Annotated in this window: 93 protein-coding genes, 2 pseudogenes and 2 riboswitches (2 of these 97 only partly in view); of the genes and pseudogenes, 18 read left to right on the top strand and 77 right to left on the bottom strand. The window is 73.6% G+C overall.

Annotation, left to right across the window (positions count from 1 at the left end):
* The 9 genes from VKK44_RS09525 to VKK44_RS09485 all read right to left on the bottom strand — a co-directional run.
* Positions 1-440: the beginning of an LLM class flavin-dependent oxidoreductase gene (locus VKK44_RS09525; protein WP_343446499.1), read on the bottom strand. Its footprint begins 544 nt before the window's first position; 440 of the gene's 984 nt are visible here — the first part of the coding sequence; it begins with the start codon at positions 438-440; its stop codon lies off the left edge, out of view.
* 8 nt (positions 441-448) lie between these two features.
* Positions 449-1,420 (bottom strand): enoyl-CoA hydratase/isomerase family protein, encoded by a 972-nt coding sequence (locus VKK44_RS09520; protein WP_343446498.1) that lies wholly within the window; start codon positions 1,418-1,420, stop codon positions 449-451.
* Entirely contained in the window at positions 1,417-2,427 is a 1,011-nt protein-coding gene (locus VKK44_RS09515; protein ID WP_343446496.1) for an LLM class flavin-dependent oxidoreductase, read from the bottom strand. The genes VKK44_RS09520 and VKK44_RS09515 overlap by 4 nt, the downstream gene beginning before the upstream one ends.
* Positions 2,424-3,986, bottom strand: a complete 1,563-nt coding sequence (locus VKK44_RS09510; protein WP_343446495.1) for a class I adenylate-forming enzyme family protein — start codon at positions 3,984-3,986, stop codon at positions 2,424-2,426. Before VKK44_RS09510 ends, VKK44_RS09515 begins: the two co-directional genes overlap by 4 nt.
* Positions 3,983-4,990 (bottom strand): LLM class flavin-dependent oxidoreductase, encoded by a 1,008-nt coding sequence (locus VKK44_RS09505; RefSeq protein ID WP_343446494.1) that lies wholly within the window; start codon positions 4,988-4,990, stop codon positions 3,983-3,985. Before VKK44_RS09505 ends, VKK44_RS09510 begins: the two co-directional genes overlap by 4 nt.
* Positions 4,987-6,090 carry an LLM class flavin-dependent oxidoreductase gene (locus VKK44_RS09500; RefSeq protein ID WP_343446493.1) on the bottom strand — a complete coding sequence of 368 codons (1,104 nt, stop codon included), beginning with the start codon at positions 6,088-6,090 and terminating at the stop codon, positions 4,987-4,989. The genes VKK44_RS09505 and VKK44_RS09500 overlap by 4 nt, the downstream gene beginning before the upstream one ends.
* A gap of 73 nt (positions 6,091-6,163) precedes the next feature.
* On the bottom strand, positions 6,164-7,195 hold the full coding sequence (locus VKK44_RS09495) for an acyl-CoA dehydrogenase family protein (RefSeq protein WP_343446492.1): 1,032 nt from the start codon (positions 7,193-7,195) through the stop codon (positions 6,164-6,166).
* 13 nt (positions 7,196-7,208) lie between these two features.
* Positions 7,209-8,360 carry an acyl-CoA dehydrogenase family protein gene (locus VKK44_RS09490; protein WP_343446491.1) on the bottom strand — a complete coding sequence of 384 codons (1,152 nt, stop codon included), beginning with the start codon at positions 8,358-8,360 and terminating at the stop codon, positions 7,209-7,211.
* 33 nt (positions 8,361-8,393) lie between these two features.
* Positions 8,394-9,941, bottom strand: a complete 1,548-nt coding sequence (locus VKK44_RS09485) for an AMP-binding protein (protein WP_343446490.1) — start codon at positions 9,939-9,941, stop codon at positions 8,394-8,396.
* An 80-nt stretch (positions 9,942-10,021) separates the two neighbouring features.
* On the opposite strand from VKK44_RS09485, the gene VKK44_RS09480 reads away from it, so the two are divergent.
* Positions 10,022-10,993 (top strand): MBL fold metallo-hydrolase, encoded by a 972-nt coding sequence (locus tag VKK44_RS09480; RefSeq protein WP_343446489.1) that lies wholly within the window; start codon positions 10,022-10,024, stop codon positions 10,991-10,993.
* Between the two features lie 9 nt (positions 10,994-11,002).
* Here the strand turns inward: VKK44_RS09480 and VKK44_RS09475 are convergent, their stop codons facing one another.
* The 11 genes from VKK44_RS09475 to VKK44_RS09425 are packed head-to-tail and all read right to left on the bottom strand — an operon-like array spanning position 11,003 to position 23,105.
* Positions 11,003-12,553, bottom strand: a complete 1,551-nt coding sequence (locus tag VKK44_RS09475; protein WP_343446488.1) for a class I adenylate-forming enzyme family protein — start codon at positions 12,551-12,553, stop codon at positions 11,003-11,005.
* Positions 12,550-14,076 (bottom strand): class I adenylate-forming enzyme family protein, encoded by a 1,527-nt coding sequence (locus tag VKK44_RS09470; protein WP_343446487.1) that lies wholly within the window; start codon positions 14,074-14,076, stop codon positions 12,550-12,552. The genes VKK44_RS09475 and VKK44_RS09470 overlap by 4 nt, the downstream gene beginning before the upstream one ends.
* Positions 14,076-14,570, bottom strand: a complete 495-nt coding sequence (locus tag VKK44_RS09465; RefSeq protein WP_343446486.1) for a VOC family protein — start codon at positions 14,568-14,570, stop codon at positions 14,076-14,078. Before VKK44_RS09465 ends, VKK44_RS09470 begins: the two co-directional genes overlap by 1 nt.
* A gap of 32 nt (positions 14,571-14,602) precedes the next feature.
* Entirely contained in the window at positions 14,603-15,523 is a 921-nt protein-coding gene (locus VKK44_RS09460; protein WP_343446484.1) for an SDR family NAD(P)-dependent oxidoreductase, read from the bottom strand.
* Entirely contained in the window at positions 15,520-16,704 is a 1,185-nt protein-coding gene (locus tag VKK44_RS09455) for an acetyl-CoA acetyltransferase (RefSeq protein ID WP_343446483.1), read from the bottom strand. The genes VKK44_RS09460 and VKK44_RS09455 overlap by 4 nt, the downstream gene beginning before the upstream one ends.
* Positions 16,694-18,112 (bottom strand): zinc ribbon domain-containing protein, encoded by a 1,419-nt coding sequence (locus VKK44_RS09450; RefSeq protein ID WP_343446482.1) that lies wholly within the window; start codon positions 18,110-18,112, stop codon positions 16,694-16,696. Before VKK44_RS09450 ends, VKK44_RS09455 begins: the two co-directional genes overlap by 11 nt.
* Positions 18,113-18,129: 17 nt before the next feature.
* A complete protein-coding gene (locus VKK44_RS09445; protein WP_343446481.1) occupies positions 18,130-18,921 on the bottom strand; it encodes an ABC transporter ATP-binding protein in 792 nt (263 codons plus the stop codon).
* Positions 18,918-19,808 carry an ABC transporter permease gene (locus VKK44_RS09440; RefSeq protein WP_343446480.1) on the bottom strand — a complete coding sequence of 297 codons (891 nt, stop codon included), beginning with the start codon at positions 19,806-19,808 and terminating at the stop codon, positions 18,918-18,920. The genes VKK44_RS09445 and VKK44_RS09440 overlap by 4 nt, the downstream gene beginning before the upstream one ends.
* 5 nt (positions 19,809-19,813) lie before the next feature.
* Positions 19,814-20,737, bottom strand: coding sequence for an ABC transporter permease (locus VKK44_RS09435; protein WP_343446479.1), 924 nt, complete (start codon positions 20,735-20,737; stop codon positions 19,814-19,816).
* The gene (locus VKK44_RS09430; protein WP_343446478.1) at positions 20,734-21,579 is read right to left on the bottom strand and encodes an ABC transporter ATP-binding protein; all 846 of its coding nucleotides are present in this window, start codon (positions 21,577-21,579) and stop codon (positions 20,734-20,736) included. The genes VKK44_RS09435 and VKK44_RS09430 overlap by 4 nt, the downstream gene beginning before the upstream one ends.
* Before the next feature lie 2 nt (positions 21,580-21,581).
* Positions 21,582-23,105: an ABC transporter substrate-binding protein gene (locus VKK44_RS09425; protein WP_343446477.1), complete on the bottom strand. Its 1,524-nt coding sequence runs from the start codon at positions 23,103-23,105 to the stop codon at positions 21,582-21,584.
* 191 nt (positions 23,106-23,296) lie between these two features.
* On the opposite strand from VKK44_RS09425, the gene VKK44_RS09420 reads away from it, so the two are divergent.
* The 3 genes from VKK44_RS09420 to VKK44_RS09410 are packed head-to-tail and all read left to right on the top strand — an operon-like array spanning position 23,297 to position 25,361.
* Positions 23,297-24,034 carry an enoyl-CoA hydratase/isomerase family protein gene (locus VKK44_RS09420; protein WP_343446476.1) on the top strand — a complete coding sequence of 246 codons (738 nt, stop codon included), beginning with the start codon at positions 23,297-23,299 and terminating at the stop codon, positions 24,032-24,034.
* Positions 24,031-24,849 carry a VOC family protein gene (locus VKK44_RS09415; RefSeq protein WP_343446475.1) on the top strand — a complete coding sequence of 273 codons (819 nt, stop codon included), beginning with the start codon at positions 24,031-24,033 and terminating at the stop codon, positions 24,847-24,849. The genes VKK44_RS09420 and VKK44_RS09415 overlap by 4 nt, the downstream gene beginning before the upstream one ends.
* A complete protein-coding gene (locus tag VKK44_RS09410) occupies positions 24,846-25,361 on the top strand; it encodes a flavin reductase family protein (protein ID WP_343446473.1) in 516 nt (171 codons plus the stop codon). Before VKK44_RS09415 ends, VKK44_RS09410 begins: the two co-directional genes overlap by 4 nt.
* 22 nt (positions 25,362-25,383) lie before the next feature.
* On the opposite strand, the gene VKK44_RS09405 is transcribed toward VKK44_RS09410, so the two are convergent.
* The 5 genes from VKK44_RS09405 to VKK44_RS09385 are packed head-to-tail and all read right to left on the bottom strand — an operon-like array spanning position 25,384 to position 28,676.
* A complete protein-coding gene (locus tag VKK44_RS09405; RefSeq protein ID WP_343446472.1) occupies positions 25,384-25,872 on the bottom strand; it encodes a MaoC family dehydratase in 489 nt (162 codons plus the stop codon).
* Between the two features lie 38 nt (positions 25,873-25,910).
* Positions 25,911-26,639: an enoyl-CoA hydratase/isomerase family protein gene (locus tag VKK44_RS09400; protein WP_343446471.1), complete on the bottom strand. Its 729-nt coding sequence runs from the start codon at positions 26,637-26,639 to the stop codon at positions 25,911-25,913.
* Positions 26,636-27,592, bottom strand: coding sequence for a zinc-binding dehydrogenase (locus tag VKK44_RS09395; RefSeq protein ID WP_343446470.1), 957 nt, complete (start codon positions 27,590-27,592; stop codon positions 26,636-26,638). Before VKK44_RS09395 ends, VKK44_RS09400 begins: the two co-directional genes overlap by 4 nt.
* The gene (locus VKK44_RS09390) at positions 27,589-28,299 is read right to left on the bottom strand and encodes a nitroreductase family protein (protein WP_343446469.1); all 711 of its coding nucleotides are present in this window, start codon (positions 28,297-28,299) and stop codon (positions 27,589-27,591) included. Before VKK44_RS09390 ends, VKK44_RS09395 begins: the two co-directional genes overlap by 4 nt.
* On the bottom strand, positions 28,296-28,676 hold the full coding sequence (locus tag VKK44_RS09385) for a hypothetical protein (protein WP_343446468.1): 381 nt from the start codon (positions 28,674-28,676) through the stop codon (positions 28,296-28,298). The genes VKK44_RS09390 and VKK44_RS09385 overlap by 4 nt, the downstream gene beginning before the upstream one ends.
* Positions 28,677-28,796: 120 nt before the next feature.
* Between VKK44_RS09385 and VKK44_RS09380 the strand changes: the two genes are divergently transcribed.
* Positions 28,797-29,945, top strand: a complete 1,149-nt coding sequence (locus VKK44_RS09380) for an acyl-CoA dehydrogenase family protein (protein ID WP_343446467.1) — start codon at positions 28,797-28,799, stop codon at positions 29,943-29,945.
* A 12-nt stretch (positions 29,946-29,957) separates the two neighbouring features.
* Here the strand turns inward: VKK44_RS09380 and VKK44_RS09375 are convergent, their stop codons facing one another.
* The 16 genes and pseudogenes from VKK44_RS09375 to VKK44_RS09300 all read right to left on the bottom strand — a co-directional run bounded on the left by VKK44_RS09375 (position 29,958) and on the right by VKK44_RS09300 (position 50,121).
* Positions 29,958-30,593, bottom strand: a complete 636-nt coding sequence (locus VKK44_RS09375; protein ID WP_343446466.1) for a TetR/AcrR family transcriptional regulator — start codon at positions 30,591-30,593, stop codon at positions 29,958-29,960.
* A 99-nt stretch (positions 30,594-30,692) separates the two neighbouring features.
* Positions 30,693-32,318: a uroporphyrinogen-III C-methyltransferase gene (gene cobA / locus VKK44_RS09370; protein WP_343446465.1), complete on the bottom strand. Its 1,626-nt coding sequence runs from the start codon at positions 32,316-32,318 to the stop codon at positions 30,693-30,695.
* Positions 32,315-32,911 (bottom strand): precorrin-8X methylmutase, encoded by a 597-nt coding sequence (locus VKK44_RS09365; RefSeq protein WP_343446463.1) that lies wholly within the window; start codon positions 32,909-32,911, stop codon positions 32,315-32,317. Before VKK44_RS09365 ends, cobA begins: the two co-directional genes overlap by 4 nt.
* Complete coding sequence (locus VKK44_RS09360; RefSeq protein WP_343446461.1) at positions 32,908-34,008, bottom strand: HoxN/HupN/NixA family nickel/cobalt transporter; 1,101 nt, start codon at positions 34,006-34,008, stop codon at positions 32,908-32,910. The genes VKK44_RS09365 and VKK44_RS09360 overlap by 4 nt, the downstream gene beginning before the upstream one ends.
* Positions 34,005-34,202, bottom strand: a complete 198-nt coding sequence (locus VKK44_RS09355) for a DUF362 domain-containing protein (protein WP_107155315.1) — start codon at positions 34,200-34,202, stop codon at positions 34,005-34,007. The genes VKK44_RS09360 and VKK44_RS09355 overlap by 4 nt, the downstream gene beginning before the upstream one ends.
* On the bottom strand, positions 34,190-35,917 hold the full coding sequence (cobJ, locus tag VKK44_RS09350) for a precorrin-3B C(17)-methyltransferase (RefSeq protein WP_343446460.1): 1,728 nt from the start codon (positions 35,915-35,917) through the stop codon (positions 34,190-34,192). The genes VKK44_RS09355 and cobJ overlap by 13 nt, the downstream gene beginning before the upstream one ends.
* Positions 35,905-37,128 (bottom strand): annotated as a pseudogene (cbiE, locus tag VKK44_RS09345) (precorrin-6y C5,15-methyltransferase (decarboxylating) subunit CbiE); the annotation flags it as partial. The gene cobJ and the pseudogene cbiE, both read right to left, overlap by 13 nt.
* Positions 37,116-38,267 carry a cobalt-precorrin-5B (C(1))-methyltransferase gene (locus VKK44_RS09340; RefSeq protein WP_343446459.1) on the bottom strand — a complete coding sequence of 384 codons (1,152 nt, stop codon included), beginning with the start codon at positions 38,265-38,267 and terminating at the stop codon, positions 37,116-37,118. The gene VKK44_RS09340 and the pseudogene cbiE, both read right to left, overlap by 13 nt.
* Positions 38,264-39,103, bottom strand: coding sequence for a precorrin-4 C(11)-methyltransferase (cobM, locus tag VKK44_RS09335; RefSeq protein ID WP_343446458.1), 840 nt, complete (start codon positions 39,101-39,103; stop codon positions 38,264-38,266). Before cobM ends, VKK44_RS09340 begins: the two co-directional genes overlap by 4 nt.
* Positions 39,100-39,888 carry a precorrin-2 C(20)-methyltransferase gene (gene cobI, locus VKK44_RS09330; RefSeq protein WP_343446457.1) on the bottom strand — a complete coding sequence of 263 codons (789 nt, stop codon included), beginning with the start codon at positions 39,886-39,888 and terminating at the stop codon, positions 39,100-39,102. Before cobI ends, cobM begins: the two co-directional genes overlap by 4 nt.
* Entirely contained in the window at positions 39,885-41,246 is a 1,362-nt protein-coding gene (locus VKK44_RS09325) for a cobyrinate a,c-diamide synthase (RefSeq protein WP_343446456.1), read from the bottom strand. The genes cobI and VKK44_RS09325 overlap by 4 nt, the downstream gene beginning before the upstream one ends.
* Positions 41,243-41,854 (bottom strand): cob(I)yrinic acid a,c-diamide adenosyltransferase, encoded by a 612-nt coding sequence (gene cobO / locus VKK44_RS09320; RefSeq protein WP_343446455.1) that lies wholly within the window; start codon positions 41,852-41,854, stop codon positions 41,243-41,245. The genes VKK44_RS09325 and cobO overlap by 4 nt, the downstream gene beginning before the upstream one ends.
* Positions 41,855-41,935: 81 nt before the next feature.
* Positions 41,936-44,208, bottom strand: a pseudogene (locus tag VKK44_RS09315) (VWA domain-containing protein).
* Positions 44,205-47,873: a cobaltochelatase subunit CobN gene (gene cobN / locus VKK44_RS09310; RefSeq protein WP_343446454.1), complete on the bottom strand. Its 3,669-nt coding sequence runs from the start codon at positions 47,871-47,873 to the stop codon at positions 44,205-44,207. Before cobN ends, VKK44_RS09315 begins: the two are co-directional and overlap by 4 nt.
* Before the next feature lie 359 nt (positions 47,874-48,232).
* Positions 48,233-48,362: riboswitch (cobalamin riboswitch) on the bottom strand.
* A 176-nt stretch (positions 48,363-48,538) separates the two neighbouring features.
* Positions 48,539-49,180: a 5,6-dimethylbenzimidazole synthase gene (bluB, locus tag VKK44_RS09305; RefSeq protein WP_343446453.1), complete on the bottom strand. Its 642-nt coding sequence runs from the start codon at positions 49,178-49,180 to the stop codon at positions 48,539-48,541.
* A 36-nt stretch (positions 49,181-49,216) separates the two neighbouring features.
* A riboswitch (cobalamin riboswitch) is annotated at positions 49,217-49,418 on the bottom strand.
* 49 nt (positions 49,419-49,467) lie between these two features.
* On the bottom strand, positions 49,468-50,121 hold the full coding sequence (locus tag VKK44_RS09300; protein WP_343446452.1) for a DedA family protein: 654 nt from the start codon (positions 50,119-50,121) through the stop codon (positions 49,468-49,470).
* 120 nt (positions 50,122-50,241) lie between these two features.
* Between VKK44_RS09300 and VKK44_RS09295 the strand changes: the two genes are divergently transcribed.
* Positions 50,242-52,581, top strand: a complete 2,340-nt coding sequence (locus tag VKK44_RS09295; protein ID WP_343446451.1) for a lysylphosphatidylglycerol synthase domain-containing protein — start codon at positions 50,242-50,244, stop codon at positions 52,579-52,581.
* A 128-nt stretch (positions 52,582-52,709) separates the two neighbouring features.
* Here VKK44_RS09295 and VKK44_RS09290 read toward each other — a convergent pair whose 3' ends face one another.
* Both VKK44_RS09290 and VKK44_RS09285 read right to left on the bottom strand, forming a co-directional pair.
* A complete protein-coding gene (locus tag VKK44_RS09290) occupies positions 52,710-54,944 on the bottom strand; it encodes a hypothetical protein (protein WP_343446450.1) in 2,235 nt (744 codons plus the stop codon).
* 212 nt (positions 54,945-55,156) lie between these two features.
* The gene (locus tag VKK44_RS09285) at positions 55,157-57,769 is read right to left on the bottom strand and encodes a CHAT domain-containing protein (protein ID WP_343446449.1); all 2,613 of its coding nucleotides are present in this window, start codon (positions 57,767-57,769) and stop codon (positions 55,157-55,159) included.
* Positions 57,770-57,949: 180 nt separating this feature from the next.
* Between VKK44_RS09285 and VKK44_RS09280 the strand changes: the two genes are divergently transcribed.
* The 3 genes from VKK44_RS09280 to VKK44_RS09270 all read left to right on the top strand — a co-directional run bounded on the left by VKK44_RS09280 (position 57,950) and on the right by VKK44_RS09270 (position 60,393).
* Positions 57,950-59,260 (top strand): S8 family peptidase, encoded by a 1,311-nt coding sequence (locus tag VKK44_RS09280; protein WP_343446448.1) that lies wholly within the window; start codon positions 57,950-57,952, stop codon positions 59,258-59,260.
* Positions 59,261-59,321: 61 nt separating this feature from the next.
* Positions 59,322-59,957, top strand: a complete 636-nt coding sequence (locus VKK44_RS09275) for an RNA polymerase sigma factor (RefSeq protein ID WP_343446447.1) — start codon at positions 59,322-59,324, stop codon at positions 59,955-59,957.
* Positions 59,932-60,393: a hypothetical protein gene (locus VKK44_RS09270; RefSeq protein WP_343446446.1), complete on the top strand. Its 462-nt coding sequence runs from the start codon at positions 59,932-59,934 to the stop codon at positions 60,391-60,393. Before VKK44_RS09275 ends, VKK44_RS09270 begins: the two co-directional genes overlap by 26 nt.
* Positions 60,394-60,508: 115 nt before the next feature.
* Here the strand turns inward: VKK44_RS09270 and VKK44_RS09265 are convergent, their stop codons facing one another.
* From VKK44_RS09265 to VKK44_RS09240, 4 genes are all read right to left on the bottom strand, one after another.
* Positions 60,509-61,537 carry a hypothetical protein gene (locus VKK44_RS09265; RefSeq protein WP_343446445.1) on the bottom strand — a complete coding sequence of 343 codons (1,029 nt, stop codon included), beginning with the start codon at positions 61,535-61,537 and terminating at the stop codon, positions 60,509-60,511.
* Between the two features lie 305 nt (positions 61,538-61,842).
* Complete coding sequence (locus VKK44_RS09260; protein ID WP_343446444.1) at positions 61,843-62,604, bottom strand: SDR family oxidoreductase; 762 nt, start codon at positions 62,602-62,604, stop codon at positions 61,843-61,845.
* Entirely contained in the window at positions 62,601-63,962 is a 1,362-nt protein-coding gene (locus VKK44_RS09255) for an alcohol dehydrogenase catalytic domain-containing protein (protein WP_458351628.1), read from the bottom strand. The genes VKK44_RS09260 and VKK44_RS09255 overlap by 4 nt, the downstream gene beginning before the upstream one ends.
* A gap of 30 nt (positions 63,963-63,992) precedes the next feature.
* Positions 63,993-64,841, bottom strand: a complete 849-nt coding sequence (locus VKK44_RS09240; protein WP_343446443.1) for an amidohydrolase family protein — start codon at positions 64,839-64,841, stop codon at positions 63,993-63,995.
* 723 nt (positions 64,842-65,564) lie between these two features.
* Here VKK44_RS09240 and VKK44_RS09235 point away from each other — a divergent pair.
* Positions 65,565-66,275, top strand: coding sequence for a FadR/GntR family transcriptional regulator (locus tag VKK44_RS09235; RefSeq protein WP_343446442.1), 711 nt, complete (start codon positions 65,565-65,567; stop codon positions 66,273-66,275).
* Here VKK44_RS09235 and VKK44_RS09230 read toward each other — a convergent pair.
* From VKK44_RS09230 to VKK44_RS09220, 3 genes are all read right to left on the bottom strand, one after another.
* Entirely contained in the window at positions 66,202-66,570 is a 369-nt protein-coding gene (locus VKK44_RS09230) for an alpha-L-fucosidase (RefSeq protein ID WP_343446441.1), read from the bottom strand. The two genes, VKK44_RS09235 and VKK44_RS09230, sit on opposite strands and share 74 nt — an antisense overlap.
* Positions 66,571-66,793: 223 nt before the next feature.
* Positions 66,794-67,786: an aldo/keto reductase gene (locus tag VKK44_RS09225; protein ID WP_343446440.1), complete on the bottom strand. Its 993-nt coding sequence runs from the start codon at positions 67,784-67,786 to the stop codon at positions 66,794-66,796.
* Positions 67,787-67,826: 40 nt separating this feature from the next.
* A complete protein-coding gene (locus VKK44_RS09220) occupies positions 67,827-67,979 on the bottom strand; it encodes an LUD domain-containing protein (protein ID WP_343446439.1) in 153 nt (50 codons plus the stop codon).
* 209 nt (positions 67,980-68,188) lie between these two features.
* Here VKK44_RS09220 and VKK44_RS09215 point away from each other — a divergent pair, with 209 nt between their 5' ends.
* Positions 68,189-68,926, top strand: coding sequence for an SDR family NAD(P)-dependent oxidoreductase (locus tag VKK44_RS09215; protein WP_343446438.1), 738 nt, complete (start codon positions 68,189-68,191; stop codon positions 68,924-68,926).
* A gap of 298 nt (positions 68,927-69,224) precedes the next feature.
* Positions 69,225-69,920: a GntR family transcriptional regulator gene (locus tag VKK44_RS09210; protein ID WP_343446437.1), complete on the top strand. Its 696-nt coding sequence runs from the start codon at positions 69,225-69,227 to the stop codon at positions 69,918-69,920.
* A 674-nt stretch (positions 69,921-70,594) separates the two neighbouring features.
* Here the strand turns inward: VKK44_RS09210 and VKK44_RS09205 are convergent.
* The gene (locus VKK44_RS09205) at positions 70,595-70,798 is read right to left on the bottom strand and encodes a cold-shock protein (RefSeq protein ID WP_343446436.1); all 204 of its coding nucleotides are present in this window, start codon (positions 70,796-70,798) and stop codon (positions 70,595-70,597) included.
* Positions 70,799-71,374: 576 nt separating this feature from the next.
* On the opposite strand from VKK44_RS09205, the gene VKK44_RS09200 reads away from it, so the two are divergent.
* From VKK44_RS09200 to VKK44_RS09190, 3 genes are all read left to right on the top strand, one after another.
* Complete coding sequence (locus VKK44_RS09200) at positions 71,375-72,259, top strand: SRPBCC family protein (protein WP_343446435.1); 885 nt, start codon at positions 71,375-71,377, stop codon at positions 72,257-72,259.
* Positions 72,256-73,431 carry a zinc-dependent alcohol dehydrogenase gene (locus tag VKK44_RS09195; protein WP_343446434.1) on the top strand — a complete coding sequence of 392 codons (1,176 nt, stop codon included), beginning with the start codon at positions 72,256-72,258 and terminating at the stop codon, positions 73,429-73,431. The genes VKK44_RS09200 and VKK44_RS09195 overlap by 4 nt, the downstream gene beginning before the upstream one ends.
* A 192-nt stretch (positions 73,432-73,623) precedes the next feature.
* The gene (locus tag VKK44_RS09190; RefSeq protein ID WP_343446433.1) at positions 73,624-74,265 is read left to right on the top strand and encodes a TMEM175 family protein; all 642 of its coding nucleotides are present in this window, start codon (positions 73,624-73,626) and stop codon (positions 74,263-74,265) included.
* A gap of 50 nt (positions 74,266-74,315) precedes the next feature.
* On the opposite strand, the gene VKK44_RS09185 is transcribed toward VKK44_RS09190, so the two are convergent.
* The 16 genes from VKK44_RS09185 to VKK44_RS09110 all read right to left on the bottom strand — a co-directional run bounded on the left by VKK44_RS09185 (position 74,316) and on the right by VKK44_RS09110 (position 98,511).
* Positions 74,316-75,239 (bottom strand): M56 family metallopeptidase, encoded by a 924-nt coding sequence (locus tag VKK44_RS09185; protein ID WP_343446432.1) that lies wholly within the window; start codon positions 75,237-75,239, stop codon positions 74,316-74,318.
* Entirely contained in the window at positions 75,236-75,598 is a 363-nt protein-coding gene (locus VKK44_RS09180; protein ID WP_343446431.1) for a BlaI/MecI/CopY family transcriptional regulator, read from the bottom strand. Before VKK44_RS09180 ends, VKK44_RS09185 begins: the two co-directional genes overlap by 4 nt.
* Before the next feature lie 111 nt (positions 75,599-75,709).
* Positions 75,710-76,399: a DUF305 domain-containing protein gene (locus VKK44_RS09175; protein ID WP_343446430.1), complete on the bottom strand. Its 690-nt coding sequence runs from the start codon at positions 76,397-76,399 to the stop codon at positions 75,710-75,712.
* A 77-nt stretch (positions 76,400-76,476) separates the two neighbouring features.
* On the bottom strand, positions 76,477-76,887 hold the full coding sequence (locus VKK44_RS09170; protein ID WP_343446429.1) for a DUF6153 family protein: 411 nt from the start codon (positions 76,885-76,887) through the stop codon (positions 76,477-76,479).
* Positions 76,888-77,027: 140 nt separating this feature from the next.
* On the bottom strand, positions 77,028-79,127 hold the full coding sequence (locus VKK44_RS09165; RefSeq protein ID WP_343446428.1) for a heavy metal translocating P-type ATPase: 2,100 nt from the start codon (positions 79,125-79,127) through the stop codon (positions 77,028-77,030).
* 30 nt (positions 79,128-79,157) lie between these two features.
* Entirely contained in the window at positions 79,158-79,502 is a 345-nt protein-coding gene (locus VKK44_RS09160; protein ID WP_343447723.1) for an ATP-binding protein, read from the bottom strand.
* Positions 79,503-79,590: 88 nt separating this feature from the next.
* A complete protein-coding gene (locus VKK44_RS09155; RefSeq protein WP_343446426.1) occupies positions 79,591-81,144 on the bottom strand; it encodes a hypothetical protein in 1,554 nt (517 codons plus the stop codon).
* Positions 81,145-81,406: 262 nt separating this feature from the next.
* A complete protein-coding gene (locus tag VKK44_RS09150) occupies positions 81,407-85,324 on the bottom strand; it encodes an nSTAND1 domain-containing NTPase (protein ID WP_343446425.1) in 3,918 nt (1,305 codons plus the stop codon).
* 206 nt (positions 85,325-85,530) lie between these two features.
* Entirely contained in the window at positions 85,531-85,995 is a 465-nt protein-coding gene (locus VKK44_RS09145) for a hypothetical protein (RefSeq protein WP_343446423.1), read from the bottom strand.
* 229 nt (positions 85,996-86,224) lie between these two features.
* On the bottom strand, positions 86,225-87,904 hold the full coding sequence (locus VKK44_RS09140; protein ID WP_343446422.1) for a bifunctional 3-(3-hydroxy-phenyl)propionate/3-hydroxycinnamic acid hydroxylase: 1,680 nt from the start codon (positions 87,902-87,904) through the stop codon (positions 86,225-86,227).
* A gap of 126 nt (positions 87,905-88,030) precedes the next feature.
* Entirely contained in the window at positions 88,031-91,111 is a 3,081-nt protein-coding gene (locus tag VKK44_RS09135; protein WP_343446420.1) for a BTAD domain-containing putative transcriptional regulator, read from the bottom strand.
* A gap of 222 nt (positions 91,112-91,333) precedes the next feature.
* Entirely contained in the window at positions 91,334-93,091 is a 1,758-nt protein-coding gene (locus VKK44_RS09130; RefSeq protein ID WP_343446419.1) for a hypothetical protein, read from the bottom strand.
* A gap of 170 nt (positions 93,092-93,261) precedes the next feature.
* Entirely contained in the window at positions 93,262-95,157 is a 1,896-nt protein-coding gene (locus VKK44_RS09125; protein WP_343446417.1) for a CocE/NonD family hydrolase, read from the bottom strand.
* Positions 95,158-95,296: 139 nt separating this feature from the next.
* Positions 95,297-96,208 (bottom strand): sulfotransferase family protein, encoded by a 912-nt coding sequence (locus VKK44_RS09120; RefSeq protein ID WP_343446416.1) that lies wholly within the window; start codon positions 96,206-96,208, stop codon positions 95,297-95,299.
* A gap of 3 nt (positions 96,209-96,211) precedes the next feature.
* The gene (locus VKK44_RS09115) at positions 96,212-97,270 is read right to left on the bottom strand and encodes a sulfotransferase family protein (protein WP_343446415.1); all 1,059 of its coding nucleotides are present in this window, start codon (positions 97,268-97,270) and stop codon (positions 96,212-96,214) included.
* Positions 97,267-98,511, bottom strand: a complete 1,245-nt coding sequence (locus VKK44_RS09110; RefSeq protein WP_343446414.1) for a glycosyltransferase — start codon at positions 98,509-98,511, stop codon at positions 97,267-97,269. Before VKK44_RS09110 ends, VKK44_RS09115 begins: the two co-directional genes overlap by 4 nt.
* 240 nt (positions 98,512-98,751) lie before the next feature.
* On the opposite strand from VKK44_RS09110, the gene VKK44_RS09105 reads away from it, so the two are divergent.
* From VKK44_RS09105 to VKK44_RS09095, 3 genes are read left to right on the top strand one after another with little or no spacing between them, the layout of a single operon-like run.
* The gene (locus VKK44_RS09105; RefSeq protein WP_343446413.1) at positions 98,752-99,687 is read left to right on the top strand and encodes a hypothetical protein; all 936 of its coding nucleotides are present in this window, start codon (positions 98,752-98,754) and stop codon (positions 99,685-99,687) included.
* The gene (locus VKK44_RS09100; protein ID WP_343446412.1) at positions 99,680-100,480 is read left to right on the top strand and encodes a sulfotransferase family protein; all 801 of its coding nucleotides are present in this window, start codon (positions 99,680-99,682) and stop codon (positions 100,478-100,480) included. Before VKK44_RS09105 ends, VKK44_RS09100 begins: the two co-directional genes overlap by 8 nt.
* Positions 100,477-101,946, top strand: coding sequence for a hypothetical protein (locus VKK44_RS09095; RefSeq protein WP_343446411.1), 1,470 nt, complete (start codon positions 100,477-100,479; stop codon positions 101,944-101,946). The genes VKK44_RS09100 and VKK44_RS09095 overlap by 4 nt, the downstream gene beginning before the upstream one ends.
* A gap of 58 nt (positions 101,947-102,004) precedes the next feature.
* Here VKK44_RS09095 and VKK44_RS09090 read toward each other — a convergent pair whose 3' ends face one another.
* The 10 genes from VKK44_RS09090 to VKK44_RS09045 form a co-directional block, all read right to left on the bottom strand.
* Complete coding sequence (locus VKK44_RS09090) at positions 102,005-102,850, bottom strand: sulfotransferase family protein (RefSeq protein WP_343446410.1); 846 nt, start codon at positions 102,848-102,850, stop codon at positions 102,005-102,007.
* A complete protein-coding gene (locus tag VKK44_RS09085) occupies positions 102,847-104,394 on the bottom strand; it encodes a flippase (protein WP_343446409.1) in 1,548 nt (515 codons plus the stop codon). The genes VKK44_RS09090 and VKK44_RS09085 overlap by 4 nt, the downstream gene beginning before the upstream one ends.
* A 6-nt stretch (positions 104,395-104,400) precedes the next feature.
* A complete protein-coding gene (locus tag VKK44_RS09080; protein ID WP_343446407.1) occupies positions 104,401-105,459 on the bottom strand; it encodes a Wzz/FepE/Etk N-terminal domain-containing protein in 1,059 nt (352 codons plus the stop codon).
* A 26-nt stretch (positions 105,460-105,485) separates the two neighbouring features.
* Positions 105,486-106,985, bottom strand: a complete 1,500-nt coding sequence (locus VKK44_RS09075) for an O-antigen ligase family protein (protein ID WP_343446406.1) — start codon at positions 106,983-106,985, stop codon at positions 105,486-105,488.
* Positions 106,986-107,050: 65 nt separating this feature from the next.
* Entirely contained in the window at positions 107,051-108,343 is a 1,293-nt protein-coding gene (locus VKK44_RS09070; RefSeq protein WP_343446405.1) for a glycosyltransferase family 4 protein, read from the bottom strand.
* Positions 108,344-108,565: 222 nt separating this feature from the next.
* A complete protein-coding gene (locus tag VKK44_RS09065; RefSeq protein ID WP_343446404.1) occupies positions 108,566-111,784 on the bottom strand; it encodes a ThuA domain-containing protein in 3,219 nt (1,072 codons plus the stop codon).
* Between the two features lie 359 nt (positions 111,785-112,143).
* Positions 112,144-113,235 (bottom strand): sugar phosphate isomerase/epimerase family protein, encoded by a 1,092-nt coding sequence (locus VKK44_RS09060; RefSeq protein WP_343446403.1) that lies wholly within the window; start codon positions 113,233-113,235, stop codon positions 112,144-112,146.
* 441 nt (positions 113,236-113,676) lie between these two features.
* Positions 113,677-114,258, bottom strand: coding sequence for a TlpA family protein disulfide reductase (locus VKK44_RS09055; RefSeq protein ID WP_343446402.1), 582 nt, complete (start codon positions 114,256-114,258; stop codon positions 113,677-113,679).
* Positions 114,255-114,707, bottom strand: a complete 453-nt coding sequence (locus VKK44_RS09050) for a hypothetical protein (RefSeq protein ID WP_343446401.1) — start codon at positions 114,705-114,707, stop codon at positions 114,255-114,257. Before VKK44_RS09050 ends, VKK44_RS09055 begins: the two co-directional genes overlap by 4 nt.
* A 76-nt stretch (positions 114,708-114,783) precedes the next feature.
* Positions 114,784-115,343, bottom strand: partial view of a M6 family metalloprotease domain-containing protein gene (locus VKK44_RS09045; RefSeq protein ID WP_343446400.1) — the end only. Its footprint extends 1,486 nt past the window's final position; the window shows 560 of its 2,046 coding nt (coding positions 1,487-2,046); its start codon lies off the right edge, out of view — the gene reads right to left on this strand; its stop codon occupies positions 114,784-114,786.

The raw sequence follows: 115,343 nt of genomic DNA, 5'->3' as shown, positions 1-115,343 counted from the left end.
CCCTCGTGGTGGACCGTCTCCCCGGTCCACAACCGCTGCATCACCGCGAGGGCCTCGTTCATCCGCGAGATCCGGGTACGCCGCTCGATGCCGAACGACGCGAACTCGACGTCGCGGTAGCCGGAGCCGATGCCGAGCACGAACCGGCCGCCGGACATCTGGTCGATGGTGGCGATCTCCTCGGCCCAGTGCACCGGGTGGCCCAGCGGCAGGATCAGGATCCCGGTGCCGAGCTGCATCGTCCCGGAGTGGTCGATGAGCCGGCTCAGCAGCGGCAGCGGCTGCGGGGTGCGCAGCGAGGACAGGTAGTGGTGGATCCCGAAGACGGAGTCGTAGCCCAGGTCGCGGACGTGCTGGACGTACTCGACCGTCTCGTCGACCCGCCGGCGCAGGTCGTCGCCGGGGGTGTACTGGTGGTCGAGCAGGATGCCGAACCTCACCGGTGCGCCTACCGCTCGCGGGAGCGGGTGTCGCTGAGCCGGAAGTAGGGGGCGACCAGTCGGTCCCGGTCGGCCAGCGCCTGGGCGATGCCCTTCTCGCGCCGCTCCTTGAGGAAGTTCCAGTCCCCGTCGTCGAAGCTGACGTTGGTGGCCCAGCCGTGCCCGACCCAGCCGGTCATCGCGCCCAGTCCCTTGCCCCGGGCCTCCATCACCACCTGCATCATCGACTTGCCCATCATCAGCGAGTCCAGCGGCATGACCGCGATCGCGTCGGCGTAGTCGTCCACCCACCGTTGCAGTTCGTCGCGCTCGACGACCTTGGTGACCAGGCCCTTGCGTTCGCCCTCCTCGGCCCCGATGGCCCGCATGGTCAGCATGACGTCCTTCATCGTGGTCAGGCCGACCTTCTCGATCCAGTGGTACATGTCCTGCGGCGCGGGCCCGAGGTAGCGGAACGCCGGGTGGGTGAAGCGGGCGTCCGGGGAGGCGATCACGATGTCGGCGGAGAGCGCGATCTGGAAGTGGCCGCCGTAGCAGTAGCCCTGCACCTGGCAGATGGTCGCCTTGAGCGACTCGATGATCGGTCGGGTGAAGCCGGAGCTGAGCACGTTACGGTCGGGCAGGATGCGCTGGCGCTGCGCCGGCCGGCGTCGGGACGCCTTGTCGGTGCCGGTCCGGTAGCCGATGTAGTGGCCGAGTTCGGCGGCGTCGGCGCCGGTGCCGAAGTGCTCCCCCTCCCCCTTGAACACGATGACCTTGACCCGGTCGTCGGTCTCGGCCTCCCGGACCAGGTCACCGACGCGCTCGAAGGCGGCGACCGGGATGGCGTTGAGCCGGTCGGGACGGTCGAAGGTGATGGTGGCGACGGCCCGCTGCTCGTCGACGTCGTAGCGGACGTACCTCGCGAGAACCTCGGGGTCGACCTCCATGTTCGCCACGTCCCACTGGTTCTCCAGCAGCTCGGCTTCGGTCTTCTTCACGGCGATTCCTTTTCTGGGGTGGGGCGGAAGGCGGGGATCACCTCGGCGGCGAACAACCGCAGCGAGGCGCGGAGTTTCTCGGTCGGCATGCCCAGCCAGCCGGGACGGAAGATGAGGTGGTCGAAGCCCAGGTCCCGCAGCGCGGAGATCCGCTCGACGAGGAACTCCGGCGAGCCCAGCAGCAGCGTGTTGCGGACCAGTTCGTCGAACCGGTCCCGCTGCCACCGCAGCGCCGGGTACTCGGCGTACGTCGAGTACTCGACCCGGGCGTGCGGCAACGCCTCCGCGACGGCCCGCTCGGTGCTCGGCGCGCAGTACAGCTCGACGCCGACCGGCCGCTGCACCGTCGCCGGGTCGCGGCCGTACTCGGCCAGCGCCTCGTTGTAGACGGCGAGGTGCTCGGGGAGGAACCGGCGGCTCGGCGAGTTGCCCGGCGCGTACCAGGCGTCGCCGAGGCGGGCGGCCCGGCGGACCGCCTTCTTCCCACCGGCGCCGATCCAGATCGGTGGGCCGCCGGGGGTCAGCGGTCGCACCCCGATGGTGGCGTCGACCTGTGGATAGAACTCCCCGTCGTGGTTGACCGGCGTCCCGGTCCAGAGCGCGCGGATGAGCCGCAGGCTCTCGTCGAACCGGCGGAACCGGGTTTCCGGGTCGACCCCGAAGGCGGCGAACTCGTTCTCCCGGTAGCCCGCGCCGACGCCGAGGACCACCCGGCCGCCGGAGAGGTGGTCCAGCGTGGCGAACTCCTCGGCGATGTGCACCGGGTGGAACATCGGCAGCAGCAGGATCCCGGTGCCGAGCATCATGTCGCCCGAGCGGGGGATCAGGCTCGCCATCATCGAGATCGGCTGCGGGGTGGCCAGGTTGGACTGGAAGTGGTTGATCGTCCACACCGAGTCGTAGCCCAGCTCCGCGGCCAGTTCGACGGTGCCGAACAGGTCGTGGAGGTGCCGGCCGAGGTCGTCGCCGTGCGGGTACTGGTGCGACGCCATGATCCCGAACTTCATCGGTCCCCGCCTCCGTCCGGCACGGCAGCCGACACGCGGCTGATCTTCCCGGTGGTGCTGCGTTCCAGGGCGGGCACGAACTCGATCCGCCGGGGCGTCTTGAAGTGGGCCAGCCGGTCCCGGGCGTACGCGACGAGCCGGTCGGCGAGGTCGTCGTCGCCCACCGCGTCGTCGTCCTCGCGCACCACCAGGGCCACCGGGATCTCCCCCAGCCGGTCGTCGGGCCGGCCGAGCACCCGGACGTCGCGCACCAGCGGATGCCCCCGCAGCTCGTCCTCGATCTCCTCGGGCCACACCTGGAAGCCCCCGCATTTGATCATGTCCCGCTTGCGGCCGACCAGGAAGAGCACGCCGTCGTCGTCGACGTAGCCGATGTCGCCGGTGTGCACCCAGCCGTCGCGGACCAGCTCGGCGGACGCCTCGGCGTCGTCGACGTAGCCCCTGGTCAGCGCGGACCGGACCACCACCTCGCCCGCCGCTGCGGTCGGCAGCGCGGCGCCCGTGTCGTCGCGGATCTCCAGTTCCACACCCGGGTAGACCCGACCGGCGGAGCCCGGCTTCCACCGGCCGGCCTTCATGTCCCGCCCGGTCCAGCCGGCGATGTGACCGGCCTCGGTGGAGCCGTAGTTGACCAGGATGGGCACGCGGTAGCGCTCCTCGAACGCGCGCCGCACCGGCCACGCGATCGCCTGGCCGGCCACCAGGACGGACTTCACGCCCTCGAACGGCAGGTCCCGTTCCGCGTGGACGATGTCGAAGACCATCGTGGGCAGGAAGAAGAAGTTGTCGAACGCGAACCGGGCCATCAGGTCGGCGAGCCGGTCCACGCCGAAGCGTTCCCAGACCACCGCCGGCCGGCCGACGAAGAAGGCGAACAGCAGCGAGTGCTGGCCGCCGCTGTGGAACAGCGGCAGCGCGATGAGGTTGGGACTGGCCTCGCGGGCCGCCGTGCCCTCCGTGTCGGCGCCGGTGGTCACCCGGGCGAGCCGGGCCAGCGACTCACGCGTGCCGCCGTGGGTGACACTGACCGCCTTCGGCCGTCCGGTCGTGCCGCCGGTGAACAGGATGCAGGCCTCCGCCTCGGGCGCGACGTCGACGCCGGGCACCCGGACCTCCCGCCGCCAGGGCAGCGCCGGGGCGCCGGGCAGCGCGCCGGCGACGGACCGGACCGGGAACGGTACGCCGTCCGGCGCGGCGCCGAGCAGGTCGGCCACGACGTCCGGGCGACGGTCGTCGACGAGCAGCAGCCGGGGCGCGGTCTTCGCGGTCGACTCGGCCAGCTCGGCGGCGTTGTAGAGGCTGCTGACGGTGACCGGCACCGCGCCGATCTTCCACGCCCCGAAGAGGAAGAACACGATCTCGGGGCCGTTGGTGAGGTAGCAGGCGACCCGGTCGCCGGCGGTGACGCCCTCGGCCCGCAGCGCGGTGGCGACGCCGCCGGCGAGCAGGTCGATCTGCTCGAACGTCCAGGACCGGCCGTCCTCGCCGTACAGGCCGGGCAGGTCGCCGCGGTCGGCGTGCCGGCCTTCCAGGACCCGGACCAGGTTGGCGGCGGTCACCGGAGGGCCTCGGGGGCGGTGGCGGGGGTGCTGACCCGCGGGATGACCTCCGCGCCGAAGCGGGCGAGCTGCTCCATCGCCTCGTCCTGCCCGGCGCCGACGAACTGGTGCCGCAGCGAGACCTCGGTGATGCCCAGCTCGGTCTCCCAGCGGCGCAGCTTGGCGACGATGTCGTCCGCGGAGCCGACCAGGCAGTCCTCGGCCAGATACCGGTCGAGGTCGAGGGACTGGGCGTCGTCCCAGGACTTGTAGCCGGCGTACTGCCGTCGCAGGTGCGGGCGGACGGCCGCGACGGCCGCCGGATAGCTGTCGCCGAGGTACGCCTCGCGGCTCATCGGGTACTCCCGTTCCAGGGGGAAGCCCCGCTCGGTCAGCTCGGCCCGGTAGACGGCGAGCAGGCGGGCCAGTTCGTCGTCGTCGCCCTTCGGGCCGATCAGCCACGGGGCGTCCAGTCGTGCGGCGCGGCGCACCGCGGGTTCGGCGAACGCGCCGATCCACAGCGGCGGGCCGCCGGCCTGCGCCGGACGCAGCGCCAGGTGCGCGCCGGGCACCTCGCCCCAGCTACCGGCGATGTCGATCGTCTCGCCGTTCCACAGCGACCGCAGCATCGGGACGTACTCGCGCAGTCGCCGCAGCCGGTCCTCCCAGGCCACGCCGAACGCGGTGGTCTCGCGGCGGCGGTAGCCGGCGCCGACGCCGACGGTCAGCCGGCCGCCGGAGAGCACGTCGAGCGAGGCCAGGTCCTCGGCGAGCGCGACCGGGTTCAGCAGCGGCGCGAGCAGGACCCCGAACCCGATGCGGACCCGGCCGGTGGCGTGGGCCAGGAAGCCGGCCAGCGGGACGGGCTGGACGAACGCCGACCGGGCCAGGAAGTGGTGTCCGAGGTAGACGGCGTGGAAGCCGGCCGCTTCGGCGGCGACCGCCTGGGCCAGCACGCCGTCGATGCCCTCCGTGGCGGAGGCCGACGGGTCGAACTGGGCGCTGAGGAAGCAGCTGACTCTCACCCGAGGACCGCCTCGGCGGCGGCCACGCCCACGGTGGGGCGGTCGGCGGCGGCGTCCTGGGCCCGGAAGTGCGGGATCACCTTGTCGGCGAACTCCTCCATCGAGCGCAGCGCGGCCCGGCGGTCCAGCGAGGGGATGCGCAGCCAGCCGATGTAGTGGTTGATGCCGAGTTGCTCGCGCAGCATCTCGATGGTCTCGATGACGCGCTGGGCCGAGCCGAAGTTGCCGCCGTGGGTCAGCGTCTGCTCCAGCGTCAGCAGTTCGATGTTCTTGGCGACCGCCGCGTAGTAGGACCGCTCCTTCTCGATGGCCTCCGCCGAGCCCGGGATGACCTTGCCGACGGACTTGTAGTAGGTCATCGCCGCCCGGGCGGCCTCGCGGAGGCCGTCCTGGCTGTCACCGCACCAGACCTGCTGCATGAACGGCAGGTCGTAGGTGGAGATGTCGAAGCCGTTCTCCTCCATGCTCCGCCGGTAGAGGTCGAAGTTCTTCTGCATGATGCCCAACGGCGTGAAGTTCGGCGAGGTGATGATCGACTCGCCCACCGCGCCGCGCTCCCGGAAGCTCTCCGGCGAGACGGTGCCCTGGAGGATCGGCGGGCCGCCCGGGGTGAACGGCCGCGGGTAGGTCGTGACGCCGTCGTAGTGGAAGATCTCGCCGTGGTAGGAGAAGTTCTCCTGCGTCAGCGCGAGCCGCAGGATCTCCAGCGTCTCCTGGTAGCGCTGCTTCGACTCGGCCAGCGGGACGCCGAAGCCGGCGAACTCGGCGGGCTGGTAGCCACGCCCGACGCCGATCGAGACCCGGCCGCCGCTGAGCACGTCGAGGGCCGCGATGTCCTCGGCCAGTCGCAGCGGGTGGTGCAGCGGCAGCACGAGGACGGCGGTGCCGATGGTGATCCGCCGGGTCCGCTCCGCGACCGCCATGCCGAAGTTCAGCGGGCTGCCGAGGATGCCGTACTTCGAGAAGTGGTGCTCGGCGAGCCAGATCGAGTCGAAGCCGAGTTCGTCGGCCAGCTGGATCTCCTCGAGGGTCTCTCGAAGCACCTGATGGTCCGATGCGCCGTCGGCCACCGGGAACAGGTTCATGATTCCGAACTTCACGGCCTTCTCCTCATTTATTCCGACCAGCCGGTATGTTACTGCCCCGGCCGTAGCCGGGCAAGGGTTCCGCAGGTCAGGCGCGATCCGACCGGCGCGACCGGATGCGCAGTTCGCCGGTCCGCCGCCGATGCCACGAGCCCCGTCCGCACCAGGCGTCCAACACGAACGCGCGACGCAGGAACAGGTGCGGGTCCGCCTCCATGGTGATGCCCATCCCGCCGTGCACCTGGATGCACCGCTCCGCCGCGAAGATCGCCGCCCGCCCCGCCGCCGCCTTCGCGGCGTGCACCTGGATCTCGGCGTCCGGACGGCCGTTGTCGACCGCCCACCCGGCGTACAGCGTCAGGTCCCACGCCGCCTTGCGCGCGGTGGCCGCCTCGGCCAACTGGAACGCGACCCCCTGGAACGAACCGATCACGCGCCCGAACTGCCGGCGCGTGCGCGCCTGCTCGGCGGCCAGGTCGATCGCGCCCTGGGCCACCCCGCACAACTGCGCGGCCACCACGAGCGTGGCCCGCCACGCGCCGCTCCCGACCGGCCGCGTCCGTTCGGGCGCGGCCAGCGCGACGTCCGACAACGGCACCGACGCGTCGAGCGACTGCCGCGCGGTGACCCGGGTCGGGTCGGCGACCCAGACCCCGCCGGGACCGAGGGCGACCACGCCGTCCGCCTGCGCCGCGTACGGCACCAGGGTCCGGACCAGCCGGTCCGGTGACGACCGGTCCGCCCAACCGGAACCACCCGGCACGTCGACCGCCGGGGTGAGCACCCGGCCGCCGTCCAGCACCCCGTCGGGAAGCGCCTCGGTACGCCGCGCGTCGCCGCACAGCAGTTGGACGGCCGCCGCGTGCGCCGGGAACCGGCTCGGGGCCAGCCGCTCGCCCAGCGCCTCGACGGCGACCAGCAGGTCGATCAGGTTCGACCCGACGCCCCCGGCCGCCTCGGGCACGCCGAGCAGCCCGAAGTCCCGCAGCAGCGGGCCGTCGCACGCCGGGGCCCGCCACGGGCCGGACAGCGCCTCGCGGGCCGTGCCGACGGCGCCGTCCGCGAGCGCGCCCACGGTCCTGCCGATCTCCTGCTGCTCCTGGGTGAATGTTGCGCGCATCCGGCGACTCCGCTCAGCGTGAGCGGGGCAGGTGCAGCACCCGCTCCGCGAGGATCGACTTCTGGACTTCCTCCGTGCCGCCCTCGATCGTGTGGGCGCGGGCCCGCAGGTAGCGGCGGATCCGGGCGGCGGCGCCGTCGCCGTCGACCAGCACCCCACCGGCGTCGTCGAGCTGCACCGCGAGCCGGTTGGCCTGCTGCACCACGCCGGCCCACAGGCTCTTCAGCGCCGAGGTCTCCGGCCCGGGGACCCCACCGGCGCGGCTCTCGCCGAGCATCCGCATCGACCCGATCCGGACCGCCTCGGCGTCGCACTGCAACGCGCCCACCGCGTCGACGAACGCGCTGTCGTCGGCCGTGCCCCGCGCGAGCGCGACGTCGACCACCCGGTCGACCGCCTGGCGGGCCCACACCCAGAGGTTGAGCGCCATGCTGCCGCGTTCGAACGCGAGCGTGGTGAGCGCGACCTGCCACCCGTTGCCGACGCCGCCGAGCACGTCGGCGTCGGCGACGAACACGTCGTCGAGGAACATCTCGTTGAACTCGGTGTCCCCGTTGATCATCACCAGCGACCGCACGGTGAACCCGTCCATCGGGGCGAGGAAGTAGGTGATGCCCCGGTGCTTCGGCGCGTCGGTGTCGGTACGCGCCAGCAGCAGGCACTTCGACGCGTTGTGCGCGTTGGACGTCCAGATCTTGGCGCCGTTGATCCGCCAGCCGCCGTCGACCCGGGTGGCCGCCGTGCCCAGGCTCGCCAGGTCGGAACCGGAGCCGGGCTCGCTGAAGCCCTGACACCAGTACTCGTCGCCGCGCAGGATCCCGGGCAGGTGCCGGGCCTGCTGCTCGTCGGTGCCGTGCGCGATGATCGTCGGCCCGGCCAGCATCATGCCGACGCCGTTGAGCGGGTACGGGGCCCCGCGTACCGCGGCCTCCTCGTTGAAGATGGCCTGCGCGAGCGCGTCCATCCCCCGGCCACCGTGCGCGACCGGCCAGGACAGGCCGGCCCAGTTGCCCGCGCACAGCCGGTCCTGCCACACCCGCGACCAGTGCTCGCGCTGCTCCTGGGACAGCTCCTCCTGGTCGGGCACGTCCGCCAGCGCCTCGTCGAGCCACCTGCCGACCTCGCGCCGGAACGCCAGGTCGGTGTCGCTGTCAGCGAAGTCCATGCCCACCTCCCAGCGGGTCGTCGGTCGCGCCGGTCACGCGCTGGGTTCCTCGACGCGCGTGAGCCGGGCCTTGTAGAGCTTGCCGTTCGGGTCCCGCGGCAGGGCGTCGCGCAGCACGTAGGACCGCGGGCGTTTCGGCTTCGCCAGCCGGCCCGCCAGGTAGTGGCGCAGTTCCTCGACGGCCGTGTCGGGAGCCGGCGCGGTGTTCCGCAGCACGACGTGGGCCTGGGGCACCTCGCCGAACTCCGGATCGGGCACGCCGACCACGCCGGCGTCGGCGACCCAGTCGTGGCCCATCAGCGCCGCCTCGATCTCGGCCGGGTAGACGTTGACGCCACCGACCAGAATCAGCTCGGCCGCCCGCCCGGTGATGTAGAGGAACCCGTCGGCGTCGACGTGGCCGACGTCCCAGACGGTCATCAGGCCGTCGCGGCGCGCGCCGTCGGTCTTGCCCGGGTCGTTGTGGTACTCGACCCGGTCGTCGCCCTGGCGCATGTAGACGATGCCGGTCTGTCCGACGGGCACCTCGTTGCCCAGCTCGTCGAGGATCCGCAGGGTCGAGATGGAGGCCGGACGACCGACCGTGCCCGGGTGGGCCAGCCACTCGTGCGGGCGTGCGACGGTGGTGCCCACCTCGGTGGAGCCGTAGTACTCGTAGACCACCGGGCCGAACCAGTCGAGGATCCGCTGCTTGACCTCGCGCGGGCAGGGCGCGGCGCCGTGCAGCACGTAGCGCAGCGAGGAGAGGTCGTAGCCGTCGCGGACCGGCTGGGGCAGTTGCAGCAGCCGGTAGAAGTGGGTCGGCACCATGCTGGTCCCGGTCACCCGCTGCTGCTGGACCCGGCGCAGGAAGCCCTCCGGCGTCCAGCCGTCCATCAGGACCATGGTGCCGCCGGCGTGCAGCGCGCCCATCGCCGGGGTGATGTTGGCCGAGTGGTACATCGGCGCCGAGACCAGCCAGGACGCGAACGCGCCGCGCTCCATGCCGAACTCCCGGAACAGCCAGACGTAGGTGAGCGCGCCGGTGTCCGCGTCGACGCCGCTGAGCGGACGCTTGACGCCCTTCGGCCGGCCGGTGGTGCCCGAGGTGTACATCATCAGCGAACCGGCCGGCGTCTGCGGCGGGCTCGTTGCGGGCATGCCGGCGGTGAGCGCCGACAGCGGTCGGGCCCGGTCCGTGGTGGGCGCGCCGTCGAGGTAGACCTGGATGCCGGGCGCGGCCCCGGCGGCGGCCACCACGACGTCCTCGACCCGCTCGGAGCCCACCACCACCTTGGCGGCGCTGTCGGTGAGGATGTGGGCCACCTCGGGCTCGGTGAGGTGGTAGTTGAGCGTCACCAGGTAGAGCCCCGACTGCATGGCGGCCAGGTACAACGCGACCAGGCCGACGCTGTTCGTCATCACCGCCGCGACCGTGTCGCCGGGCCGCAGGCCGGCCCGGGTACGCAGGCCGTGCGAGATCCGGTTCACCTCGGCGTACAGCTCGCCGTAGGAGATGCGCCGGTCGTCGGCGGTCACGATCGCGCACAGGTCCGGTTCCGCGGTCGCCCACAACCGAAACCCGGTCCGCTCCTCGCTCATCGGACTCCTTGAATTAGATTCCGACCATCCGGTATGTTGGTGTCCCACAGTAAGGGAGCCGTCGGACGATGTCCATACCCGTGAGCGACGTACACGCCGCCAGCTGGCGGGCCCGCCAGGTGCCCGCCCCCACCGAGGTCGTCGACGGGGTCTGGGCCGTCCCCGTCCCCCTGCACGGCAGCGCCCTGCGGTCCATCACCGTCTTCCTCATCGAGACCGGCGACGGCCCGGTCCTCGTCGACGCCGGCTACGACCACCCGAGCTGCTGGACGTCGTTCCAGCGGTCGCTCGCGTCCATCGGGCACCGGGTCGACGCCATCTCGACGGTCCTGCTCACCCACAACCACCCGGACCACGTCGGCTTCGCCGACCGGCTGCGGGCCGTGGCGGGCGCCCGGGTCGTCATGGGCGGCGCCGACGACTTCGCCACCATGCACCACCGACGCGGCAGCTTCCTCCAGCAGCTCCGGACCGCGCTCGCCCTCACCGGCGCCCCGCCCGACGTCGTCGACGGCATGTACGCCGACGCGGTCGAGGTCGCCGTGCACCACGAGAGCCTGCGCCTCGACGTCAGCCTGACCGGCCGGACGGAGTTCCGGTTCGGCGACGTGACCATCCACGCCGTGCCCACCCCCGGCCACACCTACGGGCACACGGTCTACTTCGACACCCGCGGCCTGGTCTTCACCGGCGACACCATGATGGCCGAGGGGCCCACCCAGCTCGCCATCGTCAGCCGCCCCGAGGACGACCCGGCCGCGGACCTGTTCCGGTCGCTGCGGCGCATCCGGGACCTCGGCGCCGAGATCGCCTGCCCCGCGCACCAGTTCCCCTACCGGGACGTCGCCGCCCGCGCCGACGCGCTCGTGGCCTTCCACCGCGACGAGGTCGAGGCCCTCCGCGGCCTGACCGGCGACGGCGCCACCGCGTGGGACCTCGCGCGGCGGACGACCTGGAAGAAGCCGTGGGACGACCTGGGTCGCGGCACCCGGCGGTTCGCGCTCGTGCACACGCTCGCGCTGCTGCGCCACGCCGCGAACACCGCCCGCTGACCGGGCGCGTCAGTCGCGCCGTTCCCCGTCGTACGTCCAGTCCGGCCGCAACGAGGAGCGCAGCTCCCGCAGTTCCCGCTTGAGCACCTTGCCCGACGGGTTGGTCGGGAACTCCGACACCAGGTAGACCTCCTTCGGGACCTTGAACCGGCCGAGCCGCGCCCGCGCGTGCGCGACGAGCGCCTCCGGCGTCAGCCCCGGCCGGCCGATCACGAACGCGGCCGGCACCTCCAACCACACCGGGTGCGGCGCCGCCACCACGGACGCGGCCAGCACGAGCGGATGGTCGGCGAGCACGTTCTCGATCTCGGCGCTGGCCATGTTCTCCCCGCCGCTGCGGATCATGTCCTTGAGCCGGTCGCGGATGTAGAGGTAGCCGTCGGCGTCGAGACAGCCGATGTCACCGGTGTGGAACCAGCCGTCCCGGAACGCGCCACGGGTCGCCTCCGGGTCGTCGAGGTAGCCGGGGCTCACCTTCGGTCCCCGCGCGACCACCTCGCCGTCCACGCCGACCGGCACGTCGACGCCGTCCGGGTCGACCACCCGGACCCGCACCCACGGCACCGGGATGCCGACCGACCCCTGCTTGGACTCCTGGTGCGCCGCGTCGAGATAGGTCAGCCCGCCGCACGTCTCGGTGAGGCCGTAGCCCTCGATCAGCCGGGCGTTTGGGAACAGGCCGCGCGCCACACCGAACAACGCGGACGTCACCTGGGAGTAGATGAGCCACCGCACCGACGACAGGTCCGCCCCGGCGGTCGCCTCCCGGCGGACCATGTCGAGCATCGTCGCCGCCAGCACCATGCCGGTGATCCGCTCGGTCCCGATCGCCCGCAGCACCGCCGCCGGCTCGAACCGCCGGTGCAGCACCATGCAGCCGCCGACGTGCCAGATGCCGTAGCCGGGCAGGTCGGTGCCGCCGACGTGGTAGAGCGGCGCGACGTTCAGGATCCGGTCGGTCGGCCGCAGCCCCAGCTCGACGATCTGGGCGTGCATGTTCATGTTCACGTTGCCGTGGGTGAGCAGGACGCCCTTGGGCAGGCTGGTCGTGCCGGAGGTGTAGACGATCCGTTGCAGGGCCGCGTCGTCGAGTGCGGCGTCGGCGACCCGGGCGCCCCGGTTCGCCTCGACGAGGGCCCGCAGGTCGAGCCATCCGCCGTCGATCGGCTCCAGCGCGAACCGGCGTACGGCCGGCAGGTCGGCGACGGCGGCGGCGGTGAGCGCGGCGTACTCCGGCACCGTCGCGACCGCCTCGACCCGCGCGTGCGCCAGCAACCGGGCCAGCTCGCCGGGCGTGAGCCGGTAGTTCAGCGGCACGAAGACGGCGCCGAGCTTCGCCAGCGCCAGGGACAGGAGCAGGAACTCGGGCACGTTGTTCGCCACGATCGCCACCCGGCTGTCCCGCCCCACGCCCTCGGCGGCCAGGCCGGCGGCCAACGCGTTGACGTCGTCGTCGAGCTGCCGGTGGGTCCACCGGCGGTCCTCGAAGACGAGCGCGTCGGCGTCGGCGAACCGCCGGGCGTTGCCGGACAGCATCGCGGCCAGGTTCGCGGTGCTCATGCCCGGGCCCCCTCGGCCTCGCGCAGGCTCTTCTTCAGCACCTTGCCGGAGTCGTTGCGCGGCAACGACGTCACGATCCGCACGTACTTCGGCACCTTGTACCGGGCCAGGCTGGCCCGGCAGTGCTCGCGCAACTCCTCGGCGGTGGTGGTCGCCCCGTCGGTGAGGATGACGAACGCCTTGGGGACCTCGTCCCACCGCGGGTCCGGCACCCCGATCACGGCGACCTCGGCGACGTCGGGATGCTGGGCGAGGACCCGCTCGATCTCGGCGCCGGCGACGTTCTCCCCACCGGACTTGATCAGGTCGGCGCGGCGGTCGACGAACCACAGGTAGCCGTCGGCGTCGATCCGCCCGATGTCACCGGTGAGGAACCACCCGTCCCGCCGGGTACGCCGGTTGGCCTCGTCGTCGTTCCAGTAACCGGGTGAGATCTTCTCCCCCCGCACGATGATCTCCCCCTCGACGTCGGGACCGACCGGCCGGAAGTGCTCGTCGACGATCCGGATGTGCACGCCGGGAAACGGCGCCCCCAGCGCGCCCAGCTTGGACTCCTCGTGGGCGGCGTCCAGGTAGCAGACCCCGTTGCACAGCTCGGTCATGCCGAACGTGTCGACCAGGCGCACGTGCGGCAGCCGGCGTTTCACCTCGCGCCGCACACCGGGCGCGACGCCGGCGAAGAGCAGGTAGCGCAGCGACGAGAGATCCGGCGGCTCGTCGAGGTCGAGCAGTCCGAACAGGATCTGCGCGGCGAGGACCATGCCGGTGACGCGTTCCCCGGCCGCGATCCGGGCGATGTCGGCCGGCTTGAACGTCGGCGTGAGCACCATCGTCGCGCCGGCCACGAACGTCGCCAGGCCGGGCGCCTCCAGCCCGCTGACGTGGAACAGCGGCGCGGAGACGAGGATCCGGTCGGCGGAGGTGAGTTCCAGCTCCAGGATCTGCGCGAAGTGGTTCGCGGTGAGGTTCCCGCAGGTGTGCACCACCCCCTTGGGCCGCGCCGTGGTGCCCGAGGTGTAGAGCAGCCGGTGGATGTCGGCGGGCCCCTTCTCCGCGTCGCCGACCCGCACCCCCGGCGGCTGCCGGTCCCGCAGGTCGGCCAGTCGCCGGGCGCCGGCGACCACCCGGTCGCCGTTCGCGACGAGCGTCCGCAGCCCGGTCGCGGTCGCCAACCGGGCCACGTCGTCGGCGAAGTCGTCGTCGTAGAGCAGCCCGGTGACGCCGGCCTGCCCGATGACGTACGCCTGCTCGTCGACGTGCAGCCGCCAGTTCAGCGGCACCGAGATCGCACCGAGCCGGCTCAGCGCCAGCAGCTCGATGACGTAGGTGGCGGTGTTGCGCCCCAGCACCCCGACCAGGTCCCCGTCACCGAGGCCGGCGTCCCGCAGCGCCGCCGCGTGCCGGTCGACGTCCGCGTCCAGCTCGGCGTACGTCCAGCGACCGTCGCCGTCGACGAGCGCCTCGGAGTCGGCGCGGCGCGACGCCTGGCGGCGCAACGTCTCGGTGATGTTGCTGCCGGCCATCAGGCGTCGCTCCCCCGCCGCCGGGCCAGGATCTCCTCCCGGGACGGCAGGGACACGAACTCCAGCAGGTTGCCGTCGAGGTCGCGGGCGGCGAACGCGGTGATGTGGCCGTAGTTCTCCAGCAGCACCCGGTTCGGCGCGGACAGGCACTCCGCGCCCAGCTCGACCAGCCGCCGGTGCAGCTCGTCCAGCTCGTCCCGGGGCACCTCGAAGCTGAGCAGGAAGGTGCCCAGCTCCAGGTGACCGGCGGTGGCCGTACGGGTCTTGACGCCGTTCCACTCGATGAGTTCGAGCTGCCCGATCCGGCTGGGCCCCTGGAGGTACTGGACCCGGCCGGTGGTGCCGGCGGGCAGCCCCAGCGACACCTCGATCCCGGGGCCGCCGACCTCGGTACGCAGCGTCCGGCGGTAGCCCAGCGCCTGCTCGTAGAAGTCCGCGGCGCGGTCGACGTCGGAGACGGTCATGGCCACGTGGTGCACTTCGCTGACCGGCATGGTGACTCGCTTTCTGGAGGGTCCGCGACGGTTCAGGCGGACGGTCCGGACGGCCCGCCGAGGACGCGCTGGATCAGCGTCACCTCGTCGGCGCCGCTGTCGGGCACGATGAAGTCGTCGAGCCGGCAGATGTCGTCGACGGCGTCGAGGATGTCGTCCGGCGAGGCGGGCTCGGTCCCGCCGTACCAGCCGGGCGTGACGCCCAGGAAGATCCGCCCGACCCGCCCGCCGCCGACGGTGAGGATGTGCCGGTTGAGCCGGCACTGCTCGGAGGCGAGGAAGGTCGCCACCGCGGCGACGTGCCGCGGGTCGAACCGGTCGGTCAGGTCGCCGAGGAGGTTCTCGGTCATCCGGGTCGCCGCGGTCGGCGCGATCGCGTTGACGAGGATGCCCCGGCGGGCCCCCTCCAGCGCGAGCACGTTCATCAGACCGATCAGACCGGCCTTGGCGGCCCCGTAGTTGGCCTGGCCGAAGTTGCCGAACAGGCCGGACGACGAGCTGGTCAGCACGATCCGGCCGTACCCCCGCTCGACCAGGTGCGGCCAGGCGGGCCGTAGCACGTGGAACGCGCCGGCCAGGTGCACGTCGAGCACCGCGCGGACGTCCTCGTCGGCCATCTTGGCCAGCGTCCGGTCGCGCAGGATGCCGGCGTTGTGGATGATCGCGTCGAGCCGGCCGAACTCGTCGATCGCCCGGCCGACGAGGTCGGCGCCCCCGGCGGCGGTGGCCACGGAGTCGGTGGACGCGACGGCGACGCCACCGGCGGCGCGGATCTCCGCGACGACCCGCTCGGCCGCGCCCGAGGAACCCGAGCCGTCGACCGCCCCGCCGAGGTCGTTGACGACCACCGACGCGCCCCGCTCGGCGAGGGTCAGCGCGTGCGCCCGGCCGATGCCGTTGCCGGCGCCGGTGACGATCACGGCCCGGCCGTCGAGGGTGACCCGGCCGCTCATCGCTGGTTCCCCAGGACCGCCACGAACGCGACGCAGGAGCCCGGTTGCCCGCCCAGGTTCTGCGCGACCGCCAGCCGGGCGTCGGGCACCTGCCGTGCGCCGGCCTCGCCCCGGAGCTGGGTGAAGCACTCGAACATCATCCGCAGCCCGGTCGCGCCGATCGGGTGGCCGAACGACTTGAGACCACCGTCGGTGTTGACCGGGAGCGCCCCGTCGAGGTCGTACCGGCCGTCGAGGATGTCGCGCCAGGCCTTGCCGCGCTCGGAGAACCCGAGATCCTCCATCAGCACCACCTCGGTCGGTGTGAAGCAGTCGTGCACCTCGGCCAGCGAGATCTCCGACGCCGGGTCGGTGACGCCGGCCTGCTCGTACGCCTGGCGGGCCGCGGCGACCACCTCGGGGAAGGTGGTGAAGTCGTACCCGTCGGCGGCCAGCCCGGCCCCGGAGCCGGCGACGAAGCTCATCCCCCGCAGGAAGACCGGCTTGTCGGTGTACCGGTGGGCGTCCTCGGCCCGGACCAGGATCGCCGCCGCCGCGCCGTCGGAGACGCCCGAGCAGTCCATCACCCCGAGCGGCCCGGCGATCCGGGGCGAGTTCTCCACGGTCTCGGCGGAGACCGCCCTGCGGAACTGGGCGCGCTCGTTGCGGGCGCCGTTGGCGTGGTTCTTCATGGCGACCTTCGTCAGCGCGCTGCGCATCTGCCCGGCGTCCAACCCGTACGCCTCCTGGTAGGCCGGGGCGAGCAGGGAGAACCCGGCCGGCGCGGTCCAGTCGACGTCGGTGCCGTCGGCCGGCGGGAACACCGCCGACAGGCCGGAGTACGCGGAGTCCTTCAGCTTCTCCACCCCGGTCGCCATCACCATGTCGTACGCCCCGGACGCGACCGCGAACGCCGCGTTGCGGAACGCCTCCGACCCGGTGGCGCAGTAGTTCTCGACCCGGGTGACCGGCTTGCCCACCAGCCGTAGCGGACGGGCCAGGGTCTGCCCGGACATGCCCGAGCCCTGGGTGCCGACCCAGAACGCGTCGACGTCGTCGAGCGTGCTGCCGGGCAGCGACCCGACGCACTCCCGCACGGCGTCGACGAGCAGGTCGTCGGCCGAGGAGTTCCAGTGGTCCCGGAACGGGGTGCAGCCCATCGCGACGATCGCGACGTCGTGCGTGGTACGCCTACTGGCCATCAGCGGTGTCCTTCCCTGGCGAGGCTTCCGGAGGGGCCGGGCGCAGCTTCCAGAAGTAGTTGTGGATCGAGTCGGTGGTCCAGAGCCGCCGGAAGGTGGGAGTCATCGGCATGCCCACCACGACGTCGCCGGGCGGGACGTCGGTGGCGTACGCGCTGAGCCGGCCGCCGCCGTCCACGTCGGCGACGACGATCGCCACCTCCGGCTCCGGCATGGTGGTCAGGTGGTCCCGGGTCGCCGAGACCACCCGGGCGGTGCTGTCGCGCAGCGCGACCTTCGCGGTCGCGGCGTCCGACCCGGCGACGCCGCAGGACGCGCAGACCCGCCCGGGTGGCGTGGTGACCCGGCCGCAGGCGTCGCAGCGGCTGCCCTCCAGCCGGTACTTCCAGCCGGCCCGGCGGTGCATCGGCGGGGCCGCCGGCGCCGGCGCCGCCGGCCGGGCCGGTCCCTGGACGTCGAGCAGCCCGCGCCACCGCAGGTAGCGGCCGTAGCCCAGGCGCTGCCGCGCGGCGAGCTGCGCGCGTACCGACGGTCCGCCGCGCGCCGCGCGCACCCCGTCGCCGACCCGCAGCACGAACGCGTCGGCGCCCTCGGTGGCCGACAGCAGCAGGATGGTCCGACCGGGCTGCGCCTCGTCGAGCGCCGCGGCGAGCAGCAGCCCGGGGTGCGCGGCGCCGGTGAAGCCGGTGGCCCGCTCGATGGCCGCGTCCTGTCCCGAGCCGCCGAGCGCCCGGCGCAGCGCGGTGGCGGCGCGCGGGTTCGACGACGACACGACGACCTGGTCGACGGCGTCGAGGGACGCCTCGGCCAGCGCCCGACGGGCGGCGTCCAGACCGGCCGCGACGAGGATCTCAGCGGTGAACCGTTCGTCCCAGACCCGGTCGTGCCGCTCCCCGGGCAGCCGCCACCGGTCCAGCACCTCGACGGTCCGGCCGGCGTGGGCGAGGAGCACGGCGGCCCGCCGGCCACCGACGAACGCCGCGGCGGCGTCCCCCTGGGCCAGTTCGTCGGGCGCACCGGGCCGGGTGGTCCGCACGTCGGCCAGGGCCGCCAGGGCGCCGGCCCGCAGCACCAGGTCGAGGGCGGACGCGCCGGCCCGGTGGCCGCGCAGGTCGAGCGCGGTGACGCCGGGGTCCAGCCCCAGGGCCTCGTGCACCACGCCGGCCGAGGTCTTCGCCTCGTATGGCGCGCTGGTGGTGGCGAGCAGCAGGTGCCGGCCCGCCGGAATGTCGGCGGCGACGCGCCGCACCGCCTCGACGGCCATCGTGACGGCGTCCTCGTCGTACGCGGCGACGCCGCGGACCGGGCCACCGGCACGCGGCGGCGCGGTCGCGTCCAGTCTGTTGTCGTCGAGCACGTACGCCGGGAGGTAGGCCGCGTAGGCGTCGATGCCGGGCTGTTCGGACATGGGGCGCGCGTTCTCCTTCAGCTCCACGAGGGGATGGCGGCGAGCAGGCGCCGGGTGTAGTCCTGCCGCGGGTGGTCCAGCACGTCCGTCGCGTCGCCCTGCTCGACGACCCGGCCGCCGCTCATCACCGCGATCCGGTGGCAGAGGTCGCTGGCGAGCATCAGGTCGTGGGTGACGAACAGCAGGCCGATGCCGAGTTCGTCGACGAGCGTGCGGAACAGGTCCACGACCTTGGTCTGGGTGGTCACGTCCAGGGCGGTGGTGCACTCGTCGGCGATCACCAGCGCGGGGCGGGTGACCACGGCGAGGCCGATGGCGACCCGTTGCCGGAGCCCGCCGGAGAGCTGGTGTGGGTAGCTGTCCAGGACGCGCGCGGGGTCGGTGATGCGCATCTGCGCCAGCACCTCCACCGAGCGCCGCTCGACCTCGGCCCGGGTGATGTCGCGGACGTGGCGGCGCAGCACCTCGGCGAGCTGGGTGCGGACCTTCATCAGCGGGTTCAACGACCGGGACGCGTCCTGGAAGACCATGCCGACGGCGCTGCCCCGGACCCGGTCGGTCCGGTCGACGCCGGGCGCGACCACCACCTCACCGGTCAGCGCGACGCTGCCCCGCTCGACGCGTACGTTGCGGTCCAGCAGGCCGACCACGGCGCGGGCCAGGGTGGTCTTGCCGCTGCCGGACTCGCCGACCACGCCGACGATCTGGCCCCGTCCGATCCGCAGGTCGACGTCGTCCAGCAGGCGCAGGTCGCCGTCGGCGAGGCGGGCGGTGACGGACAGTCCGGACAGCTCCAGCAGTGCGGTCATCGCCGCCTCTTCCGCGGGTCGTGGTGGGTGAGCAGCGCATCCCCGAGCAGGTTCACCAGGAGCACCAGCAGGGTGATGGCGAGCCCGGGGAAGAAGGCGATCCACCAGGCCTGGCTCAGCTCGTCCTGGCCCGAGGCCAGCATCGAGCCCCAACTGTTCATCGGGGGGACCACGCCCAGGCCGAGGAAGCTCAGCGCGCTCTCGACCAGGATCGCGGTGCCGACCTGGAGGGTGCCGAGCGCGACGATGGTGCCGGCCAGGTTGGGCAGGATGTGCCGGAAGACGATCCGGGGTTCCGAGGCGCCGGCGGCGCGCAGGCCGATGACGAACTGCCGTTCCCGGATCGCCAGCGTCGCCGCGCGGGTGACCCGGGCGCACACGGCCCAGCCGGTGAGCGCCAGCACCAGGAACAGCACCGGCAGCGAGCTGCCCCGGTTCGCGATGATGGCGAGGGCGACCAGGATGAACGGCAGGGCGAGCTGGGCGTCGATGAGGATCGAGATGACCCGGTCGACGCCGCCCCGGAAGTAGCCGGCCAGCAGGCCGAGCAGCGTGCCGGGACCGATCGCGACGAGCGCGCCGACCAGGCCGATCACGATGGTGAGCCGGCCGGCGGAGACGAACTGGGTGAGCAGGTCCTGGCCGAGCTTGTCGGTGCCGAGCGGGTGCGCCCAGGTGCCGCCGTCGAGGAAGGCCGGCGGCCGGCGGGTCGCGGCCAGGTCCTGACCGGCCTCGGGCAGCAGGCCGGTCAGCGGCAGCACGAACACCGCGACGGCGGCCACCACCAGCGGCACGGCCAGCCAGAAGACCGAGGTACGACCACGGCGGCCGGCCCGTCGGGGCGGTGGCACGGCGGCGACGACGGGGTCGAGTTCGAGTTGACTCACGGTGGTCACCGCACTCTCGGGTCGACGATCGAGTGCAGCACGTCGACGAGCAGGTTCAGCAGCACGAAGACCAGTGCGCCGAAGACGACGATGGCCTGCACGAGCGGGAAGTCGCGGAACTGGATGGCCTGCAACGCGAGCTGTCCGAGCCCCGGCCAGGAGTAGACGTACTCGACCGCGACCGCGCCGGAGAGCAGGATGCCGGTCTGGAGCACGACGATCGTCAGGATCGGCATCATGGCGTTCTTGAAGGCGTGCCGCCACACCACCCGGCCGGCGCTGATGCCCCGGGCGCGGGCGGAGTCGATGTAGGGCTCCGCCAGCGCGTCGCTCATCGACGCCCGGGTGAGTCGGGCGATGTGCGCCATCGGGTAGACCGACATGGTGAGGGCGGGCAGGACCAGGTGCCTCGGGCTGCCCGACTGCCCGGCGGGCAGCCAGCCGAGCTGCACGGCGAAGAGCACCACGAGCATCATGCCGAACCAGAAGACCGGCACCGACTGCCCGAGCAGCGCGAGTGTGGAGGCCCCCCGGTCCCACCAGGTGCCCTCCCGGGTCGCCGCCAGCACCCCGAGCGGGACGCCGACGAGCAGCGCCAGCGCCATGCCGGCGCCGACGAGCTGGAGCGTGTACGGCAACCGGTCGGCGATCATCGAGACGTTCGACTGGTAGAACTGCAACGACTGGCCGAGGTCGCCGGTGAAGACGCCCCGGAGGTAGTCGAGGTACTGGACGACGACGGGCAGGTCCAGCCCGAGCTGGTGGCGCAGCGCCTCGCGCTGCTCGGGCGGCGCCATCGGGCCGAGGATGGTGGCGGTCGGGTCGCCGGAGAGGCGGCCGAGCAGGAACGCCAGGGTCAGCGCGATGAGCAGGGAGGCGAACAGCGAGGCGAGCCGGCCGCCGACGCGGCGTACGGTGCGGGCCTTCATCGGCGGGACCTCCATCGCGCGCCGGGCATCGCGGCGAGCAGCTCGCGGGTGTAGTCGTGCTCGGGTGAGCCGAAGACCGTCTCGCAGGGCCCCGCCTCGACGACCCGGCCCTGGTACATCACGTGCACGGAGTCGCAGACCGAGCGGACCACGGCCAGGTCGTGGCTGATCATCAGCAGCGCCGCGCCGGTGGTCGCCCGGATCTGCCGGAGCAGGGCCAGCACGTCGGCCTGGACGGAGACGTCGAGGCCGGAGGTCGGCTCGTCGGCGACGATCAGGCGGGGGCGCATGAGCAGCGCGCGGGCGATGCAGACGCGTTGCGCCTGACCGCCGGAGAGCTGGTGCGGGTAGCGGTCGAGCAGGTCCGGGGCGAGCCGGACCCGGCCGAGCAGGTCGGCGTCACCGATCCAGGAGGTCCGCTCGGGTTGCAGCGAACGCAGCTCCCGCAGCCCGGACCGGACCGACTGCCGGGGGTCCAGCGAGCCGTGCGGGTCCTGGAACACCACCTGCACCTCGGGGCGGAGCCGGCGCAGCCGGCTCCGGCTGGTCGAGTCCAGCGGGTGGCCGAGCAGCCGGATGTCGCCTCCGCCGCGCGGTCCCAGCCCGGTGGCGGCCATCGCGAGCGTGGTCTTGCCGGAGCCGGACTCGCCGACGACGGCCACGCTCTCGCCGGCCCCGATGCGCAGCGACACCCGGTCGACCGCCCGGAAGACCTCACCGGTGCGGTCGTTGCGGTGCTCGACGACGAGGTCGTCGACCACCAGCACGGGCGGCTCCGCCGCCGGGGTGCGGGGGTGCCGGCCGACGTCGCCCGGCACCCCCGTCTCCACTACCTCGGCCATCGTCAGCGGGTCGTCTTCGTGAAGTCCACGGTGTTCAGGGGGCCGAACACCACTCCGGAGACACCCGGGCCGGTCGCGTAGTTGAACACCTGCCGGTACAGCGGCACGTAGCAGTGCTTCTGGACCACGCCGACGGTGTTGAGCTGCTCGTAGATCGGGGCGGCCTGCTCGGCGCCGTCCTGCTCCAGCGCCTGCTGGGCGAGCGTGTCGATCTGCGGGTCGGGGCAGTTTCCGGTGATCGACTTCGTCTTCATGAAGCCGCTGACGAAGTAGTCCGGCACGGCGACGTTCGGGACGCCGGCGAAGATCGCGATGCCGGGCACCTGACGGCCGATGATCCGCTTGACCAGCGTGCCGTAGTCGAGCGGCACGTAGGTCACCTTGAAGCCGGCCTTCTCCAGGCTGCCGCCGACGGCCTGCGAGACCTCCTCGATGTTGGTGTACTGCGCCGCCGGATAGCTGATCTGCACGCCGGGGGCCACGCCGCCGACGAGTTCCTTGGCCTTGGCGGGGTCGGCGGTCACGCTCTGCGTCGGCTGCTGGCCGGGTCGGACGTTGAGCAGGCCGGCGTCGGGCACCGCCTGGCCGTCGAAGATGCCCTTGACGATCGCGTCGCGGTCGATGGCCAGCGCCGCCGCCTCGCGCAGCTTCGGGTCGTCGAACGGCGCCTTGGTCGAGTCGAGGAAGGCGATGATCTTCATGGCGGTTTCGGTGCTCACCACGTTGACGCCGGCCGCCTTGGCCGCGCTCGCCTGCGCCGGCGGCAGGTCGAAGGAGACGTCCACGCTCTTGCTCTGGATCAACGCGAGGCGCTGGGCGGCCTCGTTGGCCCAGGTGAAGGTGACGCCGTCGTTCGTCGCCTTGGTGCCCCAGTAGTCGGGGTTGCGTTTGACCGAGATGTCGCGGCCGGCGTTCGCACCGCTCCACACGTACGGGCCGGTGCCGACCGGTGCGGCGGCGAAGCCCTCCGAGCCCTTCTCCTGGTAGTACTTCGGCGGCACCAGGTAGACGGTGGTGAGCAGGTCGGGGATGTCGTACTGCGGGGTCTTGGTCTTGACCACGACGGTGGTGGCGTCCGGCGCCTCGATCGCGGTGACGTTCCCGAAGTAGGACTTGAGCTGCGACGCGGCGCTGTCCCGGGTGAGCGTGATGGTGTTGGCGACCGCCGCCGCGTCGGCCTTCTCGCCGTTGCTGAAGCTGATGTCGGGCCGGACCTTGAAGCTCCAGGTCGTGGCGTCGGTGCGGGTCCAGCTCGTCACCAGGCCGGTGTCGGTGGGCGTCAGGTCGTCGCCGGTGTCGATCAGGGGCTCGAGCATCGTCGCCCAGACGATCTGGGCGGAGCGTGCGCCCACGATCGGGTCGAGCGTCGCCGGTTGCGCGGCGAGCAGGGCCCGGATGGTGGCCGTGCCGGACGCGCCGGCGTTGTCGGAGTCGGAGCCGCCGCACCCGGTGAGGCCGGCGCTCGCGATGGTCGCGGCGGCGGCAAGTGCCAGGGAGCGCCGGGAACGCAAGGACTTCATGATCATCGTGGTGTCCTTCACAGCGATGGACCCGTCATGTCTCCGCGTGAGGCGGCGGTGACGTTCGCCACAAAGTACCGACCAGCCGGTATCAAGTCAACGGGTCACCCGGGTATCCCGTCCATGACATTCGTGTGACAGAGCCGGGCCAACCAGCGGCGTTGTCTTCATACCGACCGGTATGTATGATCCCCGGCGTGACCATCACCCTGACCCATGGGCACGACGGCCGCCTGGCGCGGGTCCGCTACGACAACGCGGCACGCGGCAACTGCTTCGACCACGCCGGCCTGCACGGACTCGTCGACACGCTGGAGACCGCCGCCGCGGACGAGCGTTGCGCGCTCGTCCGGCTCGACATGGCCGGTCGACACTTCTGCGGCGGTTGGGACACCACCGCCTTCGCCGCGCTGGCCGACGCCACCACCGAGACGGTCGCCGCCGACCTGCGCGCCAGCGACGCGGCGCTGCACCGGATCCGGCGACTCCCGGTGCCCGTCGTCGCCGCTGTCCGAGGGCGGATCATCGGTTTCGGCGCCGGCCTGCTCAGCGCCGTGCACCTGCCGATCGCCGCGGCCGACGCCCGGCTGTCGCTCCCGGAGGCCCGGTACGGCTTCGCCCCCGCCGGCGTCGGCCACACCATCGCCCGGTCGGTGCCCCGCCAGCACGCCTACCACCTGCTGACCGGCGCGTCGACCGCGACCGCCGCGCAACTGCTCGCCTGGGGGCTGGTCGCCCGGGTGGTCGCCGAGGACGACCTCGACCACGCGGTGGACGACCTCGTCGACACGCTGCTGGCCGTGCCGGGACCGACGCTGCGGGCGGTGGTCGCGGTCGTCGAGTCGAGCCTGGCCACCGGGACCGCCGACCAGGCCTACGACATCTCGGCCCGCACCATCGTCGCGGGCCCGACCACGCAGGGAGCCTCCGGATGAGCCATCGATTCCAGCCCGGCGAGGCGGTCTGGGTGGAGCTGTGCACCCCCGACCCGGAACGGGCCGAGGCGTTCTACCGCTCGCTGCTCGGTTGGACGGTCCGCGCCGAACGGCTGGGCGGCACGACGTACCGGATGTGCAGCGTCGACGGCCGCGACGTCGCCGGGATCTCCGACGCCGCCGCCCTGCACGGCGATCGGCCCCGGGGCTGGCTCACCTACTTCGCCGTCGACGACGTCGCCCGGTCCACGCGGCAGGCGGTGGCGCTCGGCGGCGAGTTGGTCACGCCACCCCGGTACCTGCCCGCGGCCGGCACCGGCGCGGCGGTCGTCGACCCCTTCGGCGCGGCCTTCGGTCTCTACCAGGGCGAGTCACGCGCCGGCGTCCAGGCGCTCAACTCGGTCGGCGCGCTGTGCTGGAACGAGCTGGACACCGGCGAGCCCGCCGCGTCGGTGGCCTACTACCGCGCCCTGTTCGGCTACACCGCCCAGCAGCGCGGTGACTCCCCCACCGCGCGGCCCTACACGGTGCTGATGCTCGGCGACGTCCCGGTCGCCGGTGTCCTCGAACTCGACAACGAGTGGCCCAACCCGATCCCGTCGAAGTGGGTCACCTACTTCGCGGTCGCGTCCCTCGACGACGCGGTGGCCCGGGTCGCCGCCCTGGGCGGGCGGCCGACCGTCGGACCGGTGGACAGCCCGCACGGACGGCTGCACCTGGTGAAGGACCCCGGTGGGCACACGCTCTGCCTCATCCAGCTCGAAGACGGGCTGCGTCCCGACCACGACTCCCACGACCCGGCGGTGAACCGATGATGGCCGAGCCCCTGTTCGACTCCGCCGAGTTCCGCCAGGTGTGCGGACACTTCCCCACCGGCGTGACCGCGGTGACCGCGGTGACCGCGGACGGCGCCGTCGCCGCGCTGACCGTCAACTCGTTCACCTCGGTCTCGCTCGAACCGGCGAAGGTGCTGTTCTGCGTCACCAGCCACTCGTCGAGCTTCCCGGTGCTGATCGGGGCCGACCGGATCGCCATCCACATCCTCGGCCAGGACCAGGAGGACGTGGCCCGGCGGTTCGCCACCTCGGGCCTGTCCGGCGCCGAACGGCTCAGCGGCGTGTCCTGGGTGCCCGGCCCGGACGGCGTACCGCTGCTGCCCGGCACCCCGGCGATCCTCGCCGGGGTGCGCGACGAGGTGATCACCAGCGGCGATCACGTGATCTTCCTGCTCGACGTCGACCGGGTGCACCTGGCACCGACGGACGTGCCGGCGCTGTCGTTCTACCGGGGCCGGTTCGTCACGCCGTCCCGGGCGGCGACCGAGTGAGCGCCGGCCCGCCCCGGGCGCCTCAGGCGTAGTAGCGGAACAGGATCTCGGCCACGCAGCAGGGCTGCGACCGGTCGGCGAACTCCACCGCCACCGACGCCTTGGCCTGCACCCCGGCGGCCTGCCCGGCCGCCGGGGCGGCGATCGGCGTCGCCGAGACCAGCGTCGCGGTGCCCTGGATCTCGACGCCGGGCGGCAACGGCTTGATGAACCGGACCCGGTCCAGCCCGTAGTTGACCCCCATCGAGAACGTCTGCACCTCGAGGATGTCGGCCAGCAGCCGCGGCACCAGGGACAGGGTCAGGAAGCCGTGCACGACGGTGGTGCCGAACGGCCCGGACCGCGCCCGCTCGACGTCGACGTGGATCCACTGGTGGTCGCCGGTGACGTCGGCGAACTGGTCGACCTGCCGCTGGGTCACCACCTGCGGCGCGCTGACGCCCAGCTCCGCGCCGACCAGTTCCAGCAGGTCGCTCGGCGTGCGTACGGTCGTTCGTCTGACGGCTCGCATCTGCGGTACTCCGTTTCGGGTGGTCGGTCCGGAAAGCGTCACTCGGGAGCGGCGGCGGTCGCCTGGGCCGTGACGTGCGCGGTGAGCGTCGCCCACTCGCGCTCCCAGGCCGCGTCGTCGACGACCGGCCGGGCGAGGCGCACCATCCGCCGGACCGCGGTCGGATCGAGGGCCGCGACGGTCGCCGCCAGCGCGTCGACGTGCGCGACGAGCTGCTCGTCGGCGACGGCCCGGCTGACCAGGCCGCGGCGCGCGCACTCCTCGGCCGACCAGGTCTCGCCGGTGACCAGCAGCCGCCGGGCGAGCGCCGGACCGACCGCGAGCGGCAGCAGGACACTCGATCCCCAGCCGGGCACCTGGCCGACGGCGAGGTGCCGGTCGCCGATCCGGGCGCTGTCGGCGGCGACCGCGATGTCACAGGCGAGCAGCAGTTCCAGGCCGCCGGCGAAGGCCGCCCCGTTGACCGCCGCGACGGTGGGCAGCTCCGCCGCCCGGATCCGGCGTACCAGGCGGCGGCCCCGGTCGAGGAGGGCCAGCAGCGCGGGCAGGTCGCCGAGCAGGCCGGTGGCCTCGGCGAGGTCGGCCCCGGCGCAGAAGCTCCGGCCGGTCCCGGTGAGCACGAGCACCCGGACGTCCGGATCGGTCGCCCCGGCGAGCCAGCCTTCGAGGCCGGCCAGCACCGTGCTGTCGCAGGCGTTGCCGACGCCGGCGCGGTCGATCCGGGCCCACAGCGCGGGCCCGCGGCGGGTCACCACGACGGAGGTCACGACACACTCACACAGAGCTTGCCGAAACCGGTGCCGGCGATCATCCGACCGGCCTGGCGGCGGATGTCGGCGAGGTCGACGACGCTGTCGACGACCGGCCGCACGTGCCGGGCGTCGACGAACTCGACCAGGGCCCGGAACTCGTCGAGCGTGCCCATGGTCGAGCCGTGGACGGTGATCTCCCGGGCGAACAGGCGGGGCAGGTCCAGGTGGGCGGTGAAGCCGCTGGTGCCGCCGCACACCACGATGGCGCCGCCGGCCCGGGTCGAGCGCACCGAGTGGGCGAACGTGGCCGGGCCGACGGTCTCGACGACGATGTCGGCCAGCTCCGGTGTGCGTTCGCCGCTGTCCAGCGCGACGGCCGCGCCGAGGGCCAGCGCCCGCTCCCGCTTGACCGGGGAGCGGGAGGTGACCATGACGGTGGCGCCGGCGGCCACCGCGAGGCAGGTGGCGGCCGTCGCGACACCGCCACCGGCGCCCTGGACGAGCACCACCGTCCCGGGCCCGACCGCCGTCCGGGTGAACAGCATCCGGTACGCGGTCAGCCAGGCCGTCGGCAGGCTCGCCGCCTCGGCCCAGCTCAGCCCGGCGGGCTTGGGCACCAGGTGTGCCGCCGGCACCACGACACGCTCGGCGAGCACGCCGTGCCCGGCGTCCGGGAGCAGGGTCGCGTGGGTGACGGTCCGGCCGGTCGGCGCGGCGGGCAGCACGGGATAGACGATCACCTCGCGGTCGCCGGCGACGCCGGCCGCGTCGCTGCCGATGACGCGGGGGCCGGCCGGCGGTGGGGCGCCGACGCCGCGCAGGCTCCAGATGTCGTGCATGTTGAGCGCGCCGGCCCGCACGTCGACACCCACCCAGCCGGCGGGCGTCACCGGGGCGTCGAGGTCACCGACGCGCAGCGCGTCGACCGGGTGGTCGGCGGAGGGTTCGACGACGTACGCGGCTCTCATGCCGACGCCGTCGCGGCCCGCTCGGTGGGCCCGTTCCAGAACGCCACGTCGGCGAGGTCGGCCCGGGCCGCGGGGCGGAAGTCCAGCCCCTTCGTGTACGCGACCGGGATGAGCGTGACCGGTCGCCACGAGTCGGGCAGGCCGAGCACGGCCCGTACCCGGGTGGCCTTGTGCGCCATGGCGGTGGCCAGCACCGAGCCGAGGCCCCGGGAGCGCAGCGCGAGCTGGAACGACCAGGCGAACGGGAAGATCGAGCCGTAGTAGCCGGACGCGGTGCCGCCGACCGGCCGCTCGGGGACCGGCTTGGTGCTGCACAGGACGACGAGGACGGGCACCTCGGCCAGGTGGTCGACGAGGTGCTTCACCGCGGCGAGGACCCGGCGCTGCCGGGCCCGGGCCGACGGATCGGCGCGGACCGTCGGCGACAGCCGGGTGGTGGTCGCCGCCTCGCCACCGGCCAACGGACGCTCGACCGTCTCGTACCAGATCTCGGTGTACAGCTCGGACAGCTTGCGCCGCAGCGCCGGGTCGTCGACCGCGACGGCCCGCCAGTCCTCCAGGTTGGAGCCCATCGGCGCCTGCTGCGCGAGGCGCAGGCACTCCTCGACGACGGCGCGGCCGACCTGGCGGTCGAAGTCCATCCGGTGCCGCACCGCGCGGGTGGTGGTCAGCACCTCGTCGATGTCGGTGATCACGGCGGTGCTCATACGTGGTCCTCTCCGGTGAGGCGGTCGACGGGCTTGTCCCGGTAGGGCAACGGCACGCCCCACCGGTCGAGGTAGCTGACGCTGTTCACCGGCCGGCGGGCCGCGACCCGGAAGTCGGTGCCGACGGTGTGGGCGACCGGCAGCATGGTGATCTGGAGCGCGTCGTCGGGGATGCCGAGCAGTTCGGCGGCGGACGCCGCGTGGTGCAGGTGCAGGGTGGTGATGACGGGCGCCAGGTCCGGGTCGCCACCGCGACGGTCCGGACCGGTGTCGACCCACCAGGTCGCGTCCGGGGCGCACAGGCGGGCGAGACCGCCGAGGCTTCCCCGGTCGAGCGCGGAGATGAAGTCCATTCCCGTCCGGACGGCGCGTGTCATCCCGGCCTCCAACATTCCGACTGGTGGGTATCTAACACGTCGGCGGCGGACAACTCAAGGGGGTGCTACATACCGACCGGATGGTATTATCGTGCCAGGTCGGCGACGAGGAGGTCTGCGGTGTTCGAGGCGTACCAACTGCCCGAGGAGCACACGGCGGTGCGGGAGGCCGTGCGGGCCGTGTGCGACGACAAGGTCGCGCCGCACGCCGCCGACGCGGACGAGAACGGCCGGTTCCCGCAGGTCGCCTACGACGCGCTGCGCGCCGCCGACTTCCACGCGCCGCACATCCCGGTCGAGTACGGCGGCGCCGGCGCCGACGCCCTCGCCACCGCGATCGTCATCGAGGAGATCGCCCGCGCCTGCGCCTCGTCGTCGCTCATCCCGGCCGGCAACAAACTGGGCACCATGCCGCTGCTGCTGGCCGCCGGGGAGGAACTCCGGCAGCGCTACCTGCCGCCGGTCGCCCGCGGCGAGGCGATGTTCTCGTACTGCCTCTCCGAGCCGGAGGCCGGCAGCGACGCCGCCGGGATGCGCACCCGCGCCGAGCGCGACGGCGACGGTTGGGTGCTCAACGGGGTCAAGCGCTGGATCACCAACGCCGGCGTGAGCGAGTACTACACGGTGTTCGCGGTGACCGACCCGGCGGCGCGCTCACGCGGCATCTCCGCGTTCGTGGTGGAGCGGTCCGACCCCGGCGTCGGCTTCGGCGCACCCGAGCGGAAGCTGGGCATCAAGGGGTCACCGACCCGCGAGGTCTACTTCGACGACGTCCGCATCCCGGCCGACCGGATCATCGGCGAGCCGGGCACCGGCTTCGCCACCGCGATGCGGACGCTCGACCACACCCGGGTCACCATCGCCGCGCAGGCCGTGGGCATCGCGCAGGGCGCGCTCGACCACGCGCGGGCCTACGTGCGGGAACGCCGGCAGTTCGGGCGGGCCGTCGCCGACTTCCAGGGCATCCAGTTCATGCTCGCGGACATGGGCATGACGCTGGAGGCGGCCCGGCAGCTCACCTACGCGGCGGCCGGCCGGTCCGAGCGCGACGAGCCCGACCTGTCGTACTTCGGCGCGGCGGCCAAGTGCTTCGCCTCGGACGCGGCCATGCGGATCACCACCGACGCGGTGCAACTGCTCGGCGGCTACGGCTACACCCGGGACTTCCCGCTGGAGCGGATGATGCGCGACGCCAAGATCACCCAGATCTACGAGGGCACCAACCAGGTGCAACGACTCGTCATGGCCCGTCACCTGCTCGCCGGCTGACCGGCCGCCGGATCAGACGCACAGGCCGTCGAGCACCATCGCGCTGAACTGGCGCGCCACCTCGTCGACGCTGAGCGGACCACCGACGTTCAGCCACTGGTAGGCCCAGGCACACATGCCGACCAGGCCGAACGTGGCGATGCGCGGGTCCACGTCCGCGCGGAACACCCCGCGGGCGACGCCGTCGGCGACCATCCCGGCGAAGGCCGCCTCCACCAGGCCACGCTTGCGGGTCACCTCGGCGAACAGATCGCCGGTGAGATAGCGCCGCTCCTGATAGAAGATCGTCACGTGGGCCCGGTACTCGGCCACACTGGTGAGGCTGAACCGGATCAGCTCGCGTACCCGGTCCTTCGGGTCGTCGCTGTCCGCCTCGATCCGCTGGATCGCCGCCAGCTGCGCCTCCAGGTACTCCTCCTGGATGTGCCGCAGCAGGTCGTCCTTGCTGGCGAAATGGTGGTAGAACGCACCCTTGGTGAGCTTCGCCTGGTCGGCGATCTCCTGCACCGAGGTGCGGTCGAACCCACGCTGCTCGATCAGCGTCAGCGCACTCGTGATCAACGACTTGCGGGTGTTCTCCGGGTCGTAGCCGTCCGGCCAGCGTTGCCGGCGCCGGGTCGGCTCCGGCCGGGACGTCGTACGCGCCATTGGTGGCCCCCTATCCCCTGTGCAGCCCCACAATGCTACCGTCCAGTCGGTAGGAAGGAAGGGCAGCCACGCCGGTCGATCCGGGCCCGAACGGATCGGTCAGCCGAGCGTCACCACCTGGCCCACCACGAACACGGCCGGCGGACGGATACCCTCCCGGGCGGCGACCGTGCCGATCTCGTCCAGCCGGGCCGGCACCGCCCGCTGTCCGGGGTGCCCGGCGTCCTGCACGGCGAGCACCGGGGTCTCCGGGGCGCGACCGTGCTCGACCAGCGCGGCGGCGATCTTGGCGATGGTGTCCACCGCCATGAGCAGCACCAGCGTGCCCCGGGCGCGGCCCAGCGCCGCCCAGTCGACGAGCGAGCCGGGGTGACCCGGCGGCAGGTGCCCGGAGACGACGGTGACGTCGTGCGCGACGCCCCGGTGGGTCACCGGCACACCGGCCAGCGCCGGCGCGGCCAACGCACTGCTCACGCCCGGTACCACGGTCACCGGCACACCGGCCTCCGTGCAGGCCCGCACCTCCTCGTGGCCGCGACCGAACAGGTACGGGTCGCCACCCTTGAGCCGGACCACCCGCCGACCCGCGCGGGCGTGCGTCACCAGCGCCTCGTTGATCGTGTCCTGCGCCATCGACGGACCGCGGGGCACCTTGGCCGCGTCGACCACCAGCACGGCGGGACGCAGCCCCGCGAGCAGCCCCTGCGGGGCCAGCCGGTCGACCACCACCACGTCCGCGGCGTCCAGCAGGGCCTTCCCGCGTACCGTGATCAGGTCGTCCGGCCCGGGCCCGCCGCCGACGACCGCGACCGACCCCGCCGCCGCCCCGTGGTGGTGATGATGGTGGTCGTGGTCGTGGTGGTGGTGGTGGCCGTCGACCGGGTCGTCCGGATGGTCGTGCGGGCGCTGCGGGCGGCCCACCTTGTCGGCGAAGCCCGGCATCAGCACCCGGTACGCGCAGGTGTCGCAGTTCATCCGGATGTCACCGGCCAGCGCCTCGGCGTGCCGCTCCAGCACCAGGTCGGCCAGCGCGTCGCAGTCGCCGATCACCTCGGCCACCCGCACGTCCAGATCCGGGTGCGCGGCGGCGAACTCGGCCGACCGGGCGACGATCCGGTCCGGCAGCACGCCGGCGAACAGGAAATACGGCGCCACCACGATCCGCCGCGCGCCGAGCCGGCGCAGCCGCTCCAGCACCGCCGGCACGGACGGCTCCGCCAGGGAGATGAACCCCGGCTCGACACCGGCGTACCCGCGTCCCTCCCAGAGCAGCCGCGCGACCTTCGCCACCTCGGCGTTGGCGTCCGGGTCGGTGGAGCCCCGGCCGATCAGCGCGATCCACGTACCGGCCCGGTCGGCGCCGGCCAGCGCGGCGTCGATCCGCTCCTCAAGCGCGGCGTGCAGCAGGGGATGCGGGCCCAGCGGACGACCGTAGCGGTAGGTCAACCCCGGGTGGCGCTGCTGCTCGCGGGCCATCGCGGCGGGGATGTCGCCCTTGCCGTGCCCGGCGGCGGTGAGCACCAGCGGCAACGCCACCAGCGCCCGGTGTCCCCGCTGCACCAACGCGGTCACCGCGTCGGTCAGCGGCGGACGGGACAACTCGATGAAGCCACCCTCGACGTCCCCGACGACACCGCGTCGGCGGACCCGCCCGACGAGCGCGGCGAACTGGTCGACCCCGGCCGCGCTGCGCGTACCGTGCCCGACGATGACCAGACCGGTCATGGCATCTCCTCGATGTAGAGCAGAGCGTTGAGAGCGGCGGCGGCAACCGCCGAACCGCCCTTCTCCCCCACGTTCGACACGGCGGGCAGGCCACTGGCCCGCAGCGCCGACTTGGACTCGGCGGCGCCGACGAAACCGACCGGCAGACCGACGACCAGCGCCGGCGCGGCGTCCAGCGCGAGCAGTTCGACAAGCGCGGTCGGCGCGCAGCCGACCACCCAGACCGCGCCCGGACCGACCCGGTCCAGGGCGATCCGCACGGCCGCCGCCGACCGGGTGATCCCGGCGGAGCGGCCCAGCTCGGCGGCGACCGGCTCGGCGACCGGGCAGACCAGGTCCAGGCCGGCGCGGGTGATCCCGGCGGCGACCATCGCCACGTCGGTGACCACGGGCACGCCGGCGCGCAGCGCGGCCAGACCGGATGCCAGGGCCACCTCGTCACAGACCAGCTCGTCGACGTACGCCAGGTCGGCGCTGGCGTGCACCACCCGCTCGGTCACCGCGCGGGTCAGCGGCGGCAGGTGCGTGAGGTCGACCCGCTCGCGCAGGATCCGGTACGACTCCGCCTCGATCGGGTGCACCACCCGGCTCACGGCTGCTCCCCCGTGCCGGCGGGCGCCGCGCCCGGGTAGCGGCGGTCGTAGCCACGCAGCTTCCACAGCGCGACCGCGCCCACCCAGGAGGCCACGAAGAGACCCACCACCACGTACCCGAGCTGCTCGAAGTGGTCGGCGACGGCGGCGTACCCGGAGAGCGCGGTCATCCCCAGGTGGTCGACCAGCAGCCCGGCCAGGTAGACGCTTGCCACCACAGCGCCCACCAGCACCGTCATCGCGGTGGTGGCCAGGTTGTAGAAGAGCCGCCGGGCCGGCTGCCGGTACGCCCACGAGTAGGCGCGGCTCATCAGCAGACTGTCCGCGGTGTCCATGGCCGACATTCCGGCGGCGAAGAGCAGCGGCAGCGTGAGCAGGGCCAGCACCGGCAGGCCACCGGCAGCGGCGGTACTCGCCGACAGCGCCAGCAGGGTCACCTCGCTGGCGGTCTCCAGACCGAGGCCGAACAGGAAACCGACCGGGGCCATGTGCCACGAGGAGCGCACCAGCGCCCGGGCCCGACCGCCGAGCACCCGCTGCATGAGCCCCCGGTTGAGCAGTTGCAGGTCCAGCTCCCGCTCGTCCAGGTCGCCGTGGCGCATCCGGCGCCACAGCCGGGCCAGCCCGCTGAGCACCACCGCGTTGAGCACCGCGACCAGCGCCAGGAACACGGTGGCGGTGACGATCGCGACGGTGGCGCCCAGCTCGCGGGCCCGCACCAGCTCCGCGCCGCCGAGGTTCGCCGAGGCCAGGCCGACGATCAGGGCCAGCAGCAGCACCACCGCGCTGTGCCCGAGGGCGAAGAAGAAGCCGACGCCCACCGGCCGCCGGCCGCGCAGCAGCATCAGCCGGGTGGTGTCGTCGATGGCGGCGATGTGGTCGGCGTCGAACGCGTGCCGCACCCCGAGCACGTACGCCAGGGTGCCGGCGCCGGCCAGCCCGCCGGCCGCCACGGGCTGGTTGTTCCAGTACAGGTAGAGGCTCCAGCCGGCGATGTGCAGCACGGCCACGGCGAGCACGATGCCGCCGAGGCGGACCCGTTCGGCGCGACTGAACCGGCCGACCGGGGGTGCGGTGCTGACGGCGGTCGGACTCATCGGGTTCCTCCACGTTCGTCGGGGCCGGTGACCCGGATCGCGTCCACCGGGCAGATCTCCACGCATTCCAGGCAGCCGGTGCAGCGGTCGGCACGGACGGTCAGGCCGCCGGCAACCGGCCGGATCGCGTGGGTGGGACAGGTGAGCAGGCAGGCGCCGCAGCCCTGGCAGGCGCCGATGGTCACGAGCGCCACCGGTACCCCCGGGGCGTGACCATCCGACCGGCGACCAGGCGGGTGTCGCTGCTGCCCACGACGACCACGCTGTACATGTCGACCACCTGCGGATCGAGCGTGGCCAGCGTGGCCAGGTGCACCCGCTCGCCGGCGCGGCTGGCGTTGCGCACCACGCCGACCGGGGTGTCCGGTGGGCGGTGCGCGGCGAGGATCGCCAGGGCCCGGCCGAGCTGCCAGTCGCGGGCGCGGCTGCGCGGGTTGTAGAACAGCGCCACGAAGTCGCCCTCGGCGACGGCGGTCACCCGCCGCTCGATGACCTCCCACGGGGTGTGCAGGTCGGACAGGCTCAGGTACGCGTGGTCGTGGCCGAGCGGGGCGCCGAGCAGCGCGCCGGCGGCCAGCGCCGCGGTCACCCCGGGTACGCCGACCACGTCGATCCGCTCGTCGGCGTACTCCAGGGCCGGACTCGCCATCGCGTACACCCCGGCGTCGCCGGAGCCGATCAGCGCGACCGCCCGGCCGGCGGCGGCCTCGGCGACGGCGGCCCGGGCCCGGGCCTCCTCCGCGCCCAGCCCGCTGGCCAGCACCCGGGTGCCCGGGCGCAGCACGCCGCGCACCTGGTCGACGTACTGGTCCAGGCCGACCACCACGGCCGCCCGGCGCAGCTCGGCGACCGCGCGCGGGGTGCGCAGGTCGGCGGCGCCCGGCCCGAGCCCGACCACGGCGAGCCGGCCGCGCGGCGCGTGCCGGGCCACCGCCACGGTGGCCATCGCCGACGCCGTCTTGGGCACCAGCAGCTCGGCGTCGCCGGGCCGCCCGTCGACGCCGAGCAGCGCGGCGGCCTCGGCGACGCTGGGTGTGCCGACCGCGGCGCGCACCACCTCGCTGGGGTGCGGCACGTCGACCGCCGCCAGCGCCACCGCCGGATGCGTCACCAGCGGTACGCCCAGCGCGTCCGCGGTCGCCGCGATGCCCGCCTCGTCGGCCTTGACGTCGACGCTGGCCAGGCAGCGCAGGCTGGCCGGACTGAGCCCCGCCGACGTCAACTCCCGGTGCAGCAGGTCGCGCACCTCGTCGGCGGGCACGCCTCGGCTGGCCCCGATCCCGGCGACCAGCGACGGGGGTCGCAGCACGGCGGTCCGGTCGTCCGGCGGCACCAGCCGGTCGGTGACCAGCAGCCGGTAGCCGGTCGGCTCGGCGTCGGCGGCGCAGGGGCGGACGTTCGGCGGCAGGGCGGGCAGTGGCCAGTCCGCGTCGGCGACCAGCCGGACCGGGTCGCCGTCCAGGATGGCCCGGGAGACCGCGGCGACCGCGCCCTCCACCGGCCAGCCCAGGGTGTCCAGGCCGGGCAGGTCGACCGCGTCGGTGGCGGTGGTGACCACCGGCCGGGCATCCACCAGCGCGCCGACGGCCTCGGCGAGCGCGTTGCCGCCGCCGGCGTGCCCGCCGAGCAGCGCCACCGCGTGCCGCGCCGCCTCGTCGACGACCACGACGGCCGGGTCGGTGCGCTTGTCGCCGAGCAGCGGCGCGAGGATCCGGACCACCGCGCCGGTGGCCAGGAAGGCGATCACCGCGTCGCAGTCGGCCCAGGCGGTTCGCAGCGCGTCGGCGACGCTCTCCCCCCGCACCAGCCGGGCGTGCGGCCAGGCGTCGGCGACGCTCCGGGCGTGGCGTCGGCCGGCGGCGGTGGCCGCGACGAGCCCGATCCGGGCGTGCGAGGTCAGGTGGTGCACGTGCGCTCCCCGGTGAGGACGACCACCGGGTTGGTGGCCGCGAGACGGATCGACCCGCCGGGCAGGTCGGCGAGGCGGGCGGCGGAGAGCTGGCTGCCCTCGGCCCGGTAGCCGGCGGCGCGGAGCAGCGCCACGGCCGGCGCGACCCGGTCCAGGGCGGCCAGCGTGAGCACCACCCGGTCGGGGCGGCGGGCCAGCACGGCGGCGAGCACGTCGGTGCCCCCGCCGCCGACGAAGACCGCGTCCGGGTCGGGCAGGCCGGCCAGCACCGCCGGAGCAGGCCCGACGACCAGCCGGACGTCGACGGCGTGCGCGGCGGCGTTGGCCCGGATCGCGTCGGCGGCCCCGGCGTCCCGCTCGACGGCGAGCACCGCCGCACCGAGCAGGGCGCACTCGATGCCGACCGAGCCGCTGCCCGCGCCGACGTCCCAGACCAGCCGGCCCAGCCGGGGGCGCAGCCGGGCGACGACGAGGGCGCGTACCTCCGACTTGGTGATCATGGAGTCGCGGTGGGCGTAGGCGCTCTCCGGCCGGGCCCACCCGGCGGCCGGCGCGGCGGCCGGCTGGTTGTCCCACCGCATCCCGCCGGGGTCGGGCGTGGCGACGCTGAGCAGCACGTGCGGGTCGGTCCACGTCCCGGCGGCGGCCTGCGCCGGGGTGACCTCGCAGATCCGTTCGGCGTCGGTGCCCAGGAGCTCGGCGACCAGCAGCCGGCGGGACCAGCCGACCAGCCCGGCGCCCAGTTCGGCGGCCCCGGCGCCGGGGGCGGTGAGCACCGCCACCAGCGGCAGCGCCCGGCAGGCGTTCAGCGCCGGCCGCGGGTCCCGGCCGTGCGCGGTGACCACCGCGGCGCCGTCCCACGGCAGCCCGGCGCGGGCGAACGCGGCGGCCACGCTGGACACCGCCGGCACGACCCGCAGCGGCAACCCGGCCGCGCGCAGGCGCCGCACGATGCCGAACAGGCCCGGATCGCCGCTGGCCAGCACCACGGCGGGTACGCCGGCGGCGACGGCGGCGGCCAGCCGGTCCACGGCGGGGGCGAGCGGCCCGAGCGCGACGGTGGCCGCGCCGGGCGGCACGGGCACCGCGGCCAGGTGTCGGGCGGCGCCGACCACCAGCCGGGCGGCGGCGAGCGCCGGTGTCAGGGCGGGATGCGCCGGGGCACCGGCCGCGTCCAGGCCGACCACCGTCACCGTGCTCATCGCGACCACCGGCCGGTGGAGGCGACGGTGCGACTCCCGGCGAAGTCGACCATCGCCACGTCCACGGTGACGGCGTGCCCGGCGAAGCGCAGCAGCACCTGCCGGACCCGGTGGCAGAGCAGGTCCCCGGCCGGACCGAGCAGCCCGGCGGCCTCCCACAGCTCGTACGCGTGCCGGCCGGTGTTCGCCCCGGTCACGGCGGCGACCAGCGCCGGATCGCCCCCGGCCTCGACGGTCACGGCGCCGAGCAGCGACAGGTCCACCCGGGAGCGGGTGTAGTGGGTCATCAGGATGCCGGCGGCGAGCTTGGCCAGCTTGCCGGCCATGCCGACGAACACCACCCCGGTCATGCCGTCGGCGACGGCGGCGCTGACCGCCGCGCCGGTGAAGTCGCCCACCTCGACGAAACACACCTCGGGCAGGTCCGGCAGCAGCGCGCGGGCGGCCCGCTCGGTACGCCCACCGGTGCAGAGCACCACGGTCCGCTCGCCCTGCGCGGCCATGACGTGCACGGCCTGGACGACGCTGGCCCGCCAGGAGGCGGTGGAGAAGGGACGGACGATCCCGGTGGTGCCGAGGATCGAGATGCCGCCGAGGATGCCGAGCCGCCGGTTGGTGGTCTTACGGGCCATGATCTCGCCCCCGGGGACGCTTATCACCACCCGGACGCCGACCTCGGCCAGGTCGACCACCTCGGCCACCGCCGCGTTGATCATGCGACGCGGGGTGTCGTTGATCGCGGGGCCGCCCACGGCGAGCCCCAGGCCGGGTTTGGTGACGGTGCCCACGCCCGGCCCGCCGGCCAGGCGCAGCCCGGGGGCGTCGGCCCAGTCGACGGTGGCGGTCAGCTCCGCGCCGTGGGTGACGTCCGGGTCGTCACCGGCGTCCTTGACCACGACCGCCTCGGCACACCGCGGCGGGACCCCGGTCAGCTCGCAGCGGGCGACCGGGAAGCGGACCCGCTGGCCGGCCGGCAGCCCGATCTCCACCTCGGGCTGCGGCGCGCCGGAGACCAGCGCGGTCACCGCGGCCTTGGCCGCCGCCGTCGCGCAGGCGCCGGTGGTCCAGCCGGTGCGCAGCGCGGTGGGCCGGACCTTCGCGGTACGCGGCAGGTCCGGCTCCCGCAGCGGCGGCTCCGGGTACGTCACTCGGCACCGCCCACCGGGTCGGCGGGGTGGGCGGCGGCGCGACGGCGCAGCTCGGCCCGGGCGGCCGGCTCGGCCCGCCGGTAGGTGTGGAAGTGCCCGGGGTGGTAGAGGTGTGAGCGGGTCCCGGTGGCGGCCAGCGCCGGCCCGACCAGGAAGAGCGTGTGCTTCCAGAGCCGGTGCTCCTTGACCGTCGCCGCCAGGGTGCCCACCGTGCAGCGCACCACCAGCTCGTCCGGCCAGGTCGCCTGGTACGCCACCACCGCCGGGGTGTCCGCCGGGTAGCCGCCGGCCAGCAGCTCGGTCTGCACCTGCCCGGACCGCGCGGCGGAGAGGAACAGCGCCATCGTGGTGCCGTGCCGGGCGAAGTCGCGGACCCGTTCGCCGGGCGGCATCGGGGTCTTGCCGCCTTCGAGGCGGGTGAGGATCACCGACTGGGCGACCTCGGGGACGGTCAGCTCCCGCCCGACGATCGCGGCGACGGCGGTGAACGACGAGACCCCGGGGACGATCTCGACGGCCAGGCCGAGCGCCCGGCACAGGTCCAGTTGTTCCTGCACCGCACCCCAGAGCGCCGGGTCGCCGGAGTGGATCCGGGCCACCGTCAGCCCCCGCTGCGCGGCCCGCTCGTACAGCGGCAGCACACCCTCGATGGGCAGTTGCGAGGAGTCCACGATCTCCGCGTCGGCCCGGGCGTGGCCGAGCACGTCGGCGTGCACCAGGCTGGCCGCCCAGATCACCACGTCGGCCTCGGCGATCACCCGGGCCGCCCGCAGGGTCAGCAGGTCCGCCGCGCCGGGGCCGGCACCGACGAACCACACCTTGCCGGGGCTGGTCACAGTTTTCCTCCTCGGCGGTCCCGCCGGGCGGGGACCAGCAGCGTCGACAGGTACGGCAGGTCGTACTCGGCCTCGTCCACTCCACCGATCCGCTCGTCGGGCAGCCCGAGGCCGCACCCGAGCACGGCGTCGGCGAGGCGACCCTGCCGGCGCAGCTCCCCGACCAGCTCGGGGTGCCGCCGCCAGCCCTTGTAGGCGACCACGGTGCCCGGGCCGGCCAGCGCGTCGGCGAACAGCGCCAGCCCGGCCGTCGCCGGCAGCAGGGTCAGCGGCTCGCGTCCCTCGCAGAGCGGGGTGCCGCTGCGCGCGGCCAGCTCCTGCATGGCGGTGATGCCGGGCACGGTCGCGACCCGCACCGCCGGGCGTGACGCGCGGACGCTCTGCGCCAGGTAACCGAAGGTGGAGTAGACGTTCGGGTCGCCGATGGTGGCGAAGGCGAGCGCCCGCGCCCCGGCGTCGACCGCCTCGACCACCGCGCGGGCGGCGGCGTCCCAGGCCGCCGCGCGACGCGGGCTGACCCCGCCCCGGTCGTCCAGGGCGAACGGCAGCCGGCGCAGCCGGTCCGCCCCGACGTGCGCCAGCACGGTCCGCTCGGCCCGCCCGGCGGCCCCGTCCCGGTCCGCGGCGCTCGCCGGCCGATCCGCCATCACGGGTACGAAGACCAGGTCGGCCGCGCGCAGCACCCGCACCGCCTTGAGGGTGAGCAGTTCCGGGTCGCCGGGGCCGACGCCGACCCCGGTCAGCACCGCGTCGACAGGTGCGGCGGCTCGGCTGTCGGCGGTCATCGGCACGCCTCGACCAGGCGGCGGGCGGCGGCCGGGCTGCCCGCCCAGTGCGTGTGCAGGTAGGAGGCGTGCACCCGGCCGGCCACGAAGCCGTGCGCCGCGCCGTTCCACCGCCACGCCGCCTGCTCGCCGTGGCCGGGGTCGGTGGTGGTGCGGTGGAACTCGTGGCCGCGTACCGCCTCGCCGGCCCGGGTCACCGGGGAGTCGGCGGCGGCGACCGCCTCCCGGTAGCCGAGGGTCAGCCGACCGGTCATCCGGGCGGTCAGGTCGAGCCGCCCGCACATGGGCGCGCCGTCCAGGGACCGGCCGAGGTAGAGCAGCCCGGCGCACTCGGCCACGATCGGTCCGTCGAAGGCGGCCACCTCGGCGCGCAGGGCCGTGTTGCCGGCCAACGCCTCCGCGTACGCCTCGGGGAAGCCGCCCCCGATGACCACCGCGCGGGTGCCGGCGGGCAGCGCCGGGTCACGCAGCGGGTCGACGGTGACCACGTCGGCGCCGGCCGCGGCGAGCAGCTCGGTGGTCTCCGCGTACGAGAAGGTGAAGGCCGGACCACCGGCGACCGCGACCCGCGGGCGGTCCCCGCCGGCCGGGCCGCCGACGGCGGCGAGCGGGTCCCAGGCGGGCGCCGTCAGCGGCGCGGCGGTACGGGCCAGGTCGAGTACGGCGTCCAGGTCCACGGTGGACTCGACCAGCTCGGCGAGGGCGGCGACGATCGCGAGCGACTCGGGCGCCCGCTCGGCGACCGGGACGAGCCCCAGGTGCCGGGCCGGGGCGGCCACCTCGGCGGCCCGGGTGACCGCCCCGAGCACCGGCACGCCCACCTCGGCGAGCGCGTCGCGCAGCAGCGTCTCGTGCCGGGGTGAGCCGACCCGGTTGAGGATCACCCCGCCGATGCGCACCGCCGGGTCGAAGGCGGCCATGCCGAGGGTGAGCGCGGCGGCCGATCGACCCTGCGCGGTGGTGTCGAGCACCAGCAGCACCGGCGCGTCGATCAGCCGGGCGACGTGCGCGGTGGAGGCGAAGCCGCCCCGGCCCACGGCGCCGTCGTGCAGGCCCATCACGCCCTCGACCACGGCGACGTCGGCGGGCGTGGGGACGCTCGCGCCGTGCCGCAGCAGCGGCGCGATCCGGTCCGCGCCGACCAGGAAGGGGTCGAGGTTGCGGCCGGCCCGGCCGGCGGCGAGCGCGTGGTAACCGGGGTCGATGTAGTCCGGGCCGACCTTGTGCGGGCTGACCGTCAGGCCACGGCGGCGCAGCGCGGCGAGCAGCCCGGTGGCCACGGTGGTCTTGCCGTGCCCGCTGGCCGAGGCGGCCACCACCAGCCGGGGCAGCGCCCAGGGCGTCGTCGCGTCGGTCACCACTCGATGCCCTTCTGACCCTTCTGGCCGGCGTCCATCGGGTGCTTGACCTTGGTCAGCTCGGCGACCAGATCGGCCGCCTCCACCAGCCGTGGGTCGGCGTCCCGCCCGGTGATCACCACGTGTTGGAAGCCGGGCCGGTCGGCCAGCGTGGCGACCACCTCGTCGACGTCCACCCAGCCCCACTTCATCGGGTAGGTGAACTCGTCCAGCACGTACAGCCCGTACCGCTGGGCGGCCAGGTCGCGCTGGATCTGCCGCCAGCCCTCCAGGGCGTCGGCGGCGTGGTCGGCCGCGCCGCCGCGCTGGATCCAGGACCAGCCCTCGCCCATCTTGTGCCAGGCCACCGGGGCGCCCTGCCCGGTGCGCTCGTGCACCTCGCCGAGCGCCCGGAAGGCGTTCTCCTCGCCGACCCGCCACTTGGCGCTCTTGACGAACTGGAACACCCCGACCGGCAGGCCGGCGGTCCAGGCCCGGAGCGCCATCCCGAACGCGGCGGTCGACTTGCCCTTCATCTGTCCGGTGTGCACGATCAGCAGCGGCCGGTGCCGCCGCTGCCGGGTCGTCAACCCGTCGGCGGGCACCGTGCTCGGCTTCCCCTGCGGCATCAGCGATCTCTCCTCGTCGTCATCCCCGCGACCACTCCCGCGATCTTGCGATTTCGGTCCGCCATGTGTGCGCTTCGTCCGCTATGCCGGCGCAGCAAGTGCACGATCGCGGGCGAGAGGGTGGGTGAGGGCGTTCAGCAGGTGGTGGGGGGCACTGAGCTGGACGGCCAGGCGGCGGGCCAGGTGTAGGCGAACGGGGCCCGATTCGCAGTCGACGACCACGCAGGGTGCGCCGGTGGCGGCAAGGAGCGCCGCCGCCGCGGCCGCCCGCTCCAACGGGCGCGAGCCGGCGGTGGCCCGGCCGTCGGTGACGATGAGCACCAGGGGGCGGCGCTTCGGGTCGCGCAGCCGTTCCCGACGCAGCAGGTCGGCCGTCGCGAGCAGGCCCTCCGCCAGCGGGGTACGCCCGCCGGTGGACATCTCGGCCAGCCGGAGCGAGGCGGCCAGCACCGACGAGGTGGCCGGCAGCACGGTCTGTGCCCCGGCACCCCGGAAGGCGATCACCGCCACCTTGTCCCGCCGCTGGTACGCGTCGGTGAGCAGGGCGAGCACCGCGTCCTTGACGGCCGTCATCCGCTCGCGGGCCCCCATCGACCCGCTGGCATCCACCACGAACAGCACCAGGTTGCCCTCGCGTCCCTCCCGGACCGCCTCGCGCACGTCGTCCCGACGCAGCCGCAGCGGACCGGTGAGGCGGCCCCTGGCCGCCTGGTGCGGCGCAGCCGCGCGGACCGTGGCCGGTAGGTGCAGCGCGGTCACCGGACCGGCCGGCACCCGGGCGCCCGTGGTGCGACCTCGCCCGGTACGGGCGCGGGACCGCCGACCGGGCACCCCGTCCCCCACCCCGGGCGCGGTGAGCAGCCGGGCCTTCAGCCCACCCCGGGGTACGGCCACCGGCTGAGCGCCCGCACCGGCGTCGTCCGGACGGGGTCGGCCCCGGCGCGGGTCGTCGCCGCCGCCCGGGCGACCAGCGTCGGTCCGCCCGTCCCCGCCGTCCGCCGGCCCCCCGACGGGATCGGGTGACCCGCCGTTCCCGCCGGTCGCACCCCCACCGGGTCCACGTCGGTCGGCGCCGTCGGCGCCGCGCCCGGCGGAGTCGAGACCACGGCCGTCCCCGGCGTCCGGGTCTCCGCCGCGCCCGTCCGGGCCGTCCCCGCCGAAACCAGGACCGTCCCCGGCGGGCCCGTCCGAGCCGGCCGGACCACCCGGGCCGCCGTCCTGCGGGCCGCCGCCGTCCGGACCGCGGCCGTCGGTGCCGCCGTCGTCCGGGTCGTCGGGATGCTCGTCCTGGGCGCGCCGCAACGCCTCGTCGAGACGTTTGTCGTCCAGACCGGGGGTGTCGAACGGGTCGCGGCGACGCCGGTGCGGCAGGGCCAGCCGGGCGGCCACCCGGACGTCGTCGACGGTCACCCGGTCCCGCCCGTGCCAGGCCGCGTGCGCCATCGCGGTACGGGCGGTGACGATGTCGGCGCGCATCCCGTCCACGTCGAACGCGGCGCAGACCTCGGCGATCTGGCGCAGCGAGGAGTCCGGCAGCCGCACCCGGGCGAGCCGGTGCCGGGCGTCGGCCACCTGTCGGGCGGTCCGCGCGTCGGCGGCGGCCCAGCGGGCGGCGAAGCCGGCCGGGTCGGCGTCGGCGGCCAGCCGGCGACGGACCACCTCGACCCGGACCGCCGGGTCCCGGCTGGCGCCGACCTCGACGGTGAGCCCGAACCGGTCGAGCAGTTGTGGACGCAGCTCCCCCTCCTCCGGGTTCATCGTCCCGACGAGCAGGAACCGGGCGGCGTGGCTGACCGAGACGCCCTCCCGCTCGACGTGGCTGCGGCCCATCGCGGCGGCGTCGAGCAGCAGGTCGACCAGGTGGTCGTGCAGCAGGTTGACCTCGTCGACGTAGAGCACGCCGCGGTGCGCGGCGGCCAGCAGACCCGGCTCGAAGGCGCGTACCCCCCGGCCGAGGGCCTGCTCCAGGTCCAGCGAGCCGACCACCCGGTCCTCGGCGGCGCCGACCGGCAGCTCGACCAGCCGGGCCGGCGCGGTCTCGGCGGCCACGCCGGCGGGGTGCGGGCCGTCCGGGCAGGTCGGGTCCGGCGCGGCCGGGTCGCAACCGAACCGGCAGCCCGCCACCCGGCGCACCGGCGGCAGCAGACCGGCGAGGGCCCGCACGGCAGTGGACTTGGCGGTGCCCTTCTCGCCCCGCACCAACACCCCGCCGATCGCCGGGGAGACGGCGTTGAGCAGCAGCGCCAGCCGCATGTCGTCCATGCCGAGCACGGCGCTGAACGGATAGGTGCTCACGGTGCCTCCTCGGTTCGCGACTGCGGGGCTCGCAAACCCGGCTCACTCCTCGCGCTCACTGCCGTTCCTCCAGGTCGCCCTCGCTGGCCAGGTACGTGTCGCGGAGCCGGTCCAGGGTGGCCGGCTCCGGCTGGGCCCACAGCCCCCGGTCGGCGGCCTCCAGCAGCCGCTCGGTGATGCCACGCAACGCCCACGGGTTGGACCGCTCGAGGAAGTCGCGGGTGACGTCGTCGAAGACGTAGGCGGCGGCCAGGTGCTCGTACATCCAGTCGTCGACCACCCCGGCGGTGGCGTCGTAGCCGAACAGGTAGTCCACGGTGGCGGCCAGCTCGAAGGCACCCTTGTAGCCGTGCCGGCGCATGGCGGCGATCCACTTCGGGTTGACCACCCGGGCCCGGAACACCCGCCGGGTCTCCTCGCCCAACGTGCGGGTGCGCACGTCGTGCGGCATCGCCGAGTCACCCACGTACGCCTCGGGCGAGGCGCCGGTGAGGTGGCGGACCATCGCCACCATCCCGCCGTGGTACTGGAAGTAGTCGTCGGAGTCGACGATGTCGTGCTCGCGGGTGTCCTGGTTCTTCGCGGCCACCGCGATCCGGGCGAACGAGCGTTCCATGTCGACGCGCGCCTCCCGCCCGTCGAGGCCACGGCCGTAGGCGTAGCCACCCCAGACCGCGTACACCTCGGCGAGGTCGGCGTCACTGCGCCAGGTCCGGGCGTCGATCAGCGGCAGCAGACCCGCGCCGTACGCGCCCGGTCGGGAGCCGAAGATCCGGGTGGTGGCCCGCCGCTCGTCGCCGTGCTCGGCCAGGTCGGCGGCGACGTGCGCGCGGACGAAGTTCTCCGCGTCCGGCTCGTCCAGCGCGGCCACCCGCCGGACGGCGTCGTCGAGCAGCGCCACCACGTGCGGGAACGCGTCGCGGAAGAACCCGGAGATGCGGACCGTGACGTCGACGCGGGGCCGGCCGAGTTCCGCGGTCGGCACCACCTCGACGCCGGTGACCCGCCGCGACCGGTCGTCCCACACGGGTCGACAGCCGAGCAGGGCCAGCACCTCGGCGATGTCGTCGCCCTGGGTACGCATGGCGCTGGTGCCCCACACGGTCAACCCCACCGAGCGGGGATACGCGCCGGTGTCGGCGAGGTGCCGCGCGAGCAGCGAGTCGGCCAGGGCCACGCCGACGTCCCAGGCGTTGCGGCTGGGGATGGCCTTGGGGTCGACGGAGTAGAAGTTGCGACCGGTGGGCAGCACGTTGACCAGCCCCCGGGTGGGAGAGCCGGACGGGCCGGGCGGCACGAAGCGGCCGTCCAGGGCGCCGAGCGTGTTGGCCAGCTCGTCGGTGGTCCGCGCCAGCCGGGGCACCACCTCGGTGGCGGCGAAGCGGAGCACCGCGGCGGCGTCCGGCACGGGCCGGCCGGTCACCTCCGCGACCACCGCCTCGACCGCCTCGACGTCCCACCCGAGGGTCTCCATGCCGACCACCAGCCGGCGTGCCATCGCCTCGATCAGGTCGACGGCGTCGGCGGCGGTGGCGGACGGCCCGTCCACGACGTCGGTGAGCGCCGCCGGCAGGGCCAGGCGCTGGCCCGGCGAGGCGAGCAGCGCCTGTTCGTCGAGCCCGTACGCGCCGGCGAGGGCCTGCCGCAGGCCGGGCAGGGCGCGGGTGCCGCCCCAGACCTGCGGGGCACGCAGCACCGCGAGGACCAGGTTGACCCGCGGTTCGCCGGTGGGTGCGGCGGCGAGGATGTGCAGCCCGTCGCGGATCTGCACGTCCTTGACCTCACAGAGGTAGCCGTCGAGGTGCAGCACGAAGTCGTCGAAGTCGTCGGCGTCGGGCATCGCCTCGGCGTGCAGGTCGTGGTGCAGTTCGGCGGCGCACACCAGGTCCCAGATCTGCGCCCGCACGGTGGGCACCTTGGCCGGGTCGAGGGCCTGCACGGTGGCGTACTCGTCGAGCAGTTGCTCCAGTTTGGCCAGGTCGCCGTAGGTCTCGGCGCGGGCCATCGGCGGCACCAGGTGGTCGACCACGACGGCGTGGGAGCGCCGCTTGGCCTGGGTGCCCTCACCGGGATCGTTGACGATGAACGGGTAGACCAGCGGCAGCTCGCCGAGGACCGCGTCGGGGGCGCAGTCCGCCGCCAGGCCGAGCCCCTTGCCGGGCAGCCACTCGCACGTGCCGTGCTTGCCCAGGTGCACCACGGCGTCCGCGCCGAACCCACCGTCGGCGACCGGCGCGGCGAGCCAGCGGTACGCGGCCAGGTAGTGGTGGCTGGGCGGCAGGTCCGGGTCGTGGTAGATGGCGATCGGGTTCTCCCCGAAGCCGCGCGGCGGCTGGATCAGCAGCATCACGTTGCCGAAGCGCAGCCCGGCCAGCATGATGTCCCCGCCGGTGGTGTACAGCTCGCCGGGCGGCTCGCCCCAGTGCTCGCGCATCCGCTCGCGCAGCGCGGCGGGCACCTCGTCGAACCACCGCCGGTACGTCGACCCCGGGATCCGGGCCTCGGCGGCGAGCTGCTGCTCCGGGGTGAGCCACTCCACGTCGTGGCCGCCCGCGGCGATCAGCGCATGGATCAGGGCGTCGCCGTCGTCGGGCACCGGGGCGTCGCCCAGGTGGTAGCCGGCGTCGGCCAACGCGGCGAACAGCCGGACGGCGGAGGCCGGGGTGTCCAGACCGACCGCGTTGCCGACCCGGGAATGCTTGGTCGGGTACGAGCTGAGCACCACCGCGACGCGCTTCTCGGCGGGGGGCACGTGCCGCAGCCGGGCGTGGCGTACCGCGATGCCGGCCACCCGGGCCGCCCGTTCGGGATCGGCGGCGTAGACCGAGAGCCCGTCGGCGTCGATCTGCTTGAACGAGAACGGCACGGTGATGATCCGGCCGTCGAACTCGGGGATGGCCACCTGCATGGCGGCGTCCAACGGGGACAGTCCGGCGTCGCTGCCGGCCCACTGCTCGCGGGTGCTGGTCAGGCAGAGGGCCTGGATCACCGGCACGTCCAGGGCCGCGAGGGCGCCGACGTCCCAGGCGTCCTCGTCGCCGCCGCCGGAGGCGTCCGCGGCCACCGCGCCACCGGCGGCGAGCACGGTGACCAGCAGCGCGTCGCACCGGCCGAAGAGCCCGAGCGGCCCGGCGCCGGCGGTCAGCCCCCGCAGCGAGCCGCAGAAGATCGGCAGCGCGTTCCCGCCGGCGGCCCGTACCGCGCCGGCGAGCACGTCGACGAAGCCGGTGTTGCCGGCCAGCGCGTGTGCCCGGTAGAAGACGATCCCCACCGTGGGTCGGCCGGGGGCGATCTCCGGATCGCCGTGCACGCCGTAGGCCGGAGCGGGCGCGGGCGGGGCGAAGCCCTCGCCGGTGAGCAGCACCCGGTCGGACAGGAACCGGGCCAGTTGCCCCAGGTTCGCCGGGCCGCCCTCGACCAGGTACGCGAGAGCCTGGCTGACCACGCCCGGCGGCACGGTGGAGGCCGCCATCAGCTCCGCGTCGGGCAGCGCCTCGCCGCCGAGCACCACCGTGGGCACGCCGCTGGCCAGCACGGCGGCCAGCCCGTCCGGCCACGCCTGCCGGCCACCGAGCAGGCGTACGACGGCAAGGGCGACGCCGTCGACGAGCGCGGGTACCGCGTCGGCGTCGACCCGCGCGGGGTTGGCGAGCCGGTAGTCGGCGCCACTGGCGCGGGCGGCCAGCAGATCGGTGTCGGCGGTGGACAGCAACAGGATGCGCACGAGAGGCTCCGGAGGGTGACGCCCGGGGTCATGCGGAGGCGACCGGGGCGAAGCGGGATGGGAGCGACGTCAGCGGGTACGGCGACCCGCGGCGCGGCTCACCGGGACGCGGGTCGGTGAGCGGTCAACGCCGGGGGTACGCGGCCCGGTCGAGAGGGTGAACGGTCCCGGGTGCGCCGACACGGCGCACGCCGTCACAGCCGGAGACTGGTGCGCCGGCACGGCCGGCGACGTGGCCGGCGACGGGTGCGGCGGAGCGTCCGGCGTGCGGGTCATGACGATGTTCGTCGATCAATGAGACGCCGTGCGTCATCGGGTCCTCCTCGGGTGTCCACGCCCTGGGGTACGTCCGACGGCCGAAGTATCCTGGCTCCCGGATCGACGTTCACCCCCGGCCTTCCAACCGCACGCACACGGCCGTGACACGCAAGGGGGGATCACTCCCCGGTGACAGTGGCGGGACCGCGCCGGAATCGCACCGGCTTCCTTCACTGCCGTCAGGCCGCGAATGCTGCCACACCCCCCGACCCCCGGTCAACGCCCCGCCCACCACGGGCGGGCGCGACCATTCCATCGAAATGTGTCCATTAGTGACTTCGGGTGGACCGTCGTCACGGCTGTCCGACCCGGCCTGGACACCGACTCCAGGCCGGGTCGGACAGCCGTCAGCTCGTGGCGGATTCGGGGTTCCAGCGGTCGTGGTGTGTCGCCGCGCGCAAGGGGCGGCGGTGACGCCAGCCGTGCCGTTCGAGGTCGGGTACCGCTTCGAGATGGGTGACGGGGCCGAGGCAGAGCCAGGCGACGGGTCGGATGCCGGCCGGGATGGCGAGCAGTTGCCGGAGAAACGGTTCGCGGTAGAACGACACCCACCCGACGCCGAGGTTCTCGGCGGTGGCGGCCAGCCAGAGATTCTGGATGGCCAGGCACACGGAGTACAGGCCGGCATCGGCGATGGCGTGCCGGCCCAGGACCGCCGGGCTGCCGCGGTCGGGGTCGTAGGTCACCACGACCGACAGCGTGGATTCCAGGATGCCGTCGATCTTGATGCGGGAGAATCGGTGGGCACCCTCGGCGTCGAGGGAGGCGGCGAACGTGTCGCGCTCGGCGTGGACGTGCCGGTGGAACGCTTCGCGGAGGCCCCGGTCACGAATCACGATGAAGTCCCACGGCTGGGACAGCCCGACACTCGGTGCGGCGTGCGCCGCGGCGAGGACGCGGTCGAGGACGCCGGGGGCGAGGGGTTCGCCGGTGAACTGGCCACGCACGTCGCGGCGGCGGTGGATCACGTCGTAGATGTCGCTGGTCATGGGCAGGCTCCCGCTGCGCTCATGCCCCACCGGAGGTGGGGCTGACGACGCGAGGCCGGTCTTCGGACTTCCAGATCGACACCGGCCCGCCCGCCTTCCCAGCCCGTCGGCCAGTGGCTGCGCACAAGGTGCGCGTGGGCGGCAGCTCCCTGGTTACCGCGGCGGGCCCGTGCCGGAGTCGCACCGGCTTCCCGATTCTCCCCACCACCGGTGAGGCACCTCGCAACAGTTCATGCCGCCCGGCACGTTACCCGTCGGGTCCGACACGGAACGTCCGGCCCACCGCGCTACCGATCCGCCCCACCGCGCGCGGGCGGTCGGCCGGGGCGTTCACCGGCCGACCCCCGGCGGGCCCGCCGCCACGCGCGCAGCGCCACGACGACGCCGACCAGGGCCAGCAGGGCCCCTTCGCCGATGCCCAGTTCCCGCTCCAGATAGCGATAGGAGGCCGCGCCCAGGTAGCCCAGCGTCGCCACCGCCGCGGCCCAGAGCAGCCCGCCGACCAGGTTCGCCCGCAGGAACACCGGCCAGCGCATCCCGCCGGTGCCGGCGATCAGGGGAACCACGGTCCGTAGCACCGCCACCCAGCGTCCGGTGACGACCGCCCACGCACCGCGCCGGGCGACCAGGCGGCGGGCCCGCTCGAGGTCGACGCGTCGGCGCAGCACCCGTGGGGCGTGGGCGAGCACGCTCGGGCCGTACCGTCGGCCCAGGGCGTAGCCGACCTGGTCGCCGAGGCAGGCCCCGGCCGCGCCACCGGCGACCACCGCCCACAGCGGCAGCGCGCCACCGTGGGCCACCAGGCCACCGATCAGGATCGCCGTCTCTCCGGGCACGACCAGCCCGAGCAGGGTCGACGACTCCAGGGCCGGCAGGACGATCACCAGGGTCAGGACGAGCAGCGGCGGCAGCCCGACGAGCACCGCCACGAACCTGTCCACCCGCTGATTGTCGCCCCGACGGGGTGGCCGGTGCGGAAGGAGCGCCTCCGATGGGCGGACGAACCGTAGGGTTCGGGTCGACGGCAGGGACGGTGCCGGACGAGGGGCGGCCGAGGACCGGTGGGAGCACGTACGCATCGCCCGTCACCGGCGTTGCTGGTCAGCCTGACCGCCTCGACATGCCTGCTGGCGGCGCTCAGCGCCGCCGTACGCAGCCACCGGGTGCCTCGCTGGGAGCGGGACCTGTTCACCCTGCTCAACCACCTCCCCGCCGGGCTGACCCCGGTCCTGGTCCTGGTCATGCAGCTCGGCTCGTACCCGGCGGTGTTCGTCGCCGCCGCCGCAGCGGTCATCGCGCGCCGCATCGGCACCGCGTGGACTCTCCTGCTGGCCGGAAACCTGGCCTATTGGCTCGCGACCGCCGTCAAGGCCACTGTCGCCCGGCAGCGGCCCGCGGCACTGCTGACCGACGTGGTCCTGCGCGAGACGATCACCGGACGCCTCGGGTACCCGTCGGGACACGTCGCGGTCGCCACCGCCCTGGCGCTCGTCGCCGCGCGGGCCGGCGGCCCCCGGTGGCACCGCGCGGCCTGGACGATGATCGGGCTGGTCGCCGTCGCCCGGATCCACGTCGGGGCGCACCTGCCGATCGACGTGGTCGGCGGCGTCCTCGTCGGCTGGCTCGCGGTGTGTCTGACCCGGCTCCTGGTCGGCGAGGTCGGGCCGCAACGGTCGGTGCCCGCCCTGCGGGCGGCCCTGCGACGACGCGGGTTCGAGGCGGTGCGGTTGACGCCGATCCACGGCGACGCCCGTGGTTCGCAACCGTGGCAGGCGGTCACCACCGACGGGCGACAACTGTTCGTCAAGGTGACCGGCGGCGAGCAACGCGACGCGGACTGGGTCTACAAGCTCTACCGGCGGATGCGCTACCGCCACCTGGCCGACGCGCCGCCCTACCTGAGCGCCCGCCAGCAGAGCGAACACGAGACGTGCCTGACCCTGCTGGCCGAGCGCGCCGGGGTCCGGATACCGGCCGTCGTCACGACCGCCGCGATGCCCGGCGACGACGCTGTCCTGGTGCAGGAGTTCATCGACGCCGCCCCGCTGCACGCCGTCGTCGGGCCGGTCCCGCTCGCCGCCGTACGCGACGCCTGGGAACAGGTGGCGCGGCTGCACCGGGCGGGCATCGCGCACCGGGACCTGCGCGCCGCGAACGTGCTCGTCGGCCGGGACCGCACCCACCTGGTGGACCTGGGCTTCGGCGCCGACGACGCCTCGGCCGAGCAGCGGGCCCGCGACGTCGTCGAGCTGATGGTCGCCCTGTCCACTCGGGTCGACCCGGCCAGCGTGGTCGCCGCGGCGATCGACCGCCTGGGCGTCGCGTCGGTCGCGGACAGCGTGCCGTTCCTGCAACCTGCGGTGCTGTCCCGCGCCGGCCGAGCCGCCCTGCGCGGCCGTCCCGGCATGCTGACCTGCCTACGCCGGGAGATCCTGCGCCGCTGCCCCGACCGCGACCGCCCGGCGGCGAAGGTGGTCCGGATCAGCCGCCGCGCCGTCCTGGAGCTGCTGGTGCTGGGGTTGATCGTGCACCTGCTGCTCCCCCGGCTCGGCGAGATCCGCACCGCCGTGCGTCTGATCGGGCACGCCAACCCGGTCGCGGTCGCCGCGACGCTGCTCAGCTCCGCCCTGACCTACCTGCTCAGCGGCCACGTGCTCCGGCTGGCCGCAGCCGGCCGGATCCCGCTGGGCGAGGCCACCCTGGTGCAGGTCGCCGCGTCGTTCGCCAACCGGCTGGCGCCCGGCAGCCTCGGCGGCGCCGCCCTCAGCCTGCGCTACCTGCACCAGAAGGGACTCGTCGCCGCCGAAGCGGGCACCGCCGTGGCCGTCTCCCGCATCGCCGGGGTGTTCTCGGTCGTGCTGCTGCTGCCGGTGCTGCTGCCGTTCGCCCGGCAGCCCGCCCGCATCCTCACCCATGACGCGAGCAGGGCGTTGCCGCTGCTGCTGGGCGCCCTGGCCGTGCTGCTGGTCCTCGCCGCGGTGCTCGCCGTACCCCGGATCCGGCGGCGCGGACGCGCGGCGGCCGGCAAGGTCGTGACCGCGCTGCGCGAACTGCGCCACCAGCACGGGCTGCGGTGGCTCGTCGTCGCGTCGACGGCGCTCACCCTCACCTACGGCCTCTGTCTCTACCTCGCGCTGCTCGCCACCGGGCCGGTCCCGCTGGCGCACCTGCCACAGGTGCTCCTGGTCTGCCTCGTCGGTGAGGGCGTCTCGTCCGCCGCGCCCACCCCCGGCGGGCTCGGCGCCACCGAAGCCGCGCTCGTCTCCGGCCTGCTGCTCTACGGGCTGCCGCTGGACGCCGCCGTCGCGGGCACCCTGATTTACCGCCTGGCGACGTTCTGGCTCCCGGTGCCACCGGGCTACCTGGCCTTCCGGGTCCTGACCCGCCGCCGGCTATTGTGAGCCGCCGGCGCGGTCCCGGTCACCGCTCGCACGCCGGGACCGGGACGTCAACCGCCGGAAGCCGGGCTGTCAGGTCCGTCTGCCGGCGGCACTCCCGGTGCTCACCGGCGTGATCCTCCTGCGAGCACCTATGGCGCACGACCACCGATCCTGCCCACCAGGAGCCGGACAGCGTCCTGGTACTCCGGTTGCGTGTGGTAGGGCCAGTGGCGTTCCACCGGGGGCGGGACGGTGTCCGCGGGCTCCACGGTGACGCCGCGCGGATCCCGCAGCCGCACGTCGACCGTTGCCGCCTCCGGCGGCACGCCGGGTGTGAGGTCGGGATGGCCGAAGATCGGGGCGCCGATCGGGTCGGTGTCGCGCCACAGGTTGCGCCACCGCCAGTCGATCCGCTCACCGAGCTCGCACAGCACCCGTTCGCCGAGGTAGGCCGGGTAGAGGCGGGCGTAGATCCGGTACAGGGGGCTGCCGTGGGTCAGCAACGCGACCCGTGGCAGAGCTTCGGACGGCAGTTGCAGGACGGTGGCGGCGGCCAGTACCGAGCCGTGGCTGTGCCCGGAGATCACCACGGGCCCGTGCGCGGCCAGGGCGCACACCCGCCGCGTCAGCTCGGGCACGGCCCGCGCCGCGTAGCAGGGCGGCGCGAACGGGTGCACCGTACGGGGCCAGAACGTGCCCAGGTCCCACAACACGCCGACGAGCCGGCGGGTCTCCGGCGACCGGTACGCGCGGTAGGCCAGGATCAGCAGTCCGACGACGAGGAGGCTGATGATCCAGATGCCGACGTCGGTGACGTACGCGGTGAACACGGCGAGGACGTCGTGGCGCCGGTTGAGGCGGGCGGCGAGTTGGGTGGGGCCGATCCCGACGAGGTCGAGCGCCACGGTGGCGAGCCCGAGCGAGGAGACCACGAAGAAGGCGACCAGGGTCGGCCCGAGTTCCTCGGTGACGAAGGAGCGGGCGACCGTCTCGCGGACCGCGTCGAGCCGGGGCGCCGCCGAGGCGGGCGCGTCGGGGTAGTCCCGCTCGACCACGCGCCGCGCGTACGCCCGCCGCCGGCGCCGGGCGGCGGGCAGGGTGACGGCGACCGCCGCGGTGACGACAAGCAACGCGGTCAGCCCGGCGAGCGCGGCCCACCAGTACGCCACCGGCGGTTCCAGCGGGCCCAGCGCGGGCGGGCTGGGCCGGATCGGGTCGGGGATGTGACCCCGGTCGAGTTGGTCGGCGGTCCGGAAGACCAGCGTGGTGGTGTAGGCGGAGGTGACCGTGACCGACATCGCCGCCACCAGCGGCGTGCCGAGCCCTCGCAGCAGTGCGCGCGGGGCGGCCGGCCGGGCGTGCTGCCGCGCGAGCGTCACCGCGGCGATCAGGACCAGCAGCAGTCCCTGCGCCGCGACCAGCCCGGCGACCGCGCCCTCGTAGCCGGGCATCTGCCCGACCACCACCGGCACGTCCCGCCGGGACACGGCGTACCCGAGGCTCGACACGGTGGCCACCGCGACGAGGATCCACAGCAGGCGTCGCAGCGGGCCGGCCCACCGCACGCTCACGGTCACCAGCAGCAGCGCCGCGCAGAGCACCACGGGTCCGCCGGTGACGCCGAGCAGTGCGACGGCGAGGCTGTTCCACCGGCCGTGTGACACCGCGACGACCAGGCTGACGTGAACAGCGCCGGCACCCAGCCCGACATGGATCTGACGCAGCCACGACGTCATCCGCTCGTCGTGCCAGATCCCGGGTGCGGCGAGGCTCCCGGTCGACTCCGGCAGCCGCTCCTGCGGCGGGGCCGCGCCGAAGCCCTCCAGGGCACGCGCCGACCGCGCGCCGACGGCCCAGAACACCCGCAACGCCAGCAACGGCACCAGTGCCAGCACCGCCAGGCGCGGGCCCATCGGCAACGCCACCAGCCAGGACAGGTACGGCCTGCCGTCCCGGCACTCCACGTACGGGACGCACTGCCAGCCGGGCAGGTTCATGGTCACCCCGACCAGCGCCAGCGTGAACGCCACGGTCAGCGAGCCCGCGAGCAGGCGACACAACCCGCCGAGCAGGCCGAACCGATCCGCCAACGTGGGGCGCAGCCAGACCGTGAGGTTGCCCAGCATGAACGGCAACAGCAGCAGCATCGACGCCGTCCGCACCGCCACCCCGGCGGTCAGCGCCCCCCACCGGTACGCCTCCACCACCACCCCGGCGGTCGCGCCGCCCGCCCGACCGAGCCCCTCCCGGACCCGGTAGAACCCGGCGTGCCGATCCCCCGCCACCCGCACGACCAGCGGATGATCGACGATGCTCTCCGCCGACGCGCTGGAGACCCCGTGAACACGCAGCTCAACAGCCTCGGCACCGGGCACCCCGCTCACCGGGACAGCGTCACAGAAGCTGCCACCGTCACGCTGCCGAACACCGAACAAGCGACCGACCGACCGGGTGCGGGCCACGCCGAGCACCGTGGCCGTCCGTTCCGCGGTGAGCGGGGCGGCGGCAGGCCCGCCGCGCCGGCCCGCGCCGCGCTCCGCCGCGCCCACCGCGCTGCGGCCGACCATGGCCGGCTGAGCGACCGCTCCCGCTCCGGTCAGCCGGCCCCGAAGCAGACGAACGCCGCCGCGGTGGCCCGGGCCGGACCGTCGCCCGCCGCGCCGAACGCCCGCTGCGCGTCGGCGAGGGCTCGCGCCGGGCCGGCACCCGCCCGCATCCGCGCGTGCAGGTCCAGCATCAGTGCCGTGGTGGGCTCGGCCGGCACGGGCAACACGGTCGCGATCAGGCACCGGGTGCCGAGCGCCAGGAGCACCGCGGTGAACCCCATGACCTCGTCGCCGGGGCGTACCCCGGTCAGGCCGGAGTCACAGGCGGAGAGCACCACGCAGCCGGGCGGCCGGGCGACCGCCTCCCACTCGTGGGCGAACAGCGGCCCGTCGGCCAGTTCCAGGGTGGAGAACTGCGGGTTGTCCGCGCGGAACGTGCCGTGGGCGGCGATGTGCACCAGCCCCGCCCCGTCCAGCGCGGCGGTCAACGCCGCGGCGGTGGCGTCGGGCCCGGTGAGCTGCCGCGCCCCGGGCAGGACCTGGGCGAGCCGGCATACCTCGGTGTGCCCGGCCGGCAGTCGCGGGCCGGCGGCCAGGACCGGCGGCCCGGCCGGCAGCTCCCGCCGGTCCGCCCCGAGCCAGGCGGTGGCCGAGGGGGCGACGGTCACCGGACGCCCCGCGCAGGTGGGCAGCGCCGACCAGGGCACCGCGTGCAGCGCCCCGACCGGAACGATCACCAGGGCCCGGTCGGCCAGCCGCCGCCGCAGCGGGGCGAACAGCAGCCGGTCCAGGGCGACCGCGGCGTGGACGGCCCCCGCCCGCGCGGCGACCGCGTCGCCGGTGGTGACCAGCCGGCGCAGGGCGAACCGGTGCCGGCGGGCCAGGTCCGCCGCGGCGGCGAGCGGGCCCAGGTCGTGCAGGCTGGCCCGGCCGTCGCGGACCAGCACCGCCCGGATCCGGTCGCCGTGGGCCACCAGCTCGACCAGCACCCGGGGGCCGAGCCGCGCGGCCAGCGCGCCCACCCCGGGCGGGGCCAGCACGGCGCCCCCACCGGGCACCCGCCGGGCCAGGTCCCGGATGCGCTGTTCCAGCCGGGCCTGCCGGCCGCGCAGGGCGGTTGCCGGGCGGCCGGCCAGCACCTCGTCTTCGAGCAGGCCGCTGACGAGTCGGAGCTCGGCGAGCGCCGCCACCAGGTCGGGGTCGGCCGGGGGCCGGGCCGGCCGGGTCCGCAACGCGTTGGCCCGCCACCGCTCCGCCCACGCCAGGACCCGTGCCGGCGCGCCGGCCCGGACCGCGATGTCGAGGCCCTCGGCCGCCAGTTCCTGACCGTACGTTCCGCTGTGGGCACGCAGCTCCGTGGCGCCGAGCGACATGCGGTGCCGGTCGAGCACGGCCAGCCCGTGGCGCAGCGCCCGGGCGGCCCCGGGTTCGTCCCCGCCGAGCCGGCGTGACAGGGCCAGGGCGTACCAGCCCTGTGCTCGCCGGTCGGCGGTGCCGCGACGGCGGGCCCGGGCGGCCACCGCCAGCAGGTTCCGGGCCCGGCCCGGCCGTCCCAGCGCGGCGGCCACCAGGCCGGCCTCGATCCGGGTGGTCAGCGCCGGACCCGGCCACCCGGTGGCGTCGAGCTGGTCGGCGGTACGCGTCATGGCGGTGAACAGGGCTGCCGAGCGGGTGCCCCGGCGGTACTCGGCGCGCAGCTCGACGTGCCGGGCGAAGACGGCCCAGGTACGCCGGCCCTGGCGACGGAACCGGGCCCGGGCCGCGGCGGCGGCCTCGGTCGCGGTGTCCAGGTCCGCGGCGAGCAGCGCCGCGCGGGCCCGGGCCAGCAGCGCCTCGGCGAGGTCGGAGGCCATGCCCCGGCGCCGCAGTTCCCGGACGGCCGCCGTCGCGACCGCCACCGCCTCGTCGACCAGCGGCACCGACAGCAGCAGCTCGACGCGGTCCAGCAGCAGCGCCGGCCGGGGTACGGCGAGCCGCCGGTACTCCTCGTCGACGGTGGCGAAGCAGCGCAGCGCGCCGGCGATGTCGCCGCGCTGGCCGGCCGCGATGCCGCGGTTCCAACGGGCGTCGGCCGCGGCGAGGTCCAGGCCCAGCCGTTGGAAGGCGGCTGCCGCTCGGGACAGGTCGTCGGTGCCGCCGGCGGCGCCCCGGTAGGCGTTGAGCAGCCCCCGGTTGTTGCGCGCCCGCGCCTCCAGCAACAGGTCACCCTCGCGCAGGGCGATGTCGACGGCCAGGCCGTAGTCGCGTACCGCCTCGTCGTAGCGACCTCGGTAGTGCAGCACCACGCCCCGCTGCATCCGGGCCCGCCCCGCGTCGGCGCCGACGAGCTGCGGCAGCGCGGCGGTCACCGCGCGCAGCGCCGCAGCGGTGTGGCCGGCGTTGGCCAACACGTAGCCCAGGCTCATCCGCGCCAACGCCCGGGTCCGGGGCGTGCCGGCGGTCCGGACCGCGCGGCGCAGGTGGCGCAGCGCGCCGGGCAGGTCGTTGAGCTCCCGCAGGGCCAGACCGACGGCCCGCTCGGCGGTGGAGCGCTCGTCGGCCCCGGCCGCGGGCCCGGCGGCCAGCACCCGCTGGGCGATCGCGATCGCCTCGCGCGGGTAGCGCTGGACGGCGTCAAGTGCCGCCTGGGCCGTGCCGGCACCGGAACCGGTGCTGTCGGGCATGCCCCAAAGAGTCCCCGAACCAATGCCCAGCCGTCAATGTCTGTGCGGACCTGTCGGGAATCCGCACCAATCCTTTACGTCATTGACATCCGACTATGCTTTGGAAGAATCGGCGGCACCCGGGAAACGTGGCTCACGCCGGCCACTGGCGGACGCTTCTGCCGACCGCATGGAGGACCCGTGTCGCCTGACCATCCCGCCGCGCCGCGCCCGGCCGGCCAACTGTCCCGCCGGCGGCTGCTGGCCGCGTCCGCGCTGGCCGCCGCGGCGTCGTTCACCGCCGGGTCCCGTGCCGCCCCGGCCCGCGCCGACGGCGCGGACGACGCCGCCTACCAGCGCGCCTTCGACGAGGCGCTGGCGGCCGACAAGAACGTCCGCCGGCACACCACGCCGGGCCGGGAGTTCCTCTACCGGCCACGGCAGCTCCTCGCCGCCGACGCCGACGCCCAGCGGGTCACCGCCTGGTTGCGTGCCCGCGGCCACGTGGTGACCGTGGGCGACGGCTTCGCCGGGGTCACCCGGCTGCTCTTCGACCGGGAGACCGACGTTCCCGCGCTCGTGACCAAGCTGCGCGACCCCCAGCAGTGGCCGGGGCAGCCGGTGCCGAAGGTGCAGCCGCACCACGTGCTGCTGGGCCTCGGCAACATCATGGGCAACCCGGGCAGCCCGCCCGCCACGGTCGCCGTGCTGCCGCCGCCGGACCCGGCCCGGCTGGGTGAGGGCGCCGGGGTGACCGTCGGGATCTGCGACACCGGCATCTGGCGGCAGGCCGGCGGTTACCATCCGCAGTGGCTCGGCGGGGCGTACCTGCCGGAGGTCGACGACGAGGACCCGCTCTACGTGCACACCGACGTGCTCGCCCCGCAGGGCGGGCACGGCACCTTCGTCGCCGGGGTGGTGCGGCAGGCCGCGCCGGGGGTCCGGGTCGACCCGGAGCAGGCGCTGACCGCCACCGGCCTCGGCGACGAGGCGTCGGTGGTGGCCGCGATGGCCCGACTCACGCCGGCGGTGTCCGTGGTCAACCTGTCCCTGGGCGGGTTCACCCAGGACGACCAGCCGTCGCTGCCCCTGGCCAACGCCGTGGCCGCGCTACCCGCGACGAGCGCCGTGGTCGCGGCGGCGGGCAACGCCGGCACCAGCCGGCCGATCTGGCCCGCCGCGCTGGGCCGGGTCGTCGCGGTGGCGGCGGTCAGCCAGGGCTCCGGTGGCGTGGTGCCGGCCCCCTACAGCGGGTACGGACCATGGGTCGACGTCTGCGCGGTCGGCGAGCGCCACAGCACGTACGTCGAGGGGCAGTTGCCGCTGCCGGGCCGGCCGACCCGGGTGTTCCACGGCCTCGCCGCCTGGGCGGGCACCTCGTTCGCCACGGCGCACGTCTCCGGTCGGCTCGCCGCCCTGATGACCGCCGGCGGCCTGAGCGCCGACGCGGCCCGGCTGGCGCTGCTCGCGACGCCGCGCTGGCACCCCGACTACGGCGTGCTCGTCGGATGAGCGCGCGGGCCGCGAGCGAATCAGCAGCATCGTACGGTGGTCCCGGCCGGACGGCGTCGCCGTGACCGACCTGAGCACGACCGGCCTGGTGACCGCCGCGGCGGATGGGGACGAGTCGGCGTGGGTGGAGCTGGTCCGCCGGTACACCCCGCTCGTCTACTCGGTGATCCGGTCGTACGACCTGAGCCGCGCCGACGCCGCCGACGTCAACCAGACCGTCTGGCTGCGTCTCGTCGAGCAGCTGAGCCGGGTACGCGACCCGCAGGCCCTCGCCTCCTGGCTGGCGACCACGGCCCGGCGCGAGTGCTACCGGCTGTCCCGCCTCGGCCGCCGCACCCAGCTCTTCGACCCGCACGACGACGCGCTGGACGCGTACCATGGCTTCTCCCGCACCGCGGACGTGGCGGCCCCCGACGAGGAGCTGCTCCGCGCGGAGCGGCGGCAGGCACTGCGGGAGGGCTTCGCGCAACTGCCGCCGCGCTGCCAGAAGCTGCTGGCCCTGTTGACCACCGACCCGCCGGCCAGCTACCGGGAGATCGCCGAACGGCTGAGCGTGCCGGTGGGCAGCATCGGGCCGACGCAGGCCAGATGCCTGCGTCGGCTACGGGGCTGCCCGGCGCTCGCCCCGTTCCTCGGCACGGCCGCGACCCGGACGAACGGAGGTGAACGCGATGGAGCCGTCGCCGCCGGCCGATGACGCGGCCCTGACCGCCGAGCTGGGCGCGGCGCTGCGCGAGGTCGGGTCGGTGCCGGAGGAGTTCCTGACCGCCGCGCGGGCGGCGTTCGCCTGGCGAAACGTGGACGCGGAGATGGCGCTCGCCGAGCTGACGTTCGACTCGGCGTGTGACGCGACGCCGGCGCCGACCCGGTCGGCCGGGTCGACGCGAACGCTGTCGTTCCGCACCGGCGTGGTCGCGCTGGAGATCGAGGTGACCGACGCCGGCATCGTCGGTCAACTCTCCCCGCCCGGGGGTGGGCGGGTGTCCGCGCAGACCGCCTCGGGCACGTACGCGGAGGCGCCGGTCGACGCGGTGGGCTTCTTCTCGCTGGGCGCACCCCCGCCCGGCCCGGTCCGGCTGCGCGCCCACACCGACGGCTACGCGGTGACCACCACCTGGGTCTCGCTGCGCTGACCCGCCGTCCACCCGGGGGCGGCGGGCGCACCCGGGACGCCCGGACCGTCCCGGCGAACGCGCGGCGACGGGGGCCGCGGGCTGCCCAGGCCCACGACCCCCGCTGGTGGCCGGGCTACTGCCGCCCGACGCTGATCAGGTACTCCACCCCACCGAGGTCGGTCCGCTCCGCCCCGCTCGTGTCCGGGCCGAACTGGGTCACGTCGAGCGCGAACTCCTTGTCCGAGGCGACCGCCGCCGCGAAGGTGAGGGAGAACTCGACCCGCTCACCCGGCTCCAGCAGCAGGTTGCCGAGGCTGGCCTTCGCCGGCTCGACGACCTCCAGCTGGTTCTTGCCGACCTCGCGTACGCCGGTGCCGACCTTGCCGCCGGCCTGCCACCGCTCGAACAGGGTCGGCCCGAGGTCGACGACGACCCGGCCGCCCACGCCCTGGATCGGCTCTCCCGGCTGCGTGAAGACCAGGTCGTTCTTGGTCGCCACCCGCAGCGAGTTGCCGATGGCGAACGGCCGCACGACCGGCGTCCCGCCCGCGACGAGCCGCACCGAGTCGACGTTGCGCCAGGCGATGTTGTTGTTGTTGCGGGTGTTGGTGCTGATGTCCGGACCCTCGAAGGTCATCGGATCGGTGGGCGACACCCACCTGGCCAGCAGGCAGAAGTGGCCCGGCCCGGGCACCCCGGTCCACGGGATCGTCACGGTCGTGGTGCCGGCGAAGACGGTCACGTTCATCGCGCCGATCTGGGTCCAGTGGGTCGGCCAGACGGCACCGCCACCCGGCGTCGTCCGGTAGAGCCGCAGCACGCCGCTGTCGGTGCCGGAACCGTACGGGCCGGGGTTACGCAGCTTGACGAAGACGTAGTTGGTGACGCCGACGATCGGGTTCTGGCTGACGGCACACTCGACGGCGGTCGGGCAGACCTTGATGTCGGGGCTGGCCCACAGCGGGTTGAACGAGTGGGGCTGGACGCCGACATCGGCGGCGACGTCCCGGATGTAGACGTCGGTGCGGGCCGCCGCGGCCTTGTCCTGCCCCGCTCCGACCGGCGCGGCGGCGGCCGTGGTGACCGCCAGCAGGGCGGCCAGCGCCGTGCCGGTGAGCACGGCCAGCGCCGAGCGGCGGACACGTCTTCCTACGTTGCCCATGACAGGCTTCTCCCATCGTCGAGGGACCGTCGACCCGGCGTTGTCGCCTACCCGGCCGACGCGGTGACGTTGTTCAGGAGCGCGGCGCGGCGCGGTTGATACGTCTGGCCGCACCGCTCACCGTCAGATGGAGCGAGCAACGACGAATTACACGAATGTCGATGCTTTCGCCAGCTCGCCCGACGCTGTCGCACATCCTCGGCCTGGTCGCGTCCTCGCTGAACGAGCGGATCGGGTCGCCGGCGTTGCCGGCGACCCGATCCCGTACCGTCACGCGGTCCCGCACCTTCCGGGTGGCGGGCGGTTCACCGGCCGAGCCACCCGCCGTCCACGGCGAGGATCGTGCCGTGCACGTAGGCCGCCGCGTCGGAGGCCAGGAAGACCGTCGCGCCGGCCAGGTCGTCGGGTCGCCCCCACCGGCCCGCCGGGATGCGGTCGAGGATCGCCTGGTTGCGTTCCGGCTGCTCACGCAGCGCCCGGGTGTTGTCGGTGGCGATGTAGCCGGGAGCGATAGCGTTGACGTTCACCCCCCGGCCCGCCCACTCGTTGGCCAACGCCCGGGTGACCCCCGCGATCGCCGACTTCGCCGCCGCGTACCCGACGACGTTGATCCCGCCCTGGAAGCTGAGCAGCGAGGCGGTGAAGATGATCCGTCCTCGGCCCCGGGCCAGCATGTCCCGGCCCAGCTCACGGGCGAGCACGAACGGCGCGGACAGGTCGACCTCCAGCACCTCGTCCCAGTGTGCGTCGGGGTGCTCGGCCGCCGGGGCACGGCGGATGGTGCCGGCATTGTTGACCAGGATGTCCACCGGCCGGGGACCGGCGGTCAGGTCCGCGGCCAGCGCGGCCACGGCCGCCCGGTCGGCCAGGTCCACCCGGTACGCGGTGAACGTGCGACCCGCCGCCTCGACCCGCCGGGCCACCTCGCTGCCCTGGTCCTCGAGTGAGGCGCTGACGCCGATGATGTCGGCTCCGGCGCCGGCGAGGGCCTCGGCCATGGCCAGGCCGATTCCCCGCCGACACCCGGTCACCACGGCCAACCGGCCGGTCAGGTCGAACACGCTCACCAGGTTCCCCCACAGTCGATCAGGACCTTGACGACCCCGCCGCGCTCCAGGGCGTCGAACGCCGCGGTCACCTCCAGCAGCGGTACCACCTCGGAGATCAGATCCTCGGCGGGCACCTCCCCCGCCGCCAGCAGGCGCACCGCCGCGGTGAAGTCGTCACGCTGGTAGACCCGCGCCCCGACGATCTCCAGTTCGCGCCAGAAGACCCGGTGCAGGTCCACCTCCCGGGGGGTGGGATGGATGCCGACCACGACGAGCCGGCCGCGCACGGCGAGCAGGCCGGTGGCGGTACGCACCCCGCCGGCGGAGCCGGAGACCTCGAACACCACGGCCGCCCCGGCCGTGTCGGTCCACTCCTGGACGAACCCGGCCGGGTCGGTCGCGGCAGGATCTACGGTGGTGAACCCGAGGCCGGCAGCGACCTCGCGGCGGTGGGGATCGAGCTCGACCAGGACCACCTCGGCTCCGACGGTGCGGGCGACAGAGGCGATCAGGAGCCCGACGGGGCCGGCGCCGATCACCACCGCGTGCTCGCCGGCCGTCAGCCGGGACCGGCGTACGTCGTGCACCGCCACCGCGGTCGGTTCGATCAACGCGCCGTGCCGCAGGGAGAGCCCTTCGGGCAGCCCCACCAGCAGGTCGGCGCGGACCGTCCAGGACCGCTGCATCGAACCCGGGGAGTCGATGCCGACGAAGGTGAGCCGATGGCAGATGTGCTGCTGCCCGTCCCGGCAGGCGGGGCACTCGCCGCACCAGTCCAGCGGCATCACAGTCACCGGGTCACCGACCCGCCACCCGGTGACCCCGTCACCCAGCTCGGCGATCCGGCCGGACATCTCGTGCCCGATCACCGCCGGCGCGCTCACCCGGTGGTCCATGTCACCGTGTCGCACGTGCAGGTCGGTGCCGCAGATGCCGGTGTAGGCGACGTCGATGCGGACCTCGCCGGGGCCGGGTGGCACCGGCGGTCGGGGCTCGACGGTGAAGGTCCGGTTGCCCACGTACAGTGCGCCCTGCGTCATGCCTCGCCGCCTTCGCTCAGATGCCAGACTTCCCGCATCGGCGCCCACCAGTGCCCCGAGCCCGGCTCGGCCAGGGACTCCTGGCACGGGTCGGTGAGCTGCCACCACCGGCTGGGTCTGCGGGTCGGCGGCGATCCGGGCCTGGTCGGCGGCGTGGTCGGCGCCGACGTACTCGTAGTAGCCGAACAGCAGGTCGTCGTGCAGAAAGATCGTGTAGTTGCGAATGTTGGCCGCCCGCAGGGTCCGCTCCACCGCCGGCCAGACCTCGGCGTGCAGCCGCAGGTACTCCGCTCGCCGCTCCGGGCGTAGTCGGATCACCATGCCGTACCGTTGCATCCCTCTCCCTTGCTGTGAGCCGCGCGCCGCTCAGACCGCGAGCCCGTATACCCGCACCGCGGTGCGGGCGAAGATGGCGTCCCGCTCGGCGGCGGAGAGCGGGGGCAGCGCCGCCGACAGCGCGTCGCGCACCCCGCGGTAGTCGGCGACCAGCAGGCACACCGGCCAGTCGGAACCGAACATCAGCCGGGACGCCCCGAACGCGTCGACCGCGGCGGCCACGAACGGTCGCAGCGCGGCCACCGTCCAGTCCGGTCCCGCCTCGGTCACCAGCCCGGAGAGCTTGGCGGTCACGCGGGGATTGGCGGCCAGGGCGGCGAGGTCGTCGCGCCACCCGGCGAGCCCGGCGACGCCGGCGTGGATGCGCGGCTTGCCCAGGTGGTCGAGGACGATCGGCAGGTCGGGGAGGTCCCGTGCGGCGCGGGCGGCGGCGGGCAGCTGGTCGGCCCGGACCACCAGGTCGAAGGCCAGACCGGCGTCGGCCACGGCGGCCAGGCCGCGGCGGACGTCCGGGCGGTCCAGGTAGCCGGGGTCGGGCTCCCCCTGGACCTGCGAGCGAACGCCGACCAGCAGCTCGCCGCCGCGCAGGCGCCGGTAGCGGGCCAGGGTGGCCGGCAGGTCCGGCTCGGTGACGTCGGCCCAGGCCACCACGCCGGCGATCGGCTCGGTGTCGGCGGCGTACCCGAGGAACTCGGGCACCTCGTCGGGGTGGCACCGGCCCCCCTCGACGAGCACCGTGTGCCGCACCCCGGCGGCGGTGGTCTCACGACACAGGTCGTCCGGGGTGAACGACCGACGGATCCCGGCCAGCTCGGGGTCGTCGAGCCAGGCGTAGCCCCGCTCGGGCCGCCACAGGTGGTGGTGCGCGTCGACGATCATGGCGTCTCCCTGCCCGGCCAGGGCGGTCGGTCGGTCGGCTGGTGCGGTACGGGTGCGCGCCGGACCGGCCGGACACCGCTCCCTGCTCGACGGTCGGCGATTGGGTATCCGCAGAGCCTCCGACCGCTGCCCCAGTCATCTAATCATTCGCGATATCTCCAAGCCAGAGAAAGTTTTCACTTTAGCGGTCGAACGGCCCACGGCCGGGCCGAAGTGGCAGCTTGTGAGGCGTTTTGTGGCACACTCCTCGACGCGTACACGTCGCCACGACTCGCCCATCCCGCACCGGATCCATCTAATGTATGCGGTCCTCAATGCTCGCTCGGCCGCCGCCCACCCGTCCGCGACGACGCGACCTCATCGCCTGCACCGGCCCGTCGCACGCCTATCAGGGGCTGCGTCCCGGGCCCCACCGCCGGACATGTATCCGTCAGAGGCCACCCGCCGCAGCGGCCGTCCATCCCGGTGCGAGCAACCGGCGGCCGACCGGTCCGGTGCGGTGCGGCCCGATGCGATCGTCACGCATCGGGCCGCGCCGGAGATGATGCTCTTTCGAGCGGCCTACCGCCAGCGCTCGCGACGGTTGCGGGTGCGAAGCATCCGATGTCCTGGGCGGGAAAGCTGCTCGACTCGGCGCGGGACCCGGGCGGCAGCACCCTCCGATCGAACGGCGCGACGAAGATACGATGTCTTTCGCGCAAGCACCTGGGTGAGGGAGGGCGCATGGCACTGACCGACGAGGCCATCGCGAAGATCAGGCAGATGATCCAGTCGGGCCAGTTGCCGCCTGGCACCCGACTTCCCCCGGAGCAGCAACTCGCCGCCCAGATGGGCCTCTCCCGCAGCGGCGTGCGGGAGGCGGTCAAGGCCCTCGAATCGGCCCGGGTGCTCGACGTCCGCCGCGGCGACGGCACCTACGTCACCAGCCTCGCGCCCCGGCTGCTGCTGGAGGGCGTGGGCCTCGCGGTCGAACTGTTGCGCGACGACACCCTGCTGGAGGTCATGGAGGTACGCCGGCTGCTCGAGCCGGCCGCCACCGGGCTGGCCGCCCTGCGGCTCACCGACGCCCACCTCGACGAGCTGAGTCAGATCCTGGACGATATGCGCGCCGCCGCCGAGGACGCCGAGAAGCTGATCCAGTACGACACGGCCTTCCACCGCACGGTGATCGCCGCCACCGGCAACGAGACGCTCACCTCGCTGCTCGACGGGCTCTCCGGCCAGACGGTCCGGGCGCGGGTCTGGCGTGGGCTGATCGAGGGCAACTCGTCGCACCTCACCCTCGGCGAACACGAGGCGATCTACCTGGCGTTGCGGGCACGGGACCAGTCGCTCGCCCAGGCAGCGGCCCTGATGCACGTCAACACCTCCGAGTCGTGGTTGCGGGCGATCCTGACCGATACGGTGGGCGAGGGTGTCGGCCGGTCCGGCTGACCGGCGCGTCACCCCCGTCCGCACCGCTGCTCAACCGCGCTCGTAGCCGACCAGCGGCAGGTTGCGGGGTGAACCGGATGTCCTGCGCGGTGCCGAGGCGGGGATGGTGAAGGAGCCGCATCCGGCACGGGTGCCACTCATTGCTGTAGGCGGGGACGCTGAAGGCGCCCCAGTGGAAGTAGATGCCGAACTTGGCGTCCTGGAACCACTCGGCCGCCGGTGGGTGCTGGTCGACCGACGACCAGCTCGCGGAGTAGCTGGCCGGGCCGGGGATGGCGGCCTCGGCGGACGCCATCGAGACATGCCAACCTTGTTGCGAGGATGTGATTGCGGAGAAAGAGGATGTGATTGCGGAGAAAACGGTATCGAACTTTCGGAGCTGGAGAACGAAGCACCCTGCCGCACCGGAGCGGCACCCGTCACGCGCTCGCCGAAGATCTGATCAAAAAGGCGCCGCGCCGGAGCCAGCCGGGTATCCGCAGCCAACGGCTGGTCGCCGAGCCGAGCCGGGTGGCAGGTCAGAACGGCAGCGGCGCGTCCGGTCGCAGTAGGCCTTCGGCCACCAACTCGCTCCAGAGCGGTGCCGGCGGAGTGGGCAGCGCCGACCACTCGGCGCTGCGGGTCACGTGCGCCGGACGGCCCGCACCGACCACCACCGAGGCGACGGCCGGATGAGCGCCGGCGAAGGCGAGCGCCGCCTGCGGCAGCGTCACACCGTGTCGGCGACACACCGTGGCGATGCCCTGTGCCCGGCGCAGGATCTCCGCCGGGGCGCTGCCGTACTCGTAGGGGCGGGACTCGTCCGGCCACTCCGTCGCGAGCAGACCACTGTTGAAGACACCGACGTTAAGCACCGAGATGCCGCGCCGCTGGCAGGCCGGCAGGATCCCGTCGAGCGCCGGCTGCTCCAGCAGGGTGTACCGGCCGGCGACCATCAGCGCGTCCACGTCGGTCTCGGTGGCGAACCGGGTCAGCATGGCCGCGTCCTTCGACCCCACCCCGACGGCGCCCACCACCCCCTGGCGGCGCAACTCGTCCAGCGCCGGGTACGCCTGCCGCAGCGCGACCTCCGGCTCGGGGCTCTCCTCCGGGTCGTGCAGCAGCGCCAGGTCCACCCGGTCCAGACCCAGGCGCGTGAGGCTCTCCTCGAGACTGCGGCGTACCCCGTCGGCGGTGAAGTCCCACACTCGGCGCAGCCTCGCCGGGGTGTCAAAGCCGTTGTCCAGGTCGGACCCGCCGTCGGGGTTGTCCACGAGCAGCCGACCGACCTTGGTGGAGAGCACGTATTCCCCGCGCGGGCGCGCTGCCAACGCCCGGCCGAGGCGACGCTCGGAGAGCCCGAGCCCGTAGTGCGGCGCGGTGTCGAAGTAGCGGATGCCCGCCGCCCAGGCGGCGTCGACTGCGGCGGACGCCTGGTCGTCCGGGACGCTGCGGTACAGGTTGCCGATCGAGGCGGCGCCGAAGCCGAGCGGGGTGACAGCGACGGCCGACGAACCGAGGGTAAGGGTCATGACGAGCCTTTCGGGTGCGGGCGGGGATGAGGTGCGTCGCTCACCGCGTGGGGGTGAGGCAGACGATGTCCAGCCGGCGAGGGCCGTGCACCCCCTCCACCCGGGCCAGCTCGATGTCGCTGGTCGCGGACGGCCCGGAGATCATGGTGATCGGCCGGGTGGGGTCGGGCAGGGCGCGTACCAGGTCGGGCACGCGATGCGCATCGACGCCCCCTCGCCAGAGCCCGGCCGTGACCGTCGCATCCTATATGATCTACGATGGCTGGGCGAGGCCCGTCGTTCCGACGTCGCGGGACGAACGGGGCGGCCCGGGTGGTCCACGGTCCGGCCCCGATGGGCGTCCGGTGTGCGCGGGCGAGGCGGCCTCGGTCCCGTCCCGCCCGCCGACTGCGAGGTACGCGGATGAGGGACTTCGACGGTCTGGTGGCTGCCGTCACCGGTGGCGGCTCGGGTATCGGCGCGGCGGTCGCCGACCTGCTGGCCGAGCGGGGGGCCCGGGTCGCCGTACTGGACCGTGAACCGGGATCGGGCGGGCCGCACCTGCGGCTCCCCGCCGACGTGACGGCCCCGCTGGAGGCGATCATGACCCGGGTGGTGTCGATGCTGGACGGTCTCGACGTGTTGGTCAACTGCGCGGCGATCAGCGCGGTCGGCACGGTCGAGAGCAACCCCGATGACGAGTGGCACCGCTGCCTGGACGTCAACGTCGTCGGGGTGGCCCGGGCCTGCCGGGCCGCCCTGCCGCACCTGCGCCGCTCGACCAGCGGGGCCATTGTCAGCGTCACCTCGATCGCGGCGACGGCCGGACTGGTCGACCGGGCGGTGTACTCGGCCACCAAGGGCGCGGTGCATGCGCTCAGCCTGGCGATGGCCGCCGACCTGGTACGCGACGGCATCCGGGTGTGCACGGTGGCGCCCGGCACGGTGGACACCCCGTGGGTGGCCCGCCTGCTCGCGGGGGCCGAGGACCCGGTGGCGGAGAAGCGCCGACTGGCCGCCCGGCAGCCCACCGGCCGGCTGGTCACCGCCGCCCAGGTCGCCCAGGCGGTGGCGTTCCTCGCCTCGCCGCTCTCCGGGGCGACGACCGGCACCGCGCTGGCCGTCGACGGCGGCATGTCGGGGCTGCGGCTGGTCCACTGAACGCGGGTCGGCCCGACGCGTCCGGCCGCCACCATCGGCACGGCGATCTCGTCGGGGGTGGCCAGCCATCGGGCCGAGCGACCGGAAGGCCACGGGCGCGTCCACCGCTGGCCGGTGACGTCATACTCGGGTAGGCCCGGGTGGCTCGGACCCGGTTCAGGCCGCCGGAGGCATCGGTTGCCTCCGAGGTTCGCTTCCATCACCGGTGGGGCGACCCACGACCATCAAAAATCGTAGATCATATATGATTGGCTCGGCCGGGGAGGTCCGGCACCGACGACCACGCCCAGGGATGCTGATGACCACACCCGCACTGCCCGACGGGGTCCGCCCGGCGCAGCGGCTCACCCTGGCGGACGACGTCTACGAGTCCGTCAAGGCGTTGATCATGCAGCATGCCATCGCACCCGGCGACCGGATCAGTATCGACGGCCTGGCCCGCTCCCTCGAGGTCTCCCCCACCCCGGTCCGGGAGGCACTGGCCCGGCTCGAGTCCGACGGCCTGGTACACAAACGGGCGATGACCGGCTACACCACCACGCCGCTGCTGACCCGGCCGGAGTTCGAGGAGCTCTTCGAGCTGCGCCTGCTGCTCGAGCCGGCGGCGGCCGGGCGGGCGGCCCGACACGCCTCCGGGCAGGAGCGGGCCCGGGTCAGCGCACAGGCCGCCGCGACGGTGACCGCCGAGCCGGGGGCGGCCTATCGCCGGCGGGCCGCCTTCACCTCGCTGGACGCCCGCTTCCACGACCTGATCGCCGAGGTGTCCGGCAATCGGCTGCTGCGCGATTCCGTCACCCGGCTGCATGCACACCTGCACCTGCACCGCCGCTACTTCCCGGCCACCGACCCGTCGGTGACGGTGACCGAGCACGGGCGGATCGCCGCGGCCATCGCCGCGGGCGACCCGGACGCCGCGGCGGCGGCGATGCGCCACCACCTGCTCTCCGCCCAGGCTCGCCACCTGCCCGCCTTCACACAGGACACCGGCGACTGAGCCTCGGACAGGTCCGCGCCGAGGCGAACCGGCGTCCGGCTCGTGCCACGTCGTGGGGGCCCGGCCCCGCTCGGCGGGGCCGGGCCGGCCCGTCGCGTTCAGCCGATCGTGGTGTAGTACGAGTTGACGTTGAGCTGGCCGCTGCCGGTGAAGATCACGGTGCCGGCCTGGACGCTGCTGAGGTACTTGCTGTTGCTCATCCAGGACAGGAACTGCTTCTGAGCGGGCCTCACTAGATGGTGTTTGGGCTAACCGGCCGGATGTGCGGGTCGATCCGGCCGCAGAGCTGCCCCGGCAAGCGCAGGCCGCCAACGTGCTACCGCCGTTCCAGGCGCTCCACGACGCCGGCGCCGCGACTGCAAGGCCCGCAGGCGCCTGCTGTCAATGCCGGAGCCACCGCGTGGGGTCCGTGCGTGTTCCGGTTACGGCGACGGGTCCCCGCCCAATCCCAGGGCAGCTCCAAATTGCAGCCCTTGAGCTGCGTTGCGCGGAGCTGTCGTGGTCTCGTCCGAACGGAACGTGCCGCCCCAGCCGTGAGCTTTTCGAGTTGGTCGGCGCTGCGGCAACCATGCCGGAGATACAGGCGCCGTCGACTTCGTGATGCCGCGGTACGCGCATGGAACGCCGAACGGCGGCCCGCTGAACCAGTCGGGCCGCCGTTGACAGAATGTGGATCAAAGAGGACGGATGTTCTCCGCCTGCGGGCCCTTCTGGCCCTGGGTGATGTCGAACTCCACCTTCTGGTTCTCGTCGAGGCTGCGGAAGCCGCTCGACGAGATCGCGGAGAAGTGGGCGAAGACGTCGGCGCCGCCGCCGTCCGGGCTGATGAAGCCGAAGCCCTTGTCGGCGTTGAACCACTTCACGGTACCTGTCGTCATGTCTGCTCCTTTGCAGCTGTCAGAGACCGCACTGTGCGGACCCTTACGCTGCCGCGTTGATCACCCGCGCCGAAACGACACGAAAAACGAAAGGCGCCTGGACGGGGTTTCAGATGCCTCATCAAGCGCCGGAAAACGTCTAAGGAAATCAAAACTGCAACTCGGCTACCGTAGCAGACGATCCGTCGTGGTACGTGATGGCGCGCCCGCGCACTCTGACCGGTCGGGTGACCCGGCACGGGCGGCGGCGTCTCGTCCACGCGATCCTCGCCCACCAGGACAACCAGCTCCAGGACGACGCCACCGTACTCATGGTCCGCTTCCTTGAGCCCAGGTCGGACCGCCGTTGACCGCCTCGACATTGCGGCCGATGGGCGGGTTGAGGTGGTTTCCGACGGGTATCCGGCCGCCTACGGGTCGCGCCCGGACCGTCGTGAACCGGAATGCTCGGCCGGGTGGGACCGGATACGGAGGCTACCTGTGACTGGACTAGCAACCCGAGAGGCAGTGAAGGCAGGGCAGGACGAGGTTCAGCGGCGGGGGCGCGGGCTCGGCTGGGTGAGTCTCGGTCTGGGCGTGGCACAGCTGGCAGCACCGGACACGGTGCGCCGGATCAGCGGCGTGGACGACTCCCCGACGTCCCGGGCGGTGGTGCCGCTGGTCGGGGCGCGGGAGTTGGTACACGCAGCCGGGCTTCTGACGAGCCGGCGGAAGAGCATCTGGGCGTGGACCCGGGTCGCGGGCGACGCGATGGACCTGGCCTCGCTCGGAATGGCCATCGCCCACCGTGGCGGGCGCCGCCGGCGTCGCCTCGTCGCTGTCACCGGCGCCGTCGTCGGGATCACGGTGGTGGACCTGCTGACCGCCGTGCAGGCCACCCGGACGAAGGCGGTACGAGGCTCACGCGAAGGAGGGTTCATGGAGCTGACAGCCACGACGACCATCCGCAAACCCCCGCCCACGGTCTACGCGTTCTGGCGCGACCTCGGCAACCTCCCGACGTTCATGGCACACCTCGAGGAGATCCGCACCACCGGTGACCGTACGAGCCATTGGTCAGCCGGCGCTCCGTTCGGCAAGAACGTCGAGTGGGACGCGGAGATCGTCGACGAGGCGCCCGGCGAGAAGATCGCGTGGCGGTCGACCGGGAACGCCGACGTGCCGAACGCCGGTACGGTCCGGTTCGGGCCCGCCCCGGATGGGGTGAGCACCGAGGTGCACGTCGTCCTGTCGTACGACATCCCGGGCGGCGCGGTCGGCAAGGCGGTGGCCAGGTACTTCGGCGAGGAGCCGCACCAGCAGCTCGATGACGACCTGCGCCGGCTCAAGCAGGTGCTGGAGACCGGCGAGGTGGTCCGATCCGAGGGCGCCCCGTGGGGCAAGCGGGCCCGCAAGGAGTTCCCGCAGCGTCCGGCGCAACCGCTGTCGGATTCCGAGTTCGCGAAGGGGGCCCAGGCGTGAGGGCGAACACCTGGGCGGGCCGAAACAAGGTCAAGGTCCGTGACGTGCCGGACCCGAGGATCCTGAACGAGCGCGATGCCATCGTACGGATCACGTCCACCGCGATCTGTGGCTCGGACCTGCACCTGGTCGATGGGTATGTGCCCACGATGCAGGACGGTGACGTCATGGGTCACGAGTTCATGGGCGAGGTGATCGAGGTCGGGCGGAGCGTCGACCCGGATCGGCTGCGCGTCGGGGACCGGGTCGTCGTGCCGTTCCCGATCGCCTGCGGCGTGTGCGGCGCCTGCGCCGCCGAGCTGTACTCCTGCTGCGAGAATTCCAACCCCAACGCGGGGATCGCGGAGAAGATGTTCGGGCACCCGGTCGCCGGAATCTTCGGCTATTCGCACCTGACCGGCGGCTTCGCGGGCGGTCAGGCGCAGTATGCGCGGGTGCCGTTCGCCGACGTCGGTCCACTGAAGATCGAGTCCGAGCTGACCGACGAGCAGGTGCTGTTCCTCTCCGACATCCTGCCCACCGGCTACATGGGTGCCGAGATGTGCGACATCCAGTCCACCGACGTGGTGGCGGTGTGGGGCGCCGGCCCGGTCGGCCAGTTCGCCATGGACAGCGCCCGGATGCTCGGCGCCGCGAAGGTCATCGCCATCGACAAGGAGCCGTACCGGCTACAGATGGCCGAACGGGCGGGCCACACGCCGGTCAACTTCGAGGAGGTGGACGTGCGGTCCCGGCTGCTGGAACTGACCGGCGGGCGGGGACCGGACAAGTGCATCGACGCAGTCGGCATGGAGTCCAGCCACGGCAGCGCGCCCATCCACGCCTACGACCGGGTCAAGCAGGCGGTCCGCTCGGAGACCGAGCGCCCGCACGCGCTGCGGCAGGCGATCATGTCGTGCCGCAGCGGTGGCATCGTGTCGGTGATCGGCGTGTACGGAGGCTTCCTCGACAAGTTCCCGGCCGGAGCGTGGATGAACCGGGCGCTGACCCTGCGTACCGGCCAGTGCCACGTGCAGCGCTACATGGAGCCCCTGCTGCGGCGCATCGAACGCGGGGACATCGATCCGACCCGGGTGATCACCCACACCCTGCCGCTCGACCAGGCAGAACGCGGGTTCGAGATCTTCAAGAACAAGCAGGACAACTGCGAGAAAGTCGTCCTCAAACCCTGACCACCACCCGCATCCGGCCACCACGACGCACCCGGTGGTCGGATGCGGCGTGTCCGGAGGCATCAGTTTCGCAGGCGTCGTGCCTCGGCAGACCGGGCTGCCCGGCTGTTTGCCGCAAACGCCCCTGGGTAGGCGCACTCGGTGAGCGGGCCAGACACGGACCCAGGCACCCGGTCGGACACCAGCCGTGCCGTGGCGTTCAGCGATGCGATCTTCGCCATCATCATCACCCTGCTGGTCCTGGACCTCCGGGTGCCGGACGTTCCGCCCGGCCGCCTCCTGTCCGGCCTGCTGGCTCAGTGGCCCTCGTACGTCGCCTATCTCGCGTCCTACTCGTACGTGGCCGTCGTCTGGCTCAACCACAAGGCGGCGTTCAACCGCATTGAGCAGATCGATCGTGGCCTGCACTGGATGAACCTCCTCGTGCTGTTCAGCACGGCGCTGCTGCCGTTTCCGACGATTGTCGTGTCGCACGCGCTGCAGGAGCACAACAACGTCGACCAGCGTGTGGGCATCGCCTTCTACGCGCTGATCGGCGCGTTGCTGTGCGTGACGTGGCTGGCGTTCTACCACTACCTGGCCCGGAACCCCGACCTGCTGAAGGACCAGGCCAAGGGCGGCTTCTTCCACGTCGAGCGGTTCCGGGCCCTCGCCGGCGTCGTCCTGTACCTGCTCGCGGGGATGGTCGGGTACCTGGTGGTGCCCGTGATCGGCCTGGTCATCTTTCTCCTCCTTCCCGTCTTCTACGCCATCACCAGCGCCGGCCTGTACCAGTTTCGGGTGACCCGACGCATCACCCACCGCAATCCGCGTTCGAGGGGAGATGCGAGCTGAACACTCAGTGGCACCCGGGCGACACGGAGGAGACGGACGGACGCCGAGGGTCAGAGGCAGAACAGGATGCCGGTGGCCACGCCGACACCCAGCGGTGCGGCCAGGGCGACCGAGGCCAGCGCGGCGCGGACGAGCAGGTTGCGGCGCTGCGGCCCGCACTCCTGGAGGCGTCGGAGTCGGATGGTCACCTCGGCGCCGGCCATCGACAGCGCGGACGGGGGGTGCGGCGCGCCGGCGAAGGTCAGCAACGCGTCGCGTACGGCGCGCGGGCCGCACTCGCGGACCGCGGCGGCGTCGGCGCGCAGTTCGACGAGCAGGCGTACGGCCGGGGGCGCCTGCCGGGTCAGCGGCAGCCACGGCACGGCAGCCGCGAGTCCTTCCACGGCGGCGACGAGGAGGTGATGACGCTCGCGCAGGTGGGCGCGTTCGTGGCTGAGGACCGCGGCGAGCTGCTCCGCCGGTAGGTCACCGGCGGCGCTGGCCAGGACCGTGAGTCCGCGGGATCCGCCGATGCTGTAGGCCATCGGGGTCGGGTGCGGAATCCACAGCACCGCCGCCTCACCGGACTCCGGCGGCCCGCCGGCGAGCGTGAGCAGATCGGCGTGGGCGCGGCGAGCGCCGTGGGCACGGTAGGCCCGGCGGGCACAGGCCACGGTGAACCGGACGAGCACGGCCAGCAGGATCAGGGCTCCCGCGGCCCCGACGACCTCGTCGACTACGGGTGGCCGGCGGGGTTGGGCCCAGTGCCAGCAGACGCGGGCGAGGTCGTGCAGCGCCCACTGCCGGGTGCTGCCCGGGGCGAGGAGCATCACGGTGGCCAGAAGGAAGGTGGCGATCACCGCGACGAGCAGGCCGAGCCAGCCGAGCAGCATCGCGACGGGGTCGGCGACGTGCCGGAAACACCACCGCATCACGGCGGGGCCCCACCAGGCCACCGCCGCGGCGCCGGTGACGAGGGCGAGCGCGAGGCTCACGCCCCGGACTCCCGCTCGTCGAGGACCCGCCGCAGGATGCGCAGCTCGTGGTCGGAGGCGGACCGGGCGAAGTGCATGAGCACCAGGTCGGGATGGGTGCTCGTCTCGATGACCCGACGCAGGGTGCGCGCGGTGATCTCCTCGCGGGTGCCGGCGGCACGGTAGCGGTAGGCCTTGCCGTCCTTCTCCCGGACGGCCCAGCCCTTACGGTGCAGGTTGTCCAGCACGGTGAGGACGGTCGTGTACGCCAGCGCCCGGTCGGTGGTCACCGCGTCGAGGACGTCGCGCACGAGCACCGGGTCGGGGGCACGCCACAGCACGTCCATGACGGCCGATTCGAGTTTGCCCAGTTCCGCCACGTGCCCTCCCTCGTGTCGCTCAGGGTACGCGAGGCGACGCGGCGGAGTCGCCGCCCGCGCGGCGGTGCGGCCGGTACGACGCCAGGGTCGGTACCGGCCGCACCGAGTCGGCTACCGGCGGTCGAGGATCTTCTGCAGTGTCTGCACCTCGGCGGCCTGATCCGCGGCGATCCTGGCGGCGAGCGCCTTGGCCTCGGGGTTGCTGCCCTCGGCCTGCTCGGTCCTGGCCATGTCGATGGCGCCGTTGTGATGGGCGATCATCATCTCGGCGAACATCGTGTCGAACGCGGCGCCCTTCGCGGCGGCGAGGTCCGTCATCTGCTGCTCGGACATCATGCCGGGCATGCCGGCGTTCATGCCGGGCATGTCGTGCCCGGGGGTGGCGGACATGCTCGGCATGTCGTGCCCGGGGGTGGCGCTCGTGCCGGGCATGCTGTGGTTGTCGGGCAGATCCGCGGGCTTGCCCCAGGCCGTGAGCCAGCCCTTCATGGTGGTGATCTCCGGATCCTGCGCCGCCTTGATCCTGGCGGCCAGGTTCTTCAGCTCGGGGTCGCTCGCGCGGGTCGGGGCCAGGTCGGCCATGGCGACGGCCTGCTGGTGGTGCGGGATCATCATCTGGGCGAACATCACGTCCGCGTCGTTGGCGGTGGCGTCGACCGAGGTCGAGGCGCTCGGCGTGGAACTGTCGGCGTCGTGCGTCATGCCGCCGGCGTCGTCCGCGCCGCCGCAGGCGGCAACGGTGAGCAGGGCGGACAGTGCGACGCCCGCGAGGGCGGCGCGACGCGGGATGGTTGGCGTCATCTGGTACGTGGTCCTTGTCGTGAGGTGGGTCGGAGCAGGGCCGTCGGGTCCGGGCGAGGCGCCGGACCGGGGTCTGCTCACGTACGCAGGACCGTGGCGGCTCGCAGTCGCAGCCCGATGGGCCGGCGGGGTGGACCCCGATCCAGGCTGATCACCCGCCGGCGGTGGCCGGTCGGCGTGCGTGCGCCGCGAGGGCGGGACCGCAGCAGGGACAGGACGCCGAGGATCAGTGCGCCGCCCAGCACCGCCAGGCACACGGTGAACGCGTGCTCCCCGTCCCGGTGCCCGGGCGAGCCGTCGGGTCCGTGTTCGGCGGCGGGCGCGGCGGCGCTCCGGTGGACGGTGCTCGCGTGGGCGGTTCCGGGTTCGCCCGGGTGGCCGAGGGTGTGCATGCCGAACACGCCGAGCGTCACGGCGACGAGCAGGGCCAGCCGCAGCAGCGGGTGTGGCGCGCGCGTCGGTGGACGGCCCACCGTCGCCTGTCGCATTCCACCTCCCGAGGTCGGCCGTCCCGACATCCTCTTCTACTACAACCGCATAGTAGAAGGAATATCACGGCGGCCCGGCACGGGGATGGCGAACGCGGGCATTCGCTACGTCGTCACGGCCGGGCCGCACGTGGGTGCGGTCAGTCGGAGGGAGTCAGGCGTACGCGGCGCAGCAGTTGCGCGTTGAGCGCCACGACGATGGTGGAGGCGGACATCAGCACCGCGCCGACGGCGGGGCTCAGGGCAATGCCGGCCCAGGCCAGGACGCCGGCGGCGAGGGGGATGGCCACCACGTTGTAGCCGGCGGCCCAGGCGAGGTTCTGCACCATCTTGCGGTAGGAGGCGCGGGAGAGCCGGATCACGCCGGTGACGCCGCGCGGGTCGGAGGAGGCCAGGACCACGCCGGCGGACTCGATGGCCACGTCGGTGCCGGCGCCGATGGCGATGCCGACGTCGGCGCGGGCCAGGGCGGGGGCGTCGTTGACCCCGTCGCCGACCATGGCCACCGTCAGGCCACGGGCCCGCAGGTCGGCCACGGCGCGGTCCTTGTCGGCGGGCAGGACCTCGGCGAACACCTCGTCCACGCCGGGCCGGAAGCCCAGGTCGGCGGCGACCGCCTCGGCGACCGGACGGGCGTCGCCAGTGATCATGGCAATCTTCTTGACGCCCTGCTCGCGCAGCTCGGTGATGGCCTGCCGGGCCTCCGGGCGCACCTCGTCCTCAAGCGCGAACGCGCCGATCGGTTCGGGGTGGCCGTCGGCGGGCAGCCGCACGAGGTGCAGGACCGCCGCGCCCCGGGCCGACCAGCGGGCGCTGGCGGCGGCCAGGTCGGCGGGCACGGTGGCGTCGAGTTCCCGCAGCAGGGCGGGGCCGCCGACGGCGTAGGCGGTGCCGTCGACGACGGCCTGCACCCCCCGCCCGGTCAGGGACCGGAAATCGCGGGCCGGGGGCGTCGGACCGCGGTCGTGGGCGGCGGCGGTCAGCGCCCGGGCGAGCGGGTGCTCGCTGTCGGCCTCGACCGAGCCGGCGATGCGCAGCACGTCGTCCTCGGCGCGTCCAACGGTGGCGGCGACGGCGGTGAGGGTGTGGGCACCCCTGGTGAGGGTGCCGGTCTTGTCGAACAGCACCGCGTCCACGCCCCGCATGCGTTCGAGGGAGAGCCGGTCCTTGACGAGGATGCCGGCTCGGGCCGAGACCGCCGTGGACAGCGCGATCACCAGCGGGATGGCCAGCCCGAGGGCGTGCGGGCAGGCGATGACCAGGACGGTGACGGTGCGGACCACGGCCTCGTCGAGGTCACCGAGAGCCCACCAGGTGCCGAAGGTGACCAGCGCGGCGGCGGTCGCCAGGTAGAACAGCCAGGCGGCGAAACGGTCGGCGAGCACCTGCGCCCGGCCGGCGGAACTCTGCGCCTGGGCGACGAGCCGACCGATACCCGCCAGGGCGGTGTCCTCGCCGACGGCGTCGACGCGTACCCGCAGGGCGGAGTCGGTGGCCACCGTGCCGGCGACCACCCGGTCCCCGACGGCGCGGGGCACCGGCCGGGACTCCCCCGTGATCATCGACTCGTCCAGCTCGGCGACGCCGTCGACGATCCGGCCGTCGGCCGGCACCCGGCCACCGGAGCGCACCAGCACCACGTCACCGACCCGCAGGTCACGGACCGGGACCGGGTGGGCGCGGCCGGAGTCGTCGAGGCGTTCGGCGTCGTCGGGCAGCAGCGCGGCGAGCGCGGCCAGGGCGCCCTGGGCCTGACCGATCGCCTTCATCTCCTGCCAGTGGCCCAGCAGCATGATGGTCACCAGCGCCGCCAGCTCCCACCAGAAGTCGAGGCTGAACCCGCCGAGGCTGGTGGCCAGGGACGCGGCGTAGGCGACGGTGATCGCCATCGAGATCAGCAGCATCATGCCGGGCGCCCGGTCGCGGACCTCGCGCACGCCGCCGACCAGGAACGGCCAGCCGCCGTAGCCGAACACCACCGTCCCGAGCACCGGGCCGACCCAGGTCACGCCGGGGAAGTCCAGCCGGTAGCCGAACCAGTCCATGACCATGTGGCTGGTGGCCACGATCGGCACGGTCAGCGCCAGGCTCAGCCAGAACTTGCGCCGGAACTGCTCCGGGTCGTGCCCCGCGTGCTTGTCGTGCCCGGCATGCCCGCCGTGGCCGTGGTCGCCGGACGGGATGTCGGCCGGGGTGCGCGGGGTCGCGACCGAGTCGTGCCCGGTGTGCTGACGTGTCATGGGTCCACCTCCGGCTCCGAAGGTATACCCCTAGGGGGTATGGCCGCAACCGCGCTCCCCCTCGCCGATGCACTCGGTAGCTACGGCTACCCCGCAGGGGTATGCGGCCGGTGCCGCTCGCGTGGCACCGGCGGGGAGGACTACCCCTCTTGCCGGGCGGGACACCTGACGCCCCGAACCACGCCCGGCGGAGGACGCGACCGGTCCAGGCGGCGGGTGGACGGTGAACGCCGCGCCCGCTCCGGGCCCGTCGCGGGTGGCGGTGATCCGCCCGCCGTGCCGCACGACATGGCACGGGGCGACCGCCAGGCCGATCCCGGAGCCGCCGTGGTCGCGGCTGCGGACGGTGTCGGCCCGGTAAGAACGCTCGAACAGGTACGGCAGGTGCCGCGCGTCGACGCCCTCGCCGGTGTCCCTGAGCCTGGTCGGGCGTGCCGCGCACGCCCGACCAGGCCCTGGCGGCTCAGGCCGCCGGGAACGGGCGCAGCCCGATGTCGACCGTCAACGTGCCGCTGGACGGAACGGTGACGCGCTTCGCGGCGGCCGCGTCGGCGACGCCGTCGTACCAGCCGGCATAGTCCACGAACCCGCCCCACTGCCAGCCGACGGTGACCGTCTGCCGGCCCAGCACCCGCGTCTCGTACCGGCCGTCGCGGTCCCACACCGACCCGACCACCTCACCGGTGACTGCGTCGTGGAACGTCAGCCCGGCGGTGACCGGGCGTCCCGCAAAATTCGTCAGCCTGCCGGTCACCGGAGTGCCGCGCTTCAGCGCCGGGCTGTACGTGGTGCTCCGCCCGGCCCGGACGGTGACCGGCTTCGCCTGGCCCCGGACCGGGACCCCGCCCGACCACTGGAGGGCGTGGTCTGACGTGGAGAACAGGAGCGGCCAACGGTAGGGGCCGAGCCAGCCGATCCGGTAGGCGCCCTGAGCGTCCAGATCCACGTCCCAGCGAAGGTAGGACAGGCCCGAGGAGTGGGCCAGGGAGACCGTACCGGAGGTCACCGGCGAGCCGGTGGCGGCGCTGGTCACGGTGCCGGTGATGGTCCCGGCGCGGTCCAGGCGGACCGGTGGGACGGTGACGGTCCCACCGGCGGCGACGGTGAGGGTCCGGGCCTTCGCGGGATCGCCCGTGCCGCCGGTGGCGCCGACCCACTGCGCCCCGTACGGCGAGCCACCCGTCGGACGGACGAACAGCTTCCAGGAGCCGGCCTCGACGTCGTCCAGCCGGAGGTGCCCGCTCTCGTCGGAGCAGGCCAGCGGGCCCACGGCGGGCAGCTCGCCAGTGCCGGCCGGCGCGACGGTCGCGCAGGCTCCCCCGACCGGCGCCCCGGTGGCGGCGTCGACCACCGTCGTCTCCAAGTGGGCGGCGGGCGTCAGGTCGACCACGGCGGGGCCGCTGTCGCCCTCGACCACGGTCACCTCGGCGTCGGTGGCCAGGTAGTCGCCGTCCTCGGTGTAGACCCGGATCGTCTGCGGGCCGGGGACGAGCCGGGGAATGGTCAGCTCGGTTTCGTCGCAGTTGCCGCCGCGGCCAGCGGCGTACGCGCAGACCCGGGTGATCGGCGTGCCCGTGCTCGCGTCCCGCGCCCGCACGGTGATCGGGCTGGGCGGGAGCAGCCGCTCGGCGACGTCCGTCGTGGCCCCCGCGGCCACGCGGAACGCCTCGGCACCGGCGTAACCGGTCTTGCCGGGCACCCACTGCCGGAGCCCGTCGTCCAGCAGGTCGGGGTCGTAGTACGCCGGAGTAATCCTGACCTTGTAATCGGCGGCCGGCACCTCCACGTTGAGCTGCCCGGACTCGTCGAGTTGCAGGTAATCGGAGTAGCTGTCATCGGTGGCGACGAGGTCGACGGCGCCCCGGGCGGCGGTGCCGTCGGGCTGGGTCACGGTGATCCGGAGCAGCCCGACATCCTGCTCCTGGGCGGAGGCGGCGGCCGGTAGGACGGCGGCCGGTAGGGCAGCGGCCACAACCGCGGCGGTGAACGTGGCGAGACTTCGACGTGCGAAGGACACAGGGATCCCCTCTCCGGTTCGCGCACGGGGTCCCGCGTGGCAGCCGACCAGACACGCCCCCGTGCGTCATGTGCCGCCAGCAGCGTAGGTCGACTGGTGAGTCGCACACTGTCCGCGATCCGGCTCACGGCCGCCGTGCCGCGCTCACCGCGTGAACCGGCATATCGCTCGCGCCCGCCCCATTCCCCGTCAGCTCGACACGCCAGGCGTTCGTCCGCGGCCGGCCCCCGGGCGGGTATGCGAGCTCCTCCGCCGACCGGGGTCAGCAGGGCGGATGGTACGGGATGCCGGGCAGGTACTGCTCCCATTCAAGTTGGCTGATGGGTTCTTCCGTGCTGGAGCAGATCGTTTCGGCGGCCCGTTGCGGGTCGGTCTCCCACAGCCGGATGGTGCCGTCGGCGCTGCCCGCGGCCAGCGTGTGTCCGTCGGGCCGGTACGCGACCACGTAGTAGGCCTGGTCGGCATGGCTGAGGGTGACCACCACGCTGGGCCGGTTCGGTAGGCTGATGTCCCAGATCCAGATGGTGCCGTCGGTGCTGGCGGCGGCGATCTGCCTGCCGGATGGGTGGAAGGCCACCCAGTACACGTAGCTGGTCGGGCCGAGCAGCGGGCTGGGCAGCGGCTGCGGGTGGGCTGGGTCGGACACCCGCCACAGCCGTAGTGTCCTGTCGGCGCTGCCGGCGGCGAGCAGGCCGCCGTCGGGGCTGAACGCGACGCTGTAGGCGTATCCGGTCAGCCCGTGAAGTGGCGGGCCGAGCAGGGCCGGCCGGATCGGGTCGCGTACGTCGATCAGCCGGACGACGCCGTCGGTGTCGGCGGCGGCGAGCACCGGTGACCTGGGGTGAAACGCCAGGGACAGTACGATCGACCCGGTGCCGGTGACCCTGGCCAGCAGCGTGGGCCGTTCCGGGTCGGACACCCGCCACAGGTAGATCGTGCTGTCGTCACCGCCGACGGCCAGGAGTGACCCGTCCTCGCTGAAGGCCGCCGTCTCGATGAGCGCGGTCGCCCTGGTGAGCGCCGGTCCTACCCGCTTCGGCCGCGCCGGTTGACGAATGTCCCAGAGATCCACCGCGCCGTCGCGTCCGCCGGCGGCAAGCAGCGTCCCGTCGGGGCTGAGCGCGGCCGTGCCGGCGTACCCGTCCTGGCCGGCTGGCCGGTTCAGCGGCGCGCCGAGCGGCTCTGGCCGGCGTGGGTCGTTGACCCGCCACAACCGGACCGTCTGGTCGCGGCTGGCTTCGGCGAGCATGGTCCCGTCTGGCGTGAACCTGGCGCTGAACACAGCTCCGGTCGGGCCGACCAGCAGCGGGCCGGGAAGCTCCCAGTACCGCACATAGCCGTCGGTGCCGGTGCTGGCCAGGGTGTGCGGGTCGGCGCCGAAGGCGAGCGCCGTCACCGGGGTCGGCTGGGGCAGCGATCGCAGTTCTCGGCGGGTGGCCACGTCGTACAGCAGAATTCGTTTGTCGGATGTGCCGGTGGCGAGGACGGCGCCGTCAGGGCTGAACGCGATCGCGTTGATCCAGCTGGTCGCTCCGACGAGGGGGCTGCCCAGCTTCGCCGGCCGCTGCCGGCCGGCGACCTTCCACATCTGTACGGTCTGGTCGCCGCTGCCGCTGGCCAGAAGATCCCCGTTCGGGCTGAACGCCACCGAGAGGACCTTGCCGGTGTGTCCGGCGAGCGGCGCCAGCCGGGTGGGGCGGGCGCGGTTGCTGAGGTCCCACAGCCGTACGGTTCTGTCGGCACTGCCGGCGGCCAGCAGCCGCCCGTCGGGGCTGAACGCTACCGCCTGCACAGCGTCGTCCGGCCCGGTCAGCGCCGGCAGCGGCTGGGCGCTGCCCGAGCCGGTGTCCACAGCCGTGGTCGGCTCCGCGTCGTCCAGCGACCAACGCCACACCCGATGGTCGGCGCTGCCGGCGGCGAGCGTGCCGCCGTCCGGGCTGAACGCGAGCGCGTACACCGTGGAGGTCGGCCCGGTCAGCGGCGGCAGCGCCCGCGGGTGCGCCGGATCGTCCAGCTGCCACCGGTACACCCTGCCGTCTGCGCCGCCGGCGGCCAGCAGCGCGTCACGGGGATGGAACGCGACGGCGAACACCGTACCGGCGGGGCCGGTCAGCGTGGCCCCGATCGCGGTGGGCACCGGATCGGTGGCCCGCCACAGACGTACCTTTCCCTCGGCGCCGCCGACGGCGAGCAGCCGCCGGTGCGGGCTGAGGGCCACGGCTTGGGCGGCACCGGTGACGCCGCGCAGGCGGGCGGCCGTCGGGGTCGCGGCGGCGTCGAGCAGGCTGGACCGGGCCTGCACTGTCGGTGCGATCTGGTACGCCGCCAGCGCCAACTGTCGGGCCAGGCTGACGTCTCGCCCGCGCAGCCAGTCGGCCTGGCCTGCGACCAGCCGGGACACCGCCGCGTTGCGTTCCATGGTGGCCGTTTGACGTTGCTGGCTGGCGGTAGCGCGCTGCTCGAAGGCGTACGCGGCGAGCAGCCCGCTGCTGAGCAGCAATGCGGTCAGCGCGGCGACCAGCTGATAGAGCTGGCGGGTGCGGCGCCGGGCGTGTCGGCCACTGGCCGACAGGAACTCCCGCACCAGCGCAGACGGCTCGTCCGGGTGTTCGGCCGCCCAACCCTGGGCAGCGGCCAGGCGGGTACCCCGGTACAACGCCGCCGGGTCGCGGTCCTCGGCCCGCCACGCCGCCGCAGCGGTGACGAGTTGCTGACGCAGCACCAGCCCGGCCCGGTCGGTGGCCAGCCAGCCGCGCAACGCGGGCCAGGCGGTCAGCAACGCGTCATGGCTGAGCTGTACGGTTTCACGCTGCGCCGTGACCAGCCGCTGCGTGATGAACCGGTCCAGGATCCGCTCCGCCTCGGCCGCATCCGGCCCGAACTCGGCCAGCAGCTCGCCGAGCGGCACGGTACGCCGCGTGTCCCCGGTATCGGTCCCGACGTGGACCAGGCGGAGCAGCAGGCGGCGAGCCAGGCGCCGGTGGGCCGGGGTCAACCGGTCGTACGCTTCGCTGGCGCTGGCCGCGATCGCTTCCCGCACCCCGCCGATCCGCCGGTAGCCCTGACAGGTCAACCGTCGACCCTGGTCGTGATGCCAGGTGGCGAACAGCGCGTGCGACAGCAGCGGCAGCACGCCCGGCTCGGCACGGTCCGGCTCCCCTCCCGACGGCGTCAGGTCGGCCAGGAGCAACTCGACCAGCCCGTCCTCCAACTCCACTCCGGCGCGCCGGGCCGGTTCCACGATCGCCGCCCGAAGCTCGTCGTTTCTCATCGGCCCCACGGTGACCTGTCTGCCCTGGGCCGCACGCAGCAGCGTCGGGTGGCTCAACGCGTGGCCGTAGAAGTCGGCGCGCAGCCCGAGGACCACCACCAGTCCAGGGGTCTGCTCGCAGAGCATGTTCAGGTCGGCGACGAACGCCGCCGGATCCACCTGGCCCGGCCGTCTGACGAACACCTCCTCCGCCTGATCGATCACCAGCAGCCTCGGCCCCGACGCGACCCGCAGCCGCTCGGCCCGTGCGGTCAGCTCCGCTGTCGGATCCGCGCCGGGGGTCATGAGTTCCACCCACCACCCGGTGGTCGGAGTGGACGGGTCACCCATCGCCGGCCCATCCGTCGGGACCGGCGCCGACGGCCGGTCCGGCCCGGAACGAAGTCGCGCGATCAGCCCGGCCCGTAGCAGCGAGGACTTCCCGGAGCCGGAAGCACCGACCACCAGGAACAGTCCACCGCCGGCGACGTGCAGCCGGGTGACCTGTTCGACGAGGTGACCGGTGAGCTGATCCCGGCCGAAGAACCACCCGGCGTCCTCCGGCTGGAAGCTGGCCAGACCCTTGTACGGCTCAAGATGCCGCGACCGCGGTCCGGGGCCGCGACGCACGCGCAGCCAGGCCGCGATCCAATCGTCGACCGTGGTGGGCCGCACGTCGCACACCGTCAGCACCCGCACCAGTAGGTCCTGTGAGGCCAGCGAGGGCAGCCCACGCCCGGCGAACCAGTCTCCGATGGTGCTGTGCGCGCTGTACGCCCCGGCCTTCGCCGCCACCTGACGGACGGTCAACCCGGCCCGCTCCCGCACCGCTGTCAGCGCCGCCGCGAACTCGACCCGCCCGCCGATCCGGTTCGGATCCGGCCAACCGTCGGGCTCCGGCACGGCTTGCGGCGGCTGACAATCGGACACGGCCTCACCTCGCGACCAACAACACGGAAGGTGAGGAGAACGCTACTCAGCTACCGCGAGTGCGGCGAGTTCCCGGTCAAGGTTCCGACGCGTGGGTTGCGGCGGTCCGGTCGAACGACCGCCGACGGTGGCTGTCCTGGACGAACGGACGGTGCAGGGCCAGGCCCTGCACCGCGCTTGCTCCGTGGATGAGACGTTCACTCAGGTCAGTAGCTGCACAGTGGCACGCGATAGTCCCGGTACGGATAGGAATAGACGCCCGTGTTGACGTACCAGTCGGAGACGTACCCCTCGCCGGAACCGTGCCGCGACGTTGCCGGGTACAGGACGTAGTCCCAGTAGTAGTCGCCCTCCGGGCCGACACCGTCACCCGGGTACTGACACACGAGCCGTACCTGAAGGTGCGCTTCGAGGGTGGCCTGGAGGGTGCACCACGTTCCCGGCCACGACTTCTTCGGGGCCGGGTGGTAGCAGTCGCGTACGTTCACGTCGGATGACCCGATCGTCACGTCGGCGTTGGCCATCGCCGCGGACGGCGCGACAGCGGCCCCGGTCAGCACGGCCAGAGCGAGAAACAGCCCGAGAAGTGAACGGCGAGGCAGCCGCCGACGGGCCCGGGGCGTGGCGTCGGGAGACGGGATGGTGCGCTTCGGTACGAGCCTTCTGATCACGTTCCGTACCTCCGTCAAGGTCGTTCGCCAGCGGTCACCGGCGTTGACTTGACCGTGGACCGCGGGTGAGCCGGTCGCCAGGGCTGGCCGGGTTGCCCGGACGGGCTCGGACGAACCGTCCGGTTGTCCGGACGAGTCCGTACAACCATGCCCGTTGCCATCGACGACGGCCGCCCGGGCCGAGGTCACGTCCGCGCGGCGCCGCAGCCCGCATCTGCCTCGGCGGACCTCAACGCCTGCGCTGCGCGGTCACCGTCGGCGGGACCCACCGCGCCGACGGCACGCCGAGGGCGGCCGACAGATCCTGCCCCACCCGGTCGATCCCGGCGGTCGCCGACACGGCGAACACGAACCGGTCCGGCCGCAGCACCACCAGGTCGACGCGGCGGTGACGGAGCCAACCGCCGAGCACACCGTCGACGTCGACGACGTCGACCCGGTCCGGCTGGCCGTTCCCGGGCTGGTCCGGCAGGCCGGCCACCGGGGTGCCGGACGGGTGGAACGCGACGAACCGCACCGGCAGCCCGCGCCACTGCGGTCCGAGCGGACCGCCCTCCGTGGCCAGGCCGAGCACGGCGAAGCCGTCGCCGAGCGCCTCGTCGAGCAGACGCGCACCGGACGACCCCGGGATGAGGACCCGCGGCTGGGGAAACATGGTCCCGACCACGCCGTCGCGCCGACCGCCGGCCATCAGGCCCCGCCGGTACGCCGGCACCGGCTTGAACTCGAACCGCTCCAGGAACCGCCGTACCCGCGGGATCGTCTGGACAGCCCGGAGCACGGTGTCCCGCACCCAGGCGGTGGATCGGCTGCGGGCCAGGAAGACGCGCCCCAGCCGGACGCTCGTCTGCGCCATCTCCAGGGTGTGCGGGCGCCGCTCGGTCTCGTACGTGTCCAAGAGGGCCGCGTCGGCGGCGCGGGACAGCACCAGGGCCAGCTTCCACGACAGGTTCGCCGCGTCGCGCAGACCGCTGCACAGACCCTGCCCCAGAAAAGGCGGCATCTGGTGAGCCGCGTCGCCCAGCAGGAACACCCTTCCCTCCCGCCACCGTTGCGCGATGAGGTGGTGGAAGCTGTAGACCACCGCCCGGGTGACGGTGAACCGCGTCGGGTCGACATACGGCGAGACGAGCGCGGCGATGGTCGCCGGCAGCAGCATCTCGGCCTCGGTCTCACCCGGGCGCAGCATGAACTCCAGGCGGTAGCTGCCGGCCGCGCCGGGAGACACGAACGCCGGGCGCTGCCAGTCGCAGACGAACCGGGTGTCCCTGACCCGCACCGCCTCGGGCGGCACGTCGCCGGATACCGCCAGCCACGGCTCGGCGTAGCTCGTCCCGCCCAAGGGGAGGCGGACGGCGGACCGGGTGGCGCTGCGCGCGCCGTCGCAGCCGAGCAGGTACCGGGCGCGAACCGCCCGCCGTTGACCGGTGGCCACGTCGGACAGGAGCACGGTCACCCCGTCCTGGTCCTGCTCGAGACCGACCAGCTCGGTGCCGAGCGAGAGCTGGACGTGCGGAAAGCGGTCCAGCCCGGCCCGCAGCGTCCGTTCCAGCCGTGGCTGGTCGAAGAAGCGCAGCGGTGCGTGCCCGTACCCGAAATCAATCTCGGACAGCGCCATCCGGGCGAAGACCCGGCCCGCGCGGCTGACGTACTCGACGAGGGGCGGGGCGACCGTCTCACCCCGTACCTCGTCGAGCAGGTCGGCCTGCTGGTAGATGCGGAGCGCCTCGTCGTCGCAGGAGAACGCCCGCGGCTGGCCGTGCGGGGCCTCGCTCCGCTCCACGACCAGTGTGGAGACGCCGCGAGCGCCGAGCAGGTTGGCGGTGAGCGCACCGACCGGTCCACAGCCGACGACGGCGACGTCGACCTCCTGGACCGGGTGGTGAGCCGACGGCTGATCTGGACCCATGGCGGTGCCCTTCGGACGACGTTCGGGTGGGGACGGCACCCGGCCGTTCTCCCCTGACACCGACCACCGCACCAGGCCGGCGTGGAAAAGGTGTGGAGACGGCGTGGAGACCGGCCTCCACGCCGGTCAGTAGCCGACGAACCGCTGCAGCAACAACCCGGCACCCTGCTCGGTTGCGATCCGGGACCCGAGGTCCCACTCCGTGCGGTCGCGGCGCGCGACGCCGCGAATCCGGTGCAGCTCCGCGACGAACACCAGCTCGCCCACCCGGTCGGCCACGGCCAACGCCTCCTCGGCCAGCATCGCCGCGGTCTCCGGGCGCCCGGCGGTCAGGTACGCCTCGGCCATCGCGCACAGCGTGATGGTCCGGGTGGAGCGCAGCCCAGGACGGTAGATCCCCTCACCGGCGGCGCTCATCGCTTCGAGCCGGTCGTGCTCCCCGCCGCGCGCGGCAGCCCATTCGGCGACGAACGCGCCTGTCGCGATCATGTGCGGCAGGCCGGTGGCCCGTCCGATGTCCCGGCAGCGCCGCCCTGCGGCGTCGGCCGCGGCGACGTCGTGTTCCTGCATCGCCAGCCAGGCGGCGTAGAGTGCCGCGTTCGCCCGGCCGTACGGGTCGTCCAGCTCCTCGGCGAGGGCCTCGGCATCGGCGATGTCCGCCCAGGCACCAGCGGGGTTGCCGCGTACCGAGCGGACCAACGCCCGGAAGTTGTGGCAGCCCAGGACCGGCCGCCGGCCGACCTCCCGGCGCAGCAGCCCCCGATCGACAGTGCCCAGCCCGTCGATCGCGGCGGTGAGCCGTCGTTCCGCGTCGGCCGGCCGGCCGGTGAAGTAGCCGACCGCCCCGAGCAGGTACTCGCCGGCAACGGCGGTCAGCCGGCTGCCGTCGTCCTCGGCCCGCACCAGCCGCCCGGCGAGGTCGGCGCAGATCGCGAACTCGGCCCGGTTGGCGGCCAGCTCGCCCAGTGCCCAGAGCGCGTGCCGGATGTCCGCGTCCGGCCCCACGAGCGCCAGCAGCTCACGGGCACGGGCGCAGACCTGGTCAACCGCGTCGCTGCCGACGCCGACCGTCATCTGCAACAGCGACGCGCGGTGCAGCTGAACGGTCAGTTCGGTCGACGCCGCGTCGGGCAGGACCTGCGCGGTCGGGGCCAGCCGGTGTGCGGCACGTGCCAGGTGACCGAGCGCGTCCTCGTAGGCGACCCGCCGGGTCGCGTCGTCGGCGGCGAGCAGCGACCACCTCAGGTGGTCCGCACCGTGGCCGAGCCCGATCGCCTGACCGTAGTGGTGGGCCAACTCGGCCGGTGCGACGTCCACCGCCTGCTCGTAGGCGACGGCCAGCCGGGCGTGCAGTGCGGCCCGACGCGGCGGGACCAGCTCGGCGTAGGTGACCTCGGCGATGAGCGGATGGTGGAAGGTGACCGCGCCCGGTCCGGCCTCGGTCACCAGCGCGGCCGTGTAGGCCGGGGCGAGCCGCTCGGCAACCGCCGGGGCCGTGGTGTCCAGCGCCGCCGCCATCAGCTGGATGTCGAGATCGTGACCGGCCACGCTGAGCAGGTCGAGGCAGCGTCGGGCGGGCTCGGACAACCCGTCGAGACGCAGCCGTACGGTGTCCCGGATGCTCGGCGGCAGCTCCGCGGCGGCTGCCGGGTCCGTCCGGGCCCGGAGCAGCTCGGTGATGAAGAACGGATTCCCGCCGGTACGGGTGACGAGTCGCGCCACGACCGGCTCCGGCGGTGCCACCCCGGTCCGGTCCCGGACGAGGTCGGCGACCGAGGACGCGTCCAGCCCGTCGAGTCGGAGCTGACTGAACCCCCGACCGCGAGCCAGCTCGGCGACGGTCGCCACCAGGGCCGGGTCATGGTCGTACGGGCGGAGGGTGGCCACCACCAGTGCCCGGGCCGCCGACAGATCGGCGGAGAGGAACCGCAGCAACAGCAGCGAGTCCGGGTCGGCGGCGTGCAGGTCGTCCAACACGACCAGCAGGCCGCGCCGCCGGGCCACCGCGTGCACCAGTTCCGACACCGCCTCGTAAACCTGGAACCGCGCCGTCGGGTCGGGCCCGCCGCCGTCCGCCGGGCCCGGCAGCGAACCCGCGGCGAACCCGGCCAGCCGGCTCTCCGAGCCGGTGGCGCTGGCCTCCGGCATCGCCACGAGCGCGCGTACCACCTGGCTCCACAGCCAGAACGGTGGCGCCTGCCCGACATCGGGACAGCGGCCCCAGACCACGGGGACGTCGTTCGCGGCGGCCTGCGCGCTGAGTGTCGCGGCGAGGCTGGTCTTGCCGATGCCGGCCTCCCCCACCAGAGCCAGCACCCGCCCGCCGTGTCGGGTGGCCGCGCCGAGCGATTCCCGTAGCCGCGCCAGCTCCGCGCCACGACCCACCAGCCGGTCCGCGCCCCGGTCTGGTGACACGCCGGCCGCAACCGGACCCCGCCCGGGCGGTCCGGCCGGCTCGGCCTGCTCCAGGATCAGCCGGTGCGCCGCCCGGATCTGTTCCCCGGGGTCGAGCCCGTACTCGCTGGCCAGGACCCGGCGCCCCTCGTCGAAGGCCGCCAGCGCCTCGGCCTGCCGGCCGGACCGGTACAGCGCCGACATCAGGTGCGCCCGAGCCCCCTCGCGCAGCGGGTTCGCTGCCACGAACCGGCGCAGCTCCGCCAGTTGCGACGCGTGCCGGCCGGCCACGACGGCGGCGGTCAGACGGCCCTCCTCGGCGCTCAACCGCAGCTCAGCCAGGCGTGTCACCTCCGGGCGCACCGCGGCCAGCTCGGCGAGACCCGCCAGCGGCTCGCCCCGCCACAACGCCAACGCCTCGGCGTAGCGACGCTCGGCGACCGCCGGCTCTCCGGCCGCGAACGCCTCCGCCGCCTGGTCCACGAGCGCGCCGAACCGGACCGCGTCGATGGCGTCGGCGTTCACCCGCAGCTCGTACCCTCTCGGGCGGCTACACAGGATTCGAGCCGGCTCGCGATGGGACCGCTCGGGCTCCACGGCCCGCCGCAAGCCGGCGACGTACGTGCGCAGCGTCATCTGGGCGCTGACCGGCGGTCGCCCGTCCCACAGCGCCTCGACCAGCCAGTCGGCGGCGACGAACCGGTTGGGTCGCAACAGGAACAGGGCCAGCAGCGCCTGCTGTTTCGGCCCTCCGACGGGCACCACCCGCCCGTCCCGAAGGATCTCCGGCGGACCTAGCACCCGGAACTGCATGCCATCACCACAACGACGATTCCAACATGTCCGGTGCCGAGGACGGCAGGGACCGTGCCGACAGCCGCGACCCCCGTCCAGCCTGCCGCTCGTGACCCGCCTCGCCGCCACGAGGTCAACACCAGCCGCTCAGGCGCGGGAGCGTCGACACTGCGTGGCGGCCTCGTGGTGGGCTGTTGGTAGCACCCTGTGTACACGTGCCCGGTGGTGCCGTTCCAGGAGTCAGATGAGACCGAGGAGCCTCGCCAGGTCGTGGGCCTTGTTGCCGCCCAGTTCGAGACGCTTGATGTCGAGCTGGAACACGTCGGTGACGACGGCGTGCAGCAGCTTGACGAACTGCTGGTAGTCGGGCTGCTGGAACACGGCCGGGTTCACCAGGTCGGCGGGCACGTGGTACGGCCGTACGATCTGCGGCGCGGCGCCCTCGAACTGTCCGATCTTGTCTTTGACCGAAACCTTCTTGGTCGTCTCGCCGTCCCCGCCGGTGGTCGGGCCTCCGGTCGTCGCGGCCTGGGTCAGGGCCGGGTGGCCCACCCCGAACTCGAAGCTGTACACGGTCGCCGAGCGCCCGTCGCCGAGCTGGCCGGTGGCCTTGTCCGCGCTGAAGTCGATCTGTGTGCCGTTGGCCAGCGTCATCGTGAACGTGTCCCGGTTCGACACGACCGTCAACGCCGGGACGATGTCCTCCTGCTTCAGGCGGTTGATCACGGGCTTCACGTGGTCCAGCGCGTGCAGCATCGTACGGCCCACCGCGTTGTCGGCCGAGTCGTCCGTGAGGAACCGCCGCAGCAGCGCCTGACCGGCCGTGGTCGTCAGCGCGGTGGTCTTCAACTGGCACTGCGCCGCCAGGCGCAGCCGTCGGCCCTCGCCGTCCTGGTGCGTCTTGCCCTTGAGCGCGAAGAGGTACGTGCCCCCGGCGTCGCTGCTGCGGTGCCGTCGGCGCAGCACGATCCGGTTGGCCAGCAGATCGTACGGGTTGGGCAGGTCGAAGTAGGTGTCCTCGTACACCTTCTGCTCGCCGGTCATCTTGAGGATGCCCAGCCGCTTCTGCATCTCGCCGTCGTCGTGCAGCTTGTTCATGGCGACGATGACCTGGTCGAGGTCGCTCTCGCGGGCGAGCCTGTACTCCGCCTCGCACTCCAGGGTGGTCATCATCTCCTTGCCGCCCTGGAGGATCTCCTGGAAGGTGTTGAACACCGGGCGGCTGGTGTTGAGCTTCTCGCTCATGTTCCAGGACGTGTTGCGCCGGTTCTCGGTGCCGGCCAGTTCCAGCAGGGTGTACGGGACCAGCCGCAGCTTGCCGGAGCCCCCCTTCTGATCCAGCCCGCCGCTCTCGTGGCGTACCCCGTTGACCTGGACCTGCTGCTGGTCGGCCACGCCGAGCCACTGCGCACGCAGGCCCAGCTCACGGTACCGCTGGATGATCGTCTGAGCGGTCACTGGGCCGCTCGGATTGATCTTGAGAATCGTGGCCAACTGCGGCAGCGTGTACTCGACCCGGATCTCCCAGTGGTTGTAGTCCCACGTCGGCTCGATCACCACCACCAAAAGCTGCCGCTCGCCCGGCTTCTTCGTGTCCGCGGTCGGCGTCTCCAGGTAGATCGGGATCAGGTCGTGGGGCTGAGCCATGTACCGCGGGTTGCCCGTCACGCTGAAGTGCAGCTTCAGGCCCTCGTTCGACAGCAACGCCGGCGACTCGATCTCCAGGTGTGCGGTGCTTTCCCACTTGCGGTACGACTTCTCGATCGCGATCGCCGGGCCTTGCTGACCGAAAGCCTCCTGCTGCCCCCGCGCCCAGGTGTCGACCATGAACAGTGGCGTCTTGTACACCTGCCGTTCCAACGCCGAGACCAGGTCATCGCCGCAGACCCGGTTCTCGCTGTCGGTCGGCCGGGTCGGTTCCTCCTTCGGCCGCGGCAGGGCCTTGATCGTCACCGTCTGGTCGTAGCGCAACTGGGCAGCCGTACGCTCTGCCTGCATGGCCCACACCTCTCCTGCCGGCCCCGCCGTGACTTCCACCGCGGGTATCCGACCAGAGCGTAGGTGAGCTACCGAACACTTCCTGTCACCATTGCGACCCGAGCGGGAAGGGGGCGGGCCGGATGGCCGACGGCGCAGCGGTGCTGCGGCGGCGGCCACCCGGGAACCGGTCAGAGACCGGCCGCGTGGGCGGCGGTGGTGCCGCCGACCACCGGAAGAACGATCTTGCTGCTCTTCAGGGCGACCGTGATGTTCGCGGCGGTGGTGTCCGCCTGGCTGGAGTACTGCGGGTAGCTGGCCACGATGATCACGCCGATCCGGTGGCCCGACTTGAAGACGTAGTCCTCCGGCAGCAGCGGGAAGGTGAAGTTGTACGACTCCCCCACCACCAGCGGCACGGCGACGCGGATGGACTGCCGGTTCTGGGCGTCCATGATGCCCTTGGTGACCAGCTCGTAGTCGGCCGTGGCGACCCGCTTGGCGGTCTGCTTGTAGCAGCCGTCGTCGGTCGGGCTGTTCAGCCCCCAGCAGTCCTCGGTGGCCAGGGTGATGATGCCCTCACCGGAGGCCCGGTGCGCCACCCGCTCGTCGGTGCCGTAGTCGACCAGGATCGCCCCGAAGTTGGTGTCGGTCTGGTCGGCCGAGGCCCGCAGCTGCACCGTCGGCGTGCCCGAGATGTGCAGGGGCGCGGTCAGCGGCGCGGACAGGAACGCCAGCCGGTTCGGCTGCACCGTGTCCGGGTTGAGGATCATGGTGTTCTGGCTCTGGGTACGGCTGTCCTGGAACGCGCCGGTCGCCGGCTTGGCGGTCGGCACCAGCTTCAGGCCGCCGGCCCCGGTGGTGCCGGGTTGCAGGAACACCTCGGTGTCGGCCTTGCCGGGGATCGGCCAGTCGGCGTGGGTCTCCCACACGTCCGCGGCCCGCTCCAGGTCGACCCGGGGCTCGTCCATGATCCCGTTGGCCACCCCGTGCAGCCAGAAGTCGAACCACCGGTGCAGGGTGGACACCCAGACCGCGCGCCGCGAGTCGAACGGGTCGACGTGCCCCTCCTGGGAGAGCCACAGCTTGCGCGGGATGTTGTTCTCCGCCAGGGCGTACCAGAACTTGCTGAAGTGGTCCGGGCGGACGTTGTCGTCGTTGAGACCGTGGTAGAGCAGCACGCTGGCGGTCATGTTGGGAACCTTCTTGACGTAGCTGCGCTCGTTCCAGAAGGCGGTGTAGTCGCCGTGCTCGTCGCCGTCGGCGGCGCCGATCGCGTCGCGCACCGGCTTGCAGTACTCCCGACGCTCCGGGTTGGTGACCGTGTTGGCCAGCGACGACACGTAGCTGTTGCCCCGGGTGACCACCCCGTTGCTGCGCACGTAGTCGTAGTACTCGGTGGGACCGCTGATCGGCACCACCGTGGTCAGGCCCTTGACGCCGGTCACCGCCGTCGCCATGGCCAAGGAGCCGTCGTACGACTTGCCGATCATGCCCGACTTGCCGTTGTGCCAGTCGGCGGTGACCACCTGGCCGGCCGCGTTGCGCGCGGTGGCCCGGCCGTTGAGCCAGTTGATCGCCTGCTTGGCGCTGAGATTGTCCTGGTTGGCGTTGGTAGTGGGGCAGCCGGTGGAGTTGTTGGTGCCCACCATGTCCAGCAGAATCACCGCGTAGCCGCGCGGCACGAAGTAGTTGTCGTAGAACAGCGGCCACTTGTCCAGCAGGCCGTCGCCGTCCAGGTCGGCCTTGCACTCGGACTCGTTGCCCCGGCAGACCGTCGAGTAGTAGGGGCTGGCATCCATGATGACCGGCACCTTGAGCCCGTTCGCGGTGGCCGCCGGTCGCATCAGGTCGAACGCGATGATGTCGCGCAGACCGTCGTTGTCGCTGTCGAAGGTGGAGTCGATGAACAGGCGTTCCCGGATGGCGTCGGCGTAGCCGAACACCGGCTGGGTGACGCCGTCCTGGACCACGATCGCCGGTTCGTCCGACGCCGCCACCGCCCGTGGCGCCGCGCCCAGGGCGGCAAGCAGCACCGCGGACAGTACGGTCGCCCCGGCGCGAAGGGGCGTTCCCATTGCAGCCATGCAGTCTCCTTGAATGTCCCGAGACCCGGCACGCTATGGGCCGACCGACCGGCACCACCACCTGCACCTGTAGGAACTTTGCCCACACCGCTCCGACGACGCCGACGCGCCGGCGTCCGACGACGGTGCGCCACGCCGGTCAGTCCCGGTAGCCCCACTGCCGCAGCGGCTTGTCCAGCACCCGTTCCACGGCGGCGAGCTGCGCGACGCCCAACTCCTCGTGGTAGGCGGCCCGCCGACCGGCGTGGAACCGGTACCGTCCGAAGCCCTTCTCGAACGCCGGCGACCAGTCCAGGTCGAGGAAGTCGAGCATCCGGGCCACCTCGCCGCGCGGGTCGGCGAGCAGGTCCTCGTAGCGCACGTCGAGCCACTGCGCCGCGGGGTGCGCCGCGCGGGCCTCGGCGAACCGGTCCATCAGCATCTTCCAGCCCAGCGCGGCGAGCACCGGAAACGACCTGTCGTACTCCTCCCACTCCCGGCGCAGGTCGGTCGGCAGCGGGCCGAGGAACCAGTTGTCCGGCCCCCGCCAGCCGTCCCACCAGCCCATCTGGAGCCAGGAGTTGGTCACCGCCCGGCCGTCGCGGATCACGTTGACCACCCGCAGCTCCGGGTAGCCGGCCCGCAGGAACCCGGTCCTCGGCCAACCGGTCACGTGGTGCAGCAGCAGCCGGCATCCCTGCCGGGCGATCCGGGCGTCGAAGAAGGCGCGCAGCCGCCGCCGCAGGTACGGGGTGAGATCCTCGGCGGTCAGGTCCCGGCACGGGCGGGAGAACCCGGCAAGCACGTGCCGGTCCAGCAGGCGGTACGCCTCCGACGGGGCGACCCGCAGCCGGCCCTTCTCCAGCAGCCGGCGGCTGTGCCGCAGCGAGGTCATCCCCGCCGGACGGGGCACGGAGCGCCGGTACAGCGGGCCGTTGAGCCGGCCGGCCAGGTTGAGCCGGGACAGCTTGTCGTCGACGCCGGAGACGAACCCGACGCCGGGATGCCGGGACAACAACTCCTGCACCAGGGTCGACCCGCACCGCCCGGTGCCGACCACCACCGCCAACATCGCTCAGCCCTCCTCGTGCCGGGCCGGCCCCGATCGCCCGACGCCCACCGACCACCCACCGGCCGCAGCCGGCCCACCCTGCGCGAACCGCCCGTCCCCCGTCGACCGTTCGGCCCCCGCCGGGCCCGGGCCGCCGCGCCGCCACCGGTAGCCGAACCGGCGCAGCCCCGCCGCGGTCAGCGCGGTGACCAGCGCGTACGACCAGCGGGACAGGTCGCGGCGCCACTGCGCGTCGACGGTGATCGGCACCGGGCCGGTCCGGTGCCGGGACGGGTTGCCGGCCACCGAGTGCGTCGGCCTCAGCCGGACCGTCGCCGGGCCGGTGAACGGGCCGCCAGCGGGGTCGACCCCCGCGAAGACGGCGATCCGGCGCAGCGTCCCCTCCGGATCGGCGGTCAGGTCCTCGTAGCGCACCCGCAGGTAGCCCCCCGGGGCGCGGTCACCCCACAGCCGGACGGTCACGGTGTTCCACACCAGCCAGAGCAGGGCCGCCTTCCATACCGGCGGCCGGCTCATCAGCTCCGGATCGGTGTCGCCGTCCAGCCCCCGGCGACGACGCCAGGAGAAGGCGGTGGCCCGGGGGTCACGGACCAGGTGCAGCACCCGCAGGTCGATGCTGGGCAGCGCGGCGACCAGCGCGCCGTACGGGGGCAGCTTCGACGAGTCGACCACCACCCGGGCCCCGGCGTGCCGGGCCACGGCCGCGTACAGGTCGGCCAGCGCCGCGTCGTCGGGGTGCGCGGGCACCGGCCGGACCCCCCGCCGGTGGCGACGCAGCAGCGCCGGCAGCCCGCGCATCCGCAGCCGGCCCCGCAGTCCGGCGGCGATCGTCGGGGCGGCCCGCTCCACCGGCAGCTCCCGGAGAACCGCACGCCACAGCGGGCAGTCCCGCAGCGGCCGGCCGCAGCCGCACGGCCGGTTCTCCACCGCGCCGCGCTGCCACAGGTAGCGCAGCTCCCCGGCGGCGAAGACCCCCGGGTACTGCCCGAGGACGGTGGTGACCAGCGTGCTGCCGCTGCGTCCGCTGCCGGCCAGGTAGAGCACCCGCACCGGCGGATTCACGCCGGCTCCCGCACGGTCCGCGCGGCGGTCGCGTAGACCTCCCGCAACCGGGTCAGGTGCGCCTGCGGGGAGAAGTCCCGCTCCACCCGCGCCCGGCCGGCCCGCCCCATCCGGTACGCCCGCTGCGGGTCGGCCAGCAGCCGGGCCAGCCCGGCGGCCAGCGCGACCGGATCGTCGGGGGGCACCACCTCGCCGTCCACCCCGGCGGTGACCAGCTCGGGCAGCCCACCCAGGTCGGAGGCGACCACCGGCACCCCGCAGCCGTACGCCTCCAGCACCGCCATCGGCTGGTTCTCGTTCCACCGGGACGGCACCGCCACCACCGTGGCCGAGCGGACCAGCTCGTGCAGCCGGGCCTTGTCCAGCCGGCCGTGGAACCGGACCCGGCCGGGGGCCCGCCGCCGGGCCAGCTCGGTCAGCCCGTCGCGGGCCGGGCCGTCCCCGGCGACCTCCAGCACGACGTCGTCGGGCAGGCGGGTGAGCGCCTCGATGAGCACGTCGACGCCCTTCTCCGGGGCCAGCCGGCCGGCGAAGACCACCGGCCCGCCGGGAGCCGCCTTCACCGCCGTCGCGGCGACGTCGACGAAGTGCGACACCACGTGCATCCGGTCGGGGAAGACACCGGCCCGGCGCATCACGTCGGCCAGGAACCGGCTGGGGCTGACGAACGCCTGCACCGGCCCGTACGCCCGGGTCGTGCGGTGCAGCCAGGACTCGACGGCCAGCAGCGAGCTGGCCCCGAACGAACCGTCCTTGCAGCGGCGACGGGCCGCGCGCAACGGACCGCCCGTCACGCAGGCGTCGCAGACCGCCCCCCGGTCGAGCATCTGATAGCTGGGGCAGGCCAGCTTGTAGTCGTGCAGGGTCATCACCGCCGGCACCCGGGCGGCCCGCACCGCGGCCAGCACCGACGGGGAGAGCTGGTGGTAGATGTTGTGCAGGTGGACCACGTCGGGCCGGAACTCGTCGAGCACCCGGGCCAGGCCACGCCGGCTGGCCGGCGACCAGATCATCCGGGCCGCCACCGCCGCCCGGGGGCCCGCGCCGCGTGGCGCCGGGTCCAGCTCCACCCGGGGCGGGAAGTGCCGGGCGTACGGGGTGGGGGCGTCGTTGTCCGGGTGGGTCATGCCGAAGAAGCTCACCTCGTCGCCGTCGCTCCGTTGCAGCTCGGCGACGTCGAGCAGGTAGCCCTCGGCGCCGCCGCGCCGGTAGAGGAACTTGTTGACATGGAGGACACGCATCGGCCTGCTCCGGGGGTGGCTGCTGCGGTTCGTCGGGGTCCAGGGGTGGGATGGTCGCCCCGGACAGCAGCGGTGGCCAGGGGCCCCACCGTATGCACCACCCACCTCGTGAGTCCAGCTCATGATCCCAGGCTGACCGCATGGCCTATCGCCGGCTGACCACACGGCCACGTGGTCAGCCGTGATGATCTGCCGGTACCGTGTGCCCCACTGCGCCTGACGTGCCCGAGGAGGACCCCGGTGCCCCACCCCGACGAGCCCTCGGCGCTGGCGTACACCGCCCGACGGGTCCGCCGGCACCTGCGCTGGGCGCGCGCCGAGGGCGTCCGGCGGCTGATCGAGGAGGACCGGCTCGACCCGGTCGACCGGACCCGCATCGCGCTGGCGAAGTGGCGCTGGCGGCGGACCCATCCCCGGCCGCCCGGCCGGGCCGTCCCGGTCTATCTGGTGGGCCTGCAACGCTCCGGCACCAACATGCTGACCCGGGGGCTGGATGCCGACCCGTCGGTGGAGGTCCGCAACGAGAACGACAGGGCCGTGTTCCACCGCTTCCGGTTACGCCCCGACCCGGTGCTCGGCGCCGTCATCCGGCGCAGCCGGCACCGGTACGTGCTGGTCAAGCCGCTGTGCGACACGCACCGGGTGGACGAGCTGCTCGACCTGGCCGGGGTCGCGCCGGGGCGTGCGCTGTGGGCGTACCGGGACGTCGACGACCGGGCCCGCTCCGAGGTGGCGAAGTTCGGCGACGCCAACCTGCGGGCGCTGCGGGCGATCGCCGACGGCACGATCGGGGACCGCTGGCAGGGGCAGCGCCTGGACGCGCCGATGCGGGACCTGGTCGCCGGCTTCGACTACGACCGGATGACCCCGCACACCGCCGCCGCCCTGTTCTGGTACGTGCGCAATTCGTTGTACTTCTCCCTCGGGCTGGCCGACCGCCCGGACACCCTGCTCTGCTCGTACGACCTGCTGGTCGCCGACCCGGCGGGGTCCACCCGGCGGCTGTGCGCCTTCCTCGACCTGCCGTACGACCCGGTGCTGCACGCGCACGTCGGCGCGCGCACCCCGGCGCGGCCCCGACTGGAGATCGACGCCCGGGTCAGGGCGCTCTGCACCACGCTGGCCGAGCGGCTGGACACCACGGCCGGCCGGCCGGAGGCGGTGGACCGTGGCTGAACCGCACACCCCGGCGGCGCGGGCGGCAGCGGCCCGGGGGCCGATCTTCCTGGTCGGCTGCCAGCGGTCCGGCACCACGATGCTGCGGCTGGTGCTGGACTCGCACTCCCGGGTCAGTTGCGGCCCGGAGACCCGGTTCCTGGCCGACATGCAACGCATCGTCGGGCGGGACTGGGAACGGCTGGCCCGCTTCGGGTTCCCCCGGGAGTACTGGCTGGGCCACATCGCCGACTTCTTCGGCGGCGTCCAGGCCGACTACGCCCGGTCCCGGGGAAAGACCCGCTGGGCCGACAAGACACCGCTCTACGCGCTCTCCATCGACTTCCTGGCCGAGGTCTTTCCCGACGCGCAGTTCGTGCACGTCGTACGGGACGGCCGGGACGTGGTGGTGTCGCACCGCAAGCGGTTCGGCTACTGGTCGGCGGTGAAGTGCGTGGTGAAGTGGCCGCGCTACATCCGCATCGCCCGCGCCTCCGGGGCCCGGCTGCCGGCCGACCGCTACCACGAACTGCGCTACGAGGAGACGGTCACCGACCCGGAGAAGGCCATGCGGGGCCTGTTCGAGTTCCTCGGCGAACCCTGGGAGGCGGGCGTGCTCGACTACGACGGCAAACAGCACGACGTGGCGGGCAAGTACACCGCCGAGGCGGATCGTCGACGGGCCGCCGCCGGCACCGACGCCCCGATCTACGGCTCCCGGGTCGGCACCTACCGCCGGGAACTGGACCCCTTCCTGCGGGTGCTGGTCCGGATCTTCTCCGGTGCCACCCTGCGCGAACTGGGCTATCGGTGAGCCACCGGACCGGGCGGCGGGTGCTGGCCGCCGGGGTGCTGCTGGCCGCCCTGGTCGCCGGGGCGGCCTGTTCGGACGGTCCCGCCCCCCGCCCGGCCCCGTCGGCGGCCACCCCGTCGGCCGGTGCCACCGGCGCGCCACCGGCCGGCGCGACGGCCCGTAACCCGTTCGGCGCGCACTGGGACTGGTCCCGCTACGACCAGTTCGTGCCCTACCTGGAGAAGCTCTCCGGCTCGGCGACCTACCACGAGCTGAGCTGGTGCGACATCGAGAAGACCCAGGGCAGCCCGGACTTCTCGGCGGTGGACCAGCTCGCCGAGCGCAGCCGGCAGCTCGGCATCACCCTGCACCTGAAGATCCGTACCGGGGTCTGCTGGGCCACCGGCGGGACGGCGAGGTTCACCCGGGGCCAGGCCGACAAGACCGAGTCGGCGATGCCCCGGGACCTCGCCGCCTACCAGACGTTCGTCCGCGCCCTGGTGCAGCGGTACGCCCCGTACGGCGTCCGCGAGTACGCCATCGAGAACGAGGTCAACGCGCAGCAGTACTGGGCCGGCAGCCCCGAGGACTACCGCCGGCTGGTCACCGCCGCCGCCGAGGCGATCCGGTCGGCCGACCCGCGGGCCAAGGTGGTCGACTCGGGCATGAGCAGCGTGGCGTACGGGATGGGGGTGGCCGACCGGCTGTTGCGCGCTGGGCAGCCGGACCAGGCCGTCGCCGCCTACCAGGCGTACTTCCAGCGGCGGATCGGCACCCGGGGGCGGCTGATCCCGCCGGTCGCCGACCCGGCGGCGTTGCGCGCGGCGCTGGACAACGCGCAGAACTCCCGCAACCTGGCCTACCTGGCGGTCACCGAGAAGCTGCTCGACGACCGGGTGGTCGACGTCCGGCAACTGCACTTCTACGAGCACTTCTCCGGGGTGCCGGCGCTGCTGGACTACCTGCGCGCGGAGACCCCCACCGGGGTGCCGGTGCAGGCGTGGGAGGTCGGCCAGTTCTGGAAGGACGGCGCGGACGACGCCGCGGCCCGCGGCGACGAGATGGTCAAGGTGGTCAGTCAGCTGGTCGCCGGGGGCATCCACGAGGTGCTCTGGCTGCCGCTGGCGTACAACCCCGACAACCGGGCCGGCGCGGAGGTCCGCTACGGCCTGCTCGACCCGGACGGCACCCAGCGGCAGGCCGGCGCGATGATGGCCGCCCTGGCGGCGGCGGCCCGGGACGCGACCGCCGAACCGGTCGACGGCAAGGGGCTGACCGGGGTGGCGTTCCGCCGGGGTGCGGAGAGCACCCTGGTGGTCTGGTCGACCACCGGGGGCACGATGTCGCTGCCGGCCACCGCGGGAGTGACCGGCGGCCCGGTCGGTGCCGACCCGGCCGCCCGCACCGGCGCGCTGCCGATCGGGCCGAGCCCGGTGCTGCTGCACGCGAAGGGCGACCCGGCCAGCGTCCTCGCCCTGATCCGCTGACCGGCACGCCGCGGCCCCGCTTCGGTGGCGGGTGCGGTGGCGGTGACGCGGTGGCCGGTCACCAGGTACGGGGCCAGCCGAGCAGGGCGGCGAGGCGGGCGTTGTGCGGGGCGAACGCGGCGGACAGCTCGGCCCGCAACTCGGCGGCGAGCGGGGACGGGCCGGTGTCCGCCCGGCGGGTGTGCCGGGCGAACTCCGCCGGGGTGTACGGGGCCAGCCCGAGGAACCGCAGCACGCCCGCGTAGGTGGTCGCCGGGTGGGCGTACAGGTCCTCGCTGCGGATCACGTGCAGCCGTTCGGGGGGCAGGTGGGCGTACCAGCGGTCGAGCTGCTCCGCGTAGCGGCCCCGGGCGGCGTAGGAGAAGTTGCGCAGCGCGTGGTGGGCCGCCGGGGTGTCCGGCCCGTCGGCCAGCGCCGCGGCCAGCCGCCCCGACTCGGCGGCGAGCGCCTCGGCGAAGCCCAACGGCTCCACCCCGTACGAGCGGGTGTGCAGGTAGTGCGAGTAGGCCCGCTCCACCGGGTCGCGCAGCAGCGCCACGAATCGGGCCTCGGGCAGCGTCGCCGCCACCCGGGCCGGCACAGCGGGGTGGAACAGGTAGTAGGGGCTGGCCTCGAAGCTGCGCCGGCCCGGGGTGGCCGGTGGGAAGTGCGCCCGGTACCAGCGCGGCCCACGCCGGTAGTGCAGGCTGAAGAACTGGAGTTCCTTGCCGGTGGCGGCCCGCACGTCGGGGTGCGCGGCGAGGTAGTGGTACAGCGAGGTGGTGCCGCACCGTTGCCCGCCGATGATCAGGAAGTCGGGCAGCGCGCCGACCGGGCCGGGCAGCGCCGCCCGCCCCCAGGCGCGGGTGCCGCGTACCATCCGGCGCAGTCGGTCCACGGTGGCCCGCCGCGGCCCCGCGCTCACCGCGACACCGCCCGACCGGCCTCGTCGACGGCCGGGGCGGGATCGGTGTCCCGGCGACGCCGGCGGGCCAGGGTACGCAGCACCATCAGATCCTCCCGGCTGAGCCCCAGCGCCAGCACGGTCGCCAGGTAGACGCCCACGATCGTGGCCAGCCCGGCGACCGGCCGCCCCGGCCAGCCCGGCACCAGCCAGCGCACCAGCAGCCCGGCGAGCAGCGCGGCGCCTCCGGCGGCGAGCCCCTTGGCCATCCCGACGGTGAACGGCAGCGCGCCGGTCAGATGGCGAACCTGCACCAGCCGGGCGATGTTGACCACGATCAGCGAGGCGCTCCACGCCGCCGCCGCGCCGACGATCCCGTACGCGGGGATGAGCCACAGGTTGAGCAGCACGTTGAGCACCAGGGCGACCAGGTTGTCGGCCATGTTGAGGGCCACCCGGCCGGACATGTTCAGCACCGTGCCACACGGGCCGGTCGCCGCGTTGACGAGCTGGCCGAGGGCGAGGATCACGGTCACCGCCGCGCCGGTGGCGACCCCGCCGCCGAAGACGCGCAGCAGGTCGCCGGGGAGGACCAGCAGCGCCACGAACGCCGGCAGCGACAGCCGGACCACCCAGCCGGTGGCCACCGCGTAGACCCGGCGGACGTCGTCGAGGTCCCCCCGGTGGTGGAGGTGCGCCAGGTACGGCCCGAACGCGGCGTTGACCGGCGCGAGGACGAAGATGGCGACGGTGACCAGCCGGGTGGCGACGTTGTAGACGCCGATGTCCGGGTTGGCGAAGAAGCCGAGCAGCAGGGTGTCGACCCAGATCAGCCCGGTCGACGACAGCGACGACACCCAGCTGACCGTGGAGAAGCGGAACAGCTCCCCCGGCCGGTGCACCGGGCGGGCCGGCGGCACCCGGCGCACCATCCGCCCCAGCGCCAGGAGGGCGAGCAGGGCGGCCGACCAGCCGGCCACCACCAGCGCCCAGAAGGCCCCGGTCAGCCCCACCCCGGTGACCAGGGCGAGCGCGGTGAGCAGCAGTCGGGTGCCCGGCTCGTAGAGCTGGCCGACGAAGGTGAACGGCCGCTGGGTACGCCAGCCCCGGGTCGCCGCGAGGGCCGCCTCGCAGACCGTCGAGGCGGGCAGGGTGAGCGCGACCAGCCGCAGGCCGGTGACCAGCCCCGGATCGTGCAGCCGGTCGGCGAGCCAGGGTGCGCCCACCGCCAGCGCCCCGGCGAGGACGACCGACGAGCCGGCCGAGACGGCCAGTCCCAACCGGATGGTGCCGCGCAGCGCCGGGGCGTCCGCGTCGGCCAGGTGAACCGCCACGAACCGGGTGAGGCCGGCCCGGAACCCGGACAGTGACAGCAGCCCGGCCAGCGCCAGCACCGCGTAGCACTGGGCGTACCGGCCGACCTCCCGGATGCCCAGCACCCGCGCCAGCAGCAGCATGATCAGGAAGACCGCCGCCTGGCTGAGCAGCGCGCCGAGCAGGTTGAGCCCGCCGCCCCGGGCCATCCCCCGGACGTGCTGGTCGCCCCGCGCGGAGGCGTGCGACACCGCCACCTACCGGCGTCGGTGCTGCTCGGGCACGGTCGTGGTGACGACCGGCAGCACCACCGTCTCGTCGCCATCGCGCCGCCCACCGGTCGGGGCCGGAGCCGCCCGACCGGCGGCCGACGGCTGGCCGGCCCGGCGGCTGCGCGACAGCCACTCCAGCGACGCGACCAGGAGCACGGCCAGCAGCAGGCCGACGCCGGCCACCGGGAGCACCAGCGCGACAAGCGCCTTGGCCCGGGACACCGGCTGCACCTCGCCGACGCTGGTCACCTTCTCCGGGTCGGCGGCCTGGGACTGGGCGCGGGCCTGTTGCAGCCCCTGCCGGGCCGAGGCCAGCGCGCTGGTGGCGCTGTCCCGTTGCGCGAGCAGCGCCTGGTAGTCGGGCAGCTTCGGGCCGAGCCCGTCGAGCCGCTTCTGCCCGGCGCTGATCGACTCGGCGGCGGCGTTGGCCCCCCGGGTGTTGCCGACCGCCTGCATCTGCAACTGCTGCTGCCGCAGGCTGGCGATCTCCTGGAGGGTCGACTGGTAGAGCTTGTCCGGCTGGCTGACCTTGTTGGCCTTCTCCCAGTCGTTGATCGCCCGGGTGGCGGTGGTCAGCTCGTCGGTGGCCGCCTTCACCTCGTCGGTGGCGATGCTGACCTGGCTGGCGAAGAGGAAGGCCAGGGCCCGCTTGCCGGTCGCGACGAGCACCGGGGCGACCGTGGACCGGTCGGCGGCGGTGTAGGTGACGGTGAGCTGGCTGCTCGCGCCGACCTGCTCGACCACCAGCCCGTCGCGCAGCGTGTCGGCGGGCACCCCGGTGTCGGCCGCCACCTGGTCGACCACCTGCGGGGAGGTCACCGCCGCGGCGAAGGCCGCCGCGAACTGGTTGGCCGCCTGGGTGCCGGTGTACTGCTGGGCCGCACTGCCGCCGACCAGGGCGGGCGCGGCGACGTACGAGGTGGCCGCGTACTGCTGCGGGCCGAGCAGGACGACCAGCGCGGCCGCCACCCCGGCCACCAGCGGAATGCCCACCAGCAGCCAGAGTCGACGCCGCGCGAACCGCAGATAGTCGACGATCTCCACCCTGCCGCTCCCCACTGCTCGTTGCTTCATCGGTTGTGCCACCCGGTACCGACCGGTCGGGGCGGCGCCACCCGGGTCGGCCCGGCCGGTAGCCCCCGGGCGACCGCGCCGGCTGCCGCGGCGAACGCCGCGAAATACCACAGGGTGACCACGTTCGAGATCACGTTGGACGCCGCGCTGACCGCGACGAAGGCGACCGCGCAGCCCAGGAACCCGATCGCGATACCCCGGCCGAGGCTCCCCGGTGGGGCCCGGCGCAGCGCGTTCAGCCCGGTGTGCAGACACAGCGCCATCATCGCCAGGTACGCCAGCAGCCCGGCCAGCCCGGTCTCCACGTACGCGCGCAGGAAGTCGTTGTGCGGCTTCTTCGCCTCGTCGGCCTCGAACTTGGTCATGTTGGGGCCGATCCCGGTGACCGGGTTGCGGTTGGCCAGCGACACGATCTCCGACCAGTAGCCGACCCGCCAGGCGAGGGTGTTGCCGGTCGGGCCGCCGCCCACGGCGGTGCTGTCGGCGAGCTGCCCGAAGCGGTGCGCCACGCTCGGGAGCAGGGCGACCCCGGCCACCGCGACCAGGCAGAGCGCCACCAGCATCCGCCGGCTGCGGTGCAGCACCGCCACCACCAGCAGGCCCAGCCCCGCGCCGAGGATCGCGCTGCGGGTGTTGGTGAGCAGCAGGAACAGCAGCGACGCGGCGAGCAACGCGCCGAGGCCGAGTCGTAGCCGGCGGCTCAGGTAGCGGTGGATGCCGAACCCGAAGATCACCATGAACATCAGGTAGCGGCCGAAGGTGGTGGACTGGCTGAACGGCCCGCTGATCCGGGTGAAGTCCCCCTTGACCTCGGCCGGTGGGTGGCCGAGCAGGGACAGCACGACGGTGTAGCCGACCGCCAGCGCCAGCGAGGCGTACGCGGCGAGCAGCACCCGGCGGACCGCCGGCAGGTCCGGCATCAGTTGCTCCAGGACCACGAACATCACCACCACGGTGCCGATCCGCAGCGCCTCCAGGACGCTGGGCACCGGCTGGGCGGCCCCCGCCGCGCTGATCAGAGAGGTGGCCCCGACCAGCAGCATCGCCACGCCGAGCGGCGAGCCGCGCAGCCGGCCCCGCTGGCGCAGCTGGGCGGCGAGCCAGAGGCCGGCGGCAAGCAGGAACAGCACCGCGAGGATCGTCGACGGGTCCATCGCCCGGGTCGCCGCCGCGCCGTCGGCACGGCCGGCCGTCGGGCCGCTGAGCTTGAACAGGTCGACGCAGGAGCGGACCGCCAGCATCAGCAGCACGTACGCCGCGAACCGGGTCAGTGCGAGCACGCCGACGACCAGCCCGGCGAGGACCACCAGGGGCAGCACCACGCCGACCCGGCCACCACCGGTGGCGGCCATCCCGACGGCGACCGCCATCACGGCGCAGAGCAGGGCCGCGCCGGCGGTCAGCAGGCGGGCGGTCGGATCACCGGCGGCCCACCGTCGCTGCCCGCCCTCGGGCAGGGTGGGGTCACCCTCCGTGCCGTGTCGCTGTCCGTCCACCGCTCGCCGACCACTCGTTTTCCAGGGAACTGTTGCCGGTCGCCGCCGACGGCCGGAAGAACGGCCTAATCTAACGGTCGCCGAGGTCGAGGGACATGGGCCGTTGCGCCGACCGCGGGCGACCCAACGTCCGGTGCCCCCCGGCGGGGGGCGCGCAGAGCCAGCGAAAAGTAGAGTTCCTCCAGCTCGCGGGCGGCAGCGTCCCAGTTGTACCCGGCGAGTACCCGGTCCCGCAGCAGCGCGGCGCCGGCCCGTTCGGCAGGCAGGTCGGCGATCACCGTGTCCAGCGCCCGGCGCAGGTCGTCGACGTCGCCGTCGCGGAACAGCCGCTGCCCCGGGCCGTCGCGGTCGAGCACCTCGCGGTGGGGTTCGATATCGCTGGCCACCACCGGCAGGCCGTACGAGGCGGCCTCCAGCACGGTCAGCGGCAGCCCCTCCAGGCGGGACGGCTGCACGAAGGCCGCCGCGTGCGAATACAGCTCGGCCAGCCGGTCGCCGTAGACGAAGTCGGTGAACACGATGCGCGGGTCGTCACCGGCGGCGGCACGGAGCTGGGCGACGTAGCTGTCGGTGAAGGCCGAACCGCCGACGATGGCCAGCCGCAGGTCGGTCGGCATCTGACGGAACGCCCGCACGAGCAGGTCGGCGGCCTTCTCCGGGACGAGCCGGCCGACCAGCAGCAGGTAGTTGCCGGGGCGCAGGCCGAACCGGGACAGTTCCCGGGGCGGCAGATGGGTGGGGGCGGCCACCCCGTTGGGGATGTAGCGGGCGGGCCGGCCGAACCGGCTGGCGTAGTGCGCGGCCAGCCCCCGCGAGACGGTCACCCGGGCGTCGGGCAGGTGCCCGCTGAGCCGGTACGCGGTGCCGAGCACGGCCCGCGCCGCCCGGCCCCACTTGTCGCGCTGGTTGTCCAGCCCGTGCACGGTGAGCACCACCCGGGCCCGGGAGGCGTACCGGGCCAGCGGCGCGGTCAGCACCGGGCCGAGGCCGTGGTAGTGCACGATGTCGGGGCGCTCGGTCAGCGCCGCCAGGGTGGAGGTGGCCGAGTGCACGATGGCGTCGAGGTGCTTGCTGGGCACGGTGCGGGCCCGCCGTAACCGGATGCCCCGGTGCCGGGTCTCCTCGACCGCGCCGTAGCTGTCCCGGCAGTAGACGGTCACCTCGTGGCCGAGGCCGGCCAGCCTGCTGGCCATCTCCTCGACGTGCCGTTCGATCCCCCCGTAGGTGGCCGGCACGCCCTTCTGGCCGATCATCGCCACCCGCAGGGGACGCCAGCCCGGCGGGGAGGTCGCGCTCGGCCCGGGGCAGTCGGGGCGGAGCTGCTCCCCCCGGTCGGTGGCATCGTTACGGAACGGCACGGTCCTCCCTCGTTCTCGCAGCGTGCCGGGGCGGTGGCGTGGCCCCCGGCGCACGGGACGCTAGATCATCGGCGATCGGCCGGCCACTGGCTGGTCAGCCAGACCTTGCCGGCCATCGACGCCACCGGCCGGGTCGGGCACCTGCGGGTGCCGGTGGCCGCCCGGTGCCGGTACACGCCGGGAGGACGGAGTCTCCGTCCTCCCGGCGCCCGGGTGGTGACGTCAGGAGCTCGGGCCGCCGAACTCCACCCAGTTGAGGTTGAACAGGCTGGTCGTGGCGCCGCCGGAGACGGGCTTGAAGACCAGGTAGAGCGCGTGCGTGCCGGCCGCCTGGCTGACCGGGAAGGTCTGGCTGGCCCAGGCGCTGGTGCCGGTGGTCGCGTTGAGCGTCGCGCTGGTCACCAGCTCACCGGTCGGCGAGTCGAGCCGCAGCTCGACGATGCCGCGCGGGGTTCCGGCGGTGGCCGTGGAGCCACCGGCGTACCGGAAGGTGATCTTGTCGATCCCGCCCAGGTTGATCGGGTCGAGCGCGATGTGGTCGCCGCTGTCGATGCCGGCCACGTGCTGGCCGCCACCGGCGTCGGTGGTGTTCGCCAGGGTGACGCCCTGCTGCACCTGGGCGAACTCGGCCTGCTGCCGGAAGGTCTGCAGGACCACCTGGTCGAGGGAGGACAGCGCCGGCTGGCCGTTGGCGCCCTTGTCGGTGTACGTGGCGCTGATCGCGCCGTACAGGTAGCCACCGGCGTGGTCGGCGCCGTCGGCCGGGGTCTCGAAGGAGCCGGAGCAGCCGTTGGCGTCACTCATGCCGTGGCCGTGGGTGTCGTGGCCCAGCACGAACGAGACCGTGACCCGGCCGCAGTCGATCGGGCCGTCCTCGGGGTCGGTCACGGTGACCGTCCACGGCACGGTGTCACCCCAGTTGAAGAAGGTGCCGGACAGCGGCGAGGTGACCGTCACGGTGGGCGCGGTGTTGCCCACCGTGATCTCGCGGGTGAGCACCGCCGTCTTGCCGCTGGAGTCGGTGACCGTCAGCTTGGCGGTGAAGACCCCGTTGGTGGTGTAGGTGTGCGACGCGTCCCGCTGGGTCGAGTCGGTGGTGCCGTTGCCGTCGAAGTCCCAGGCGTAGGTGATGGTCTCACCCGGGTCCGCGTCGTAGGAGCCCTCGGCGGAGAACTGCACGGTCAGCGGTGCCTGGCCGGAGGTCGGGCTGGCCGACAGCTTGGCCACCGGCGCCCGGGTGCCCTTGGCGTAGCGGATCACCGACAGCGCGGCGTCCGGATTGGCCCGGAAGAAGCCGTCGCCGTACTCCAGCAGATAGAGGTTGCCGTCCGGGCCGAACTCCATGTCCATCGGGTTGTCGAAGACGAAGCCCGGCAGGAACTGCTCCACCCCGACCAGCTTGCCGCTGCCGTTGGTGCGCATCATGAAGATCTTGTCCCGGGTGAACTCCCCGAAGACCACCGCGTCGTGGTAGTACTCCGGGAACTTGGTCTCGGAGGCCAGCGTGGCGTCGTACTTGTAGACCGGGCCGCCCATCGGGCCGACGCCACCGGTGCCGAGCACCGGCCACCTGAACTCACAGGTGCCGGGCGGGGTGTTCAGGTACGCCTCGGCGCAGGTGGTGGTGGCCCGGAAGGTGTAGTTGAGCTGCGGGTCCTGCACCGGCGGGAGGACCCGACGGCCGGTGTTGCGCGGCGAGTCGTTCACCGGCGCGGCGCAGTTGAACGCGCCCTTGGACTGCTTGGTCACGAAGTCGTAGTCGATGTACGGCAGCGTCGGCGAGTAGCAGTACGGCCAGCCGAAGTTGCCGGCCTTGTTGGTGGCGATCCACCGACCGGTGCCCTCCGGCCCCCGGGCCGGGTTCGGCACCTGCGAGTCCGGCGAGTAGTCGCCGATGTAGACGAAGCCACGGGAGTCCACGTCGAAACGGAACGGGTTGCGCAGACCCATCAGGAAGATCTCCGGGCGGGTCTGGTCGTCGCGGTCCTCGGACTCGGGGAAGAGGTTGCCGGCCGGGATGCTGTACGACCCGTCCGCCTTCACCTTGATCCGCAGCACCTTGCCCCGCAGGTCGTTGGTGTTGCCGGCGGAACGCTGGGCGTCGTAGCCCGGCCCCTGGGTCGGCGACTCGTTGATCGGCGTGAAGCCGTCCGAGCCGCCGGCGTTGGTGTCGTCACCGGTGACCAGGTAGAGCAGCCCCTTGCCGTCGAACTTGACCTCACCGGCGACGTGGCAGCAGATACCCCGGTCGGTGTCGACCCTCATGATCTTCTGCTCGCTGGCCAGGTCCAGGTGCGGGGTCGGCTCCTCCACGAACTTGAACCGGGAGAGCTGGTTGTAGCCCTTGTAGACGTCCCACGCGGTCGGGTCGTTGCTGGTCGTCGGCGCGTCCGTGGTGGGGGTGTCCAGCTTCGGCGCGTAGTAGGCGTAGACCCACTTGTCGGTGGCGAAGTCCGGCCCGATGGTGACCGACTGGAGCCCGTCCTCGTCATGCTGGTAGACGGGGACGGTGGTGATCACCGGGCTGGCGCCGGTCCTCGGGTCGTACAGCCGGATCTCACCGGCCCGGGTGTTGTGCAGCACCCGGCCGTCGGGCAGCACCGACAGGGTCATCGGCTCGCCCGGTTCGTCGTTGAGGATGACCTTCTCGTAGTTGGCCTTGACCGTCGCCCCGCAGTCCCCCTCGACCATGCCGGCCGACCACTGGATCGCGCCGAGCAGGTGCTTCCGGAACACGCCGTTGGCGTACGTGTCGGCGGAGTCGCCGAGCCCGGTGTAGAACGACCGGCCGCCCTGGAAGTCCTTGCACCAGGAGATCGGGTGGTCGTAGCCCATGGTGCCGCCGGTGAACGTCTTCTCGTCCACCGTGGCCAGCACGTGCGCGGCGCCCCGGACGTTGGTGGTGAAGTTGTACCACTGGTCGTTCAGGCTGATCTGCCGGGCGAGCGGCTTGCTCGCCGGGTGCGCCCGGTCGGCCACGTCGATGCTCGCCGGCCCGCTCGACGCGGTGCCGGCGGCGGTGGTGCCGACGATGTCGCGGTAGAACGTCCACGACGGTTCGGCCTCGACCGCGGCGTGCACGCCGAGGTAGCCGCCGCCGTTGCGGATGTAGCGCTCGAAGGCCGCCTCCTGGCCGCTGTCGAGCACGTCACCGGTGGTGTTGAGGAAGACGACCGCGCCGTAGCTGGCCAGGTTGTCGTCGGAGAACGCGGTCGAGTTCTGGGTGACGTCGACGGTGAAGCCGTTGCCGCTGCCCAGGGTGCGGATCGCGTTGACGCCCTTGTCGATCGACGGGTGTCGCTCACCGTCGGTCTTGGTGAACACCAGGACGCTGGTCTTGTCGTGGGCCGGATGGGCCAATGCCGGGGCGGTCGCGGCGAGCGGGACGACGATCCCGACCCCTGCGATCGCGGCGAGCCATCGGTGTACCGATCTTGCCATCTGGTTCCTCCGGTGGGGGGACGATGTGCTACCTGCTCCGGGCGGGTGCCGGGGCCACCCGGGTGGTACGTGCTGCGTCGCGCTCTCCGGTGGGGACGGGACAACGCCGTCCCGGCCCCGTGCGGTTCGCCGACCGGGGAGCTGCGTACGGCCCGGGCCCGTGCCGGGGGCGCGCGGCAGCGCGGTCCGGGGTCACGGGCCGGAAGAGGTGACGGGCTACGGGGGCGCTGCGCCCGGTCGCCGTCCGGGGCCGCCGGGCGGCGCGGACGGTCGGGGCGGGGCCCGGGAGGTGACGGTCGCGTCGGGGGACGCGACCGCCACCCGGGGTGTCGCCGGCGGTGGTGCGACCGCCGGTCGGGTCAGTTCTTGTTGTAGATGGTCAGGTCGGCCATGTTGGCGTAGCTGAGCCGGGCGAAGTCCAGCGACTGGCCCGGGTTGGCGGCGCCGCCGGGAGCGGTGTCCATCTCCCAGTTGGCGTGGTGGAAGTCGGACTCGCCAATGGTCTGGAAGAACTGCTGGAAGTTGATGTCGCCCTCACCGAGCGGGATCATCTCGTAGCCGTTGGCCAGCGCGGTGTTGCGGTTGCCGTCCTTGGCGTGGAACAGCGGGAACCGATTGGTGCGCCGGGCCACGTTCAGGATCGGGTCGAACAGCGAGGTCTTCTGCTGGCCGGCCGAGTTGGTGTACTGGGTGTGCTTGTGCCGGGCCACGTACGCCCAGTAGATGTCGCACTCGAAGTAGACGTACTTCGGGTCGGTCTTGGCGAAGAAGTACTCCAGCCGGCGCACGCCGGAGGAGCGGGTCGGCCGGCCGTTGGCGTCCAGCGGGCCGCTGTCGAGCAGGAACGAGTAGGCCACGTCGTGGTTGTGGGTGTAGAGGCGCATCTTGCGCTCCCTGGCCTGCCGGCCGAGCTCGTTCCACAGGTCGGCCGCGGCGTCCCAGTCGGACTGGTAGGCGCTGTTGGTCGGGTCGCTGCCGGTGCCGATGTTCTTCATGCCGAGTTCCTCGGCGATGTCCAGTTGCTGCTGGAAGGTGGCCGCGTTGATCGACGTGTGGGTGCCGTTGGCGACCAGCCCGTTGTCGTCCAGGATCTTGCGGATCTCGGTCGGGGTGATCTGCCGGCCCAGGATCGAGGTGTGCTGGTTGTAGCCGGCGAACTCGATCTCCTTGTAGCCCATCTCGGCCAGGCTGGCGAGCACCCGCTCGAAGCCGTAGGGCACGCCGCTGTCGTCCGGGGCGGCGGAGATCCGGTCCCGGACGCTGTAGAGGATGATGCCCCGGTTCTGCGCCGGGATGAGCGGGTCGACCCGCCACTTGCCGTCCGCGCGGGCGGGACCGTTGGTCTGGAGCACCGGCAGGCCGGCCGCGCCGAGCACGGCGGCGGCGCCGGCCGACGCGGCCAGCAGCCGACGGCGGGTGAGCTGGGAGCGGTACTGGGGGTCGGAGGCCATACGGCGCTGATCCTCGTTCACAATTTCCACCTTTCGAGGGCGTCCCTGCGTGCCACGGAGACGTGCGAAGTCCTGCCAGGAGGGTCGAAGGACCTGCGCCGCCGGATACCCGTGGCCCGATGAATGGCTGGTCGATCAAGGGGGGATGTCAACCGTGTTACGTCCGTGAACCGGACACTAACGGTGGCTGACGCCTAAAGATAGGCCTCAAATGGAGAAACTTTTGTTCTTGCGAACCAAAAGTTTCTGACGGTCGGCGAGGAGCGGCCGGACGGTCGCCCGCACCGGCCTCCCCCGTTGATCCACCGCCCCACCAGCGCGAACACCGGCCGCGACGGGCTCGGAGGACGCGGGCACACCGCAGGGCGCAGCGTCGACCTCCCGTCGATGCGACGCCGCGCCCGCACGGCCGGCGGGACCGGCCGTCACCACCCGGGCCGGCTACCCGGAGCCGGCCAGCACCAGTTCCCCGAGCCGCTGCTCCAGCGCCGCCGCGTCCAGCCCGCCGGGCCACCCGCGCAGCAACGCGCCGCCCTTGGCGACCAGCACGACGGCCGGTGGTTCCCGCACCGCGTACGACCGCCAGATCGTCTGCTGCTCGTCCACGACGACGGGATACTCCACCCGGTGCGCGCGCAGGTAGTCCTGCAACTCGTCGGCCTGGTCGGCGCCCGCCACCCCGACGAAGACCACCCGGTCCCGGTGGCGGCGGGCGAGGTCGCTCAGCGCGTCCTGCCTGTCCACGCAGGTGGTGCACCAGGAGCTGAAGAAGGTGAGCACCACCGGCCGGTCGGCCCACAGCCGGGCGGCGGTGAGCGGGGTGCCGTCGGTCAGCCCACCGGTGAACGCGGGGGCGGCCGGCGCGGTGCCGGGCGGCGGGCGCAACGCCAGGTCTGCGGGGACCGGGCCGGGCAACGTCGACGCGCCACCGGCGAGCGCCGGCGCGGGCTCGGCGGCCGGCCGGGCGGTGCAGCCGGCCAGCACCAGCACCAGCAGCAGCGGCGCGAGCAGACGCCGCCTCACGCCGGCACCACCGCCACCAGCGCGGGCCCCTCGCTGGTGTCCGGGGTCAGGTCGAGCGCTGGCCGGCCGGCCACCTCCAGCCGGTACCCGGCCCGCTGCGGCACCTGCACCGGCACCGCGAACTCGCAGTAGGTCGGCACCCGCTCCACCTCGAGATCCTCGGCGAAGGCGGCCACCGCCGTGCCCGCCGGCAGCTTCCCGGTGACCACGGCCGCGCCGTCCGGGTCGAGCAGCCGGAACGGCGCCCGGTGGTGGAAGTACAGGTACGGGCCGGTGCCGGCACAGTCCACGCCCTCGGCCCGGATGTTGATGTCGCGGACCAGCACCCGGACGGTGGTCGGGACGACCGCCTCCGGTCCGGCGTCGGGACCGCCGCAGCCGGTGGCACCGGCCAGCAGCAGGATCGCCAGCGCGCCGACACCGCGGCGGGCGCTCGTGGTCAGCCGCACGTGGTCTCCTTCCACCCGCGCCGTGGGTCCGTGGCGGCCTGCGCCGGCACGGACCCACGGAGTCGGTCGATTCCGGTCAGGACTTCTCCACCCGGCACTGCTTGGTCACCGTCTTCGACGGGTCGCTCTCCGAGGTCGCGGTGAGCTTGACGAAGCCGGTGTCCGCCGCAGCGGCGGTGGCCCCCACCGACACCCGGACGGTGGTGGACTTGCCGAACTGGGCGGTCGCCAGCGGGTTGGGCAGCCAGGTCCGCCAGCCCTTGCCGGCCACCTCCGCCGAGAGCCGGTAGACGTCCGACTTCAGGTACGCGGTCGCGTCCTCCGGGTGCTGCTGCCCACCGGCGGAGTACGTGCCGCTGTTGGTCAGCTCGAACGAGCAGGTCACGCCCCGTTTGGTGGGCTTGCCGGTGCTGGTCACCTCACCCTTGCCCAGGGTCACGCCGTGCGTGCTCGGACCCCCGGTGCCGTCCAGCGACCGCACCGCCACCGTGTACGACAGCGAGCCGGCCGCGTCCCGCTTGAGGTCGATGATGTAGAAGTGCAGCCGGTTGGCCTCGTCGACGTACTCGTACTGGCTGCCGGTGTCCGCCCCGGCGTGGAACAGCGCGTCGGAGAGCTGCCGGTAGTCACCCATGG

The organism is Micromonospora sp. DSM 45708 (genome assembly GCF_039566955.1).
Lineage (GTDB): Bacteria > Actinomycetota > Actinomycetes > Mycobacteriales > Micromonosporaceae > Micromonospora.
This window is presented reverse-complemented; position numbering and strand designations above follow the sequence as displayed.

What these genes read in the sequence shown, in the direction of transcription:
- VKK44_RS09455 (WP_343446483.1), bottom strand. Translation starts at nt 16,704, where the DNA reads ATGGCCAGTAGGCGTACCACGCACGACGTCGCGATCGTCGCGATGGGC.
- VKK44_RS09110 (WP_343446414.1), bottom strand. Translation starts at nt 98,511, where the DNA reads ATGCGTGTCCTCCATGTCAACAAGTTCCTCTACCGGCGCGGCGGCGCC.
- VKK44_RS09425 (WP_343446477.1), bottom strand. Translation starts at nt 23,105, where the DNA reads ATGATCATGAAGTCCTTGCGTTCCCGGCGCTCCCTGGCACTTGCCGCC.
- cobA (WP_343446465.1), bottom strand. Translation starts at nt 32,318, where the DNA reads ATGACCGGTCTGGTCATCGTCGGGCACGGTACGCGCAGCGCGGCCGGG.
- VKK44_RS09120 (WP_343446416.1), bottom strand. Translation starts at nt 96,208, where the DNA reads ATGTTGGCGGTGGTGGTCGGCACCGGGCGGTGCGGGTCGACCCTGGTG.
- cobI (WP_343446457.1), bottom strand. Translation starts at nt 39,888, where the DNA reads ATGACCGCCGACAGCCGAGCCGCCGCACCTGTCGACGCGGTGCTGACC.
- VKK44_RS09235 (WP_343446442.1), top strand. Translation starts at nt 65,565, where the DNA reads ATGGCACTGACCGACGAGGCCATCGCGAAGATCAGGCAGATGATCCAG.
- VKK44_RS09360 (WP_343446461.1), bottom strand. Translation starts at nt 34,008, where the DNA reads ATGAGTCCGACCGCCGTCAGCACCGCACCCCCGGTCGGCCGGTTCAGT.
- VKK44_RS09265 (WP_343446445.1), bottom strand. Translation starts at nt 61,537, where the DNA reads ATGGGCAACGTAGGAAGACGTGTCCGCCGCTCGGCGCTGGCCGTGCTC.
- VKK44_RS09165 (WP_343446428.1), bottom strand. Translation starts at nt 79,127, where the DNA reads ATGACACGTCAGCACACCGGGCACGACTCGGTCGCGACCCCGCGCACC.
- VKK44_RS09385 (WP_343446468.1), bottom strand. Translation starts at nt 28,676, where the DNA reads ATGACACGCGCCGTCCGGACGGGAATGGACTTCATCTCCGCGCTCGAC.
- VKK44_RS09430 (WP_343446478.1), bottom strand. Translation starts at nt 21,579, where the DNA reads ATGGCCGAGGTAGTGGAGACGGGGGTGCCGGGCGACGTCGGCCGGCAC.
- bluB (WP_343446453.1), bottom strand. Translation starts at nt 49,180, where the DNA reads ATGACCAGCGACATCTACGACGTGATCCACCGCCGCCGCGACGTGCGT.
- VKK44_RS09405 (WP_343446472.1), bottom strand. Translation starts at nt 25,872, where the DNA reads ATGCGAGCCGTCAGACGAACGACCGTACGCACGCCGAGCGACCTGCTG.
- VKK44_RS09470 (WP_343446487.1), bottom strand. Translation starts at nt 14,076, where the DNA reads ATGGCCGGCAGCAACATCACCGAGACGTTGCGCCGCCAGGCGTCGCGC.
- cobO (WP_343446455.1), bottom strand. Translation starts at nt 41,854, where the DNA reads ATGCCGCAGGGGAAGCCGAGCACGGTGCCCGCCGACGGGTTGACGACC.
- VKK44_RS09270 (WP_343446446.1), top strand. Translation starts at nt 59,932, where the DNA reads ATGGAGCCGTCGCCGCCGGCCGATGACGCGGCCCTGACCGCCGAGCTG.
- VKK44_RS09215 (WP_343446438.1), top strand. Translation starts at nt 68,189, where the DNA reads ATGAGGGACTTCGACGGTCTGGTGGCTGCCGTCACCGGTGGCGGCTCG.
- VKK44_RS09410 (WP_343446473.1), top strand. Translation starts at nt 24,846, where the DNA reads ATGATGGCCGAGCCCCTGTTCGACTCCGCCGAGTTCCGCCAGGTGTGC.
- VKK44_RS09065 (WP_343446404.1), bottom strand. Translation starts at nt 111,784, where the DNA reads ATGGCAAGATCGGTACACCGATGGCTCGCCGCGATCGCAGGGGTCGGG.
- VKK44_RS09175 (WP_343446430.1), bottom strand. Translation starts at nt 76,399, where the DNA reads ATGACGCCAACCATCCCGCGTCGCGCCGCCCTCGCGGGCGTCGCACTG.
- VKK44_RS09225 (WP_343446440.1), bottom strand. Translation starts at nt 67,786, where the DNA reads ATGACCCTTACCCTCGGTTCGTCGGCCGTCGCTGTCACCCCGCTCGGC.
- VKK44_RS09495 (WP_343446492.1), bottom strand. Translation starts at nt 7,195, where the DNA reads ATGCGCGCAACATTCACCCAGGAGCAGCAGGAGATCGGCAGGACCGTG.
- VKK44_RS09390 (WP_343446469.1), bottom strand. Translation starts at nt 28,299, where the DNA reads ATGAGCACCGCCGTGATCACCGACATCGACGAGGTGCTGACCACCACC.
- VKK44_RS09460 (WP_343446484.1), bottom strand. Translation starts at nt 15,523, where the DNA reads ATGAGCGGCCGGGTCACCCTCGACGGCCGGGCCGTGATCGTCACCGGC.
- VKK44_RS09515 (WP_343446496.1), bottom strand. Translation starts at nt 2,427, where the DNA reads ATGAAGTTCGGGATCATGGCGTCGCACCAGTACCCGCACGGCGACGAC.
- VKK44_RS09135 (WP_343446420.1), bottom strand. Translation starts at nt 91,111, where the DNA reads ATGCAGTTCCGGGTGCTAGGTCCGCCGGAGATCCTTCGGGACGGGCGG.
- VKK44_RS09125 (WP_343446417.1), bottom strand. Translation starts at nt 95,157, where the DNA reads ATGGCTGCAATGGGAACGCCCCTTCGCGCCGGGGCGACCGTACTGTCC.
- VKK44_RS09210 (WP_343446437.1), top strand. Translation starts at nt 69,225, where the DNA reads ATGACCACACCCGCACTGCCCGACGGGGTCCGCCCGGCGCAGCGGCTC.
- VKK44_RS09205 (WP_343446436.1), bottom strand. Translation starts at nt 70,798, where the DNA reads ATGACGACAGGTACCGTGAAGTGGTTCAACGCCGACAAGGGCTTCGGC.
- VKK44_RS09060 (WP_343446403.1), bottom strand. Translation starts at nt 113,235, where the DNA reads ATGGCCTCCGACCCCCAGTACCGCTCCCAGCTCACCCGCCGTCGGCTG.
- VKK44_RS09485 (WP_343446490.1), bottom strand. Translation starts at nt 9,941, where the DNA reads ATGAGCGAGGAGCGGACCGGGTTTCGGTTGTGGGCGACCGCGGAACCG.
- VKK44_RS09255 (WP_458351628.1), bottom strand. Translation starts at nt 63,962, where the DNA reads ATGCAACGGTACGGCATGGTGATCCGACTACGCCCGGAGCGGCGAGCG.
- VKK44_RS09415 (WP_343446475.1), top strand. Translation starts at nt 24,031, where the DNA reads ATGAGCCATCGATTCCAGCCCGGCGAGGCGGTCTGGGTGGAGCTGTGC.
- VKK44_RS09230 (WP_343446441.1), bottom strand. Translation starts at nt 66,570, where the DNA reads ATGGCGTCCGCCGAGGCCGCCATCCCCGGCCCGGCCAGCTACTCCGCG.
- VKK44_RS09240 (WP_343446443.1), bottom strand. Translation starts at nt 64,841, where the DNA reads ATGATCGTCGACGCGCACCACCACCTGTGGCGGCCCGAGCGGGGCTAC.
- VKK44_RS09130 (WP_343446419.1), bottom strand. Translation starts at nt 93,091, where the DNA reads ATGCAGGCAGAGCGTACGGCTGCCCAGTTGCGCTACGACCAGACGGTG.
- VKK44_RS09285 (WP_343446449.1), bottom strand. Translation starts at nt 57,769, where the DNA reads ATGCCCGACAGCACCGGTTCCGGTGCCGGCACGGCCCAGGCGGCACTT.
- VKK44_RS09395 (WP_343446470.1), bottom strand. Translation starts at nt 27,592, where the DNA reads ATGAGAGCCGCGTACGTCGTCGAACCCTCCGCCGACCACCCGGTCGAC.
- VKK44_RS09445 (WP_343446481.1), bottom strand. Translation starts at nt 18,921, where the DNA reads ATGACCGCACTGCTGGAGCTGTCCGGACTGTCCGTCACCGCCCGCCTC.
- VKK44_RS09170 (WP_343446429.1), bottom strand. Translation starts at nt 76,887, where the DNA reads ATGCGACAGGCGACGGTGGGCCGTCCACCGACGCGCGCGCCACACCCG.
- VKK44_RS09435 (WP_343446479.1), bottom strand. Translation starts at nt 20,737, where the DNA reads ATGAAGGCCCGCACCGTACGCCGCGTCGGCGGCCGGCTCGCCTCGCTG.
- VKK44_RS09490 (WP_343446491.1), bottom strand. Translation starts at nt 8,360, where the DNA reads ATGGACTTCGCTGACAGCGACACCGACCTGGCGTTCCGGCGCGAGGTC.
- VKK44_RS09465 (WP_343446486.1), bottom strand. Translation starts at nt 14,570, where the DNA reads ATGCCGGTCAGCGAAGTGCACCACGTGGCCATGACCGTCTCCGACGTC.
- VKK44_RS09475 (WP_343446488.1), bottom strand. Translation starts at nt 12,553, where the DNA reads ATGAGCACCGCGAACCTGGCCGCGATGCTGTCCGGCAACGCCCGGCGG.
- VKK44_RS09375 (WP_343446466.1), bottom strand. Translation starts at nt 30,593, where the DNA reads ATGGCGCGTACGACGTCCCGGCCGGAGCCGACCCGGCGCCGGCAACGC.
- VKK44_RS09450 (WP_343446482.1), bottom strand. Translation starts at nt 18,112, where the DNA reads ATGTCCGAACAGCCCGGCATCGACGCCTACGCGGCCTACCTCCCGGCG.
- VKK44_RS09140 (WP_343446422.1), bottom strand. Translation starts at nt 87,904, where the DNA reads ATGGGTCCAGATCAGCCGTCGGCTCACCACCCGGTCCAGGAGGTCGAC.